This is a genomic window from Devosia marina, from assembly GCF_009758415.1.
GTDB classification, from domain to species: Bacteria; Pseudomonadota; Alphaproteobacteria; order Rhizobiales; family Devosiaceae; genus Devosia; species Devosia marina.
The window spans coordinates 1,192,169-1,301,637 of record NZ_WQRF01000001.1 but is presented as its reverse complement, the minus strand read 5'-3'; the positions used below and the strand labels follow the sequence as shown (position 1 = coordinate 1,301,637).

The 109,469-nt window shown below is 61.4% G+C and carries 121 protein-coding genes and 1 tRNA gene (2 of these 122 running past the window's edge); 57 read left to right on the top strand and 65 right to left on the bottom strand.

What is annotated here, in order from left to right:
* From GO014_RS06335 to GO014_RS06310, 6 genes are all read left to right on the top strand, one after another.
* Positions 1 to 253, top strand: the 3' portion of a protein-coding gene (locus GO014_RS06335) for a DUF2849 domain-containing protein (RefSeq protein WP_157289525.1). The gene continues 71 nt to the left of window position 1, outside the view; the window shows 253 of its 324 coding nt (coding positions 72-324); the start codon falls outside the window, past its left edge; it ends in the stop codon at positions 251 to 253.
* Positions 240 to 1,898 carry a nitrite/sulfite reductase gene (locus GO014_RS06330; protein ID WP_157289524.1) on the top strand — a complete coding sequence of 553 codons (1,659 nt, stop codon included), beginning with the start codon at positions 240 to 242 and terminating at the stop codon, positions 1,896 to 1,898. The genes GO014_RS06335 and GO014_RS06330 overlap by 14 nt, the downstream gene beginning before the upstream one ends.
* Complete coding sequence (locus GO014_RS06325) at positions 1,885 to 3,165, top strand: phosphoadenylyl-sulfate reductase (RefSeq protein WP_157289523.1); 1,281 nt, start codon at positions 1,885 to 1,887, stop codon at positions 3,163 to 3,165. Before GO014_RS06330 ends, GO014_RS06325 begins: the two co-directional genes overlap by 14 nt.
* A gap of 155 nt (positions 3,166 to 3,320) precedes the next feature.
* A complete protein-coding gene (locus GO014_RS06320) occupies positions 3,321 to 4,346 on the top strand; it encodes an NAD(P)/FAD-dependent oxidoreductase (protein WP_157289522.1) in 1,026 nt (341 codons plus the stop codon).
* Between the two features lie 141 nt (positions 4,347 to 4,487).
* Positions 4,488 to 4,808: a 2Fe-2S iron-sulfur cluster-binding protein gene (locus GO014_RS06315; RefSeq protein WP_157289521.1), complete on the top strand. Its 321-nt coding sequence runs from the start codon at positions 4,488 to 4,490 to the stop codon at positions 4,806 to 4,808.
* 84 nt (positions 4,809 to 4,892) lie between these two features.
* The gene (locus GO014_RS06310) at positions 4,893 to 5,660 is read left to right on the top strand and encodes an EAL domain-containing protein (RefSeq protein ID WP_157289520.1); all 768 of its coding nucleotides are present in this window, start codon (positions 4,893 to 4,895) and stop codon (positions 5,658 to 5,660) included.
* Here the strand turns inward: GO014_RS06310 and arsH are convergent.
* From arsH to GO014_RS06290, 4 genes are read right to left on the bottom strand one after another with little or no spacing between them, the layout of a single operon-like run.
* Positions 5,657 to 6,382, bottom strand: coding sequence for an arsenical resistance protein ArsH (gene arsH, locus GO014_RS06305; RefSeq protein WP_157289519.1), 726 nt, complete (start codon positions 6,380 to 6,382; stop codon positions 5,657 to 5,659). The two genes, GO014_RS06310 and arsH, sit on opposite strands and share 4 nt — an antisense overlap.
* Positions 6,379 to 6,738, bottom strand: coding sequence for an ArsR/SmtB family transcription factor (locus tag GO014_RS06300; RefSeq protein ID WP_157289518.1), 360 nt, complete (start codon positions 6,736 to 6,738; stop codon positions 6,379 to 6,381). The genes arsH and GO014_RS06300 overlap by 4 nt, the downstream gene beginning before the upstream one ends.
* A 32-nt stretch (positions 6,739 to 6,770) precedes the next feature.
* Positions 6,771 to 7,790: a YcjF family protein gene (locus GO014_RS06295; protein WP_157289517.1), complete on the bottom strand. Its 1,020-nt coding sequence runs from the start codon at positions 7,788 to 7,790 to the stop codon at positions 6,771 to 6,773.
* The gene (locus GO014_RS06290; protein ID WP_157289516.1) at positions 7,787 to 9,238 is read right to left on the bottom strand and encodes a YcjX family GTP-binding protein; all 1,452 of its coding nucleotides are present in this window, start codon (positions 9,236 to 9,238) and stop codon (positions 7,787 to 7,789) included. The genes GO014_RS06295 and GO014_RS06290 overlap by 4 nt, the downstream gene beginning before the upstream one ends.
* A 168-nt stretch (positions 9,239 to 9,406) precedes the next feature.
* Between GO014_RS06290 and GO014_RS06285 the strand changes: the two genes are divergently transcribed.
* Entirely contained in the window at positions 9,407 to 11,389 is a 1,983-nt protein-coding gene (locus GO014_RS06285; protein ID WP_157289515.1) for a PhoX family protein, read from the top strand.
* Between the two features lie 47 nt (positions 11,390 to 11,436).
* Here GO014_RS06285 and GO014_RS06280 read toward each other — a convergent pair whose 3' ends face one another.
* Both GO014_RS06280 and GO014_RS06275 read right to left on the bottom strand, forming a co-directional pair.
* Positions 11,437 to 12,348 carry a homoserine O-succinyltransferase gene (locus GO014_RS06280; protein WP_157289514.1) on the bottom strand — a complete coding sequence of 304 codons (912 nt, stop codon included), beginning with the start codon at positions 12,346 to 12,348 and terminating at the stop codon, positions 11,437 to 11,439.
* A gap of 72 nt (positions 12,349 to 12,420) precedes the next feature.
* Positions 12,421 to 13,287: an ATPase gene (locus GO014_RS06275; RefSeq protein ID WP_157289513.1), complete on the bottom strand. Its 867-nt coding sequence runs from the start codon at positions 13,285 to 13,287 to the stop codon at positions 12,421 to 12,423.
* A gap of 246 nt (positions 13,288 to 13,533) precedes the next feature.
* On the opposite strand from GO014_RS06275, the gene GO014_RS06270 reads away from it, so the two are divergent.
* From GO014_RS06270 to GO014_RS06260, 3 genes are all read left to right on the top strand, one after another.
* Entirely contained in the window at positions 13,534 to 15,309 is a 1,776-nt protein-coding gene (locus tag GO014_RS06270; protein WP_179952928.1) for a flagellar hook protein FlgE, read from the top strand.
* A 67-nt stretch (positions 15,310 to 15,376) separates the two neighbouring features.
* On the top strand, positions 15,377 to 17,224 hold the full coding sequence (flgK, locus tag GO014_RS06265; RefSeq protein ID WP_157289511.1) for a flagellar hook-associated protein FlgK: 1,848 nt from the start codon (positions 15,377 to 15,379) through the stop codon (positions 17,222 to 17,224).
* Between the two features lie 14 nt (positions 17,225 to 17,238).
* A complete protein-coding gene (locus GO014_RS06260; RefSeq protein ID WP_157289510.1) occupies positions 17,239 to 19,221 on the top strand; it encodes a hypothetical protein in 1,983 nt (660 codons plus the stop codon).
* 104 nt (positions 19,222 to 19,325) lie between these two features.
* On the opposite strand, the gene flaF is transcribed toward GO014_RS06260, so the two are convergent.
* The 8 genes from flaF to GO014_RS06220 all read right to left on the bottom strand — a co-directional run bounded on the left by flaF (position 19,326) and on the right by GO014_RS06220 (position 25,835).
* On the bottom strand, positions 19,326 to 19,700 hold the full coding sequence (flaF, locus tag GO014_RS06255) for a flagellar biosynthesis regulator FlaF (protein WP_116588363.1): 375 nt from the start codon (positions 19,698 to 19,700) through the stop codon (positions 19,326 to 19,328).
* Entirely contained in the window at positions 19,651 to 20,076 is a 426-nt protein-coding gene (gene flbT / locus GO014_RS06250) for a flagellar biosynthesis repressor FlbT (protein WP_116588364.1), read from the bottom strand. The genes flaF and flbT overlap by 50 nt, the downstream gene beginning before the upstream one ends.
* Before the next feature lie 114 nt (positions 20,077 to 20,190).
* Positions 20,191 to 21,621 (bottom strand): flagellin N-terminal helical domain-containing protein, encoded by a 1,431-nt coding sequence (locus GO014_RS06245; RefSeq protein WP_157289509.1) that lies wholly within the window; start codon positions 21,619 to 21,621, stop codon positions 20,191 to 20,193.
* 194 nt (positions 21,622 to 21,815) lie between these two features.
* Positions 21,816 to 23,246 carry a flagellin N-terminal helical domain-containing protein gene (locus tag GO014_RS06240; RefSeq protein ID WP_157289508.1) on the bottom strand — a complete coding sequence of 477 codons (1,431 nt, stop codon included), beginning with the start codon at positions 23,244 to 23,246 and terminating at the stop codon, positions 21,816 to 21,818.
* A gap of 212 nt (positions 23,247 to 23,458) precedes the next feature.
* Positions 23,459 to 23,809: a hypothetical protein gene (locus GO014_RS06235; RefSeq protein ID WP_157289507.1), complete on the bottom strand. Its 351-nt coding sequence runs from the start codon at positions 23,807 to 23,809 to the stop codon at positions 23,459 to 23,461.
* Between the two features lie 99 nt (positions 23,810 to 23,908).
* Positions 23,909 to 24,376 (bottom strand): flagellar protein FlgN, encoded by a 468-nt coding sequence (locus tag GO014_RS06230; RefSeq protein WP_157289506.1) that lies wholly within the window; start codon positions 24,374 to 24,376, stop codon positions 23,909 to 23,911.
* Positions 24,373 to 24,717, bottom strand: a complete 345-nt coding sequence (locus tag GO014_RS06225) for a rod-binding protein (RefSeq protein WP_157289505.1) — start codon at positions 24,715 to 24,717, stop codon at positions 24,373 to 24,375. Before GO014_RS06225 ends, GO014_RS06230 begins: the two co-directional genes overlap by 4 nt.
* Positions 24,717 to 25,835, bottom strand: a complete 1,119-nt coding sequence (locus tag GO014_RS06220; protein WP_157289504.1) for a flagellar basal body P-ring protein FlgI — start codon at positions 25,833 to 25,835, stop codon at positions 24,717 to 24,719. Before GO014_RS06220 ends, GO014_RS06225 begins: the two co-directional genes overlap by 1 nt.
* Before the next feature lie 239 nt (positions 25,836 to 26,074).
* On the opposite strand from GO014_RS06220, the gene GO014_RS06215 reads away from it, so the two are divergent.
* Positions 26,075 to 26,494, top strand: coding sequence for a flagellar assembly protein FliX (locus tag GO014_RS06215; RefSeq protein ID WP_157289503.1), 420 nt, complete (start codon positions 26,075 to 26,077; stop codon positions 26,492 to 26,494).
* A 166-nt stretch (positions 26,495 to 26,660) separates the two neighbouring features.
* Positions 26,661 to 27,077 carry an RNA polymerase-binding protein DksA gene (gene dksA / locus GO014_RS06210; protein WP_086469818.1) on the top strand — a complete coding sequence of 139 codons (417 nt, stop codon included), beginning with the start codon at positions 26,661 to 26,663 and terminating at the stop codon, positions 27,075 to 27,077.
* Between the two features lie 63 nt (positions 27,078 to 27,140).
* Here the strand turns inward: dksA and GO014_RS06205 are convergent, their stop codons facing one another.
* The 10 genes from GO014_RS06205 to flgF all read right to left on the bottom strand — a co-directional run bounded on the left by GO014_RS06205 (position 27,141) and on the right by flgF (position 34,591).
* Positions 27,141 to 27,563, bottom strand: a complete 423-nt coding sequence (locus GO014_RS06205) for a YciI family protein (RefSeq protein ID WP_157289502.1) — start codon at positions 27,561 to 27,563, stop codon at positions 27,141 to 27,143.
* Between the two features lie 162 nt (positions 27,564 to 27,725).
* On the bottom strand, positions 27,726 to 28,139 hold the full coding sequence (locus tag GO014_RS06200) for a curlin (RefSeq protein ID WP_157289501.1): 414 nt from the start codon (positions 28,137 to 28,139) through the stop codon (positions 27,726 to 27,728).
* A gap of 184 nt (positions 28,140 to 28,323) precedes the next feature.
* Positions 28,324 to 28,704 carry a curli-like amyloid fiber formation chaperone CsgH gene (csgH, locus tag GO014_RS06195; RefSeq protein WP_157289500.1) on the bottom strand — a complete coding sequence of 127 codons (381 nt, stop codon included), beginning with the start codon at positions 28,702 to 28,704 and terminating at the stop codon, positions 28,324 to 28,326.
* A gap of 58 nt (positions 28,705 to 28,762) precedes the next feature.
* Positions 28,763 to 29,197: a curlin gene (locus tag GO014_RS06190; protein ID WP_157289499.1), complete on the bottom strand. Its 435-nt coding sequence runs from the start codon at positions 29,195 to 29,197 to the stop codon at positions 28,763 to 28,765.
* 176 nt (positions 29,198 to 29,373) lie between these two features.
* Positions 29,374 to 30,870, bottom strand: coding sequence for a carboxypeptidase M32 (locus GO014_RS06185; RefSeq protein ID WP_157289498.1), 1,497 nt, complete (start codon positions 30,868 to 30,870; stop codon positions 29,374 to 29,376).
* A 52-nt stretch (positions 30,871 to 30,922) separates the two neighbouring features.
* Complete coding sequence (locus GO014_RS18935) at positions 30,923 to 31,090, bottom strand: glycine zipper domain-containing protein (protein WP_179952927.1); 168 nt, start codon at positions 31,088 to 31,090, stop codon at positions 30,923 to 30,925.
* Positions 31,091 to 31,323: 233 nt separating this feature from the next.
* Positions 31,324 to 32,070, bottom strand: a complete 747-nt coding sequence (gene flgH, locus GO014_RS06180; protein WP_157289497.1) for a flagellar basal body L-ring protein FlgH — start codon at positions 32,068 to 32,070, stop codon at positions 31,324 to 31,326.
* Positions 32,071 to 32,087: 17 nt separating this feature from the next.
* Entirely contained in the window at positions 32,088 to 33,035 is a 948-nt protein-coding gene (gene flgA / locus GO014_RS06175; RefSeq protein WP_157289496.1) for a flagellar basal body P-ring formation chaperone FlgA, read from the bottom strand.
* 11 nt (positions 33,036 to 33,046) lie between these two features.
* Positions 33,047 to 33,832 (bottom strand): flagellar basal-body rod protein FlgG, encoded by a 786-nt coding sequence (gene flgG / locus GO014_RS06170; RefSeq protein ID WP_116588378.1) that lies wholly within the window; start codon positions 33,830 to 33,832, stop codon positions 33,047 to 33,049.
* A gap of 18 nt (positions 33,833 to 33,850) precedes the next feature.
* Positions 33,851 to 34,591, bottom strand: a complete 741-nt coding sequence (gene flgF, locus GO014_RS06165) for a flagellar basal-body rod protein FlgF (protein WP_157289495.1) — start codon at positions 34,589 to 34,591, stop codon at positions 33,851 to 33,853.
* Between the two features lie 283 nt (positions 34,592 to 34,874).
* Between flgF and GO014_RS06160 the strand changes: the two genes are divergently transcribed.
* The 5 genes from GO014_RS06160 (at position 34,875) to GO014_RS06140 (ending at position 41,506) form a co-directional block, all read left to right on the top strand.
* Positions 34,875 to 35,372: a flagellar basal body-associated FliL family protein gene (locus GO014_RS06160; RefSeq protein ID WP_157289494.1), complete on the top strand. Its 498-nt coding sequence runs from the start codon at positions 34,875 to 34,877 to the stop codon at positions 35,370 to 35,372.
* Positions 35,372 to 36,562: a flagellar motor switch protein FliM gene (gene fliM, locus GO014_RS06155; RefSeq protein WP_157289493.1), complete on the top strand. Its 1,191-nt coding sequence runs from the start codon at positions 35,372 to 35,374 to the stop codon at positions 36,560 to 36,562. The genes GO014_RS06160 and fliM overlap by 1 nt, the downstream gene beginning before the upstream one ends.
* Positions 36,559 to 36,990, top strand: coding sequence for a DUF6468 domain-containing protein (locus GO014_RS06150; protein ID WP_104893955.1), 432 nt, complete (start codon positions 36,559 to 36,561; stop codon positions 36,988 to 36,990). Before fliM ends, GO014_RS06150 begins: the two co-directional genes overlap by 4 nt.
* Positions 36,987 to 37,976, top strand: coding sequence for a MotE family protein (locus GO014_RS06145; protein WP_157289492.1), 990 nt, complete (start codon positions 36,987 to 36,989; stop codon positions 37,974 to 37,976). Before GO014_RS06150 ends, GO014_RS06145 begins: the two co-directional genes overlap by 4 nt.
* Positions 37,977 to 38,164: 188 nt before the next feature.
* Positions 38,165 to 41,506 carry a tetratricopeptide repeat protein gene (locus tag GO014_RS06140; RefSeq protein ID WP_179952926.1) on the top strand — a complete coding sequence of 1,114 codons (3,342 nt, stop codon included), beginning with the start codon at positions 38,165 to 38,167 and terminating at the stop codon, positions 41,504 to 41,506.
* A 22-nt stretch (positions 41,507 to 41,528) separates the two neighbouring features.
* Here the strand turns inward: GO014_RS06140 and fliP are convergent, their stop codons facing one another.
* On the bottom strand, positions 41,529 to 42,314 hold the full coding sequence (gene fliP, locus GO014_RS06135; protein ID WP_157289490.1) for a flagellar type III secretion system pore protein FliP: 786 nt from the start codon (positions 42,312 to 42,314) through the stop codon (positions 41,529 to 41,531).
* Positions 42,283 to 42,912: a FliO/MopB family protein gene (locus GO014_RS06130; protein WP_246204384.1), complete on the bottom strand. Its 630-nt coding sequence runs from the start codon at positions 42,910 to 42,912 to the stop codon at positions 42,283 to 42,285. Before GO014_RS06130 ends, fliP begins: the two co-directional genes overlap by 32 nt.
* A gap of 223 nt (positions 42,913 to 43,135) precedes the next feature.
* On the opposite strand from GO014_RS06130, the gene flgB reads away from it, so the two are divergent.
* The 8 genes from flgB to GO014_RS06090 all read left to right on the top strand — a co-directional run bounded on the left by flgB (position 43,136) and on the right by GO014_RS06090 (position 49,769).
* The gene (flgB, locus tag GO014_RS06125; RefSeq protein WP_116588385.1) at positions 43,136 to 43,540 is read left to right on the top strand and encodes a flagellar basal body rod protein FlgB; all 405 of its coding nucleotides are present in this window, start codon (positions 43,136 to 43,138) and stop codon (positions 43,538 to 43,540) included.
* A gap of 9 nt (positions 43,541 to 43,549) precedes the next feature.
* Positions 43,550 to 43,960: a flagellar basal body rod protein FlgC gene (gene flgC, locus GO014_RS06120; protein WP_157289489.1), complete on the top strand. Its 411-nt coding sequence runs from the start codon at positions 43,550 to 43,552 to the stop codon at positions 43,958 to 43,960.
* 21 nt (positions 43,961 to 43,981) lie between these two features.
* Positions 43,982 to 44,317: a flagellar hook-basal body complex protein FliE gene (gene fliE, locus GO014_RS06115; RefSeq protein WP_116588386.1), complete on the top strand. Its 336-nt coding sequence runs from the start codon at positions 43,982 to 43,984 to the stop codon at positions 44,315 to 44,317.
* Between the two features lie 123 nt (positions 44,318 to 44,440).
* Entirely contained in the window at positions 44,441 to 44,707 is a 267-nt protein-coding gene (fliQ, locus tag GO014_RS06110; protein ID WP_104893964.1) for a flagellar biosynthesis protein FliQ, read from the top strand.
* A gap of 3 nt (positions 44,708 to 44,710) precedes the next feature.
* Positions 44,711 to 45,478, top strand: a complete 768-nt coding sequence (gene fliR / locus GO014_RS06105) for a flagellar biosynthetic protein FliR (RefSeq protein WP_343030796.1) — start codon at positions 44,711 to 44,713, stop codon at positions 45,476 to 45,478.
* A 3-nt stretch (positions 45,479 to 45,481) separates the two neighbouring features.
* Positions 45,482 to 46,570: a flagellar biosynthesis protein FlhB gene (gene flhB, locus GO014_RS06100; protein ID WP_157289488.1), complete on the top strand. Its 1,089-nt coding sequence runs from the start codon at positions 45,482 to 45,484 to the stop codon at positions 46,568 to 46,570.
* A 174-nt stretch (positions 46,571 to 46,744) separates the two neighbouring features.
* The gene (gene cckA / locus GO014_RS06095) at positions 46,745 to 49,315 is read left to right on the top strand and encodes a cell cycle histidine kinase CckA (RefSeq protein ID WP_157289487.1); all 2,571 of its coding nucleotides are present in this window, start codon (positions 46,745 to 46,747) and stop codon (positions 49,313 to 49,315) included.
* Positions 49,316 to 49,373: 58 nt separating this feature from the next.
* Positions 49,374 to 49,769: a DUF2237 family protein gene (locus tag GO014_RS06090; RefSeq protein WP_157289486.1), complete on the top strand. Its 396-nt coding sequence runs from the start codon at positions 49,374 to 49,376 to the stop codon at positions 49,767 to 49,769.
* Between the two features lie 16 nt (positions 49,770 to 49,785).
* Here the strand turns inward: GO014_RS06090 and GO014_RS06085 are convergent, their stop codons facing one another.
* The 4 genes from GO014_RS06085 to araD1 all read right to left on the bottom strand — a co-directional run bounded on the left by GO014_RS06085 (position 49,786) and on the right by araD1 (position 52,939).
* Positions 49,786 to 50,277, bottom strand: coding sequence for an SRPBCC domain-containing protein (locus tag GO014_RS06085; RefSeq protein ID WP_157289485.1), 492 nt, complete (start codon positions 50,275 to 50,277; stop codon positions 49,786 to 49,788).
* A gap of 10 nt (positions 50,278 to 50,287) precedes the next feature.
* Positions 50,288 to 50,641 (bottom strand): ArsR/SmtB family transcription factor, encoded by a 354-nt coding sequence (locus GO014_RS06080; RefSeq protein ID WP_157289484.1) that lies wholly within the window; start codon positions 50,639 to 50,641, stop codon positions 50,288 to 50,290.
* Between the two features lie 59 nt (positions 50,642 to 50,700).
* Entirely contained in the window at positions 50,701 to 51,720 is a 1,020-nt protein-coding gene (locus tag GO014_RS06075) for an aldo/keto reductase (protein ID WP_157289483.1), read from the bottom strand.
* A 223-nt stretch (positions 51,721 to 51,943) separates the two neighbouring features.
* Positions 51,944 to 52,939, bottom strand: coding sequence for an AraD1 family protein (araD1, locus tag GO014_RS06070; RefSeq protein ID WP_157289482.1), 996 nt, complete (start codon positions 52,937 to 52,939; stop codon positions 51,944 to 51,946).
* A gap of 273 nt (positions 52,940 to 53,212) precedes the next feature.
* On the opposite strand from araD1, the gene recA reads away from it, so the two are divergent.
* From recA to GO014_RS06055, 3 genes are all read left to right on the top strand, one after another.
* Positions 53,213 to 54,280: a recombinase RecA gene (recA, locus tag GO014_RS06065; RefSeq protein ID WP_104893970.1), complete on the top strand. Its 1,068-nt coding sequence runs from the start codon at positions 53,213 to 53,215 to the stop codon at positions 54,278 to 54,280.
* A gap of 163 nt (positions 54,281 to 54,443) precedes the next feature.
* The gene (gene alaS, locus GO014_RS06060) at positions 54,444 to 57,083 is read left to right on the top strand and encodes an alanine--tRNA ligase (protein ID WP_157289481.1); all 2,640 of its coding nucleotides are present in this window, start codon (positions 54,444 to 54,446) and stop codon (positions 57,081 to 57,083) included.
* 123 nt (positions 57,084 to 57,206) lie between these two features.
* The gene (locus tag GO014_RS06055; RefSeq protein WP_157289480.1) at positions 57,207 to 57,788 is read left to right on the top strand and encodes a hypothetical protein; all 582 of its coding nucleotides are present in this window, start codon (positions 57,207 to 57,209) and stop codon (positions 57,786 to 57,788) included.
* A gap of 13 nt (positions 57,789 to 57,801) precedes the next feature.
* On the opposite strand, the gene GO014_RS06050 is transcribed toward GO014_RS06055, so the two are convergent.
* Complete coding sequence (locus GO014_RS06050) at positions 57,802 to 58,686, bottom strand: DMT family transporter (RefSeq protein ID WP_179952925.1); 885 nt, start codon at positions 58,684 to 58,686, stop codon at positions 57,802 to 57,804.
* Positions 58,687 to 58,956: 270 nt separating this feature from the next.
* On the opposite strand from GO014_RS06050, the gene GO014_RS06045 reads away from it, so the two are divergent.
* Both GO014_RS06045 and GO014_RS06040 read left to right on the top strand, forming a co-directional pair.
* A complete protein-coding gene (locus GO014_RS06045) occupies positions 58,957 to 59,712 on the top strand; it encodes a vWA domain-containing protein (RefSeq protein ID WP_157289478.1) in 756 nt (251 codons plus the stop codon).
* A gap of 177 nt (positions 59,713 to 59,889) precedes the next feature.
* A complete protein-coding gene (locus GO014_RS06040) occupies positions 59,890 to 60,618 on the top strand; it encodes a hypothetical protein (protein ID WP_179952924.1) in 729 nt (242 codons plus the stop codon).
* Between the two features lie 123 nt (positions 60,619 to 60,741).
* Here the strand turns inward: GO014_RS06040 and GO014_RS06035 are convergent, their stop codons facing one another.
* The 3 genes from GO014_RS06035 to GO014_RS06025 form a co-directional block, all read right to left on the bottom strand.
* Complete coding sequence (locus GO014_RS06035) at positions 60,742 to 61,956, bottom strand: NADP-dependent isocitrate dehydrogenase (RefSeq protein ID WP_157289476.1); 1,215 nt, start codon at positions 61,954 to 61,956, stop codon at positions 60,742 to 60,744.
* Positions 61,957 to 62,077: 121 nt separating this feature from the next.
* Positions 62,078 to 62,413, bottom strand: a complete 336-nt coding sequence (locus GO014_RS06030) for a TfoX/Sxy family protein (RefSeq protein ID WP_116588397.1) — start codon at positions 62,411 to 62,413, stop codon at positions 62,078 to 62,080.
* Entirely contained in the window at positions 62,410 to 62,847 is a 438-nt protein-coding gene (locus GO014_RS06025; protein WP_484481999.1) for a GFA family protein, read from the bottom strand. The genes GO014_RS06030 and GO014_RS06025 overlap by 4 nt, the downstream gene beginning before the upstream one ends.
* Positions 62,848 to 62,938: 91 nt before the next feature.
* Here GO014_RS06025 and GO014_RS06020 point away from each other — a divergent pair, with 91 nt between their 5' ends.
* The 6 genes from GO014_RS06020 (at position 62,939) to rpsD (ending at position 68,135) form a co-directional block, all read left to right on the top strand.
* Positions 62,939 to 63,508, top strand: a complete 570-nt coding sequence (locus tag GO014_RS06020; protein WP_246204383.1) for a GNAT family N-acetyltransferase — start codon at positions 62,939 to 62,941, stop codon at positions 63,506 to 63,508.
* A 118-nt stretch (positions 63,509 to 63,626) separates the two neighbouring features.
* Positions 63,627 to 64,223, top strand: coding sequence for a GNAT family N-acetyltransferase (locus GO014_RS06015; RefSeq protein WP_157289474.1), 597 nt, complete (start codon positions 63,627 to 63,629; stop codon positions 64,221 to 64,223).
* Positions 64,224 to 64,281: 58 nt separating this feature from the next.
* A complete protein-coding gene (locus GO014_RS06010; protein WP_116588400.1) occupies positions 64,282 to 65,094 on the top strand; it encodes an RNA methyltransferase in 813 nt (270 codons plus the stop codon).
* A 93-nt stretch (positions 65,095 to 65,187) separates the two neighbouring features.
* Positions 65,188 to 66,426 carry an MFS transporter gene (locus tag GO014_RS06005; protein WP_157289473.1) on the top strand — a complete coding sequence of 413 codons (1,239 nt, stop codon included), beginning with the start codon at positions 65,188 to 65,190 and terminating at the stop codon, positions 66,424 to 66,426.
* A gap of 20 nt (positions 66,427 to 66,446) precedes the next feature.
* A complete protein-coding gene (locus GO014_RS06000) occupies positions 66,447 to 67,364 on the top strand; it encodes a DMT family transporter (protein WP_157289472.1) in 918 nt (305 codons plus the stop codon).
* 153 nt (positions 67,365 to 67,517) lie between these two features.
* Positions 67,518 to 68,135: a 30S ribosomal protein S4 gene (gene rpsD / locus GO014_RS05995; RefSeq protein ID WP_157289471.1), complete on the top strand. Its 618-nt coding sequence runs from the start codon at positions 67,518 to 67,520 to the stop codon at positions 68,133 to 68,135.
* 155 nt (positions 68,136 to 68,290) lie between these two features.
* Here the strand turns inward: rpsD and GO014_RS05990 are convergent, their stop codons facing one another.
* Positions 68,291 to 69,682, bottom strand: a complete 1,392-nt coding sequence (locus GO014_RS05990; protein ID WP_343030795.1) for a peptide transporter — start codon at positions 69,680 to 69,682, stop codon at positions 68,291 to 68,293.
* 166 nt (positions 69,683 to 69,848) lie between these two features.
* Here GO014_RS05990 and ttcA point away from each other — a divergent pair, with 166 nt between their 5' ends.
* Together ttcA and GO014_RS05980 are read left to right on the top strand one after the other, a co-directional pair.
* Positions 69,849 to 70,718: a tRNA 2-thiocytidine(32) synthetase TtcA gene (ttcA, locus tag GO014_RS05985; RefSeq protein WP_116588405.1), complete on the top strand. Its 870-nt coding sequence runs from the start codon at positions 69,849 to 69,851 to the stop codon at positions 70,716 to 70,718.
* Between the two features lie 4 nt (positions 70,719 to 70,722).
* Positions 70,723 to 71,535, top strand: coding sequence for an inositol monophosphatase family protein (locus tag GO014_RS05980; protein ID WP_157289470.1), 813 nt, complete (start codon positions 70,723 to 70,725; stop codon positions 71,533 to 71,535).
* Positions 71,536 to 71,592: 57 nt separating this feature from the next.
* Here GO014_RS05980 and GO014_RS05975 read toward each other — a convergent pair whose 3' ends face one another.
* The 11 genes from GO014_RS05975 to purQ form a co-directional block, all read right to left on the bottom strand.
* A complete protein-coding gene (locus GO014_RS05975) occupies positions 71,593 to 72,849 on the bottom strand; it encodes a multidrug effflux MFS transporter (RefSeq protein ID WP_157289469.1) in 1,257 nt (418 codons plus the stop codon).
* A 107-nt stretch (positions 72,850 to 72,956) separates the two neighbouring features.
* Positions 72,957 to 74,174, bottom strand: a complete 1,218-nt coding sequence (locus tag GO014_RS05970; protein WP_157289468.1) for an MFS transporter — start codon at positions 74,172 to 74,174, stop codon at positions 72,957 to 72,959.
* Between the two features lie 438 nt (positions 74,175 to 74,612).
* Complete coding sequence (gene grxD, locus GO014_RS05965; protein WP_116588409.1) at positions 74,613 to 74,948, bottom strand: Grx4 family monothiol glutaredoxin; 336 nt, start codon at positions 74,946 to 74,948, stop codon at positions 74,613 to 74,615.
* A 95-nt stretch (positions 74,949 to 75,043) separates the two neighbouring features.
* Complete coding sequence (locus tag GO014_RS05960) at positions 75,044 to 75,670, bottom strand: HAD-IA family hydrolase (protein WP_157289467.1); 627 nt, start codon at positions 75,668 to 75,670, stop codon at positions 75,044 to 75,046.
* Positions 75,667 to 76,056 (bottom strand): HIT family protein, encoded by a 390-nt coding sequence (locus GO014_RS05955; protein WP_157289466.1) that lies wholly within the window; start codon positions 76,054 to 76,056, stop codon positions 75,667 to 75,669. The genes GO014_RS05960 and GO014_RS05955 overlap by 4 nt, the downstream gene beginning before the upstream one ends.
* A complete protein-coding gene (locus GO014_RS05950; RefSeq protein ID WP_343030793.1) occupies positions 76,053 to 76,364 on the bottom strand; it encodes a DUF6665 family protein in 312 nt (103 codons plus the stop codon). Before GO014_RS05950 ends, GO014_RS05955 begins: the two co-directional genes overlap by 4 nt.
* A gap of 4 nt (positions 76,365 to 76,368) precedes the next feature.
* Complete coding sequence (locus tag GO014_RS05945; RefSeq protein WP_116588412.1) at positions 76,369 to 76,602, bottom strand: BolA/IbaG family iron-sulfur metabolism protein; 234 nt, start codon at positions 76,600 to 76,602, stop codon at positions 76,369 to 76,371.
* Between the two features lie 91 nt (positions 76,603 to 76,693).
* Positions 76,694 to 77,290, bottom strand: coding sequence for a hypothetical protein (locus tag GO014_RS05940; protein WP_157289465.1), 597 nt, complete (start codon positions 77,288 to 77,290; stop codon positions 76,694 to 76,696).
* Between the two features lie 78 nt (positions 77,291 to 77,368).
* Entirely contained in the window at positions 77,369 to 79,606 is a 2,238-nt protein-coding gene (gene purL, locus GO014_RS05935; protein ID WP_157289464.1) for a phosphoribosylformylglycinamidine synthase subunit PurL, read from the bottom strand.
* Positions 79,607 to 79,628: 22 nt separating this feature from the next.
* The gene (locus GO014_RS05930) at positions 79,629 to 80,273 is read right to left on the bottom strand and encodes a Pr6Pr family membrane protein (RefSeq protein WP_157289463.1); all 645 of its coding nucleotides are present in this window, start codon (positions 80,271 to 80,273) and stop codon (positions 79,629 to 79,631) included.
* Positions 80,270 to 80,938, bottom strand: a complete 669-nt coding sequence (gene purQ, locus GO014_RS05925) for a phosphoribosylformylglycinamidine synthase subunit PurQ (RefSeq protein ID WP_157289462.1) — start codon at positions 80,936 to 80,938, stop codon at positions 80,270 to 80,272. Before purQ ends, GO014_RS05930 begins: the two co-directional genes overlap by 4 nt.
* Positions 80,939 to 81,113: 175 nt before the next feature.
* On the opposite strand from purQ, the gene GO014_RS05920 reads away from it, so the two are divergent.
* Positions 81,114 to 81,272, top strand: coding sequence for a hypothetical protein (locus GO014_RS05920; RefSeq protein WP_157289461.1), 159 nt, complete (start codon positions 81,114 to 81,116; stop codon positions 81,270 to 81,272).
* A 46-nt stretch (positions 81,273 to 81,318) separates the two neighbouring features.
* Here GO014_RS05920 and GO014_RS05915 read toward each other — a convergent pair whose 3' ends face one another.
* From GO014_RS05915 to purC, 3 genes are all read right to left on the bottom strand, one after another.
* On the bottom strand, positions 81,319 to 82,386 hold the full coding sequence (locus GO014_RS05915) for an acyltransferase family protein (protein ID WP_157289460.1): 1,068 nt from the start codon (positions 82,384 to 82,386) through the stop codon (positions 81,319 to 81,321).
* A 263-nt stretch (positions 82,387 to 82,649) separates the two neighbouring features.
* Complete coding sequence (gene purS / locus GO014_RS05910) at positions 82,650 to 82,892, bottom strand: phosphoribosylformylglycinamidine synthase subunit PurS (RefSeq protein ID WP_116588418.1); 243 nt, start codon at positions 82,890 to 82,892, stop codon at positions 82,650 to 82,652.
* Positions 82,893 to 82,907: 15 nt separating this feature from the next.
* The gene (gene purC, locus GO014_RS05905) at positions 82,908 to 83,672 is read right to left on the bottom strand and encodes a phosphoribosylaminoimidazolesuccinocarboxamide synthase (protein WP_116588419.1); all 765 of its coding nucleotides are present in this window, start codon (positions 83,670 to 83,672) and stop codon (positions 82,908 to 82,910) included.
* Positions 83,673 to 83,879: 207 nt separating this feature from the next.
* Here purC and GO014_RS05900 point away from each other — a divergent pair, with 207 nt between their 5' ends.
* The 3 genes from GO014_RS05900 (at position 83,880) to GO014_RS05890 (ending at position 85,048) form a co-directional block, all read left to right on the top strand.
* Positions 83,880 to 84,203: a DUF1476 domain-containing protein gene (locus tag GO014_RS05900; protein ID WP_116588420.1), complete on the top strand. Its 324-nt coding sequence runs from the start codon at positions 83,880 to 83,882 to the stop codon at positions 84,201 to 84,203.
* Between the two features lie 150 nt (positions 84,204 to 84,353).
* Positions 84,354 to 84,671 (top strand): AbrB/MazE/SpoVT family DNA-binding domain-containing protein, encoded by a 318-nt coding sequence (locus tag GO014_RS05895; protein WP_157289459.1) that lies wholly within the window; start codon positions 84,354 to 84,356, stop codon positions 84,669 to 84,671.
* A complete protein-coding gene (locus GO014_RS05890; protein ID WP_157289458.1) occupies positions 84,665 to 85,048 on the top strand; it encodes a type II toxin-antitoxin system PemK/MazF family toxin in 384 nt (127 codons plus the stop codon). Before GO014_RS05895 ends, GO014_RS05890 begins: the two co-directional genes overlap by 7 nt.
* On the opposite strand, the gene GO014_RS05885 is transcribed toward GO014_RS05890, so the two are convergent.
* The 4 genes from GO014_RS05885 to rpe all read right to left on the bottom strand — a co-directional run bounded on the left by GO014_RS05885 (position 85,045) and on the right by rpe (position 88,095).
* Positions 85,045 to 85,461, bottom strand: a complete 417-nt coding sequence (locus GO014_RS05885; RefSeq protein WP_157289457.1) for a GNAT family N-acetyltransferase — start codon at positions 85,459 to 85,461, stop codon at positions 85,045 to 85,047. The two genes, GO014_RS05890 and GO014_RS05885, sit on opposite strands and share 4 nt — an antisense overlap.
* Entirely contained in the window at positions 85,461 to 86,012 is a 552-nt protein-coding gene (locus tag GO014_RS05880; RefSeq protein ID WP_116588423.1) for an RBBP9/YdeN family alpha/beta hydrolase, read from the bottom strand. Before GO014_RS05880 ends, GO014_RS05885 begins: the two co-directional genes overlap by 1 nt.
* Positions 86,009 to 87,340: an adenylosuccinate lyase gene (gene purB / locus GO014_RS05875; protein ID WP_157289456.1), complete on the bottom strand. Its 1,332-nt coding sequence runs from the start codon at positions 87,338 to 87,340 to the stop codon at positions 86,009 to 86,011. Before purB ends, GO014_RS05880 begins: the two co-directional genes overlap by 4 nt.
* Positions 87,341 to 87,411: 71 nt before the next feature.
* Positions 87,412 to 88,095 (bottom strand): ribulose-phosphate 3-epimerase, encoded by a 684-nt coding sequence (gene rpe / locus GO014_RS05870; RefSeq protein WP_157289455.1) that lies wholly within the window; start codon positions 88,093 to 88,095, stop codon positions 87,412 to 87,414.
* A 190-nt stretch (positions 88,096 to 88,285) separates the two neighbouring features.
* On the opposite strand from rpe, the gene rpsU reads away from it, so the two are divergent.
* Positions 88,286 to 88,552, top strand: coding sequence for a 30S ribosomal protein S21 (rpsU, locus tag GO014_RS05865; RefSeq protein WP_116588426.1), 267 nt, complete (start codon positions 88,286 to 88,288; stop codon positions 88,550 to 88,552).
* 6 nt (positions 88,553 to 88,558) lie between these two features.
* Here the strand turns inward: rpsU and GO014_RS05860 are convergent, their stop codons facing one another.
* Genes GO014_RS05860 through GO014_RS05845 form a run of 4 tightly spaced genes read right to left on the bottom strand, consistent with a single transcriptional unit; the run spans position 88,559 to position 89,610 of the window.
* Positions 88,559 to 88,810, bottom strand: a complete 252-nt coding sequence (locus tag GO014_RS05860; protein ID WP_116588427.1) for a hypothetical protein — start codon at positions 88,808 to 88,810, stop codon at positions 88,559 to 88,561.
* Positions 88,811 to 88,844: 34 nt separating this feature from the next.
* Positions 88,845 to 89,093: a hypothetical protein gene (locus tag GO014_RS05855; RefSeq protein WP_116588428.1), complete on the bottom strand. Its 249-nt coding sequence runs from the start codon at positions 89,091 to 89,093 to the stop codon at positions 88,845 to 88,847.
* Positions 89,090 to 89,344 carry a hypothetical protein gene (locus GO014_RS05850; RefSeq protein ID WP_116588429.1) on the bottom strand — a complete coding sequence of 85 codons (255 nt, stop codon included), beginning with the start codon at positions 89,342 to 89,344 and terminating at the stop codon, positions 89,090 to 89,092. Before GO014_RS05850 ends, GO014_RS05855 begins: the two co-directional genes overlap by 4 nt.
* 59 nt (positions 89,345 to 89,403) lie before the next feature.
* The gene (locus tag GO014_RS05845) at positions 89,404 to 89,610 is read right to left on the bottom strand and encodes a cold-shock protein (RefSeq protein WP_157289454.1); all 207 of its coding nucleotides are present in this window, start codon (positions 89,608 to 89,610) and stop codon (positions 89,404 to 89,406) included.
* 564 nt (positions 89,611 to 90,174) lie between these two features.
* On the opposite strand from GO014_RS05845, the gene GO014_RS05840 reads away from it, so the two are divergent.
* From GO014_RS05840 to GO014_RS05830, 3 genes are all read left to right on the top strand, one after another.
* Positions 90,175 to 93,090, top strand: a complete 2,916-nt coding sequence (locus tag GO014_RS05840; protein WP_157289453.1) for a PAS domain-containing protein — start codon at positions 90,175 to 90,177, stop codon at positions 93,088 to 93,090.
* 266 nt (positions 93,091 to 93,356) lie between these two features.
* Positions 93,357 to 94,097: a cytochrome c biogenesis CcdA family protein gene (locus GO014_RS05835; RefSeq protein ID WP_343030791.1), complete on the top strand. Its 741-nt coding sequence runs from the start codon at positions 93,357 to 93,359 to the stop codon at positions 94,095 to 94,097.
* Between the two features lie 157 nt (positions 94,098 to 94,254).
* Complete coding sequence (locus tag GO014_RS05830; protein ID WP_157289452.1) at positions 94,255 to 95,496, top strand: GNAT family N-acetyltransferase; 1,242 nt, start codon at positions 94,255 to 94,257, stop codon at positions 95,494 to 95,496.
* Here the strand turns inward: GO014_RS05830 and radC are convergent.
* Together radC and map are read right to left on the bottom strand one after the other, a co-directional pair.
* Complete coding sequence (gene radC, locus GO014_RS05825; RefSeq protein ID WP_157289451.1) at positions 95,482 to 96,210, bottom strand: RadC family protein; 729 nt, start codon at positions 96,208 to 96,210, stop codon at positions 95,482 to 95,484. The genes GO014_RS05830 and radC overlap by 15 nt on opposite strands.
* Complete coding sequence (map, locus tag GO014_RS05820) at positions 96,210 to 97,043, bottom strand: type I methionyl aminopeptidase (RefSeq protein WP_157289450.1); 834 nt, start codon at positions 97,041 to 97,043, stop codon at positions 96,210 to 96,212. The genes radC and map overlap by 1 nt, the downstream gene beginning before the upstream one ends.
* A 117-nt stretch (positions 97,044 to 97,160) precedes the next feature.
* On the opposite strand from map, the gene GO014_RS05815 reads away from it, so the two are divergent.
* From GO014_RS05815 to GO014_RS05805, 3 genes are all read left to right on the top strand, one after another.
* Entirely contained in the window at positions 97,161 to 97,934 is a 774-nt protein-coding gene (locus tag GO014_RS05815; protein WP_157289449.1) for a competence/damage-inducible protein A, read from the top strand.
* A 43-nt stretch (positions 97,935 to 97,977) separates the two neighbouring features.
* Positions 97,978 to 98,508 (top strand): xanthine phosphoribosyltransferase, encoded by a 531-nt coding sequence (gpt, locus tag GO014_RS05810; RefSeq protein WP_157289448.1) that lies wholly within the window; start codon positions 97,978 to 97,980, stop codon positions 98,506 to 98,508.
* A gap of 70 nt (positions 98,509 to 98,578) precedes the next feature.
* Complete coding sequence (locus GO014_RS05805) at positions 98,579 to 99,934, top strand: phage minor head protein (RefSeq protein WP_157289447.1); 1,356 nt, start codon at positions 98,579 to 98,581, stop codon at positions 99,932 to 99,934.
* Between the two features lie 742 nt (positions 99,935 to 100,676).
* Here the strand turns inward: GO014_RS05805 and GO014_RS05800 are convergent.
* Together GO014_RS05800 and GO014_RS05795 are read right to left on the bottom strand one after the other, a co-directional pair.
* On the bottom strand, positions 100,677 to 101,276 hold the full coding sequence (locus tag GO014_RS05800) for a chemotaxis protein CheW (RefSeq protein WP_157289446.1): 600 nt from the start codon (positions 101,274 to 101,276) through the stop codon (positions 100,677 to 100,679).
* An 83-nt stretch (positions 101,277 to 101,359) separates the two neighbouring features.
* A tRNA-Leu gene (locus GO014_RS05795) sits at positions 101,360 to 101,444 on the bottom strand.
* A 77-nt stretch (positions 101,445 to 101,521) separates the two neighbouring features.
* On the opposite strand from GO014_RS05795, the gene GO014_RS05790 reads away from it, so the two are divergent.
* Both GO014_RS05790 and GO014_RS05785 read left to right on the top strand, forming a co-directional pair.
* Positions 101,522 to 101,902: a RidA family protein gene (locus tag GO014_RS05790; protein WP_157289445.1), complete on the top strand. Its 381-nt coding sequence runs from the start codon at positions 101,522 to 101,524 to the stop codon at positions 101,900 to 101,902.
* Positions 101,902 to 102,186, top strand: a complete 285-nt coding sequence (locus GO014_RS05785; RefSeq protein ID WP_157289444.1) for an ASCH domain-containing protein — start codon at positions 101,902 to 101,904, stop codon at positions 102,184 to 102,186. Before GO014_RS05790 ends, GO014_RS05785 begins: the two co-directional genes overlap by 1 nt.
* A 3-nt stretch (positions 102,187 to 102,189) precedes the next feature.
* On the opposite strand, the gene GO014_RS05780 is transcribed toward GO014_RS05785, so the two are convergent.
* Positions 102,190 to 102,858 (bottom strand): RluA family pseudouridine synthase, encoded by a 669-nt coding sequence (locus GO014_RS05780; RefSeq protein ID WP_157289443.1) that lies wholly within the window; start codon positions 102,856 to 102,858, stop codon positions 102,190 to 102,192.
* A 77-nt stretch (positions 102,859 to 102,935) separates the two neighbouring features.
* Here GO014_RS05780 and GO014_RS05775 point away from each other — a divergent pair, with 77 nt between their 5' ends.
* The 5 genes from GO014_RS05775 (at position 102,936) to GO014_RS05755 (ending at position 106,274) form a co-directional block, all read left to right on the top strand.
* Positions 102,936 to 103,472 (top strand): methylated-DNA--[protein]-cysteine S-methyltransferase, encoded by a 537-nt coding sequence (locus tag GO014_RS05775; RefSeq protein ID WP_157289442.1) that lies wholly within the window; start codon positions 102,936 to 102,938, stop codon positions 103,470 to 103,472.
* A 16-nt stretch (positions 103,473 to 103,488) separates the two neighbouring features.
* Positions 103,489 to 104,376 carry a CHAD domain-containing protein gene (locus GO014_RS05770; protein ID WP_157289441.1) on the top strand — a complete coding sequence of 296 codons (888 nt, stop codon included), beginning with the start codon at positions 103,489 to 103,491 and terminating at the stop codon, positions 104,374 to 104,376.
* A 6-nt stretch (positions 104,377 to 104,382) separates the two neighbouring features.
* Positions 104,383 to 104,868 (top strand): CYTH domain-containing protein, encoded by a 486-nt coding sequence (locus tag GO014_RS05765; protein ID WP_157289440.1) that lies wholly within the window; start codon positions 104,383 to 104,385, stop codon positions 104,866 to 104,868.
* Between the two features lie 145 nt (positions 104,869 to 105,013).
* Positions 105,014 to 105,382: a DUF1622 domain-containing protein gene (locus GO014_RS05760; RefSeq protein ID WP_116588694.1), complete on the top strand. Its 369-nt coding sequence runs from the start codon at positions 105,014 to 105,016 to the stop codon at positions 105,380 to 105,382.
* Between the two features lie 139 nt (positions 105,383 to 105,521).
* Positions 105,522 to 106,274, top strand: a complete 753-nt coding sequence (locus tag GO014_RS05755) for an SDR family NAD(P)-dependent oxidoreductase (protein ID WP_116588447.1) — start codon at positions 105,522 to 105,524, stop codon at positions 106,272 to 106,274.
* 25 nt (positions 106,275 to 106,299) lie between these two features.
* Here GO014_RS05755 and GO014_RS05750 read toward each other — a convergent pair whose 3' ends face one another.
* The 3 genes from GO014_RS05750 to GO014_RS05740 form a co-directional block, all read right to left on the bottom strand.
* Entirely contained in the window at positions 106,300 to 107,325 is a 1,026-nt protein-coding gene (locus GO014_RS05750; RefSeq protein ID WP_157289439.1) for a saccharopine dehydrogenase NADP-binding domain-containing protein, read from the bottom strand.
* Between the two features lie 99 nt (positions 107,326 to 107,424).
* The gene (locus GO014_RS05745; RefSeq protein ID WP_157289438.1) at positions 107,425 to 107,988 is read right to left on the bottom strand and encodes a gluconokinase; all 564 of its coding nucleotides are present in this window, start codon (positions 107,986 to 107,988) and stop codon (positions 107,425 to 107,427) included.
* Complete coding sequence (locus GO014_RS05740) at positions 107,957 to 108,730, bottom strand: SDR family oxidoreductase (protein ID WP_157289437.1); 774 nt, start codon at positions 108,728 to 108,730, stop codon at positions 107,957 to 107,959. The genes GO014_RS05745 and GO014_RS05740 overlap by 32 nt, the downstream gene beginning before the upstream one ends.
* Before the next feature lie 340 nt (positions 108,731 to 109,070).
* Between GO014_RS05740 and gndA the strand changes: the two genes are divergently transcribed.
* Positions 109,071 to 109,469, top strand: partial view of an NADP-dependent phosphogluconate dehydrogenase gene (gndA, locus tag GO014_RS05735; RefSeq protein WP_157289436.1) — the 5' portion only. It continues 1,020 nt past the right edge of the window; the window shows 399 of its 1,419 coding nt (coding positions 1-399); its start codon is at positions 109,071 to 109,073; its stop codon lies beyond the right edge, outside the window.

Here is a 109,469-nt window from a genome sequence, read left to right as displayed (position 1 = left end):
CGAGGATCTGCAGGCAGCACGCCTGTTCTCCAAGGAGGACAAGGCCGAACTCGACAGCGCGATCGTGGCGACCAAGGCGACCGGTCGGGTGATCAGCGTGGAAGCTGAAGAGGTTGAGCAGGTGGAGGGCCGCATCGTGCCCAAGCGCCTGCGTGAACGCATTAGGGCGGCGGGCCCCACCGCTCCCCTGACTCTCAATGGGCAGGCGTATGATCGCCAGCACTTAGGTGAAGACGGGCATGTATCGATATGACGAATTCGACGCCGCTTTCGTAGCGGGTCGCACAGCACAGTTTGCAGACCAGGTGAAGCGCCGCCTTTCGGGCGAGCTTTCCGAGGACCAGTTCCGGCCGCTACGGCTGATGAACGGGCTCTATCTGCAGCTCCACGCCTATATGCTGCGCATTGCCGTGCCCTATGGCACGCTGTCGTCCAGGCAGATGCGCAAGCTGGCCCACATCGCGCGCACCTATGATCGTGGCTATGGTCATTTCACGACGCGCCAGAACATCCAGTTCAACTGGCCCAAGCTCAAGGACATTCCGGTGATCCTGGACGAGCTGGCGAGCGTGGAAATGCACGCCATCCAGACCTCAGGCAATTGCATTCGCAATGTGACTACCGACCAGTTCGCCGGTGCCGCCGTAGACGAGATTATCGATCCGCGTCCGGTGGCCGAGATCATCCGTCAGTGGTCGAGCCTGCATCCGGAATTCTCGTATCTGCCACGCAAGTTCAAGATAGCGATGACCGGTTCGCCGAACGACCGGGCGGCCATCCGTTTCCATGACATCGGTTTGCAGGCCGCAGTGAACGCCGCCGGCGAGATCGGCTGGGAAGTGTGGGTTGGCGGCGGGCTGGGGCGTACGCCCATGGTGGCCAAGCTGATCAACAGCTTCGTGCCCAATGAGCATCTGCTGGCTTATCTTGAATCCATCATGCGCGTTTACAATCGCTATGGACGCCGGGACAACAAGTACAAGGCCCGCATCAAGATTTTGGTGCACGAAGAGGGTCTGGAGAGCATCAAGGGGCAGGTTGAGGCCGAATTCGCCGAGGTGCGCGGCGGTGTACTGACCCTGCCACAGGAAGAGCTCGACCGCATCACTGCCTATTTCGCGCCGCCGGACTTTGCCGACCGTTCGGGTGACAAGGTGGACGTGGCCTATGAATCGATCATCGATCCGGCCTATGGCCGCTGGCTCGACAACAATCTGCATCCGCATCGGGTGCCAGGCTACGCGTCCGTAACTATTTCGCTCAAGCCGGTTGGTGGCGCGCCTGGCGATGCGACCGATACGCAGATCGATGTGGTCGCGGATCTGGCCGAGAAATACTCGTTCGATGAGCTGCGGGTGACCCACGAGCAGAACCTGGTTCTGCCCCATGTCGCCGTTGCCGATCTGCGAGCCGTGTTCGACGTGCTTGTCGCCAATGGTCTTGCTGAGGGCAACAACAACCTGATCACGGACATGATCTGCTGCCCGGGCCTCGACTTCTGCGCGCTGGCCAATGCCCGCTCGATCCCGATTGCGCAGGAGATATCGCACAAGTTTGCCGCGCCCGAGCGGCAAAAGGAGATCGGCGATCTCAAGATCAAGATCTCCGGCTGCATCAATGCCTGCGGGCATCACCATGTGGGCCATATCGGTATTCTGGGCGTCGAGAAGAAGGGCGGCGAGCTCTATCAGATCACGCTGGGTGGCGACGCCACGGAAGGCGCCTCAGTGGGCAAGATCATCGGGCCCGGCTTTGAGGCCGAGCAAGTACCCGGCGCCATCGAGAAGCTGGTGGATTTCTACATTGCCAACCGCACCAGCGCGGATGAGCCGTTTCTGGATGCCTATCGGCGCCTGGGTGAGGCTCCGTTCAAGGAGGCGCTTTATGGCACAGTCTAGTCTCGCACCGGCGGCTGCCCCGGCCGCGCATGAAAAGCTGAAGGCGCTGGGTATTCTGGCGCTCAATGGCATGTTCGATGAGATGGATGCCGTCAGCGTGCTGCGCTATGCCATCACCGAGGTGCTGCCGGGCGACATGGCGATTGTCTCGTCCTTTGGCGCGGATTCGGCAGTGCTACTGCATATGGTGGCGCAGGTTGATCCGTCGCTTCCGGTGTATTTCCTGGAAACCGGCAAGCACTTTCCCGAGACGCTGGACTATGTCGAGACGCTCAAGAAGCAGCTCGGCCTGCTCAATGTGCATGCCATCCACCCGAACCCGGATGATGTGAAGCGTTTCGACCCGAATGGCGATTTGTGGGAGACCGATCCGGACTCGTGCTGCCATATCCGCAAGACCGAGCCACTGGAGCCGATCACCGAGCAATATGGTGGCTGGGTGACTGGGCGGAAGCGCTATCAAACCTCGGAGCGCGGGGTGTTGCCGCATTTTGAATTGACCAGCGATGACCGGATCAAGGTCAATCCGCTGGCCTATTTCTCCGATGCCGATGTCATCGAATATCGGCAGGCGCACAGCTTGCCCGAGCACCCGCTCTATGCCAAAGGCTACAAGTCCATTGGCTGTGCGCCTTGTACTTCGGCGGTTGCCGATGGTGAGGACCCGCGCGCCGGACGGTGGCGCGGCCTCAACAAGAAGGAGTGCGGCATCCACTACGATTTCAACGGAGCCATTGCCTCCCCGATGAGTGCCGCTACACGCCACACGCTCTGGAAAGACGGGGCCTTTATTGCCGACCCGTTCAAGGAATGGGCCGAAGGTGCCAATCCGTCCGAGGCACGCTATGTTCATGTGCCAATGGCCGAGTTCCTGGCCAATCGGGAGGCCTATCTGGCCAATCCACATCCGCTCGGGCTCAAGGTCTCGCCTGGCGACGCAATTGAAGAGGCCGCCGATGATCTGGCGCGCTTCGCCTCGATCGCCATCAGCTTTCCCGCCTTTACCGATGGTCGCGGCTATTCCACGGCGCGCCTGCTGGTAGAGCGACTGAATTACGCCGGTGAAATCAGGGCTGTAGGCGATGTCTTGCAGGATCAGATTCCGCATATGTGGCGCTGCGGCTTCAATGCGCTGGTGGTGACCCATGAGCCGACCCGTGAGGCGCTTAAAGAAGACCGCCTGCCGGAAATGGCGCTGTTCTACCAGCCAGTGGGGCTTTCTGAAGTGCCCATGGGCACGCGCCCCTTCCTTCGTCGTGTCTCCTGAGATAAGTGGAGCGCATTAGTCGCCTTTGAGGCAGAAGCCGGGGCCGCTGGTGACAGCGGCGGTTCCCATGAGAGCAATGCGGGGCAGCGCGCCCCGATGGGACCGAAATTCCGGGGCTGCGACGCAGTACCGGTCTGAATGGACTTGAGACAAGCATGAGCACTGAAATCACCACCGATGTCGTTGTCATTGGCGCGGGCCCCTGCGGGCTGTTCGCGGCCTTCGAACTCGGGCTGCTCGACATCAAATGCCATTTCATCGACATTCTGGACCGGCCCGGCGGGCAGTGCGCAGAGCTCTATCCCGAAAAGCCGATCTATGACATTCCGGCCTTTCCGGTGGTGACCGGGCAGCAATTGACCGACAATCTGATGGCGCAGATTGCGCCGTTCTCGCCCGAGTTCCATTTCTCGCGCATGGTCAATTCCATCGAGAAACTGGAAGACGGCTCGTTCAAGCTCACGACCGATGCGGACGAGACCTTTTTCACCAAGGTGGTGGTGATCGCGGCCGGTGGCGGCTCGTTCCAGCCCAAGCGCCCACCCGTGCCGGGAATCGAGGAATTCGAGAACAAATCGGTGTTCTATGCTGTCCGCAAGATGGAAGATTTCCGCGACCAGGACGTGGTGATTGTGGGCGGTGGCGACTCGGCACTGGACTGGACGCTGAACCTGGCGCCCATCGTGCGCACGCTGACCCTGGTGCACCGCCGCGATGCCTTCAAGGCGGCGCCGGCTTCGGTCAACAAGATGCGTGAGCTGGTGGCGGACGGGAAGGTGAATTTCCAGCTTGGACAGATTGCCAAACTCGACGGTGAGAATGGCATGATCAACCATGTTCACCTGACCACCGCGGCGGGCGATCTGTCGATCCCGGCTACGCGGTTGCTGCCGTTCTTCGGCCTGACCATGAAACTTGGTCCGGTGGCCGATTGGGGCCTTGAACTCAACGACAACACCATCGTGGTCGATACCGAAAAGTTCGAGACCTCGGTGCCCGGCATCTTCGCCATCGGCGACATCAACTACTACCCTGGCAAGCTCAAGCTGATCCTTTCCGGTTTCCATGAGGCCGCGCTGATGGCGCAGGCAGCCAAGGCCGTCGTCTCGCCGGGCGAGCGCGTGGTGTTCCAGTACACCACCAGCTCCACCAAGCTGCAAAAGAAGCTAGGCGTGGCCTGAGGCTTTGTTCCGTCGCGTTTCCGAACTGCAAAACCGTTGCCACTTTTGCTGGAAACGCTCCAAGCCGAATTGCCTAGCGGCCTCGCTCTTGCGGCGGGGCATTTTGAGGGGTATGGACGCCCCGCTGTTGAGGAGCGCCCCATGAAGATCAATGTTACCGACCAGGCAGGCGAAGTTCACGAGCTCGAAGGGCTCGAGGGCTGGCGGGTGATGGAAGTCATTCGCGACTGGGGCCTCAACATCAAGGCTGAATGCGGCGGGGCCCTGAGCTGCGCCACCTGCCATTGCTATGTCGACAGTGACTGGCTCGACGCCGTTGGTGCGCCGAGCGAGGAAGAAGAAGACATGCTCGACAGCGTGGGCGATGTGAAATCGAACTCGCGCCTGTCCTGCCAGATCCTGTGTTCGGATGAACTGGACGGATTGAAGCTCACCTTGGCGCCGAGCGCGGCCAAGGATTAGCGCTTTCACAGGCAGGGATCCTTAAGAGCTGGGAAGGCAATATTGGCGTAACGTCACTGTTGAAATCTTCTGAGCACTTAAAAAATGTCTGAATCCGGTTGTTTTGGCTGTCGCAATGCCGACGCCAATGCGTTTGCACTTCCCTTTACCATGGCTTTTCAGCCTATCGTCGATGTTCAGGCCCAGCGCATCTGGGGTTACGAGGCACTCGTGCGCGGCGTGGGTGGCCAGAGCGCCCTGCAGGTGTTGAGCCACGTTACCGAGGCCAATCGCTATGCGTTTGACCAGGCCTGTCGGGTCAGGGCCATTGAACTGGCCGGTCGACACATTGCTCGGGGAGACGCCAAGCTAAGCATCAATTTCATGCCCAATGCGGTCTATGAACCAAAGGCCTGCATCCGCGCCACACTGGATGCAGCCAGCCGGATGCAATTCGATCCGCGTCGACTGATGTTCGAGTTTACCGAAAACGAGCACATGAGCGATGTGGCGCATGTCAGCAACATCGTGTCCGAATATCGCCGCATGGGTTTTACCACCGCGCTGGATGATTTCGGAGCCGGCTATGCCGGGCTCTCTCTGCTGGCACACTTTCAGACCGATCTGATCAAGCTGGACATGGAACTGTTGCGCGACATCGACTCCAGTCCGGTTAAGCAGGCCATTGTCCGTGGCCTTGTGGCGATCGCCTCCGAGCTGGGCATCACCCTTCTTGCGGAGGGGATAGAGACCGAGGCGGAGCTCGCGGTACTCAGGGCCCTCGGCATCCAACTGTTCCAGGGCTACCACTTTGCGCGGCCGCAGGTGGAAACGTTTCAGACCTTTGACCAGTTGGGCGCCAGGACCTACTAGGTCGCGGCGCTGAGGTTCACGCGCTTGCTGAGCGCCTCTGCACTTTCAACGCGCTCGGAATAGCGGTCGACCAGATAATCGGCGCGGTCGCGGGTGAGCAGGGTGAATTTCATCAACTCCTCCATCACATCGACGATGCGGTCATAGAAGGAAGAAGGCAGCATGCGCCCCTCGGCGTCGAACTGCTGGAAGGCCTTGGGCACCGAAGACTGGTTCGGAATTGTGATCATCCGCATCCATCGTCCGAGCTGACGCAATTGGTTGACGGCATTGAAGCTCTGCGAGCCGCCGCTGACCTGCATCACGGCCAGGGTACGCCCCTGGGTCGGGCGGACCGAGCCGGAGTTGAGCGGGAGCCAGTCGATCTGGGATTTCATCACGCCAGTCATGGCGCCATGGCGCTCGGGGGAACACCAGACCTGTCCTTCGGACCAGAGCGAGAGCGCGCGCAATTCCTGCACCTTGGCGTGATCGGCCGTCGAGTCGTCGGGCAAGGGCAGTCCGTTGGCATGGAAGATGCGCACTTCGGCACCAAGGGCTTCGAGAATGCGGGCAGCTTCCTGGGTCGCGAAGCGGCTATAGGATCGCTCGCGCAGAGAACCATACAGCATCAGGATGCGCGGCTTGTGCGTCGACAGTTTCGGCGTCAGCAAGCGATCGGCTTCGGGCAGCATGAATTGGTCTGCCGCAAGGGCAGGCATGGTTTCGGCGAAATCGGTCATTCAACACACTGATCTGGTCTGGGGGATGAGGTTTGCGCCAGGATTGCCGCCACCGGCGTACAGGCCTCGGTGCGGCCACCGCAGCAATCTTCGAGCAGATAGGCAACGAGCCCGCCTACAGCGGCGAAATTGGCCCTATAGATCACCTGCCGGCCATCTCGCTCGCCGCTGACGAGACCAGCGCGATCCAGCACCGACAGATTCACCGAGGTCGTATTTTGCTTCTGGCCCAGTTGCTCGCCGATGCGCCCCGCGGGCACCCCATCGGGCCCGGCGGCGACGAGCAATCTGAAAATGGCAATGCGCCCAGGGTGAGACAGGGCGGCGAAGGCCTCAATCGCTTCATTCGTATCCATATATCATGATATATTGATTTGAATGATGCGGGTCAACCCGATGGCTTGCTCGCATCGGTCGTGACCTTGACCAATTCCGGAATGAAGTCGCGCACGGTGGGCTGCGGCTGGGTTTCGAAGGGCAGGGGGCGGACGACACGCATGGCGGCGATGCCGACGCGAACGGTCATCAGCCCGTTGACCACGCCTTCGCCCAGCCGGGCCGAGAGCTTGGCGGCAAGGCCCTGGCCGACGAGTTGTTCGACCACGCCATCGGTGAGAACGAGGCCCCCGGTGACGGCGAGATGAGCCAATATGGAACCGGCCAGGCGCCAAAAGCCGAATAGGCCGGGGCGCGCGCCGTAAAGCGCGGCAATGGCGCCGGCGAGGCGGATGCTCTCATAAATGACAAAAGCGACATCGATCAGCGCGCGTGGCGAGACGGCAGTGACCAAGGCGACGCGGCGGGCGGAGGCGGCGACGAGGGCACGGGAGCGGGCATCGAGCGGGGCCATCAGGCTGCGTTCGGCCAGGGCGATGACTTCTGTGCCATCGAATAGGTCGCCGGCCTGATCGTTGAGATTTTGCCGGGCGCGCGCGAGGTCGGGCCGGGTGGCATAGACGCCGTTGAGATGATCGAGCACCGAGCCGGCCCGCTTGCGGTCGTTGTCGGCATGCGCGCGGGCGGCCTCAGCACGCAGCGCGTCGAGGACGGACAGACGTCGCAGGGCAGCCATTTCGCGAGTGATCAGGGCGACAACCGCCACAAGGAAGGCGCCGAGGATGCCAAGACCCGCCCAGCCAAGCCATTCGTGCCGCGCAAAGAGATCGCGGATCAGCTGATCGGCGGCGAGCGCCAATCCGGACGACGCCAGGATGACGCCCGTGGTCCAGGCCAGTCGGCCCAGCCACCCCATTCGGCGAGGGGGCGGTGCAACAAGCTCGGCTTCTGTTTCGGGCGCGAAAGCGACTTCGACGATCTCGGCGCGGTCGGGCGTGAAGGCGCGGGGCACGCGCGTGCGTTCGGCAGTGGTTTCGTCCTTGGTGACGGTATGGGCTACGGGTCGCTTCATGCCATCCAGTCTCCGATGAGATAGTCGAGCGCCCGGTCGAGCCGGATATGGGGCAGCACAATATCGCCAGAGGCGTTGCGTTCCAGTTTTTGAGGCGGCGTAAAGCGCAGGAAATTGAGGGCGACGGGACTGCCATTCTCAAAAAGTGAATCCGGTCGTGCCGGCAAGTCACCGGGAAACAGGGCGATTTCGGTCCTGCCGTCATAGGTGGTGCCGTCGAGGATTTCCCCATTGAGCGGGGTGCCGACAAGCGTGGGCAAGGTGTCGCCGCCTTCGCGGATGGTGCCTTCGCTGGTGGAGCGAATGCCGGCCATGGCGATGGACTTCGTCTCTGCCCCGGCAAAACTGGCGCGCTTGCGGGCATTGGCAACCAGGCGATTGAGAATGGCTTCCAGCCGGTCGTGGCTGGTGTGATGCACATGATCGGCCTTGGTCGCCGCAAACAGGATGCGGTCAATGCGGCGCGAGAAGGGGCGCAGGATCGGGTTGGCCTCGCCCTGGCGGAAACAGGCGAGCACGGAGGTCAGTGCCGTCTCCAGATCGTTGACGGCCGCCGGGCCGGTATTGAGCGCGCGCAGGGTATCGACCAGCACCACCTGCCGGTCGAGCCGCGCGAAGTGATCGCGAAAGAAGGGCCGCACCACCTGGGCCTTATAGGCCTCGTAGCGGTTCTCCAGCATGGCGTAAAGGCTGCCACGGGCCGTTGCGCCCGAGGTGCGCGGCAGGGGCGCAAAGGTCAGGGCTGGTGAACCTTCCAGATCCCCTGGAAGCAGGAAGCGTCCGGGTGGGAGGGTGGAGAGCGCGCCATGCTCGCGGCTGCGACGTAGATAGGTGGTGAAGGCGCTGGCCAGGCGCTCGGCGTCCGGGTCGTTTGCTTCTTCGGATATGTCGGTCTGGTCCAGTGCGGCGAGGAACTCGGCGGCTTCATCCGTGTGACCCGGTTGACGGGCCCGCTCGAGCGCTTCTGTGCTCCATTCGGCAAAACTGAGGCCGAGCAAGGGCAGGTCGAGGAGCCACTCACCGGGGTAATCCACAATATCGAGGTTGAGCATGGCCGGACCGGTCATGCCAGCCCACCATTTGGCGGACTGGAATTTCAGCACCAGGCGAAGCTGGGAAATGCGCCGGGTGCTTTCCGGCCAGACCGGAGGATTGGCCGAGAGCGCTGCAAGATGCTGCTCATAGGCAAAGCGTGGAATGGTCGCATCGGGATATTCAGCCAGCCGCGCCCCGATGAAGCGGCCATCGGCCAGCGGGGCGAAACCGGGCAAGCGGCCTTGGGTCAGCAGATTGTGCACCAAAGCGGTGATGAAGATGGTCTTTCCGGCACGGCTGAGACCGGTCACCCCCAGCCGCAAGGTGGGCGTCAAGACGCCTGTCGCGGTATCGGCCAGATTGGACAGGGCAATGCCCAGTTCGTCGGTAATGGTGGTCGGCGGCTGCGGCAAAGAACATGTCCCCGTGTACTGGCAAGGTAGGGCCTGACGCGGCGAATACAAGGACCTGCGGGTGTCATCCAACCGTCATGCAGATGTGTCCGATCCGTCAAGCGGCTGGCTTATCCATCGAGGCGTGCCCCGGCCCGAACAGGGCCCGTTTTGCTGTGAGGAGCAAAGATGAACGAGAAACCGACTTTTCCCACCCAGGGTCTTGAATCCGCCGAGTTCGATCCGACCAATCATTCCGCCAACCGCACAATGGGCGAGGTTATTGCCGCGCGGTTTTCGCGTCGCGGGTTTCTGCAGGGTTCCCTGGCCGTGTCGGCCATTGCCGCCACTGTCGGGCCGGCCGCTCTTTTGAGTGCCCCGCGCGCCGAAGCGCAGGAAGGTGGTTCGGTCTTTTCCTTCCCCGAGGTGACCGCCGGCGTCGACGCCGACCACCATGTTGCTGAAGGATATGATGCCCAGGTGCTGATCCGCTGGGGCGACCCGGTTGTCTCGGGCGCTCCGGAGTTCGATCCGAATAACCAGACAGCCGATGCGCAGGCCGGTCAGTTTGGCTACAACAACGACTATGTGGGCTATATTCCGCTCGACGGGTCCGACGAGCATGGCCTGCTGGTCGTCAATCACGAATATACCAATCCTCACCTCATGTTCCCAGGCCTGGTACAGGTCGTGGATGGGGCTGCCGTGCAGGGCGACCTCAGCGAAGAGCAGGTGAATATCGAGATCGCCGCGCATGGCGGATCCATCATCGAGATCGAAAAGGTCGACGGTGTCTGGCGCCGGGTGGCCGACAGCCAGTACAACCGGCGCATCACCGGCACGACGGAAACCCTCATCACTGGTCCCGCTGCCGGCCATGATCGCCTCAAGACCAGTGTCGACGAGACTGGCACCAAGGCCCTGGGCACATTGAACAATTGTGCTGGCGGCGTGACCCCCTGGGGCACCTATCTGATGGCTGAGGAAAACTTCCACGGCTATTTCTCCGGCGAACTCCCCGCCGATCATGCCGAAGCGGAAAACTATGCCCGCCTCGGTGCGCCGGGTGGCTGGTACCAGTGGCACAATTTCCACGACCGTTTCGACGTCTCCAAGGAACCCAACGAAATGAACCGCTTCGGCTATATCGTCGAAGTGGACCCGATGGATCCCAATTCCGTGCCCAAGAAGCGCACCGCAATGGGCCGCTTCAAGCATGAGGGTGCTGAATCCATCGTCGCACCGAATGGCCAGGTCGTGCTGTACTCCGGCGACGACGAGCGTTTCGACTATGTCTATAAGTTCGTGACCGCCGGCACCTATAATGCCGATGATCGCGCTGCGAATATGGACCTGCTCGATGAAGGTACGCTCTACGTGGCTCGCTTCGATGAAGACGGTTCCATGGAATGGATGCCGCTGGTGCATGGCGAAGGTCCGCTGACGGCAGAAAACGGCTTTGAGAGTCAGGCCGACATCGTGATCGAAACCCGCCGTGCCGCCGACCTGCTTGGCGCCACCAAGATGGACCGTCCGGAAGACATCCAGCCCAATGCCACCAATGGCAAGGTCTATGTGATGCTGACCAATAATTCCCGCCGTACGGAAGAAAACGTCAACGCAGCCAATCCGCGTGCAGCCAACGCTTTCGGGCATATCATCGAGATCGCCGAAGCCGATGGTGATTTCGCTGCCACCTCGGGCACCTGGGAGATCCTGCTCAAGTGTGGCGATCCTTCGATCGCCGAGGTCGGGGCGACGTTCTCCACCGACACCACCGAAAATGGCTGGTTCGGCATGCCGGACAATGCGGCCGTCGACTCCGACGGGCGTCTCTGGGTGTCGACGGACGGCAACAACCCCACCGATACCGGCCGGACCGATGGCTTGTGGGCCGTGGATACCGAGGGCGCTGCCCGTGGTACGTCGCGCCTGTTCTACCGCGTTCCGGTGGGTGCAGAAATGTGTGGCCCGGTGTTCACCGATGATGGCGAGTCGCTGTTCCTGGCCATTCAGCATCCCGGCGATGGTGGCGAGGACTGGGAAGGCCATGCCCGCCCGTCATTCTACGAGGATCCGTCAACCCGCTGGCCCGATTTCCGCGACGACATGCCGGTGCGTCCCGCAGTCGTGGTGGTCACCAAGCAGGGCGGCGGCAAGATCGCGGTCTGATCTGCCAGGAAGGACGAATATGGAGAAGGGCCCCGCGGGGCCCTTTTCTACTTGCCGATCTTGTCCAGCTCGAAGGGCGTGGTCTGATAGATCTCGTTGATCCAGTTCTGGAACAGGAGATGGGCGTGACTGCGCCAGCGGTTTTCCGGAACGGCGCTGGTGTCGCCATTGGGGAAGAGGTTCTCCGGCGGTGGAGTGTCAAGACCGGCGGCAATGTCCCGCTCATATTCATCGGCCAGCGAGCGGTTGTCATATTCGAGATGGTTCAGGAAATAGACGGCCCGCTGATTGCGGTCTCCCAACATGCAGAGGCCAATCTGATCGTTGTCGATCAGCACTTCGAGCTCGTCGCCCAAGCTGTTGCGGTCGATGTCGTTATAGCGCGAGACCGGGATCATCGGGCTGTCTGACATGCCGCGCAGGAAGGGTGAGCGGGGGCCGGTCACCTTGTGGCGGAACACCCCGAAGGCCTTCTTGTCCATGCGGTAGCGGCGGGCGCCATGGAAATGGTGCAGGGCCGCCTGGGCACCCCAGCAAATGAACATGGTGTGGTGCACATTGGTGCGCGTCCACTCCATGATCTCGAGCATTTCGGGCCAGTAGCGCACCTCCTCGAAGGGCATGTTGGCGATGGGCGCGCCGGTGACGATGAAGCCGTCGAACTTGCGCTCCTTCACCTCTTCCCAGGTCTGGTAGAAGGTGTTGAGGTAGTCTTCCGGGGTGTTCTTGGACTGGTGATCGGTCACCCGCACCAGGCTCAGATTGATCTGCAGCGGGGTGGCGCCGATCAGCCGGGTGAACTGGGTTTCGGTCCGCTCCTTGTTGGGCATCAGGTTGAGCAGGCCAAATTCGAGCGGGCGGATGTCCTGCCGCGCGGCGCGGCTGGAATCCATGACATTGACGCCCTCTTCTTCGAGTGTCTTGCGAGCCGGCAGGTCGTCGGGAATTCTGATAGGCATGTCAGCCTCTTGGCGAGTTGCAATGAGAAAACGATTCAGGCTGGCGCACGACTTCCCAGGGGGAGCCGCGCGCTAGCGCATTCGCTTCTCGATGGCGGCAGCAATCAGATCGACAAATTCATCACCATCGCGCGCGGTGGCAAGATCGGAGGCCTCGACGACATAGCCGAAATTGTCGGCCAGCGCTTCATAGCGGGGCAGGCGATCATGCAGCAGGGCTTCGAAGCCCCAGGCACCGAAACCGGCCGGATCGACATCGTCATCGCTCAGTATGCCGTTGATCAGCTTGTACTCTGCCCATTTCTCGACGAGAAATTCGGGGCGATAATACATCGGCTTGGGCGACTTCTTGAAGCGCTTGACCAGTTCGGTCGCGTCCTTGTCGGTGCCGCGGATGTGGATTAGCGCCGTGTGCTCGGCGAGGGTCTTGATGACGGGGTCTTCAGGGTTGGTCGGGTCAACGACCTCGATCAGCGAACCGCCGGTATCGGCGATGAAATCATCATAGCCGTAGAGCGCCTTGGCGCGATCGATGAAATAGGGCACGTCGCACAACGCAGCGATCTCGGCCACGCGATGCTGCTCCTGGCGGCGCTGGTATTCAGCCAGCGGCAGGCCACCCTGGTCGACATTGCCCGGCGTGCCCAGATAGGTCGAGAGCGGGTCGAGATTGTTGAAGGTGATATTGGACGAGATATAAATCGAGTCCGTGCGCAGAAGCTGGGCCAGGAACGGCACTTTCATGGCTTCACGCTTGAAATTGTCGACGATGAACTCGCCCATATAGCGCGTGCCGATGCGATAGTCGGCCGAGTAATGGAACCAGTGATTGGCGCGCAGCATATTGGACAGCCGCGTCTTGCCCACGCCGGCCATGCCGAACACGGTCACCGCGCGTCGCGGGGCCTTCACAAACTCATCGACGCTGGAAAACAGCATAGTCAGACGCTCCGATGGCCGGTAGCGGCCAAACTGCATGGGTTGCGTTTAACGCAAGCCAGCGGCGATCTCAAGCAACCGGCAAAAACTGCCGCCGGCTCGGACTCATTTGCCGCCTTGTCGCCAAGATCCGTCCCCTGAGCCTGAAAAAAGTCAGCAGATTCAACGGTTGCCCCGGTTGGCACCGGGTTTGCATTGATGCTTGCGAGCGCGCCGTGCGGCGCAATGGGGATTACGGAGTTACAGATGGGTATCTATGGGGCTCTTTCCAGTGCGGTGACCGGCCTGCGGGCACAGTCGCATGCACTGGAGAACATTTCGGGCAACATCGCCAATTCGCAGACCACTGGCTACAAGCGGATGGAGACAAGTTTTGTCGACCTCATCCCCGATGCCCCGCTGCGTTCGCAGGTGCCGGGTGCGGTGCTGGCGCAGTCGCGTGCCACCAACAATATCCAGGGCGATATCCAGACCAGCTCAAACGAAACCTATATCGCGCTGAACTCGGGCGGTTTCTTCGTCGTGGAGCCCAAGGTTGGTCAGTCGGACGGCAATTCGGTGTTTGCTGGCTCGAACTATTTCACCCGTCGCGGCGACTTCGAAATCGACAAGGATGGCCTCTTGGTCAATGGCGCGGGCTATTACCTCAAGGGACTGCCGATCGATCCGGCAACGGGAAATATCTCGGGCTCGGTGCCCGAGGTTATCAAGCTTTCGAATGCCTTCTTGCCGGCCAATGTGACCACAACGATCAACTACCAGTCCAACCTGCCGCAACTTCCCAAGACGGCGAGCTACAACGCGACGGTCTATAACAGCGAGTTGCTGGGTGCGCAGAATTTTGGTGCCACAGCCACGACTGCGGCTGCCAATGGCACAGCCGATCTGGGTGCCGGCGCCGGTGCGAACGTCGCCACAAGCGTTTTTGCCGACGGGCAGGAAATGACGGTCACCGTCAACGGCGCTCCGGTACGGTTCCGCTACTACACCGGCGCGACACCGCCGACAGGTGGGGGTGTTGCAATAAATCTGGATGCGCCGAAGACTGTACAGAACGTGCTGGACGAGATGCAGGCGGGGCTGCGCGACTTTGGTGGCGGCGCTGCGGCGTCTGCAACAGTGGGCCTGAATGGCAGCAATCAGTTCGCTGTTTCGCTGGGCAGCGACTATCACGCCTCTTTCTCGATCAGCGGAACGACGCCTGCCCTTGCGACCACGCTTGGCCTGACGGAGCCTCAGGCCTCTTCCGCTCCTGCATTGGGAACGGTCAACACCATCACGGCAGATGATGCCGATGATTTCGTGGCCAATTCGATCTCCGGCGGCGCGATTACCGTCTATGCCAGCAATGGCGCGCCAGTAAACGTACAGGTGCGCTGGGCCAAAGTGGACAGCGCCGCGGCGGGTGGAGCGGACAAGTGGAACATGTTCTACCTCTCCGACAGCAAGGCTGTCGGTGGGTCAACGGCCTGGACCAATATTGGCCAAGAGTATAAGTTCAACAGCAATGGTTCGCTGGCCAACAGCGTGCCGCAGGCCACTATCAGCAATCTGCGCGTCAATGGCGTGCTGATCGGCGATGTGGTGCTGCAGCACGAAACCAATGGTGTTTCCCAGTTCGCCGACGTTAACGGCACTGTGACCGTTTCCACGCTGAACCAGAACGGTTATGGGGCCGGTGAATTCCTCTCGGTGGCCATCACCGACTCTGGACGAGTGGTCGCCACCTACTCCAATGGTGAGCGCATCGAAATGGCGCAGGTGGTGACGGCCCAGTTCAATGGGGTCAACTCGCTCAAGCGTCTCGATGGCGGCGTCTACGCGGCAACCTCGGAATCGGGCGAACCGATTTTCGACCTGTCCGGTTCCGGCGTCATCGGTGGGGCGCTTGAGGCGTCCAATACCGATATTTCTGACGAATTCACCAAGCTGATCATCACCCAGCAGGCTTATTCGGCCGGCACCCGCATCGTCTCGACTGCCGACGAGATGTTGCAGGAAGCCCTGAACATGATCCGCTAGGGCGGAAATTGAGTAAGGGTCCGGGGCAGGGTGTCCCGGACCCCAGTCCAGCTTGAGGGCCGGTTGCATGGGTCTGGTTTCTTCGCTTTCAAATGCCGTTTCGGGTCTGCGGACCAGCCAGGATTCAATCTCGATCCTGAGCCGCAACATCGCCAATTCCGGCACGCCCGGATATCATCGGCAGTCGCTGAATATCGTCGACCATTCGTCGATCAACAGCACCTATGCCCGCACCGCCGGGGTCGAACGTGCATTCAACCAAAGCCTGCAGACCTATTACAATCGCCAGGTGTCGGACACATCGATGTCCAACGTCACCGGCAACTACCTGAGCAAACTGCAGGGCTATCTGGGCAAGCCGGGCGATGCCGGTTCGCTCGATACCATGTTCGGCTCGTTCCGGAACTCGCTGCAGGCCCTGGCCACCAGCCCGGACGACTATTCGACCCGCGCCAATGTGGTGGCTGAAGCACAGGCCATGGCGCGGCAGCTCAATTCGCTGTCCACTTCCATCCAGCAGCTCCGTCAAGAGACCGAGACACGCATCTCCAACGATGTGTCCGAGGTCAACGCCATGCTCATCTCCCTCAATGAGGTGAACAACCGCATGCTCGATCTGGGCATGACCGATACCGCGCGCGCCCAGCTCTATGACCAACGCGACCGGCTGGTCGCTTCTGTGGCGGAAGTCATCGACGTGCAGGCCGAGTATCGCGCCGATGGCACGGTTGCCTTGATGACGCGGTCCGGCGTCGGCCTGCTCGACAACGGCTTTTCGACTTTCAAATTTACCACGGCCGGGGCGCTGTCGGCGACTTCCCAGACCAATGTCGACAGCTCGCAGAGCAAGGTGGGCAAGCTGACGCTGACCACGCCGTCGGGGCTGACGATTGATCTGGTGCAGCAGGGCGTGTTGCAGGGTGGTGAACTGGCGGGGCTGGTCAATCTGCGCGACAAGATTCTCGTCGAGGCACAGAACCAGCTCGACGAAATTGCGGCTGGCATGGCTGCGATCTTTTCCACGATCACCACGCCAGGCACAGCCGCTGATGACGGCGCCGGCGCGACGGGGCTTTCGGCCGATATCTCACACCTCAAGCCCGGCAACGACATCCTGCTGAATTATAGCGTCAACGGGTCTGCGCAGCGCGTTCGCATCGTCAACAGCTCCAATGGCGAAGACTTTGTCGATGCCAGCGGCCAGCGCGTCATCTCGGTGGATTTCGGCGATCCGCCGAACGCGCCTGCAGTTGCAGCAGCGCTGCAAACCGAACTGCCGGGCCTGGCGATCACCAGCCCCAGCGCCGGCGTCTTGCGGGTTCTGGACGATGGCGCGGGTGGCAGGCGGGATGTGACGGCGCTGACCACGCGTGGCACGGCCACCGGCACACAGCAGGGTGAACTGGCCATGGCGCTGTTCGTGGACCAGGGCAATTCGGCATTTACCGACAATTTGGATACCGACCCGCCGCAAATCGTTGGCTTTGCCTCGCGCATTTCGGTCAATCCAGCCGTGATTTCAGACAATCGTCTGCTGGTGCAATTCGATATCGACCAGACACTGGGCGACGCCTCACGGCCCGAATACATCCTGAACCAGCTTGGCTCGATGAGCTTTGTCTCAGGCAGTACCCCGGCAGCCAATGCCGGGCGGCACCAGCTCAACGGCACGGTCGAGCAGTTGATCGAGCAGGTGCTGAACTATCAGGGCACCACCATCGGCTCGGCGCTCAGGGCGCAGAGCAACCGGCAACTCACGCTCGACACCATCACCACCCAGATGGAGAGCGAATATGGCGTCAATCTCGATGAGGAGATGGCGCGCCTGACTGAACTGCAAAGTGCCTATGCCGCCAATGCCCGCGTGGTTTCGGTGGTCAAGGAACTGCTCGACACCCTGTTTGCCTCGACCTGAGGGAGTAGCCTGACATGATCGTCAACAAGTCCATGTATCCGCTCACCACGGGCTTCTCCATCATCTCCAAGATGCAGGACAAGTTCGCGCAGTTGCAGATGCAGCTTGGCACCGGCGTCAAGGCGCAGACGCTTTCGGAAATGGGCCGCGATCTGCCGGTGTCGCTTTCGGTGCGCTCGCGCCTGACCACGATGGCGGGCTACAATGCCAGCATCGAGCAGGTCGATCTGCGCATGAGTTTTTACGACAATGCGCTGACGCGGCTGGACGCCATTGAGGGCGAAGCTCGCAACTCGGCAGTGCAAGGGCAATACGGCTCGAACAATATCAACATGGCCACCATTTCGGGTCTGTCCAAGGCGCGGCTGGACGAAATGGTCACGCTGCTCAATTCCGACATTGCCGGGCGCTATCTGTTCGGCGGATCGACGACTGACAAGGCGCCCCTGCCGACCACAACCGAGTTGCTCGAAGGCGCGGGTGGACGGGCCGGGTACAAGACCGTGGTGACCGAGAGGCAAATGGCCGATCTTGGTTCTGCGGGACTGGGACGGCTCGGAACTTCGATCAATCCCGCCGCACCGGCCCTGCAAACCGATCCGGTGAAGGTTTCGCTGGCCGAAGACGGAAATCATCCGTTCGGCTACAAGCTCTCGACGGTGTCGGCCATCGGCGCCAATATCGGCATTGCGTCGGACTTTGCAGCATCGCCTGCCAATGTCGACTTCACCTTTCCCGGCGATCCTGGCACCGTCGCGGCGGGGGATAGCGTGACCCTCGGGTTTACCTTGCCCGATGGCACCGAGACACAGATCACGCTCAAGGCGGTGAGTGCGGCTAATGCAACAGGCGCCACCGGCGAGTTTGTCATCGGGAACGACCCGGCCACTGCGACCATCACCACAGCCACTAATTTCGACAACGCCCTCAAGGCGGCGCTGAAGAAGACTGCGGAGGGCGAACTGAAGGCCGCCTCGACTTATGCGGCGGGGCAGAACTTCTTTAACGCGGCCGGTGAACCGGTGCTACGGGTCGAGGGTGCGGATCCCTACACCTCGACCAGCCTGCGGGTGGCCACCAAGACCGACACGGTGATGTGGTATAGCGGCGAGACTGCTGCGGTTTCGGCAATCGGTATGGGCCGCCTGACTGCGGCGCGCGCCACCGAAACCGTGACGCTGACCGAGAATATTCCGGTGTCCTCAGCGCATGGGTTCCAGATTTCGGCCGTGACATCCAATGTCAACAATGCGGGCGCTTTGACGGCGACCCACACGCCTGGCGATCCGGCCGCGATGTCTGTCGCCTTTGACGACACTTTTGCGCTGATAGCAGGCGACAGCGTCACCGTGACCCTGACCGAGCCAGGCGGCAAGATGCGTCAGGTGACGCTGACGGCGGTGACCGGGCGCGCCGGGCCGGGACAGTTCACCATTGGCGCGGATGAAGCGGCCTCTGCCGAGAACTTTGAAAAGGCCATGATCCGCTCAGTGTCCGAAGCGGCGACGGCGGCGGAAGGCAATCCGCGCCAGTCGGTGACGGCGGCAGTCGAGGATTCGGGGCGGGTTGCCTATGGCATGCAGGCCAATGAAAGCGGCTATCTGCGCATGATCCGCTCGATGGCGGCAATGACGGTCGAGACCTATCCGGAAATCACCAATGCGAGCGATCCCAATTCGGCTGATTTGAACCCGGCCAAGGCCCGGTTCGACGCGATGGCGCGCCGGCAGCAGCTTGAGTTGTCGGAAGGGCGCAACTCGGAACGCGGATCGATCGAGCTGATCACCATGGAGCTGGGAGTAGCCCGCGCCGCCTTGCAGGCGGCCGGTGAGCGGCACACCAATTACACCGCGCAGCTGGAGAACCTGCTCAGCGATGTTGAGACGGTCAGCAAGGAGGATGTAGCCATGGAGATCCTGGCGCTGCAGACCCGCCTCACCGCGAGCTATCAGATGACCTCGATGGTCAGCAAGCTGAGCCTGGTCAACTATCTCTAGCGCCACGGTGGCGCTCCGCCCCGGTCTGTGGCTGCTGCAATCGTCCGACAAACGAAAAGCCCCGCATCGCTGCGGGGCTTTTCTCTGATAAACGGTCCAGTGGCTTACATGCCGCGCAGGCCCGCCGCAATCTGTCGGTTGAGCTGAACCAAAACGGTCAACTGCTCGGCCTCGGGCACACCCTCATAGAGAATCTCGCGGGTCTGATTCATTACGAACATGCCCAGATTTGCGATGTTCTGGCGAATTTCCGGGGGCAGAGGGCTGTCATCCTGAGTGACGGCCGACATGAAGATGGTCCAAAGCTTGCGGTTGAAGGTCAGAGCTGAGCGGAGTTCCTCGGTGGTCGAGATGTCCCATTCATCCTTGACCTTCTGCAGGCCTGCTGCGGCCTTCATAAGCAGAGCTGATTCACGCTGGCGGGGATTTTCAACGACTTTCGCCGTCTGTTGGTACGCCTGGGCGCCGTGCTGATGCATGTTTGAGCAGGTCCTGTTCGTATTCAATTAGCCTTTGAGAGGCCTTGAGAGCTTTGTACAGAGACCCGGTTAATATCTCGTTATTGATTTGGTCGATTATGGGTAGAGAACTGGGCACTGCGGCCACAAAGTCTCTGGACATCTCGTTGTAGGTTTCGGTCGCCCGCTCGGAGTTTTCCTCAATATACATCAGCTGCACCGCCAGATAGATGCGCTTGGCTGGCGTATTGGCCGTCTCGGAAGTCAGGATGTCCTTCTCGCGCAGGATAGGCGCATTGCCGTCGATAAACAGGCGCGTGCGCTGGTCTGAATTGGTGATGATGCAATTGCCCACCAGCAATTTCTCGCCAGGCTTCAGTTCGACCTTCAGGGCCATGAGACCAATCTCCGCGGACTCGGGGAATACCTGAACTGTCTAGCCCCAGATTGCGGCAAAAACAACGAAGGCGGGCTTGGGGCCCGCCTTCTTAAAGTGCGCTTGGTAAGCGATTTACTGCAGGAGCTGCAGGATCGACTGGTCGGCCTGGCTGGCCAGCGACAGCGAATTCTGCGAGAGCTGCTGGCGGGTCTGAAGGGCCAGAAGGTTCGCCGCTTCGGTATTCATATCGGCCAGGGTCAGATTGCCGGCACCGGTTTCCAGCGTATTGATCATCGCCTCGGTGAACGACTTGCGGTTCTGCACGATCGAGAGGTTCGAGCCGAAGGTCGAGGCCTGCGAACGCACTTCGTCCAAGGCGGCCTTAACATCGGTCAGCAGTCCGTCGATCGTGACGTCGCTGTCGAGCTGCTTCTCCTGCAACTGGGTCGGTACGCCAAGGTTGGAGGCGTTGATCGTATCACCTTCCTTGGTCTGGATGTCGATCGAGGAGGTGCCGGTTTCGTTGAAGGTGATGGTGAGCTTGTCGCCACGCAGCAGGTTGATGCCATTGAACGAGGCGTCGTCGGAGAGCTTGTCGAGCTGGTCGCGCAGTTCATTGAACTGGTTGGTGAGGCCGGCACGAACCGAGTTGCCGGCGATCTCGGCCTTGTTGGTCGAACCGCCTGTCAGCTTGCCACCTGCGACGGCACCTTCGACTTCCAGCTTCTGGGTGCTCTGGTTTTCCAGGCGCAGCTTGCCATTGTCGTTGGAGGCGCGAACCTTGCCCTTGAGGTCGGCATGATTGTTGATCGAGGTGACCATCTCGTCGGCCGTCTTGGCGACCTGGGCGTCGGCGCCGAAGCCCATGACGGTCGCGCCGCCGGTTGTCGTTCCCTGAGCAACGGTGATTGCGTCGGCATCCAGGCTGGTTAGCACCAGCTTGCCGTCCTTGACGGCGGCGGTGATACCGTTCTTGGCTGTAGCGGTAGCGGTATTGATCTTCTCGGCGATCGTCTCGAGCGTGTCACCGGTTGCCAGGGTGATGTCGGCGGTCGCAGTGGTGCCGTCGCTGACGGTGAACTGCTTGCCGTTGTCGGCAAGAGCGACCTTGCCATCGACCAAACCGACCGGGGTCGCGGTCTTTTCAGTCTTGTCGGCATTGATGACGACGTCACCAACCACGGCGCCACCGGAGATGGTGATATCGGCGGAGGCGGCGATCGAGGTGTCGATTTCGTAGGAGGCGGTCTGGAAGGACTTGTCCTGACGGGCCTGACGCAGGGTCGACTGCATCGATTCCAGGGTCTTGGTCATGGCCGACAGGCCATTGTCCGCGGCTTCGAGCGTCTGGATGCCGTTGGCCATGGAGTCGATCAGGGCCCCCAGGTCGCTTGCGCGGTTGCTAAGGCCCTTGGCGGTGAACCAGTTGGAGGGATTATCCAGAGCCGAGTTGACCTTGTTGCCGGTGGCGAGACGATTCTGCGTCGTCGCCATCATGTCGGCGGTGCCTTTGAGGGAGAGAAGGTTGGCCCTAACAGCCTTTGAAAGTGAGATATCCGCCATTGAATACAATCCTTGCCTCAGGCCGTCCCGGCCCCTTGCACAAAGAATTAACCGCCTTTTCTTAATGGCGCGTTAACCATGCTGATTGACCTCTCGTAAACCATACGGTTCAGGCGTTTCAGGTGTTTTTGAACGCAAAAAGGGCGGGTCTTGCGACCCGCCCTTTCGATTCTTGTGATGCGAACTCGGTCCGATTAACGGATGAGCTGGAGAATCGACTGGTCTGCCTGGCTCGCCAGCGAGAGCGAGTTCTGCGACAGGGACTGACGGGTCTGCAGAGCCAGCAGGTTCGCAGCTTCCGTGTTCATGTCGGCCAGGGTCAGGTTGCCGGCGCCAGCCTCGAGGGTGTTGATCATCGAGTCGGTGAAGGTCTGACGGTTTTCCACGATCGAAAGATTCGAACCGAAAGTCGAAGCCTGCGAGCGCACCTCGTTCAGGGCGCTTTTCAGCTTGCCGAGTTCTGCGTCGATATTGGTATCGCTATCAAGGTCCTGGGCTTCCATAGTCGTGGAAACGCCAAGATTCGCGGAGTTAATAGTGTCGCCGTCTGCGGTCTGAATATCGATCGAGGAGGTGCCGGTTTCGTTGAAGGTGATCGACAGCTTGTCGCCACGCAGCAGGTTGATACCGTTGAACGAAGCGTCATCGGCGAGCTTGTCGAGTTGGTCGCGCAGTTCATTGAACTGATCGGCCAGACCGGCACGAACCGAGTTGCCGGCGATATCGGCCTTGTTGGTCGAACCGCCTGTCAGCTTGCCGCCGTCAACGGCGCCCTCGACTTCCAGCTTCTGGGTGCTCTGGTTTTCCAGGCGCAGCTTGCCATTGTCGTTGGAGGCGCGAACCTTGCCCTTGAGGTCGGCATGGTTGTTGATCGAGGTGACCATCTCGTCGGCCGTCTTGGCGACCTGGGCGTCGGCGCCGAAGCCCATGACGGTCGCGCCGCCGGTTGTCGTTCCCTGAGCAACGGTGATTGCGTCGGCATCCAGGCTGGTTAGCACCAGCTTGCCGTCCTTTACGGCGGCGGTGATACCGTTCTTGGCTGTAGCGGTAGCGGTATTGATCTTCTCGGCGATCGTCTCGAGCGTGTCACCGGTTGCCAGGGTGATGTCGGCGGTCGCAGTGGTGCCGTCGCTGACGGTGAACTGCTTGCCGTTGTCGGCAAGAGCGACCTTGCCATCGACCAAACCGACCGGGGTCGCGGTCTTTTCAGTCTTGTCGGCATTGATGACGACATCGCCAGACACGGCACCGCCGGAGATGGTGATATCGGCGGAGGCGGCGATCGAGGTGTCGATTTCGTAGGAGGCGGTCTGGAAGGACTTGTCCTGACGGGCCTGACGCAGGGTCGACTGCATCGATTCCAGGGTCTTGGTCATGGCCGACAGGCCATTGTCCGCGGCTTCAAGCGTCTTAACGCCATTGGCCATGGAGTCCATCAGAGCACCCAGATCGCTTGCGCGGTTGGTGAGGCCCTTGGCGGTGAACCAGCTGGAGGGATTGTCCAGAGCCGAGTTGACCTTGTTACCGGTCGCAAGGCGGTTCTGGGTTGCAGCCATCATATCGGCAGTGCCCTTGAGGGACAGCAGGTTCGAGCGGACGGCTTTGGAGAGAGAAATATCGGCCATTTTGGCGGGTCCTTTTCTAGGATTACGCAAACTAAGACGCCTCTCCTGAGGCAGGCCGAATGTGGTCCGTCAGGCTCTAAAGAAGGGTTAAGTGGATGCCGAAAGTTTGGGCAAATACTCGTTTTGAATTTATCGATCCGAACGCAGAAAAGCCCCGGGATCCGGGGCTTCTGTGTCTCGCCATGGTGGGCGGGAAATAGGAAAGCGTTAACTTAGGCGAGCAGATCCCGGAGCCGTGCCTGGGCCTCCAACGGGATTTCAGCAGTGCCAATGCGGCGGATCAGCTCTTCCATGGATTGCGGGGTCGGGGGCAGGGCCCCGGCAATGACGGCGGCGGCGAAATCGGCGGTGCGATTGCGCTCCGGTTCTGCCGGGTGCTCATGCTTCTGCTCGGGCCGCCCGAAGGGCAGCTTGCCTTCCCTGTCGCCCGGCTTGGCGCTGGTGGGTGATTTCTGGGTGCTGTCCTGCAGCAAGGTGCGCTCACCCATGGCCGGGCGATAGCGATATTCACTTAGATTGGCAGAGCCCGGAGAGACGGGCTCGACGGTAAGGTTCGCAACCATAACCTTGTCCCCCGAATACACCTATTCGCGGAAACACTAAGTTGCTGCTCTTATCCTCACGTAACCATCGCGTTGCGCATTTTAGTCAATTGCCACCGGCTAAAGGGCGCGATTGACCGCGATTCCCTTGGCCGATGCATTGGGGTCGGTGGCAACCGTGCCGGCAGTCCCGTAGGTCCTGGCGCGGTTCTGCTGGCCGACCATGCGCGCCACGTCCGTGAGTACATCTTCGGTCACCGTCCTGGCGGTTGCCAGCACACGCAGGTTTTCCGCCATCTGGGTGGCCAGGCTTTCATGGCCGGCACGGAGCCGCTCCATGGCTTTGGGGGCTTCGGCATTGAGGCGCGCGGCCTGGCGCTGAATGGAGCGGGCAAAGCCGACATAGTCCTGCGCCAGGCGAGTCTTGTCCGGCGTCAATTGCCCGGCCTGCCGGAGATGGCCGGCGCGCAGCAGGGTGGTTTCCTGGTTCATGACATCGACGAGGGCCGCGAGGGCTTGTTCGGCATGGTGGCACAGATCTTCGGCCGGCAGGGCGTCAAGGGCGGCAAGGCGGGCGGCTGCGGTCATTTTCCGTACACTCCGGCACTGGGGACATTGTTGTTGTAGCTATTGGCAGCGCGGCTGGCATTGGCCGCTTCCTGCGCGGCAATCATCTGGCTCATCAGATCATCGGCAATGCCGACGCCGCCGCTGCTGGCAATGGAATTGGCAAGCTGCTCGGCCTGCATGGAGCGCCAGGTTTCCTCGCCAAAGCCGCCGCCGCCGAAATTCTCGTCGCTTTTGACAGTGGCGAACATTTCCTTGGTCAGCATGTTGAGAAAGACGCCCTCGAGTTCCTCGGCCTGGGCGCGCATGCGCTGCATCTGGACCGGGGTGATGGTGGAGCCGGTTTCATTGATCGTGTTCATCACAGCACCTCGATTTCGGCCTGCAGGGCGCCGGTGGCCTTGATGGCCTGGAGAATGGCGATGAGATCGCGCGGCGAGATGCCCAGGGCGTTCAGGCCATCGACAAGTTGCTGCAGGGTCACCGATTCATTGACGACCTGCAGGGCGGTGTCGGACTGATTGACGTTGAGATTGGTGTTGGGTTCGACCGCGGTTTCTCCGAGCGTCAGCGGATTGGGCTGCACCACTTCGGGGTTTTCGGCAATGGTGACTGTGAGGTTGGACTGGGCTACGGCCACGCTGGACACGCGCACATCCTTACCCATGACGATGATGCCGGAATTCTCGTCGATGACGATCTTGGCGGTCTGGTCCGTCTGGACGATCAACTGCTCGATATCGGTGAGCAGGTCGACAATATTGCCGTTGAAATTGCGGGGCAGGGTGAGGCGCACTGTGGCCGGGTCTTCCGGCACAGCCGTGGGCGCACCGATGAAGTCGTTGACGGCCAGGGCGATGCGGCGGGCGGTGGTCAGGTCGGGATTGCGCAAGGCCAGCCGCAGCGTGTGCTGAGAGCCCAGGTGAAAGTCAATCTCGCGTTCGATCAGGGCGCCCGAGGAAATCCGGCCCGTGGTTGGAACGCCGGAGATGACACTGGCCGCGTCGCCCTGGGCACTGAAGCCGTTGATCAGCACCGGGCCCTGGGCGATGGCATAGACTTCACCATCGGCGCCCAGCAGCGGCGTTACCAGCAGTGTGCCGCCCTGCAGGCTGTCGGCATCGCCCAGGGCGGCGACCGAAACATCCATGCGCGAGCCCTGGGTGGAGAAGGGCGGTAGATTGGCGGTGACCATGACGGCGGCAACATTTGCCGTGCGGACGTTCTCGCCCTGGGTGTTGACGCCCAGCCGTTCGAGCATGGATTGCAGCGACTGCTTGGTGAAGGGGGAGTTGTTGAGGCTGTCGCCAGTGCCGTTCAGGCCCACCACAAGTCCGTAGCCGACCAGCTGGTTCTCGCGGACGCCTTCCATATCCACGATATCCTTGATGCGGGCCGGCGCTGCTTGCGCGGACGCCATTGGCGACAGGGTCAGCGCAAGGCTTAGCGTGGCTGCGGCAATGGTGCGGATCAGGCGCATGGTCTCGTATCCCCGATTGATGTCGCTCCATCCCAATGGGGCGACCGTCGGGTAGGTAAATGCCAGAACCGTGCCAGATTATTGGCAGTGCTCTAATGGATTGATTTTGAAGGATTTTGCCCGGGCTATGGCTGAGGTTCATGCTGTGACCGAGCAATTCTTGCCGAGCCCATTAAGGGTCTGTTAACCCGAGTGGGCAGATTTTGCCGATATTCGACACGCCAAGTGAGTCAGGCCTTTTGCGCATCGACGCAACTAATCGCAGTGGCAATGTTGCCGGCCGGTCATCGACGGGCAAGGCGGGCAATGGTCCTGCCTTTGTGCCGGCCGGCGAGCAGGGGCCGCAGCGGGTCAATGCGACTGCACCATCCACCTCGACCACCGGGATCGATGCGATTCTGGCCCTGCAGGCCAATGGCGACTTTTCCGAAAGCCGCCGCAAGGCCGTCAGGAAGGGCACAAGGCTGCTCGACCTGCTCGAGGACATGAAGGCGGACCTGCTGATCGGCAGAGTGGCGCCGGAGCGCCTCGACACCATGGTGACGCAATTGCGCACGCTGCGCGAACGGGTGGAGCCTGAGCTGGATCGGGTTCTCGACGATATCGAATTGCGGGTTCTGGTGGAACTGGCCAAGCTGGGGCGATATCCCCAGATTTGATCGGGTCACGATTTGACTATCCGTCATCAAGTTGTAGCCGATTTTGCGCTATGCGCCTGACGCGCCGCAGTTTCTTGCGTTAACGAGTGGTAACTTGTGTGCTTGCGGGGGAACGGCGACGCGCATATATAGGCCGCCAAGGGCGCATTGGAGGTTGAGTCTGCTGATGTCTTCGGTTGAACTTACGGATTATCGACCCAGCGAGGACGAGCCGTTCATGAACCCGCGTCAGCGGGAATATTTCAGGAACAAGCTGCACGCCTGGAAGGATGAGATCTTGCGCGAAAGCCGCCTGACTCTCGAAAACCTCCAGGAGGAAAGCCAGAACCATCCGGACATGGCAGATCGCGCCAGTTCGGAAAGTGATCGCTCGCTGGAATTGCGGACCCGCGATCGCCAGCGCAAGCTGATTTCCAAGATCGATGCCGCGCTCAAGCGCATTGACGATGGGACCTACGGCTATTGCGAGGAAACCGGCGATCCGATCGGCCTGGCGCGGCTCGATGCCCGCCCGACCGCGACGCTGAGCCTGGAAGCCCAGGAACTGCATGAGCGTCGCGAAAAGGTCTATCGCGACGAGTAGTCCGGGAGCTGAACTGAAAAAGCCCGCAGCGATGCGGGCTTTGTCTATCGTGGCTTTCGCCATTCAGCTCCCGGGTGTGCGTTCCGCATTGCGATCGTGAATGGCCTGTATCTCAGGTGTCATCTCGCTGGCGAAATCGGACATTTCGAAGACCGGGCGGATGTCGATGTCGCTTTCGGTGAACATGGGGTTGGGGCAGCGCTTGACCCATGCCACGGCCTCGTCCATGTCACGCACTTCCCAGATCCAGTAACCGGCGACAATTTCCTTGGTTTCGGCAAACGGCCCGTCGATCACCGAGCGGTCCGAGCCGGAAAAATGCACGCGCTTGGCATATTTGGTCGCCTTGAGACCGTCGCCGCCCAGCATGATGCCGGCATTGATCAGTTCCTCATTGTACTTGCCCATGGCCTCGAGCAATTCGGTGGTGGGCATGACGCTGTTTTCACTGTCCGCAGTGGCTTTGACGAAAACGACTACACGCATCTTTCTCTCCTGTTTTTGCCGCAGGCCCCAAGGCCTGTCTGAAAAGCCGACGAGTGGTGGCGGAAGGCTTCGACAAATTTTCTCGCAGATTGTTCGACAAGGACAGGGAAAAGCAAAAGCGGGGCCCGAAGACCCCGCCATGGGTGGTGGATTGCCGCTGGATCAAAAGCCGATGACGGTGGTGATCCCGCTCTGATTGTCGCCGTTCTGCAGGCATTGCGCGTTGGTGGCTTCGCCAAACTGGAACAGGCCGCAACTATTGTTGTTACCGTTCTGATTGATGGTGCCGTTGTGTCCATCGCCTTCCTGCCAGATCAGGCCATGATTGCCCGAACCGTTCTGGTTGAACCCCGCCGAATTGCCCGAGCCGTTCTGGTAGCCATTGGCGCCGCTGGCCGACAGGCCCTGCATCAGCGAGAACATCTGCAGCCCCATGCCCAGGGCCTGGGCCTGATCGGGGTCGGAGGGGGCAAAGCCGATGGCGATCTGGCCGCCGGCCATGACGGGTGCTGCCGTAAGGCCGAGCATGGCGGCGGTGAGGGTGGCAGCGATGGTGCGGGTGAAGCGGGTGGTCATCTGTGTTCTCCAAAAACTGTGTTTGCGTTCCCTTGCTGCTGGTCTTCCCAGCGCTTGAGTTGACCATAGTTCTGCGGTCCTGAACCGGTTCGGAGCGGGCCGTTCAGACACCGTTCAGCCAATGGGACCGGGCAAAAAAAACGCCCCGCCGAAGCGGGGCAGTGGGGAAGGATGGGGTATGCGTTCAGGTATGGGTGAGCAGTGGTGCGGAACAATCGAGCCGCTTGCCATCGGCGGAGATGGTGAAGTCGACATCGATGGATGCCCCGGCATTGACCATCACCTTGCCGAGCGAGACCGGGGTGCCGGGTGCTACGGAGAATCGTCCGCCCTGGCTGATATTGCTGGTGCCGCCAGCGCCCTGACTTTGGAGTGCGAAACGGTATTCGCCGCTGAGCGCCGTGGGGCTTTCGACAATGCCTTCAATAGCCAGCAGACCGCGTTCGGTCTGGGTGGAAATGCCACAATTGAGGTCGGCGTCATTGCTGGTGGCGTGGGCGGCAGCGCCAGCCAAGGCCAGAGCGCCGAAGGCCAGAAGGCCGATGCGAAGCGTGGAGTGAACCATGTTGTCCTCCTCTTAGAATGGGGAGGGACCGGCCTTGGCCGGTCCCGGCGCGTTCGGGTTACGGGCAGACCTGAACGAAGGCGCTGACATTGTTGGAGCCGTGCTGGACCATATTGGCATTGCAGCCATTGCCCACCTGCACGCCGGCGGCGGTGTTGCCATTGCCGTCCTGGGTCAGGATCGCGTTGTGGTTGTCGCCGAATTGTCCGACGCCGCCCTGATTGTTCCAGCCATCCTGCCAGACATCGCCGTAGTTGTTGTTGCCGTCCTGGCCGATGGCTGAGGTGTTGTTGCCGCCGTTCTGGTTAGAAATGCCGGTGTTCCACTTGCCGTTCTGATAGGCGCCGAAGGTGTTGTTCCAGCCAGCCTGGCCTCCGCCGACGGCATTGCCGAAACCGTACTGCTCGATGATCAGGCTGTTGGCCATGGCGGGGGCGGCGGCACCGGCGATGACAGTGGCGGCCAGGGTGGTGATGAGAAGCTTGCGGATCATTGGTCGTCTCCTTGGGTTGGGGCTGCGGTCCCTCCGACCGCGTCGTTGATGGAGACTGTTCTAGGGGAATGATTTGGAACACTCACTGAAGCAAGGGTTCAGATAGCGTTCATCAAGGAGGCGGCGGAAATTGATTCCGCCGCCTCGTGTAAGTGTCTGAATTTGATAGCGGAATACTACCCGCCGTAGCGCTGCTTGAGATGGGCCTTGAAGTAGTCCGCATTGAGCGGTTCACCGGTGGCGCGGGTAATCAGCTCAGGCGTCGAGTAGCGCGAGGCCTCGGTCCAGACCTTGTCGGCGCGCCATTGATTGATTTCACCGAACTGGCCCTTGCGGATCTGCTCGCGCATGTCAGGCAGGTCTTTTTCCATGGCAGCCGACAATTGCGCGGCGATCATGGCACCCAGCGTATAGCTGGGGAAATAGCCGAAGGCGCCGCCGGGCCAGTGCACATCCTGCATCGGGCCGTCCTTGGGATCGTTGATGGTCGAAATGCCGAGATATTCGATCATCTTGGTGTCCCAGGCCTCGGGAATCTGGCTGGCCTCGAGCTTGCCAGACACCAGATCCTGCTCCAGTTCGTAGCGCAGGATGACGTGGAGCGGGTAGGTCACCTCGTCGGCATCGACCCGGATATAGCCACGTTCGACGAAGTTGACCTCATTGAGAACATCGGCGATCTCCCAGCCGGGAATCGCGGTGTCGCCCAAGTGCTGATGCACCAGCGGCAGCATGAATTCCCAGAATTCGGGGCTGCGGGCGAGCTGCATTTCCACGAACAGGCTCTGGCTTTCATGCATGCCCATGCCGCGCGCCTTGCCCAGCGGCCAATGCGACCAATCCTTGGGCAGGCCCTGCTCGTAAAGGGCGTGGCCGGTTTCATGCAGCACGCCCATGAGCGAAGAGAGGAATTCGTCGGTGCGATAGCGCGTGGTCATGCGAACATCGGTCGGCACGCCGCCGCAGAAGGGGTGGTGCGAGACAGCAAGAGAGCCGTGGGTGAAGTCGAAACCGGCGGCGCGCATGGCCGCCAAGCCCAATTCGCGCTGCTTCTCGATCGGGTAGGGCGCATTGAGCGGTTTGCGCGGGCGCTGGCTGAGGCGTTGCTCCTGAACCGAGAGGGCGTGGGGCACGAAGTCCTTGAGAAAGGTCTTCAGATCGGCAAAGACCGTGTCGATCTGGGCGGTGCGATTGCCCGGATCGTATTGGTCCATAAGCGCATCATAGGGCGCCAGGCCTGTTGCGGCCGAGCGCAAGGCCGCCTCCTCGCGCACCAGCGCAATGACACCTTCGAGGGCCGGCAGGAAGCTGTCCCAATCGCCCTTGGCGCGCAGATCCCGCCAGAGTTGTTCGGACCGCATGGTTGCGGCGGTGCGCCGCTCGACAAATTCGGTCGGCAGGCATGTGGCGTTGACATAGGACCGTTCGAACTCGCCCAGTGCGGCCTTCTGCGTGTCGGAGAGGTCTTCGTTTTTGGCGGTGTCGATCCAGTCGGCGATCTGGGGCGCAGTGGCCTGGGCGTGGTACATTCCGGCAAGATTGGCCATGGCTTCGGCCCGCTTCTCGCCGCCACCGACCGCCATATGGGTGGCTTCATCGGCACCGAGAATGGACAAGGCGTGTTCGAGCGACTCGAGCTTGCGACCGAGTTCATCGAGTTTTTGGAAGGACATGGCGGGCTCCGGAGGTGGGATGGCAGATGTGTTCCACAGCTCTCCGGGCGGATCAAGGCTTGCTGTCGGGTGGGTCCTTGTCGGAGCGATTGGCGCCGGTGGTGCCCAGTGCGACGCCGATCGCGATCCCCATGCCGACGCCCAAGGCGATGTTGTCCGTGGCCACGCCGATCCCGGCACCAATGGCAATTCCGACTGCGATGCCCGTTGCCCAGTTCATCTGCTCTTTCCCCGTGTAACCTAGCGGCTCACATAGGGATGGATCGGAGCATGAAAAAGAGTGAGGCGCAGCCGGGGAAGCTGCGCCTCGTGGGGATTGGGCTCCGTGCTTGGGGGAAGCAGGAGCCCTCAGGAAAAGGCCCGGCGCCTTCTGCGCTTGGGGCCGTGCCACTCCATTCTGGACTGGCCGGGGGAAAACGGCGGCGCGATGGGGATTGCGCCACCGAAACTTTCTTAGAAGGGCAGGATCGCATCCATGGCCTGCTGGCCGTAGCGGGGCTGCTGCACGTCGGTGATCTGGCCGCGCCCGCCATAGGAGATGCGGGCTTCGGCGATCTTGGTCGAGGGAATGGTGTTGTTGGCCTGAATATCGGAGGGACGGACAATGCCGGCCACGATCAGGTCGCGCACCTCGAAATTCACACGCACTTCCTGGCGCCCTTCGATGACAAGATTGCCATTGGGCAGAACCTGGGTGACGACAGCGGCGACCGAAGTTTCCAGCGCCTCGCTGCGATTGACCGAACCGTTGCCTGCGTCCTTGATGCCCGAGGTGAAATCGATAGCGGCCTGCGGGTCGACATTGAGTTCGGCCGCGCCGGTGGCGTTGGAGAACGCTGCGCCGAACAGGCCGCCCATGCCGGCGCTGTTGGTGGAATTGCGCGAACGCTGGGTGTTGTTGTTGATCCGGGCGGTGTCGTCGATGGTAACGACCACGGTCAGGATGTCACCCACCCGGTGTGCGCGTTCGTCCTTGAAGAACCCCTTGGCCGAGGTGCGGTAGAGCGAGTTGGCCTGATAGGTATCGGCAATCGGCTCGGGCATGGGCATGCGCACCGGCTGGTAGCCTGCCGTTGTGGTCGGGTCGGCAATGGCGGTCAGCACGGGGGCCTGGCCGACGCTGGCGAGGCGGTCCATGGTGTTGCAGGCGCCCAGGGCTGCGGTCAGGGTCAGGATGGTGGCGATCTTGGCGATGTTCATTTTCATCTGTCCCGTAATTAGAGGCCGGCAAGAGTGACGGGGCTGGTGGAGACTTCCACGGCCCCCGGAGCGATGGCCGTGGCGCTGATGACCCGTTTGGAAACCAGGTTGAGAACCTGCAGCGGCGCACCCTTTGCAGCGCCGGTGATGGCCTGGCCCTTGACGGTCAGGGTCATCAGGCCCTTGCGATAATAGATGGTGACCAGATCGTTCTTGGAGATTGAGAGCGGGGTGCTGACATCGCTGACGCGCAACAGCATACCGTCGCGGCTCTGGCGGTTGAGCGCCATGCCCACGAGCTGGTCGAGCGAGGCAATGCCCTGGGCGTCGGCCTGCTGGATCGGCAATGGGCGCATGACGATATGGTCGGGGCGCAGCACGGTGCCGGCGGGCAGGCCGGCGGCAAGATGCGGGGCCTCGATGCTGATTTCGATGGAGCCGTTGAGGTCCAGCGGCTGGGGCTGGCCGGCCAGCGAGAACCGGGCCGAGAAGGTGCCGTTGCCGGGCAGGTAGCGCAGGTTTTCCAGCTTGGCTGGAGTTTCGCTGGCCGCCACGGTGATGGTTTCTGGCGGGTTGGCGAACAGCATATCGGCCGTCATGCCATCGCCCAGAATGCCGCGATGGCGCAAATCCTGGGTAATGAGGTCGGCCAGAAGGGTCTGGTCGACGATCGAAGCGGCGCGGGAGACCCGCACCTGCGAAAGGCCGTTGACGTCGAACCGGGTCAAGCCGATCCGGGCGGTGGCGGAGCGGACGGCGGCCAGGTCGACATTGCCGGTGGTGCCCGGAAGCGGCGAGCGGAACAGGGGCTGTTCGGCCAGCACGCCGGCATCGTCGAACATGTCGCCGACGGTGACCACGGGTGCGCTGACGGTGATTTCGGCCCGCAGAACCGGCGCGGCTGAAGCGATTCCGGACGACAGAAGCATGGCCAGGGTCAGGCTGATGGTGCGGAGCGATTTCATGGTCAATCTCCTTAGCTAAGCTGGCTGGTGGCCTGCATCATCTGGTCGGCGCCAGAGATGACACGGGCGTTCATTTCATAGGCGCGCTGGGCAGCGATCAGGTCGGCGATTTCGGTGACCGAATTGACATTGGCCATTTCCAGATAGTTCTGCAGCAGGTCGCCGGTGCCGTCGGTATTGGGCACATTGACCTGGGCCGGACCGCTGGCAGCGGTTTCGAGGAAAAGATTGTCGCCCATCGATTCCAGGCCCGACTTGTTGACGAAGCGGGCAAGCTGCAACTGGCCAAGCTGGGTCGGCGCGGTGTCGGTGCCGATATAGGCCTCGACCGTGCCGTCGGGCGAGATCGCCACGCCGCGGGCATTGCCCGGAATGGTGATGCCGGGGTCGAGCGGGTGGCCGCTGGACGTCACCAGCGTGCCTTCGGGATTGCGCTCGAAGGAGCCGTCGCGGGTATAGCCCGTGCGGCCATCGGGCAGTTGCACCATGAAGAAGCCTTCGCCGCGAATGGCGACGTCGAGTTCGCCTTCGGTGAGGTTGACCGACCCCTGGCTCATCACCCGCGGGGTTGAGATGGTGCGCACACCCGAACCGATTTCGAGGCCCGCCGGGACCATGGTGCCCTGGTCAGACGTCTGCGATCCGGCGCGGGTGATCTGCTGGTAGAGCAGGTCCTGGAATTCCGCACGCTGCCGCTTGTAGCCGGTGGTGCGCATGTTCGCGATATTGTTGGAAATGACTTCGACATTGCGTTCCTGGGCGCCCATGCCGGTCGATGCGATATAAAGTGCTTTCATGGCGTTTGCTCCTCAGGTTCAGGCGTTGGTGTCGCCCAGGCGCTGGATGGCGTTGCGGCGCATCTCGTCCTGTTTCTGGGCGAGGGATGCGACGGATTCATAGGCGCGTTGCACACGGATCATTTCGGCCATCTCGGCGATACCCGAGACGTTTGAGCGCTCGATATGACCCTGGATGACGCGGGTATTGGTATTGAGTTCGGGTGTGCCACCGGAGAACAGGTTGGAGCCTTCACGCACCAGCTCCTGGGCATTGGCGAATTCGACGATGCGCAATTGGCCCTTGGCGCCAGCGCTGGACGAAATTGTGCCGTCGGCAGCAATGGTGATGCCGGTTTCCTCGGGGCCGAACTGGATCGGGCCGCCATTGCCGAGCACCGGATTGCCGGACTGGTCGACCAACGTGCCCTGATTGTTCAGCCCGAAAGCGCCGGCGCGGGTCCAGCGTTCGCCGCCCGCAGTTTCGACGGCAAAGAAGCCTTCGCCACTGAGCGCGACGTCGAAATCATTACCGGTCTGGACGATGGCGCCGCCGGTCAGGTCATGGACGGTGGCCCAGTCCTGCACATAAGAGAGGGGCTGGTCGAGCGAAGGGAAGTCATTATGCCGGGCATTCGGCATGACATATTCCTCGAACAGGATCTGTTCTGCCTTGAAGCCTGTGGTGTTGAGGTTGGCGATGTTGTTCGCCACCACATCCATCTGGCGCCGAAGCGCGATCTGCCGACTGAGGCCGATGAGTTGCGCGTTCTCGATCATGGCATTCCCCGATTTGATCCCCGAGACGGCCCGCTTCCCCAAGCCGGTCGCCTCGGCATTTACGTTGCAGAAACCATGCCAGAGCGGAAATTGCACTGAAAGCAATGACTTAGCTTGTTGGAGTGGCTTGCTATCGCTAGGTTGAGCTGGAGGGTTGGGCAAAACTTGCCCGGCAAAAACTGCCGGTTTGAGTGTGTTTGTAACCTTTCGTTAACCAACTGGGCCTTAGCTGGTCAGCAAGCCGGAATCGTCCGGAAATGCAGGCGTTTGACAGGGCCACTTTATGACCGCGGAAGCCGAAGCCGGTACGGAAGCGCCCGCCAAGAAGGGCTTTCCCAAGCTCTTCATCATCATTGGGGCTGCTGTGGCGGTGCTGCTGGTGGCTGGCGGTGGCCTGTTCTTCTTCCTGTCCTCCTCGGGTAGTTCCGAACAAGGCGCGGGCGATCATGGTGCCGCTACATCGGCCGAGGTGCACGACACCTTCATCTTCAACCTGCCGCCGATGATGGTGAACCTGGCCTCGGAAGAGGGCAGTCAGGGTTTTATGAAGCTCGCCATCGCGCTCGAAGTGGCCGATGAGAAAATGATGACCGAAATTCAGCCGCGGCTGGCCAAGGTGATTGACGCCTTCCAGGTCTATATGCGCGAACTGCGCAAAAGCGACCTCGAGGGCTCTGCCGGAATTTACCGGCTCAAGGAAGAACTACTGCGCCGGGTCAACCTGGCAATCTACCCCGCCCATGTGGAGAGCGTGCTCTTCAAGGAAATCCTGGTGCAGTAATGGCCGGACCCAGCGAGCAGGACAAGCTGAGCGACGATTGGGGGATCGAGGATATCGGGGCCGCCGATACGCCCGCAGTACCTGTTGACGAAAGCGAAATGAGCGAGGAAGAGCGCGCCGCCGCGGCCGCTGCCGAGTGGGCTGCCATGCTCGAAGGCGGCGATGGCGACGGCGAGGGCGGGGCGGATCGCGTTCTCAATCAGGACGAGATCGACAGCCTGCTCGGCTTTGATTCCAACGCGGGCAGCAATGTCGAGCTGACCGGTGTTCAGGCTCTCATCAACTCGGCGCTGGTGTCCTATGAACGCCTGCCGATGCTGGAGATCGTCTTTGACCGCCTGGTGCGGCTGGCGACGACATCGCTGCGCAACTTCACCTCGGACAATGTCGAGGTGACCATGGATTCCATTTCGTCCGTGCGCTTTGGCGACTATCTCAATTCCATACCGCTACCGGCCATTCTTTCGGTCATCAAGGCCGAGGAATGGGAGAATTACGGCCTGCTTACGGTCGATTCCAACCTGATCTATTCGATGATCGACGTGCTGCTCGGCGGGCGCCGCATTGGCGGCAATATCCGCGTCGAAGGCAGGCCCTACACCACCATCGAGATGGCGCTGGCGCGCAAGATGATCGAGATCATTCTCGAAGACACACATCGTGCCTTCGAGCCGGTGACCCCGATCAATTTCAAGCTTGAGCGGATGGAGACCAATCCGCGTTTTGCGGCCATTTCGCGGCCGGGAAATGCGGCCATTCTGATCGAGCTGCGCATCGAGATGGATGAGCGCGGCGGCAAGATCGAGATCCTGCTACCCTATGCGACCATCGAGCCGATCCGTGAGCAGCTGTTGCAGATGTTCATGGGTGAAAAATTCGGCCGTGACCCGATCTGGGAAGGGCACCTGGCCACCGAGATCTATCAGGCCGATGTCGAGATCGAGGCGGTGCTGCACGAGCAGCAACTGCCGCTCTCGCGCCTGCTCAATCTCAAGCCCGGCCAGACGCTGATGTTTGAACGCGGTCCCAGCGACCCGGTACGGCTGCGCTGCGGCGATGTCGAGCTGACCGAGGCCATCATGGGTCATATCGGCAAGAATGTTTCCGTGCGGGTCACCAACCCGCTCAACCCGCCCAAGGTCACCATGGAGGCCTTTGAGGCAATCGACGATACGATGGAAGGACGATGATGTTGGGGCTGCCGCTTGGACTGTTTGTGGAAGGCGCCGTGGCAATTCTGCTGGCTCTGACCATTGGATATTGTGTTTTGCTCAATCAGCGCCTGAAGCGTCTGCATCAGGACAAGGACGCCATGGCCAAGATGGTGGCCGACCTGGTCAGCGCGACCAATCTGGCCAATCAGGCCATCAAGGAGCTCAAGGGCACCGCTGTCGAGGCGGACCTGACGCTGAGCGCACGCATGGAGGAGGCCGAGCGCTTTGGCGTGGAACTGGCCAATCACGTGACGGCCGGAACCGTGCTGATGGAGCGTATCGCCAAGATCACCAGTGTGGCGCGCCACAGCCAGGCCATTGAACCGGTTGAAGCGCCCAACAAGGTGCAGACGGCATTGCAGCAATTGTCTGAGCGCGTGCGCAGCCGTGGGGCCGCCGCGTGACCAATATCCGCCTGCTCCCCGTTGTTATCCTGGCCGTCTCGGCCCTGCTGGTCCTCAAGACCGTGGGGCTGGTGACCAATGGCGGCTATGTGCTGACCGGCGTGAGCACGGCTCAGGCTGCCGGCGGTGGCGGTGGTGACAATGGTGGTGCTGCGGCCAACTCTGGCGGAACCGTCACCCTGCCCAGCGCACCGACCATTGAGGATGGAAGTCCCACGCTGACCGATGCTGCGCCTACCCTGGGTAAAGCTGCGGGCGCGAGCCAAGGCAAGGCGGAGAGCGCCGGGCATGGCGAAACTGTGAGCGAGTACGAAAAAGAAGGTGCGGAGGCCGATGCGCATGGCGAACCCGTCACCAATGTGATTGCCGCGGAAAATGCCTGCGATCCGCGCCCCGCGGCCGCGCTTGGCGAGGCCGACACCAGCGAAGGCGAACTGATGGTCGTTCCGGGTGACTGCCCACCGCTGGCTGACGCGTTGCCGCAAGTGCTGACACCCAATGGTGTGATGCCTTTGGGTGGCGGCGAGACTTCGGTGACCGAGCAGGCCCTTCTGGAGCGTCTTTCGACGCGCCGCACAGAGCTGGAAAGCTACGAACAGGAGCTGGCCATGCGCGCGTCGCTGGTTGAGGCTGCCGAAAAGCGCATCGAAGAGCGCCAGCAGACCCTGCAGTCGATCGAGAACGAAATCGCCTCGCTGGTGGAGCAGCGCAAGGAAATGGAAGCGGGCCAGTTTGCCGGTATCGTGGCCATGTATGAGACCATGAAACCCAAGGATGCCGCCAATATCTTCAATGCCCTGGACATAGAAGTGCTGCTGCGTGTGGCCAAGATGATGAGCCCGCGCAAAATGGCGCCAATTCTGGCGGAGATGGACACCATGCGGGCCCAGGAGCTGACGGTACGAATGGCTTCGGCCAGCACGGATCCCTTGGACCAGATGGCGCCCGAAACCCTGGCGGAACTGCCCCAGATCGTCGGACAATAGGCAATTGCCAGCCTTGCCCTTAGGGGCACGTTAAGCACCGGTCGCTAGGGTTGACCCGAAGAAGTGGATTGCCGTCCAGAAGGCGGCGCCCTTTTGAGTGTTGTAACCCTCGCGTTTCCTGAGGATTTTGGGCTTTTCTGCCCGTCTCTGTATTCGCGACTTGTATGCGTCGGGCGGGCAGAAAGCCGGTGAAGACCGCAATCAGTTCAGGTTGGCGAGTTCTGTTTCGCGCTATCGCGGGGGCAGCTCTGGCCTGCACCATGATGGCGATTACGCCTGCGCTGGCGCAGGAACAGGGGCAGCTCTTTGCGACCGAGGAAGAGGGCTATGCACGGCTGATCCTCAGCTTTCCTTCCCGCGACACACTGCCGGAATACGAGTTCCGCATCGACAATGGCGTGCTATCGGTGGAATTTGCCGAGCCGGTCGATATCCTGCTGCCCGATGTCGCCACGACCATGCCGAATTATCTCTCGATCGCGCGGATCGATCCGGATCGGCGCGGGATGCGCATCGGGCTCAAGAGCAGCTTCAATTTCAATCGCATCGAAGCAGGCGAAAAGCTGTTTGTCGATCTGATGCCGCCCGACTGGCAGGGCATGCCGCCGGCGTTGCCGCAGGAAATCATCGACGAGCTGGCCGAGCGCGCGCGCCTCGCCGCAATCCAGGCGGAGCGGGACCGCAAGGCGCGCCTTGCTGCCGAGCTTGATCCGCAGGTGGATGTCCGGATTGGACGCAATGCCACCTTCATGCGTCTGCAGTTCGACTGGAATGTGCCAACCGAAGGAATTTTCAACAAGAAGGGCGAGCTAGGTGCCGCCACTTTCGAATGGCCGGTCGAAATGGACCTGACGGGCCTGATCTCCAGCCTGCCCGAAGAGATCGTCTCGATGCAGTCGGGCTATTCCGCCGATGGCGCCGCTGCCAGCTTCATCTTTGCCGAGGGCGTCGAGCCGCGGTTCTATGCCATCTCTCCGTCGCAATATGTGCTTGATATCGATATTGCCGGTCAGACGCTGCCGGCGCTGACCCCGGCCGATCTCGAAGCCGAGGCCGCGCAACTGGCCGCCGCGCAGGAGGCCGAAGCACATCAGGAGCCGACGATTTCGGCCCTGAGGGCGGACAGCCCGGAAACCATTACCCCGTTCATCAATGTGCTGGGCAATACGGTGCGCGTGGTCTTTCCATTCGAGCAGGATACGCCGGCCGCCGTGTTCCGCCGCGGCGACACGGTCTGGATGATCTTCGACACGGTCAGCGGCATCGAGCCCCCCGGTGGCTCGATGGACCTGGATGCCGTCGCAAGTGACTTCACTGTGGTTTCTTCAGGCGACACGCAGGTGGTGCGGCTGGACCTGACCCAGGATCGCCTGGCGACCCTGGGTTCGGAAGGCATGGCCTGGGTGCTCTCGCTTGGCGACATGATGCTGAGCCCTACCGAACCGATGAGTCTGTCGCGGCGGCGCGACATCGAAGGTTCGTTCGAGATGGTGGCCGACATGGCCCGGCCCGGCCGGCTGCATGAATTCCGCGATCCGCTGGTCGGTGATGTTCTCAAGGTGGTCACAGCTTTTCCGCCGGCCCGAGGTCTGACCCGGTCACTGGACTATGTGGATTTCACGGCACTACGCAGCGTGCACGGCCTGGTGGTCAAACCCAAATCGACCAATCTGGAGGTCGACGTCGAAAGCCCGGTCGCCGTAATTTCAACGACCAGCGGACTGACAGTTTCTGCGATCGATAGCCTGCGCAATTCCGGTTCGGAGGCGCAGGAGGCTGCTCGTGCCGGCTATCTGGACCTCGAGGCCCTGGAAGAGCGCGACCCAGTTGCCCTTGCCGACAGGCGCGACGAGATGGAGCGGGCCGCCGCTACAAACGAGGGGCGCGAACGCGATATTGCGCGGCTCGACTATGCGCAGTTCCTGGTCGCCAACCGGCTGGCCTTCGAGGCTCTGGGGGTGCTGCGGGTTCTCGAGAGCGATTTGCGGGCCGAAGACCTGACGCGCAAGATCCGGACGACGACGGCCATTGCCGATGTGCTGGCGGGGCGTCCGCGCGATGCCTTGCGGACACTCAATGCGCCTTCGCTCGACCAAGATGTGGATTCGCTATTCTGGCGCACTATTGCCCGGGCTGAAAGCCACGACTATCGCGGCGCCCGCTTCGATGCGCTTGAAGCGCGATCCATTGCCGATAGCTATCCTGACTGGGCGCGCAATCGCTTCCGTCTGGCGGCCGCGCGCGCGGCCGTGGAGGCCGATGACCCCGCGCTGGCGCAGCGCATGCTGGACGATATAGAATTTGCCAGCCTCAGTGTTGAGGACGCTTCCCTCCATCATCTGCTGTCCGGGCGCATCGATGAGGCCGAAGGCCGCAATCAGGAAGCGCTCGACACTTATGGGCAGGTGATTGCTGCGGAAATTCGTCCCACGCGCGCCGAGGCGGTCTATAGGACCTTGCAATTGCTCGATCAGGAAGGGCGGCTGGACCTGGCCAAGGGCACGCAGACGCTGGCGGCCGAAACGCTGCTCTGGCGCGGCGACGCGCTGGAAGCGGACATGCAGACGCTGCTGGCCCAGCTCTATTTCCGCAATGGCGAATACCGGCCCGGCTTCGAGACTGTGAAAGCGGCCGTGGCGAACTACCCCGAGAGCCCGGCGGTCAATGGGTTGCGCGACCAGGCGCAGGCGATGTTTGCCGATATGTTCCTAAACGGGGTCGCCGATTCCATTGGCCCGGTCGAGGCGCTGGCGATCTATTACGATTTCCGGCACCTGACCCCGCCCGGTGCACGTGGGGATGAGATGATCCGAAATCTGGCCCGCCGGCTCGTAAGGGTGGATCTGCTCACCCAGGCTGCGGACCTGCTGCAATATCAGCTCGACAATCGCCTGCGGGGCGTAGCGCGCACGCAGATCGCAGCTGATCTGGCGGTGATCTACCTCGCCGATCGCAAGCCGCAGGACGCGCTGCGCGTGCTCAATGAGACGCAATTGCCGGGCTTGCCGGAGTCGCTGCAGCGCCAGCGGCGCCTGCTTGAGGCGCGCGCAATGATCGATGGCGGCCGCGATCAACTCGCGCTCGACCTGATCAGCAACATGGATGGCAAGGATGTCGAACTGATGCGCATCGATGCGCATTGGAAGGCGCGCCGCTACAGCCAGGCCGGTGAGATGATTGAGGTCATTTATGGGGATGAGCCTGAGGGGCGACCGCTGGATCGCTCGGGGCGAATTGGACTGATCAAGGCGGCGGTCGGCTATGTGCTGGCCGGGGACAAGTTTGGCCTGTCCCGCCTGCGCGCCAAGTTCGGCGAACGCATGGTGGCTTCACCCGAATGGCCGATGTTCGATTTCGTGACCGGGCCGATCCAGGCCACCAGTCTCGAGTTCAAACAGGTCGCCGCCGAGGTCGCCGCCCTCGACAGTCTCTCTGCCTTTCTCTCGTCCTATCGCGAGGCGTATTCGGGTGAGGGTGCCCTGACGCCAATCAAGGCCAGCCAGCCCGATGCGGGCCTGGCCTCGCTCTAGCAGGGTTTGGGACGGTGCATCGCTAACTGGCAAAACTTCGGACCAGCGAGCCGGCAACCAGGTACCAGCCGTCGACCAGCACGAAGAAGATCAGCTTGAAGGGCAGGGAGATCACCACCGGGGGCAGCATCATCATGCCCATGCTCATCAGCACCGAGGCCACGGCCATGTCGATGACCACAAAGGGCAGGAACAGCAGGAAGCCAATCTCGAAGGCGCGGCGCAGCTCGGAGATCATGAAGGCCGGCACCAGAAGCTGCAGCGGAATGGCTTCCGGCTCATCGGGCAGCTCCGTCTCCGAAAGGTCGTAGAACAGCTCCAGATCGCGATCGCGGACATTGGCTCGCATGAACTCATGGATCGGCGCGGCGCCGGCGTCGAAAGCCTCGGCGAACTCGATCTCCCCGGCCATCAATGGGGCGATGCCCTGTTCATAGCTTTGTTGCAGGGTTGGCTGCATGATGAACAGCGTCAGGAACAGCGCCAGGGACACCATGACGGTGTTGGGCGGCGCGGTCTGCAGGCCGATGGCAGTGCGCAGCAGCGAGAGCACCACCACGATGCGGGTGAAGCTGGTCACCATCACCAGGATCGATGGCGCCAGCGAGAGCAGGGTGATCAGCCCGATGAGCTGAATTGCCCGCTCGGTCAGCGTGGTTTCGTCGCCGAAATCAATGGAGAGGTCTTGCGCAAAAGCGCCCTGGGACCACAGCAGCAAGAGGCCAGCGGCGGTGAGGAGCGGCAGCAGGAAACGCAAGCGCGCTTTGCGCGCCGGTTCAGTTCCGGTTGGCCTGCTCGCTATTGTCATGCTCAAGCGCTGTGCCTTCGCTCACCGTGTCGCCACCGACCTCTCTATCTGAGTCGGCCTGTGTCTCGCCCGGCGCATCCGGGTTTTCAACGGATAGCGTGGGGTCCTGCACGCTGACTGGCCGGAGCAGGCCGGTGTGGCGCAAAGAGCGGCCGGGGCGCTTGGCCGGTTCGGGGACCGGCGGGGCGACGGGTTCCGGCTCGGCAGGGGCCGACTGAGCGGGGCCGGGTGCCGGCCTGGTGCTTGCCGGCCGTCGGGCTGAAAGGGAGGGCAGGCCGCGCCGCGCCGGCTGGGCCGGGGCGGCTTCGGGTACGGGAATGCCGGTCTCCACCACGACGTCATGCGGGCCACCGGTCAGGATCAGATGTTCGACATCGTCGCGCCGCACGATCACCAATTGCCGCTTCTGGTCGAGGGCAAGGGTGTCGACCACGGCAAGGCGTCGGTTTCGGCCGCGCGCGGCATTGCCCGAAACGTTGGAGATCAGCTTGAGAAACCAGACGGCCAGCACGATCAGCACCAGTACGATGCCGAGAGCCAGGATCATGGTCAGGATAGTATTGCCGCTGCCGCCGAACAGTCCGGTAATGAATTGCAAGAGCCGCGCCTCCAGAGCATCTCAGGTCGGACCACGCACATAGCGCGATTCCGGGTGTGGCAATAGGTGTTGGTCGACACAAGCGGCACTTCCTGCCTAGTTCGCCCATCAATTTTGCAAAATGCACGTGGTTTCAGGCCGCTGAAGGGCTGGCTTAACACTTGGTTAACCATTCACCCGGCAAGAATTGCCTAATTGAATTTGTTTCCGGGGAGCTTGGCCCATGGGCCTAATGGATATGCCAGTCTTTTCGGCGTTGACCGACAAGATGCGCTGGCACCAGACCCGTCAAGGGCTGTTGGCCGAGAATGTCGCCAATGCCGAAACGCCCGGCTATCGTGGACGGGATCTCAAGCAATATGAATTCGCCGACCGGCAGGGGATGATGGCCTCCTCGGCCGTGGTTACCACTGTCACGCAGCCCATGCATTTTTCTGCCTCCTCGGGGGAGGGCGCGTTCAATGCGCAGCGCATGGCCAATTTCGAAGTGACGCCCGAAGGCAACGGCGTCACGCTCGAAGACGAGATGATGAAGGTCACTACCAATATGATGGACTATCAGGCGGCGACTTCGCTCTACCAGAAATCCGTCCGCATCCTGCGCGTCGCGCTGGGCAAGAACGTCTAGGGGTAACGCATGGACTTCAATTCTTCGCTTCGCATCGCAGCGACCGGCCTTCACGCCCAGACGGCGCGCATGCGGGTCATTGCGGAAAACATTGCCAATGCCGATTCAGCCGGCAAGGCGCCGGGCGACGAACCCTATCGCCGCCGCATCCCGACCTTTCAGGCCAATTACGATGCCGAAGTCGGCGGGCGCGTCGTGGAGATCGGGCGGCTGGCCTATGACATGAGCGATTTTTCCTCGCGCTATGAGCCCGGACACCCGGCCGCCGACGAGAGCGGCTTCGTGCAATATCCAAATGTGAACACGCTGGTGGAAACCGTGGACATGCGCCAAGCCCAGCGCAGTTATGAGGCCAATCTCAACGTGGTCACCGTCACCCGTCAGATGCTCGGGCGCACGCTCGACATCCTGCGCGGCTGATAAGCGAGAAAGACAGCACAGATGGCCGTCAGCAATACCCCATTCAATGCGGCAACCGCCGCCTATTCCAATGCCAGCCGCCTGATCAACCAGGCGGCCAAGCCGCAGGCCGACCTGACCGCGACGGCACCGGCCGCGGGCGGAAACTTTGCCGATCTCCTGGCGCAGAATGTCCAGGGTGTGGTCGACCAGGGCAAGGTGTCCGACCAGATGGCGCTCGACATGGTCAGCGGCAAGGCCAATGTAGTCGACATGGTGACCGCCCTGAGCGAGACCGAAATGGCCATTGAGAGCATGGTCACCCTGCGCGACAAGGTGATTTCGGCCTATGAGGAAATCATGCGGATGCCGATCTGACCTCGGCCTTCAGATAGGCCGCATGGTCAACAAGGCGGGATAAACCCCACGAAACGGCCCGCGGCCTTCGCCGGAGTGGTGGCCGGTGGTAGGCTGGATTCCGAATCGAGAAGGGTTGAAGCCATGAGCGGCGCAGAAGTGCTCGACATTGCCAGCCAGGGCATCTGGACCCTCATCATCGTCTCGATGCCGATGATGCTGGTCGGGCTGATCGTTGGCGTGGTGATCGCGCTGTTCCAGGCGCTGACGCAGATCCAGGAAATGACACTGGTCTTCGTGCCCAAGATCATTGCCATCTTCATTACCATGCTGATTACGCTGCCATTCCTGGGTGCCACCATGGCCGGCTATATGGACCGGGTGGTCGACATGATCATCGTGGGCGGGTAAGCGGTGACCATCAGCCTCGACTGGCTCCCGGCGACGGCCTTTACCTATATCATTCTGTTTGCGCGCATTGCCGCCATGCTTATGCTGATGCCGGCCTTGGGCGAGCAGACGATACCAGTGCGCATGCGGCTGAGCTTTGCGCTGGCTTTCACCCTGGTGCTGTTCCCCCTATTGGGCGAGGTAATCCCGGCCATACCGCTCGATTTGGCGGGCATGGTGGGGTTGCTGTTCCATGAGCTGGCCGTGGGTCTCATCATCGGGGCGATTGTGCGCATCACGGTCATGGCCACCCAGGTGGCGGGCACGATCGTGGCGTTCCAGACCGGCCTCTCCGGAGCGCTCGCCGCCGATCCGACCCAGATGGGCCAGCAGGGCGCGGTGTTTTCGAGCTTCCTGTCCTTTCTCGGCATCACGCTGATCTTTGCCACCGACCTGCACCACATGGCGCTGGCGGCGATCTATGACAGCTACATGGTGTTCTCCCCCACCGATCCGCTGATGTTCGAGGACGCCATGCAATTGGCGGTGCGCACGGTCAGCGGCGCCTTCATGGTGGGCGTGCAGATGTCCGCGCCGTTTATCGTCTTCGGCCTGGTCTTCAACCTGGGTGCCGGTATTCTGGCGCGCCTGATGCCGCAATTGCAGGTCTACTTCATCCTGATGCCGGCCAATATCATTCTGGGCCTGCTGCTGTTTGCGATCCTGCTGGTGATGATGATGGGCTGGTACATCACCGCCTTCGAAAGTCATCTCGCGATGTGGAGGGGCTAGACAATGTCGAGCGAAGCCCCTGATCAAGACTCCAAAACAGAAGATCCCTCCCAGAAAAAGCTCGAGGACGCCCACAAAAAGGGCGATGTGGCCAAGAGCCAGGAGGTCACGACCTGGTTCATGCTGATGGGATCGGGCATCGTCTTTGCCCTGCTGTCCCCCTGGATCAGTACGCAGCTCAGCCAGCCGCTAAGCCTGATCTTCATGAATGCCGATCAGTTCGACCTGGATGGCGCCGGCTTTGCCGATTTCTTCAACGGATTGGCACTGGCGATGATCGGTGTGGTGCTGATTCCGCTGGCCGTGCTGATGGTATGCGGCATCCTGGCCAATCTGGTGCAGCACAGGCTGGTCTGGTCGCTCGATCCGATCAAGCCCAAGCTTTCCAAGATTTCCCCGATCAGCGGTGCCAAGCGGCTGTTCTCGCCCGATGCCTTGGTCAATTTCGGCAAGGGACTGGTCAAGATCGTGCTGGTGGGTGTGATCGTAATCGTGGTCTGCTGGCCCGAACGCGACCGGCTCGATACCATGATGACCGCCGACCCGATCATGATCCTGGTCGACTTCCAGGAGATCGGGATCAAGATTTTTGCCGCGGTCCTGGCGGTGATCACTGCGATTGCGGTGGCTGACTTCTTCTATATGCGCCAGAAATGGTGGAAGCGGCAAATGATGACCGTCCAGGAGACGCGCGAGGAATACAAGCAGATGGAGGGCGACCCGCATGTAAAGGGGCGCATTCGTCAATTGCGTCAGGATCGGGCCCGCAAACGCATGATGTCGTCCGTGCCCGATGCCACCGTGGTCATCACAAACCCGACCCACTTTGCCGTGGCGCTCAAATACGACAAGGACATGTCCGCGCCCAAATGCGTGGCCAAGGGTGCGGATGCCGTGGCCTTGCGCATCCGCGAGCTGGCCAAGGACAATGACGTGCCCATTGTCGAAAATCCGCCATTGGCGCGTGCTCTATTCGCCTCGGTGGATATCGACGAGACCATTCCGGCCGAGCATTTCAAGGCTGTGGCCGAGGTGATCGGCTTCGTGATGCGCCTCAAGAAGCCTGGCGGCGGCTGGCGGCCGAGTGCGTAATCCGCCGCAGCGGTCAGGCCCGCAGCCAAATCAGTGCGCGTCGATGCAGGCCGGCATCAATGCGCCGCCATCCACGGCAAATCGGGGCTTCGCCCTCCCATGCGGGCGGTCCTTTTGCTAGACCTTTTCTGATGTCCCGATTCGGGACGATGTGCAGCGCTGGAGCAGAACCCCATGGCATCGACGCCGCTTGGCGAGGACAGCTATCCCGAACCGGTCCTGGATTCGGGTCGCGGTGGCGCGGGGCTTTGGCGGGTGGCGGTGCTGGGCATCGTGCTGGTCGTCGTAGCGATTGCGTTCACGCTGTTCGGGGATCGTATTCCGCCCGAGCTGGTGATGAGCTTTGTGGGCCTGCTGGCCGTGGCCGGGGTCTTCTTCCTGTTCGGGCTGGCGGCCGGATTGTTTCGCTTCGCGGCGAGCGAGGATCGGCGGACCCTGAGCCATGCCGTGGTCGACAGTCTGCCCTTTGGTGCCGTGATTGCCGATCGTGAAGGCAAGATAAGCTATGTGAACCAGCACTATGGCAGCTTCCCGGGCGCGGTGAACAATGGCGTGCCGGTTGGTGTGCCAAGGTTGTTTTCCGGCTATGCCGATGCCGGCGAAGCGATTTACCGGGTCTCGCGGGCCGCGCGAGATGGACGCACGGCTATTGAGGATATCCGCGTGCCTGGTGGTCTGGGCGGCTCCCAGTCCGAGGCCGGCCGCGTGTTCTGGTATCGGGTCTCGGTGCGGCCGTTGCCCGATTTTGCCGACAGCCATAAGCCGCTGGTCGCCTGGTCGGTCGAGGACATCACCCGCGACCGGGAAAACAACGAGACCGCGTTCCGCGATCTGCAGCGCGCCATCGATTATCTGGACCACTCGCCTTCTGGCTTCTTCTCGGCCGACGCGCATGGGCGGATCCAGTATCTCAACTCTACCCTGGCCGACTGGCTGGGCTACGATCTGGCCGAATTCAATGCCGGTCAGCTTGCCTTGAGCGACATCGTGCGCGGCGATGGCGCGTCGCTGCTGATGCGGGGTCGGGGTGACGGGGAAATCCGCACCGAAATCATCGATATCGATCTGGTGCGCCGCAATGGCACTTCGCTGCCGGTGCGCCTGCTGCACCGTGCCGCCCGCCTGGCCGATGGCGAATTGGGCGAAACCCGCACGCTGGTGCTCGACATGTCGAGCGCGCCGGACACCGAAGAAGAATTGCGGGCCGCTGAAGTACGTTTCTCGCGCTTTTTCAACGACACGCCCTTTGCCATCGCCACGCTGGACGCCGAAGGGCGGATCGTGCGGACCAATGCGCCGTTCGGGCGCATTTTCCGTTGGTCGGGCGAGGACAAGAGTCTCGAGTTGCAGCCGCTCAGCGAGCTCATCGGAGAGGGTAGCCGCGAGAAACTGGCCAAGGCCTTGAGCGATGCGACGGCCCAGCGCTCGGAAGTCGAGCCGGTCGACGCCGCGCTTAGTGTCGAGGGCGATCATGCCGTCCGGCTCTATATTTCGGCCTCCGAGGTCAGCGCCGGTTCACCTGAGCAGATCAATGTCTATGCGCTCGACATGACCGACCAGCGCAAGCTCGAGGCGCAGTTCGCCCAGAGCCAGAAAATGCAGGCCGTTGGCCAGTTGGCCGGTGGCGTTGCGCATGATTTCAACAATCTGCTCACCGCCATTATCGGCTTTTCCGATCTGCTGCTCCTGAAGCACAAGCCGGGCGACCCCTCATTCAACGAGCTGATGCAGATCAAGCAGAACGCCAATCGTGCAGCGGGATTGACCCGCCAGCTCCTGGCCTTCTCGCGCCGCCAGACGCTGCGTCCGCAAGTGCTGGAGCTGCCGCTGATCGTCGATGATCTCACCGTGCTGCTCAAACGCATGATCGGCGAGAAGAACAATCTTACCGTCGAACATGGCCGCAATATCTGGCCGGTGCGCGCCGATGTGGTGCAGCTCGAACAGGTGATCATCAACCTGGTGGTCAATGCGCGCGACGCCATGCCCAATGGCGGCTCGATCACCCTGCGGACGTCCAATGTCACCCAGGCCGAGGCCGCGAACATGAAGTTCGAAGGCATGGTGCCTGCCGATTATGTGCTGATCGATGTGCAGGACACCGGTACGGGCATGAGCCCGGAGGTTCTGGCCAAGATCTTCGAACCCTTCTTTACCACCAAGGAGCTGGGCAAGGGCACGGGGCTGGGCCTGTCGACGGTCTATGGCATCGTCAAGCAGACCGAGGGGTTCATCTATCCGGTTTCCACCGTTGGGGTAGGCACCACCTTCAAGATCTTCCTGCCGCGCTATGTGCCGACGCCGGAAGAAGCTGCCGCCAAGGCCGCCATTGCCTCGGCGCCGGTCAAGGATCTCACCGGCCACGAACGTATCCTGCTGGTTGAGGACGAGGAAAGCGTACGCGCTTTCTCGGCCCGGGCCCTGCGCGCTACCGGCTATGAGGTGTTTGAGGCCGATGGCGGCGAGGAAGCCATCGAGGTGCTCGAAGAGCTCGACTATGAGGTCGATCTCATCATCTCCGACGTGGTGATGCCCGAGATGGACGGGCCCACCATGCTCAAGGTCATTCGCGACAAGATGCCCAGGCTCAAGATCATATTCGTGTCCGGCTATGCCGAGGAAAGCGTGCGCCGCGATATCGAGGACGATCAGAGCGTGGATTTCCTGCCCAAGCCTTATTCGCTCGACCAGATCAATTCCAAGGTCAAGGAAGTGCTGCGGCGGATGGACAAGGGCGACAGTTAGGCCCACAACCGAGCGTCAATGATGGGGCCCCAGCCATGGGGCTCCGCTTGACGGGAGCATGAATTTGAACGTCCGCATCGAAGATCCGGTCGAGCTTAATGTGCTGGGTGAACCGCTGCAGCCATGCTCGCACGATCCGTTGACCGGCTATTTCCGCAATGGTCACTGCTCGGCAGGTCCCGCTGGCGGTGCGGTGCATCTGATCTGCATTGCCGCAACCGCCGAATTCCTGGCTTTTTCGGCAAGCGTGGGGAATGACCTCTCGACCCCGCGCCCAGAGTTCAACTTTCCGGGGCTGGTTGCGGGCAATCGGTGGTGCCTGGTCGCCGCACGCTGGGCCCAGGCCCACAATGCCGGCAAGGCGCCACGGGTCTATCTGCGTTCGACCAACAAGCGGGTGCTGGACATGATTCCCTTCGAGTTTCTAAAGGCTTGCGCGCTAGACCTGAATTGATGATTCCGCCAGGGGCTCACCGCTGCTCTTCGGCCAACAATCGATCCAGACTCTGAAAACTCATTTCCATGCCTTCCGCCATCCCGGTCGCCGCGACCATGTCGCGATGGGCGAGGGAGGTATAGGTCAATGTGTTGGCCAGCTTGGTGCCCTGTCCCTCCTGCGCGAAGGCAAGTTCGGCCCGGCAGGCAGGTCCCATGACGCCGGCATCGAAGATTTCCCGGCTGTCGATATAGCGAATGGCTTCGATCTGCTTGATATCGCCCGAGACGGCCAGAAAACCTTCGCCGCCGGGTCCATGCCATTCGAACCTGTAGGACCCGCCGATCCGCGCGTCATAAGTGCAGACCGGCATGGTCCAGCCATCGGGGCCGGTGAGCCAGCGGCGAATGAGGCTGGGCTGGGTATAGCAGGCATAGACCAGATGCGGTGGCGCCGCGAAACCGCGAGTGATGACAATCTGCTTGTCGCTTGGCGTCTTCACCGAAAGCGGGTCACCAATCTGCATTGCTTGCCTCCTATGTTTTGCCGGACGCCGCCTCCAGGCGCTGCAATTCGCCCAGCAAGTCGTCGAGCCGCCCGAACTGGGCCGCCCAATATTGGCGATATTCGATCAGCCAGCCGGTGGCCTCGGCCAAAGGCTGCGCCTCAAGATGCACCGGGCGGCGCTGCGCATCCCTGCCCCGGGAGACCAAGCCTGCCTCCTCGAGCACCTTGAGATGCTTGGATATGGCCGGCTGGCTCATTTCGAAGGGTTCGGCCAGGTCCATGACCGTAATATCACCCTCGGCCGCCAGCCGCGCCAGAATGGCCCGGCGGGTGGGGTCGGACAGGGCATGAAAAGTGGCGTCTAGACGCGCGGCATCGATCATTCAAAACGATCCAGTTACAGAACCAAACAGTTATTTGTATGGCTCGTTCGCGGATCTCGTCAAGCGGTGCCGCCGGGAATGGGTGTGCCGGGCGCCAAGAGGCCCTCATCGGCCAGGGTGGACCAGAGTGCGTCGGGGATTTTAGTGTCCCACCAATCAAGAATCCCGTCCAGTTCCTGTGGCGAGCGCGGGCCGGGCAGCACATTGCACACCGCCGGATGGGTCAACGGAAACTGCAGCGCGGCGGCGGGCAGGGGCACGTTGAAGGATTTGCAGACGGCCTCGATGGCCCGCACGCGCTGGACAACATCGTCTGGGGCCTTGGCATAGTTGAACTTGTCGCCGCCCACCAGAATGCCGGAATTGAATGGGCCCCCGACTACCACCGAGGCCTTGCGCTCGATGCAGGTGGTCATGAAGGGCGCCAAAGCGGTCTGTTCGAGCAGGGTATAGCGCCCGGCGAGCAGGAACACGTCCCAATCGCCCAGGGCGAAGGCATCCATGCACACTTCCCACTCATTGACGCCCAGACCAATGGCTTTCACTGCGCCGCTGTCGCGCAATTCGCGCAGGGCCTTGTAGCCACCCGAGGCAAGCTGCTCCCAGAGCGGCTTATTGGCCTCGGCGCCGTGCGTCGCTACGCCGATATCATGGACATAAAGTATATCGACCCGTTCGAGGCCAAGCCGCTGCAGGCTGTCGGCATGCGAGCGCATGATGCCGTCATAGGAATAGTCATAAACCTGGTCGAAGGGCAGGGGATCAACCCAATTGCCCTTGTCCTGCACCCCCGGGTCGACAGGCTTGAGCAGGCGACCGACCTTGGTGGAAATGACCGGGCGGGGACTGGCTGCGCGCACCACATCACCCACCAGGTGTTCGGACCGTCCCAGCCCATATTGCGGGGCCGTATCGACATAGTCGAGGCCCTGGTCAAGAGCATGAGCGACCGTTGCCCGGGCTTGTTCGGCCGGAACCGCTGAAAAGATGCCGGCCAGGCTTGCCCCGCCCAGACCCAACGTCGTGACCTCGAGATCGGTCCGGGCAATGCGGCGTTTTTCGAAGTTGCGAGCGGTCATGTCCATCCTCCCTCAGGGTGGTGGCATAACTGACATGTTAGTTGATTGGAGTAAAGAACCCCCACCCTTGTTCCCTCCCCATAAGGGGAGGCAGATGATGAACGCTGACCCTAAGGTCCTGCGCCTCCCTCCCCTCGAAGGGGAGGGATTGCGGGTTGGGTGCTCACGCGCCCGAATCCGACGTTCTGGCGCGAAGGGCGATGTCCAGCCGAGGCTCTGAATCTCAATAGAGCCCGCCGATCACCACTGGCTTTTCCTCCTCCATCTGCACCGGGTTGCGCAGGGCCAGGCCAAACTGGTCTTCCTCGATTTCAAAGACATCGTCGGGCTTGGTGGAAATGCCATCGGCAAAACTCAGCGTCGCCGTGCCGAACATATGCACATGCACGTCGCCCGGCTGGCAGAACAGATCGTACTTGAAGTGGTGATATTCCAGGTTGGCGATGGTGTGGCTCATATTGTCTTCGCCGCTGAGGAACGGCTTTTCCCACAGCACTTCGCCGTCTCGCAGAATGCGGGACATGCCCTCGATATGGCGCGGCAGGTCGCCCACGCGCAATTCAGGCCCAAAGGAACAGGCCCGCAGCTTTGAGTGGGCCAAATAGAGATAGTTGATCCGCTCGGTCACATGGTCGGAGAATTCATTGCCCAATGCGAAGCCGAGCCGGCGTGGCTGGCCTTCGGCGTCGATGACATAAATGCCGGCGATTTCGGGCTCTTCGCCAGCGTCCAGTGCAAAGGACGGGGAGGGGATGGGCTGGCCCGGATTGACCACGATATGGCCATTGCCCTTGTAGAACCACTCGGGCTGCACGCCCTTTTCGCCCTCTGCCGGCTTGCCGTTCTCGAGCCCCATGCGGAACATCTTCATGCTGTCGGTCAATTCACCGGCCGGCTTTTCGCCATTGGCCTTGTGCATGGCGTCGCGCGTTGCGGCGGAGCCGAGATGGGTCAGGCCCGTGCCGGTGACGTGCAGATGGGCCGGATCGGGATGATCGATCGGCGCCAGCAGACGGCCTTCGCGCGCCAGCACGGCCTTGTCGATGGGGTCGCCAAGCCCGTGGGCCTCGACGGCGCCGGGCAGGCCGCCAACGCCGGCCAGGGCTTCCTGCACGAGTGCATAGACGCTGCTGACACCCTTGAGCTGCCGGGTCTGGCCGTCGCGCGTGACGCCCACGGCGCGGTTGCCCTTGTCATCGATATACTGGATCAGGTGCATCAGAAGTCCCCGGTTTGCCATTGGCGGCATAAAACTGATCCCGGGCCAAACTGTCCAGTCAAAAATCATACTTTTTTGCCGAGGCAGACGGCGAGGGAGAATCGTCCTATCCACCGAACCAGGCGGCTCCTCCGGTCCCGATGCGATGTTCTCATTTTGTCTCTTGACGCCTTCGAAACAAAATGAGAACAAATATAGCACGAATAGAACACATCTGGCATTGGCAGCTCTCGTTGCATGGGTTCCGAGAGCGTGAAATAAGGAGAGAGCATTATGGCAGCTTCGCCGCTTCGCGTTGTTGAAGGTGGATCGATGGATAAGGATAAGGCTCTCTCGGCCGCGCTGAGCCAGATTGAACGGAATTTCGGCAAGGGCTCGATCATGCGCCTGGGCGAGAATTCGTCCATCGAGGTCGAATCGATCTCCACCGGCTCGCTTGGTCTCGACATCGCGCTGGGCATTGGCGGACTGCCAAAGGGCCGCATTGTCGAGATTTTCGGGCCGGAAAGCTCGGGCAAGACCACGCTGGCGCTGCATGTCATTGCCGAGGCGCAGCGCAAAGGCGGCATTTGTGCCTTTGTCGATGCCGAGCATGCGCTCGATCCGGTCTATGCCCGCAAGCTGGGCGTCAATGTCGATGATCTGCTGATCTCCCAGCCCGATGCCGGCGAGCAGGCGCTTGAAATCACCGATACGCTGGTGCGCTCCGGCGCCATCGACGTGCTGGTGGTCGACTCCGTTGCCGCGCTTACGCCGCGCGCTGAACTTGAAGGCGAGATGGGCGACAGCCTGCCCGGCCAGCAGGCCCGCCTGATGAGCCAGGCGATGCGCAAGCTCACCGGCTCGATTTCCAAGTCCAAGTGCCTGGTGATCTTCATCAATCAGATCCGCATGAAGATCGGGGTGATGTATGGCTCGCCCGAAACCACCACGGGCGGCAATGCGCTCAAGTTCTACGCTTCGGTGCGCCTGGACATCCGCCGCATTGGCGCAATCAAGGACCGCGAGGAAGTTGTGGGCAACCAGACCCGCGTCAAGGTGGTCAAGAACAAGCTGGCCCCGCCGTTCCGTCAGGTTGAATTCGACATCATGTATGGCGAAGGCATTTCCAAGACCGGCGAATTGCTCGATCTGGGCGTCAAGTCCGGCATTGTCGAAAAGGCCGGCGCCTGGTTCTCCTGGGATAGTCAGCGTCTGGGGCAGGGGCGTGAAAATTCCCGCCAGTTTCTCAAGGACAATCCTGAGATCGCCGCCACTATCGAGCAGGGTGTGCGCGAAAGCTCCGGCCTGCTGGGCGAGGTCCTGCTGGTTGCCGGTGGCGAAGACAGCAGCGAAGACTGATAGACCGCCAATATCCCATGCATTCACCCCCGCTTCGGCGGGGGTTTTTGTCTGTTCAGAAGAACTCCGAGCCCGGCGCTGGACACAGCTTGCGCTGGCAAGATAAAAAGCCCCGATTTTCCTATTGGGCGCGTCCGCGTCCGCTCGCCATGAAAGCCTCTGCATGACCAGCGTAAACGACCTTCGTTCCAGTTTTGTGGGTTACTTCGCCAGCAACGGACACGAGCCCGTCGCCTCGAGCCCCCTGGTGCCGCGCAATGACCCGACGCTGATGTTCACCAATGCGGGCATGGTGCAGTTCAAGAACGTGTTTACCGGGGTTGAAAAGCGGCCTTATTCGACGGCCGCGACCGCGCAGAAATGCGTGCGGGCGGGTGGCAAGCATAATGACCTGGACAATGTGGGGTTCACCGCGCGCCACCACACCTTCTTTGAAATGCTGGGGAATTTTTCCTTTGGTGACTATTTCAAGGACCAGGCCATCGAGCTGGCCTGGAACCTGCTCACCAAGGACTGGGCGCTGCCCAGGGACAAGCTCATGGTCACCGTCTATGAAGACGATGACGAGGCCATGGAACTGTGGAAAAAGATCGCCGGCCTGTCCGAGGACCGCATCGTGCGGCTCGGCGCCAAGTCCAATTTCTGGCAGATGGGCGACACCGGCCCCTGCGGTCCATGCTCGGAAATCTTCTATGATCACGGCGACAAGGTCTGGGGTGGCCCGCCGGGTTCGCCCGAGGAAGATGGCGATCGCTGGATCGAGATCTGGAACCTGGTGTTCATGCAGTATGAGCAGCATCCCGATGGTTCGCGCACCGGCCTGCCGCGCCCCTCAATCGACACCGGCATGGGGCTCGAGCGCATTGCCGCCGTTATGCAGGGCGTGCACGACAACTACGATATCGACCTGTTCAAGGCGCTGATTGGCGCTGCCGCCAATGCGACCCATGCAGACGTCAACGGCCCGGGCAATCGCAGCCTGCGCGTGATCGCGGACCATTTGCGCTCGATGAGTTTCCTAATTGCCGAGGGCGTCCTGCCCTCCAATGAGGGCCGCGGCTATGTGCTGCGCCGTATCATGCGCCGCGCCATGCGCCATGCCACCCTGCTCGGCGCCAATGAGCCGGTGATCCACAAGCTGGTTCCCACCCTGGTGCGCGAGATGGGCCAGGCCTATCCCGAATTGTCGCGCGGCGAAGCGATGATCGCCGAGACCGTACGCCTTGAGGAAGGCCGCTTCCTCAAGACGCTTGGCCGTGGCCTGCAGATCCTCGAATCTGAAACGGCCGCGCTGGGCGAAGGCGCCGTGCTGGATGGCGCCACCGCCTTCAAGCTCTATGACACCTATGGTTTTCCGCTCGATCTGACCCAGGACGCGCTGCGCTCGCGCAATATCAGCGTCGATCAGGCTGGGTTCGATGCCGCCATGGCCCAGCAGAAGGCGGAGGCCCGCAAGAACTGGGCCGGCTCGGGCGAAGCGGCCACCGACACAGTCTGGTACGGGCTGGCCGACAAGCTCGGCCCCACCGAGTTTCTGGGCTATGAGACCGAAACGGCGGAAGGCGAAATCAAGGCCTTGCTCGTGGATGGGGCCGAGGTCGATGCCATCGACGCAGGCCAGGACGGCATCGTCGTTGTCAACCAGACCCCGTTCTATGGCGAGAGCGGCGGCCAGGTCGGCGATAGCGGCGTCATCAAGGGCGAGGGCATTGCCGCCGACGTGCTGGACACCGGCAAGCACCACGGCGTCTTTGCCCACAAGGTCAAGGTCACTGAAGGGACGCTCAAGCGCGGCCAAGCGGTAGAACTGCTGGTCGATCACGGTCGCCGCTCGTCGATCCGAGCCAACCACTCGGCCACGCACTTGCTGCATGAGGCCCTGCGCCTGGTGCTCGGCGATCATGTCGCACAGAAGGGGTCGCTGGTCTCGGCGGACCGCCTGCGCTTCGACTTTGTCCACACCAAACCGATGACCCCGCAGGAAATGGCCGAGGTCGAGGACATCGCCAATACCATCATCCTGCAGAACACCCCGGTCGAAACCCGGCTGATGGGTGTTGAGGAAGCCAAGGAGTCGGGCGCGCGCGCCTTGTTCGGCGAAAAATACGGTGATGAGGTACGCGTGGTTTCCATGGGCGAGCCGACCGGCAACGGGCTTGGCTGGTCGGTGGAGCTGTGCGGTGGCACCCATGTCCGCCGCACCGGCGATATCGGCCTGGTTTCCGTGGTGGCCGAAGGCGCGGTTGCCGCCGGCGTACGCCGTATCGAGGCGCTGACGGGCCACGCCGCGCGGCATCGGGGCAATGCCAATACCAATATCGTGGCCTCTGCCGCCGGCCTCTTGCGTTCCGGCCCGCATGACGTGCTCGACCGCATCGAGGCTCTGCAAGGCCAGCTCAAAAGTGCGGAAAAGGCACTGGCCGATGCCCGCCAGAAGCTGGCTCTTGGCGGCGGGGGCGAACGTGCCGGCGCCAGCGAAACGGTCAATGGCGTGACCTTTGTGGGCCGTGTCGTGGAAGGTGTTGCGGCCAAGGACATCAAGTCGGTGGTCGATGCTGAAAAAAAGCGCGTCGGCTCGGGCATCGTCGTCATGGTGCTCAAGGGCGAAGATGGCAAGGGCACGGTGGCCATTGGCGTCACCGAAGACCTCACCAGCCGCTATGCCGCCGGCACGCTGATCAAATCGGCCACGGCGGCCCTGGGCGGCCAGGGAGGCGGTGGCCGTCCCGACATGGCGCAGGGTGGCGGTCCGGATGGCTCGAAGGCCGACGACGCGATCGCCGCGATCCGGGCCCTGCTCTAAAGGGGCCCCGGCGACAATTTTAGGAACGCTGTTCAGTGTGGTTGCACGCTGGACAGCGTTTTTTCATGTGAGGCCGAACGGTGTTGCTCTAGTATCGTCCAATCGTGAAGAGGACGAGCGTGGATGACGGGACGAGCCAATGTCCTTTCGGATTGCGCGGCGGTGGCCTGCTGTTCCCTGGGAGCGCCGTACAAAAGTCTTGAGCGCTTCGCAAAAGCCACCGGCTTTGGTCTTTTCGTCCACTTTCTCGATGTCGCCGTGCTTCGGGTCCGGCCTGCGCCGATCATCTATTTCCTGCTTCATTTCGCAACGCCTGATGCCGAAAATGCGGAGACGCTGGCGCGCGTGAGGCGATATCCCTCGCTAAAGGTGCGGCTGGCCCCGGTGATCCTGGTCGCTCAGGATTGCGACGCAACCACCTTCCTCAGCTATGTGCAGATGGGGTTTGACGACATTCTCTGCCTGCCGGAACAGCCGCAATTGCTTGTGGACCGGCTGACGCGGCAGCTCAACCAGAACATCGTCTATATCGAGACGGCCGATTATTTGGGACCGGACCGCCGGCGCATGGAATTGCCTGGCGCGCAACACGCGGCCCGCCGGTCGACGGCGCATATGCATTCGCGGCTGACCATTCGACGCAGCCTTGCGGATGGTCCGGTCATTCTCGAACGGCAGGACCATTGGGACAACATCGTCCACTGATCGCGCGACAGGCCTATTGCCCGATGCGGAAGAAGAAGATGCGCGGCTTCCAGCGGATGCGCGGGCGTTCGGTCAACACGTTGAGCAGCCCGGCGCTGACGACCACCAACATGCCGGCAATGGCGATCCAGTCCGGATATTCATTGAAGAACAGGGCGCCAAACAGGATGGCCCAAATCAGCTGGCTGTATTGCACAGGGGCAATCAGATTGGCCGGGGTCTGCCGGCTGGCCTGGATCAGCAGCAGGCCGCCCATGCCGCCGAGCAGGCCAATGCCGAGCAACACGCCCAGCTGCGCCGGTGTCGGCACCACAAAGTCGGGCAGCATCAGCACTGCATTGACGATGGCCGAATAGAGCACCTGCAGGCCGACCAGGCTGACCCGCCGTTCCTTGGGCGCCACATGGCGCAGGATCGTGGTGGTGATCGCGCCCAGCACAGCACCGGCCATCATCACGAAATGCCCGGTTTCCAGCGCCCGCATGCCCGGCCGGATCACCAGCACCACGCCCAAAAAGCTGATGAACAACAGCACCCAGCGATGCAGCGCCACATGTTCGCGCAGCAGCAGCACGGACAGCAGTGTCACAAACAAGGGTGTTGTGAAGCCGATGGCATAGACTTCGGCAAACTGGATATGGGTAAAGGCATACATCACGCAGGCCGTGCCCGAGATGGCCGTCAGGCAACGTAGATGCACCAGCCAGGGATGTTCGAGCTTGTACATGTCGCGCCAGCGCTCGCCGCGCTTGGTCAAGATGGCCGGAATGATGGAAAAGCTGGTGGTGAAAAAAGCGATCTCGAAGACCGACAGGGCAGGGCCGGTCGTCTTGATCAGGGCATCTGCCACCGAGAAGCTGGCATAGGCCAGAAAAGCCAGCACTACGCCGACGGGCATCTTGAGGGTCCGGAAAAATGGAAGAATCGGAAGGGACGACCCACCATACGCCCACGATGCTGTGGGGTCATCAGCATTGCAAACATAGAGTTTGAAGTTGCAGATCGACGCGCCGGGTGCCTGAGTTGCCTTGGCGACAAAAGCGTCGAACCCAGGGATAGAGAAAATTCTGAACTGCCTGTTCATCCCGGCTTCATCCGCCACGTGGCTTTTTCAGGGCAGGTGCCGCCGGGTCGTGGCGGCAACACTTCTGATCGGAGGGCGATACCCATGAGACTATTGAAGAAGATCATGATCGGCGCGGTGGTTGCGCTTGGTCTGGCCGCGCCGTCGCTTGCCGCCGAGCGGGCAATCATCGTTCTGGATGGCTCCGGGTCGATGTGGGCGCAGATCGATGGCGAGGCGCGCATTTCGATTGCGCGCGAGACGCTGTCGTCGGTGCTGGCAGACCTGCCCGGCGACCTTGAACTGGGGCTGATGAGTTATGGTCACCGCGAGAAGGGAAACTGCGGCGATATCGAAATGCTGGTGCAGCCGGCGGCGGGAACAGGAGCGGCAATTGCCGCGGCGGCCGACCGGATCAATCCAAAAGGCATGACGCCGTTGAGCGACGCTGTGCGGCTGGCCGCGGAGGATCTGCGCTTCACAGAGCAGAAGGCGACGGTGATCCTGATCACCGACGGGCTGGAAACCTGTGAGGTCGATCCGTGCGCCCTGGGTAGGGAACTCGAGAGCCAGGGGATCGATTTCACCACGCATGTGCTCGGCTTCGGCCTTTCAGATGAAGAGGGGCGCGCTGTGGCGTGCCTGGCAGAAAATACAGGCGGACAGTATCTCTCAGCGCAGGACGGCGATGATCTGGTGGATGCCCTGACAGCCACGGTCGCAGAAGTTGCCCAGGCAAAACCGGCGCCAGTGCCTGAACCGGAACCCGCCATTCTGGATGAGAACTTCACCATTGAGGCTGCGCTGGCTGAGGGCGGTGAATTGCTCAACCGTGAAACGGGCAAGGGACTTGCCTGGTAGCTGCGGCAGGCCGGGGATCGGGTCGAGTTCGGCTATGGCGTCCCCCACAAGCAGATTGCGCCCGGCGATTATGAGCTTTTCGTCCGCTATGGGCCCATTGAGCAGAGCCAGCCAGTCACAATCACCGCCGACACGCTTGCCGCTCCCTATTTTGTACTGAACGCAGGCAAGGTGATCGTGCGAGCCTATGCGGCCGAAGGTGAACCGGTCGCCAAGGGGGCGTCGATCGACGTCGTCTATGCGGGCGGGGACGATCGGGCCTATACGGAAGCAGAATTCATCGTTCCGGCCGGCGAGATCACCGTGACCGCCAAGGTCGGGCAGGGCGAGGTATCGGAAAGCTTCACGCTGGCCGCCGGAGAGACGGTGGAAAAGGAGCTGGTGGCCGGGGTCGGGCTCGCCGTCATCAATGCCAGCTATGTCGAGGGCATGCCGGTTCAGGACAGCGGCATGGCTGTTAGCCTGTTCAAGGCAGCCAAGGCAATCGACGGCTCGAGAGAGAGGGTTGGCTATGGTTATGGCCCGGGCGATGAATACCAACTGGTACCCGGGAACTATGTGGCCATGGTCAAAATGGGCGAGGCAATCGCCGAAGCGCCATTTGTGATCGAGAGCGGAGAGCGTACCGAAGTGGACGTGGTGCTCGATGCCGGGGTTGCCGCAATCACCATGCCGGGTGCCTACTCGTTCGAGATGTTCTCCGCCAAGACCGATCTGCAGGGCAATCGGCAGAGGGTCGGGTTCGGCTATGACGCCGTACATCAGACGACTCTGCCGGGCGGCGACTATGTGGTGGTCGTCACCTATGACGATGATAGCGAGACGGAGGCCAGCTTCTCGGTTACGCCGGGTGAGCGGACCGAGCTCATGGTCGAAAAGGGCGTCAGCAAGAGCAAGACGAAATAGGCTCTGATTGCCGGAAGCATAAAAAGGGGCACCTGACGGTGCCCCTTTTCCTGCGTCAGGGCTGGCCGAACAAAAAAAGCCGGGGCGGGACCCCGGCTCTTCGCATTCAGTCGCGTTTCAGCCTCAGGCGGCCATGGCTTTCTGCAGGTTCGCATCGATCGCGTCGAGGAAGCCCATGGTGGTCAGCCAGGGCTGATCCGGGCCGACCAGCAGCGCCAGGTCCTTGGTCATCTTGCCTTCCTGGATGGTATCCACGGTGACCTTTTCCAGCGTGTCGGCAAACTTGGCCAGTTCGGCATTGTTGTCGAGCTTGGCGCGATGCGCCAGGCCACGGGTCCAGGCGAAAATCGAGGCGGTGGAGTTGGTCGAGGTTTCCTTGCCCTGCTGGTGCTGGCGATAGTGACGGGTCACCGTGCCGTGGGCAGCTTCGGCCTCGACGACCGAGCCATCGGGGGTCATCAGCACCGAGGTCATCAGGCCCAGCGAGCCGAAGCCCTGGGCAACGGTGTCGGACTGCACATCGCCATCATAGTTCTTACAGGCCCAGACATAGCCGCCGGACCACTTGAGAGCGGCGGCCACCATGTCGTCGATCAGGCGGTGCTCGTACCAGATCTTCTTGGCTTCGAACTTCTCCTTGAACTCGGCCTCGTAGATCTCCTGGAAGATGTCCTTGAAGCGACCGTCATAGACCTTGAGAATGGTGTTCTTGGTCGAGAGATAGCAGGGCACGCCACGGTTGAGAGCGTAGTTCATCGAAGCGCGGGCGAAATCGGTGATCGAGGCATCGAGGTTATACATGCCCATGGCAATGCCGGCGCCCGGAGCGTCGAACACTTCATGCTCGATCTCGGTGCCGTCTTCGCCGACGAACTTCATGGTCAGCTTGCCCTTGCCGGGGAACTTGAAGTCGGTGGCGCGGTACTGGTCGCCAAAGGCGTGACGGCCGACGATGATCGGCTGGGTCCAGCCCGGCACCAGGCGCGGCACGTTCTGGCAGATAATGGGCTCGCGGAAGATCACGCCGCCCAGGATGTTGCGGATCGTGCCGTTGGGCGAGCGCCACATCTTCTTGAGGCCGAATTCCTCGACGCGGGCCTCGTCGGGGGTGATGGTGGCGCATTTGATGCCGACACCATGCTTCTTGATGGCGTTGGCCGCGTCAACGGTCACCTGGTCATCGGTTGCGTCGCGGTTTTCCACCGACAGATCGTAATATTCGATCGGCAGGTCGAGATAGGGATGGATGAGCTTGTCCTTGATCGCCTGCCAGATGATCCGGGTCATCTCATCGCCGTCGAGGTCCACGACCGGGTTGGCGACTTTGATCTTGCTCATCGAATAACTCCCTTGAAAAATGCTGATTGTGGCCCTTGGCCCTGTTCGGCGGTCCGTATAGCACCGCCAGAGCAAAGCGCAAAGACAGGCTCGGCAAGGGGGCTTGCCGGATGGGGGAGAGCTATTTTGGCGGCAGCGTCCTCACAAAGGCGCGGGCCCGGTCGAGCCATTCCCCGAGCGCGAAATCGTCCTCCAACGCATCGCCGCTGACAACCACGAAACCGCCCATGGTGCGGCCCCCCATTGCCATCACGCTTGCGCCATCCTTGGTGAGGGCCTCATCCATACCTTCCTTGCCCACTCGCACCAGAAGCGAACCATCCTTCATCGGGGCGACCAGCATATTGCCGTTGGACATGAAGGCATTGGCCCCGAACATTTTCTGCTCACGGATGTTCTCACCCGGGGCCAGCAGGTCCCGGATTCGATCGGCCAGTTCTTCCGATGCCATGCTCATGCCGGTGTCTCCGGGCGGTAGGATTCATATCGGGGCAAGGTGCCCTCGATCAGGTCCCAGTCCGGGTGGTTGCGCGCAAAGATCAACTGGTTGGGCGCGAACCAGTCATTGGCGCCGGCAAACAGCCCCGCCAACAGGATGCGGAAGGCCGGGGCGCGCGACGATTCGGCATAGAGCGTGGTGCCGCATTCGGGGCAGAAGTGGCGCGTGAAGTTCGCCCCGGACTCGGCTGGCCGGGTGAAGCTCTTGGTCGCGCCGGTCACCCGCACGGCATCGACCGACATAAGCAGCACGTTGGAGTGGCCGCCGCCCGACACCTTCTGGCAGTTCTGGCACCCGCACTGAAACATCGAGATCACGCGCCCTCGTGCATGCAGCCGCACGGCGCCGCAATCGCAACTGGCTTGCTGGTCAATTTGCGTGGAGCTCGTCATGGATGCAAGCTGACACGCAGCATTTGTGGCGGCAAGTGTTCTTGCCAAGGCGCACGGCAGGGGCAATGGTGCCGCCCTCCGGGAGAAACCATTGGCGCTGCATCCTGACTTTCCACTTCAGACCGAACGATTGCGCCTGCGCCCGTTCACGCGAGGCGATGTTGATGGGGTCTTTGCCTATCGCGGCCGGGACGATGTCGCGCGCTATCTGTTCGATCCGCCGCTCAGCCGTCACGAGTGTGCGCTGGCAATCCAGCAGCGTGCGTCACAGACCGGCTTCCTAGAAGAGGGCGACCGCATTGTCCTAGCCGTCGAAACAGCCGCGAACGGCCATCTGGTGGGCGAAGTCTCGCTGATCTGGCGGTCGGTCGAGGCGCGGCAGGGCGAACTGGGCTGGATCTTCCATCCCGACCACCATGGCCGGGGCTATGCCACTGAAGCGACCAATGCCTTGCTCGATCTCGGGTTCGGCCCGGCCGACTTGCACCGCATTTTTGCCCGGTGCGGCGCCCAGAACGAGCCCTCCTGGCGCCTGATGGAGCGCCTCGGCATGCGCCGGGAGGCGCATTTCCGCGAACATGCCTTGTTCAAGGGCAGGTGGGACGAGGAATTTTACTACGCGATTCTGCGAGATGAATGGCTATCTCTCCGGCACGTCTGATGTTCCGGCTTGGCAAGCCACCGGGCTAAAAAGATTTGCTCAATCGAGACGGGAACCGGGACGCGTGCCGGGCATTGCCGAAGCAGGGCTGCTCTATCCTTGCGGAGGAAGTTGGATCATGTCGTCTTTGCGCCTGCCGATCGAGACCGGTCACCTGGTCTTGCGCCCGTTTGAACGCAGTGATCTGGACGCTGTCAGACGATACCATACCCTCCCATCGGTGCAGCGCTATGTCGAGCGTCCGACCCGCTACGAAGAAGATGTTGCCGCCGCCCTTGCCATCATGCGCTCGCAGGTGGAGCTGCACCGGCCCGGCGAAACGCTGACCCTGGCCATGGTGCGCAAGGGCGATGCGGTGCTGGTGGGGCATGTGAGCCTGAAATGGTCAGACGCGACGGCCGGGCAGGGCGAGTTGCGCTTTGCCATTGATCCGGCACACAGCGGCAAGGGCTATTTGACCCAGGCGCTGACGGCCCTGGTCGACCTGGCTTTCGACCATTTCCGCATCCACCGTCTCATGGTGCGTTGCGACGGACGCAGCCATCATTCCATCAAGCTGATGCAGAAGCTGGGCATGCGGCTTGAGGCCCATTATCGCGAGCATGCCCTGTTCCAGGGGGAGTGGGACGAGGAGCTGCATTTCGCCATGCTCGACCGCGAATGGCGGCCCACCGCAAAGGTACAGGAGCTGCCTATGCGAGCTCGTGTCGCCTGATTTGCTGAAATCGGTCATTTGGGCTATGTCGCCGCAACTTTCCTGCGGATAAAGACAGATGGCCGGCACAGACAGCTCACAACCCCTCAACCTGACAGCCTGTCCGGCTATCATCCTGTGTGAGCCGCAGCTTGGCGAGAACATCGGTTCTGCGGCCCGGGCCATGGCCAATTTCGGGCTTTGGGACATGCGGCTGGTGCGGCCGCGCGATGGCTGGCCCAATGAAAAGGCCGTTGCTGCCGCATCGCGCGCCGATCATGTGCTGGAGCGCGTCCGCGTGTTCGAGACCCTTGAGGAGGCCATGGCGGACCTCACCCTGGTCTATGCCACGACCGCCCGTTCGCGCGATATGCAAAAGGAAGTGTTTGGCCCCGAGGAAGCATCATCGGCCATGGCCGGGCATATTGCCGGCGGGCACAAGGCCGGCCTCTTGTTCGGCCGGGAGCGCTGGGGCCTGCTGAACGAGGAAGTGGCGATGGCTGACGCCATTGTCACCCTGCCGGTCGAGGCCGCCTTTGCCTCGCTCAATATCGCCCAGGCCGTGCTCCTCATGGCCTATGAATGGCGCCGCACCAGCGAGGCGGGCCGGGCGTTGCCCTTTGGCGACAACCTGGCCGAAGCCGCGCCGCGCAGCGAGTTGGTGGGCCTGTTCGAACATCTCGAGGGCGTGCTGGACCAATCGGGCTTCTTCACCACGCCCGACAAGCGCCCGAGCATGGTCAACAATCTGCGCACCGCGCTCACCCGCGGCCGCTTCACCTCCCAGGAAATCCGCACTTTGCGCGGGGTGATCTCCTCCATCGATCGCCGCCACGAGCGGCCCAATCCGAACCGGATGAAGAAGGCGGACAAGACCGAGGAGCAGGGCTGACTGCACCTCTCCCATTGGGGGAAAGATCGGCTTGACGGGGCCTGTGTCTATTCCTTTGACCGTTCATCGCCGAAATGCGATGAGCAGTGCACCATGAGCGCACACGCCCCCTCCGAGCCGTCCAAGCTCGCTTTCACCTATATCGGTTTCCGCTTCTTCTGGCTGACCACGCTGCTGGTCAGCTTTGCGGTGCAAATCATGTCGGTGTCCATTGCCTGGCAGATCTATGATGTCACCGGCAATGCCTTCCTGCTGGGGCTGGTGGGCCTCTGCCTGTTCCTGCCCGCGCTGCTGCTGATTCTGGCCACCGGGCTGACCGCCGACCGGTTCAACCGGCGCGGTATCATGGCCGTGTGTCTCACCGTTGAACTTGGTTGTGCGCTGGCGTTCCTGACCCTGGTCAATGTCGAGGCGCATGAGGTCTGGCCGATCTTCATCATTCTCGTCGTGCTGGGCACGGCCCGCGCCTTCTGGGGGCCGGCGGCGCAATCATTGGCGCCCAATCTGGTGCCGTCCGAAGCGCTCAGCAATGCCATCACCGTCAATGCCTCGGCCTGGCAGTTCGCGTCGATCACCGGGCCGGCCGTCGGTGGCCTGCTTTATGGCATTGCCCCCGGTTTTGCGTTCGGCACGGCGGCAGTGCTGCTGGTCTGCGCCGTCGTCACCGTGATGTTGATCCCCAAGCCGGCCAAACGCCAGTCGCACCAGGCGACGAGCCTTGAAACCATGTTTGGCGGCTTTCGCTACATCTTTTCCAACAAGGTGGTGCTGGGTGCCATATCGCTCGACATGTTCGCCGTGTTGATGGGTGGGGCAGTGGCGCTGCTGCCGATCTATGCCAAGGACATTCTCAATGCCGGGCCGACCGAGCTGGGCCTGCTGCGTGCCGCGCCGGGGCTGGGGGCCATCGTCATGGCGCTTTATCTGACGCGCTTTCCGGTGCGCGACCATGCCGGCAAGGTGCTGTTCCTGTTTGTTGGCCTGTTCGGTGCATTCACCGTCATTTTCGGCTTCTCGACCACCGTCTGGGTGTCCATTCCCGCGCTGGCGCTGGTGGGCGCGGCCGACATGGTCAGCGTCACCATTCGCGAAACCATCATGCAGCTCTGGACGCCCGAAGAGGTGCGCGGCCGGGTCAACGCAGTCAATTCCGTGTTCATCGGTGCCTCAAACGAGCTGGGCGAGTTTCGCGCCGGCACGGTGGCGCATCTGATCGGGCCGGTGCCCGCAGTGGTCATCGGGGGCTTCGGCGCCATGGCTGTAGCCGTGATCTGGAGCCGCATCTTCCCCCAATTGCGCAACCAGCGGCACATCGACAAGCGCATGGCGTGAGTTTGCGCTAAACAGGGGCCATGACGGATTCGGCCCTTCAATCTGCCAGCAGCCAGGCCGTGTCGCGCAGCGGCATGGCAATCATGGTTTTGGCGGTCACCATCGTGCCCATTGGTGATGCGTTGTCCAAATCGCTGACCGGGCAGCTCAATCCCTTCGAAATCGCCTTCTGGCGCTTTGGCTTTCAACTGATCGTACTCGGGCTGGTGCTGGTCGTGCTGCGACGCCGGCTGGAGACCGGGCATTGGGGCTTGATCCTGTTGGGCGGCGCCACTTCGGCGATTACGCTGAGCGCCCTGATCGGTGCCTTTGTCACCATGCCGATCGCCACGGCCATTGCGATCTTTTTTGTTGAGCCGCTGATGCTCACCGTGCTCTCGGCGCTCATCCTCAAGGAAAAGACCGGCTGGCGGCGCTATCTGGCTGTTGCCGTGGGCCTCGGCGGCGTGCTGGTGGTCATCCGGCCGAGCTGGGACATCTTCGGCTGGGCCTCGCTCCTGCCGCTTCTGGCCGCCCTGGCCTTTGCCATCAACGCCATCGCAATGCGCAAGCTCTCGACGCGCATGGCATCGCTCTCCATCCAGTTCTGGTTCACCCTCGTTGCAGTCATCCTGCTTGGCGCCGGGCTGCTGGCCTTTGGCCGGATGGAACTGGTGTCCGCATCGGGCCTCGATATGAAGGGTCCCTGGGCGCAATTCGTGTTGATGGGGGCGCTTTCGGCCTTTACCTTCTTCTTGTTCACTGAGGCCTTCCGGCGAACACCGGCCTCCACGCTGGCGCCGTTCCAGTATATCGAGATCGTCGGGGCCACGATTGTCGGTTATATCGCCTTTGGCGACTTCCCCGATTTCTGGACCTGGGTGGGCACCGCAATCATTCTGGGATCCGGGCTCTATGTATTTCACCGCGAAAGGCAGGCATCAGGCCGCAGCGCTTGACTCGCCCGGTCTGCCCCTCTAAGACGCGCCCACCTATTCCGGCCAACCGGCCCATAGGCGCACCCGGGATTCTCTGTTGGGAGTCTGTCGGTCCTCGTGAAAGCGAGGGCAGAGGAGGGCGCGATCCATTCAACGTTTGAAGAAGGATACGCGATGTCGAAGCGTCATTCAGCTAAATACAAGATTGACCGCCGTCTTGGCGAAAATATCTGGGGCCGTCCAAAGTCCCCGCTCAACGCCCGTGCCTATGGCCCCGGCCAGCACGGTCAGCGCCGCAAGGGCAAGCTGAGCGACTTCGGTCTGCAGCTCCGCGCCAAGCAGAAGCTCAAGGGCTACTACGGCTCGATCACGGAAAAGGCCTTCCTGCGTCTTTATGCCGAAGCCAACCGTCGCAAGGGCGACACCGGCGAGAACCTGATCGGCCTGCTCGAGTCGCGCCTGGACGCCATCGTCTACCGCGCCAAGTTCGTCCCGACCGTGTTTGCGGCCCGCCAGTTCGTCAACCATGGTCATGTCATGGTCAATGGCCAGCGCGTCAACATTCCGTCCTACCAGGTCAAGGTCGGCGACAAGATCGAAGTTCGCGAGCGCTCCAAGCAGCTCACCGTGGTTCTGGAAGCTAACCAGCTCGCCGAGCGCGATGTGCCCGACTATATCGACGTCGATCACAACAAGCAGACCGCGACCTATGTCCGCGTGCCGGCCCTCTCGGATGTGCCGTACCCGGTGCAGATGGAACCGAACCTGGTCGTCGAATTCTACTCGCGTTAAACGCGACGACAGATCACGAAATTGGAAAGGGCCGCTCCTGGGGAGCGGCCCTTTCTTTGTTTTGTCGGGAAGTGTTGGCGCGACGTCGCCGCCAACGCATTCCATTGTGGCAGGAGACCAGCGGGCAGGGCGACCGCCCCACCCGCAAGGGTGTCTCACTCTGCTGGCGTTCCGCTGCCAACACTGACCTTGATCGGCTCCTGGTCGCGCGGAATGTAGCTCTCGAAGGTGCGCAGGCGCATGATGACCGACTGCAGTTCCACGATCACAGTCCAGGCCCGTGCGAAGAACTGGAATGAGCTGAAGACCTGATTGAAGGCAATCTGGATCTGCTGGTATAGGCCCATGGTCAGTGTGCCGGCCAGGATGGACGGGGCCATCACCAGGAGGGGCACATAGCCTACCATGTTCGTGTAACCGTAGCGCGCCAAGTTAAAGTAGGTGTAGTGGAAATACAGGCGGAAGTAGTTCCGCTGCACATTGGCGAACAGATCACGGACAGTCGGAGGCTGGGCCCGGTCCGGGTGGTCCTCGCCGAACACCAGTTCCTTTCGGTAGGCCGCTTCGACCAACTGGTTGTTGAAGTTCAAACCGGGCAGCTTGATGCCCACCAAGGCCAGCAGTGCTGTACCCGCCGCTGCGCCGACAAGCGCGACCCAGACAAGGCCACCTGGCGTTTCGCCAAATATTGGCAGTTCGCTGATATTGGCCGAAAGGTTCCAGAGCAGGGGCAGGAATACGACCAGCGTGATCAGAGAGTCGAAGAATGCCGTGCCGAGGTCTTCCATGATCGCGGCGAACCGCATGGTATCTTCCTGAACGCGTTGGGCTGCGCCCTCTGTGGTGCGGATCTTGGGCCAATGCTCCATGTAGTAGAAGTTCATCGCCTTGCGCCAGCGGAACACATAGTGCGAGGTGTAGAAGGCTAGACCCACCGCCACGAGGACACTGGGGATGGTTACCAGAATGATGGTCCAGGTCAGGCCATACAATTGCTCCGGCGTCACCGAGCCGGGCTGTGTCAGCGCCAGCTGGATGACGTTGAAGAACGAGCCGGACCACTCATTGACGAATTCCGATACCTGCACCTGAAAATAAATAATGAGCAGGATGATGGTCGAGGAAACCACTGACCACCAATACCACTCATTGCGCTTGTAGAAGTACCAGAACACGCAGAACAGCAACGCTGTCATCAGCACATACTGGTAGAGCCACACGCGCTCGGCGGTCAGGAAATTCAGCTCGGCACCTGCCATGGCTCGCGCGGTCGGACTAGGTGCGGTGGGCGACTCGCTCTCAGTTTCTGCGGGCGCATTTGGGTTTGTTTGCGCGGCACCAGCCGCAGGGTCCGGCGTGCCGGGCACATCTTCGGTCGTGGGCTGGTCAGCAATAGGCGCCGAAACCACCGGATGGGTGAAGCGGTCTATGCTGAGCACCGAGCGGGCCGGCTCGCCTATGGCGAACCAGAGCAATACGGCTGCCAGCATCCAGATGACAGCCGAGGAGAAGAAGAGCTTGGGATCGGGAAAGAAAGAACGGAACACCGCGTGACTCCAGGGTGTCGGAAAGTTGTGTCATCTAACTGTGGCAATCGGCATTAAACAAGGACAGGAAGTTAAGCTTTGGTAAGGTTTCACCCTTTCAGCCGACCTTTCCATCCGGCGCCTGACGCGTTATCAGCTACGCGTGCCTTCAAAAGAGAGTTTCGCCATGTCCGCGGTGATGGATGCCCCCGCCACGCCCGCTGATGACGCCGACAGCGGCGCGCATCCGATATTCGCCAATGCACCGCGTTCGGTGGAGTTCAACAAGCTGCGCAAGCGGCTGATCCGCAACACCCGCGAGGCTCTCGAGAAGTTTGCCATGGTGCGACCCGGCGAGAAGTGGCTGATTGCGCTGTCCGGCGGCAAGGACAGCTATGGCCTGCTTGCCCTGCTGCTCGACCTGAAATGGCGTGGTCTGCTGCCTGTGGAACTGCTCGCCTGCAATCTCGATCAGGGCCAGCCCAATTTTCCCAAGCATATCCTGCCCGAATTCCTGACCGGGCTGGGGCTGGAGCACCGCATCGAATATCAGGACACCTATTCCATTGTCACCGACAAGCTGCCCCAGGGCGCGACCTATTGTTCGCTCTGCTCGCGCTTGAGGCGTGGCAATCTCTATCGCATCGCGCGGGAAGAGGGGTGTACCGCGTTGGTGTTGGGGCACCACCGTGACGACAGCCTCGAAACCTTCTTCATGAACCTGTTTCACGGCGGCAAGCTGGCGGCCATGCCGCCCAAGCTCGTTAATGACGAAGGCGATCTCGAAGTGCTGCGGCCGCTGATCTATTGCGCCGAGGAGGACCTGCAGAGGTTTTCCGATGCCATGCAGTTCCCCATTATCCCTTGCGATCTCTGCGGCTCGCAGGACGGCTTGCAGCGCAATGTCACCAAGGCCATGCTCAACGACATGGAGAAGGCAATGCCTGGCCGCAAGGATGTAATGATCCGTGCCCTCGGGAATATCAATCCGAGCCATATGCTAGACCCGCGCCTGTTCGATTTCGCAGGCCTTTCCATCCAGCCCAAGGACGTCTAACACCATGAATGTTGATCGCCTCGCCGCCATCCTGAAACAGGCAGCACAGGAGGAGATCATGCCGCGCTTCCGGCGGCTCGATGAAGGAACGGTACAAACCAAGTCAGGCGCCTTCGACCTCGTCACCGAGGCCGATGTCGGCGCCGAGCGGGTCATCACTGCTGCCATCAATGCGCATCGCCCCGATGTGCTGGTGATTGGCGAGGAGGCCGTGGCGGCTAATCCCAAATTGCTCGACACCAACCTCGAGGATCGAATCGTTATTTACGTCGATCCCGTTGATGGCACTGCCAATTTCGCCGGCGGCCTGCCACTGTTCGCGGTCATGGCAGCGGTGGTGCAGAATGGAGAGCCAGTGGCCGGCGTCATCTACGACCCCGTGGGCGATGACGTGCTGATGGCCGAAAAGGGCTGCGGCGCGTTCCAGATCTTCCCAGATGGCCGCGCCATCCGCCAGAAATTTGCCGATCCGGTGCCGCTCAGCGAGATGGGCGGGCTGGCGTCCACCATGTTTCTGCCGATGGAGCAGCGCACAACGGTCATGGCCAATCTGGCCAAGGTCAAGATGCTGGCCAATTACCGCTGCGCCGGCCACGAATATCGCTATGCCGCCGGCGGCAATGTGCATTTCATGATGTATGCCAAGCTCATGCCCTGGGACCATGTCGGCGGCGCGCTGATCATGCGCGAGGCTGGAGCCCACGTCGCCAAGTTCGACGGCACGCCCTATCACCCCTCCGATTTGTCGGGTGGTCTACTCGTCGCATCGGACGAGGAAAGCTGGACCACTTTGCGGCACGAGGTGTTTACGGTCTGATATGGCCTGCAGGAGGCAAGAAAAAGGCCGCACAATGTGCGGCCTTTTTTGGGTCGATCAGTGCGCTTCCATCACCGGCTCGGTCTTGGCGTCCGCATATTGCTCGCCAACGCCGAAGAGCCTGCCTTTTTCGGCGATCAGGATGAACACGAGCGACATGACGCCCATGGTGAAATAGCCCGCGGCGGCCGGAACGGTGGTGCCGTCGAACAATTGCCCGATATAGCCGCCGATCAGTGCGCCACCCACGGTCTGGATGAAGCCAAAGACCGATGCGGCGGTGCCGGCAACGGCGCCCAGCGGCTCCATGGACAGCGAGTTCATGTTCGAGGCCGACCAGCCGAAAGAGAACATGATGACGCACAACAGGCTGAAGAACAGCCAGAGCGGCAGGAAGCCGGACATGGCGAAGGCCAGCCAGATACCCGAAACCACGGTAAAGGTCAGCATGGCGCCATGCGAAAGACGGCGCATGCCCACGCGCCGCACGACCTTGGAGTTGGTGAAGGAAGATACTGCCATCAGCCCCGCTACCAGAGCGAAGGCGACCGGGAAATAGACCCCGAGCCCATAGATATCGACATAGATCTGCTGGGACGAACTGATGAATCCGAACAGCGCCCCGAACAGGAACATGCCGGCAAGGCCATAGGAAATGGCGACGCGATTGGTGAAGACGATGTGGAAGCCTTCCGTCACACCCTTCATGCTGAGCGGGCGGCGCTTGTCGAGGGGCAGCGTCTCGGGCAGCCGCATGAAGGTCCAGAGCCAGAACACCAGCGCCAGCCCACCCATGAACAGGAAGATGGTTTGCCATGGTCCGGTCAGGAGCAGCACCTGGCCAATGCTCGGCGCAATCACCGGAATGGCCATGAACACCATGAAGACCAGCGACATGACCTCGGCCATTTCACGGCCAGAATACCGGTCACGCACCACGGCGGTGGTGATCACGCGCACGCTGGCGGCGCCCAGGCCCTGGATGAAGCGCAGTACCAGCAGCATCGTGAAGCTGGGCGCAAAGGCTGCAATGATCACGGCGACAATATAGACGCCAATGCCGACCAGAAGCGGCGCGCGGCGGCCGAACCGGTCGGTCAGCGGCCCGAAAGCGAGCTGGGCGACGCCCATCCCGATCATGTAGGCGGTGATGACAAACTGGCGCTCGTTCTCGTGGCTGACGCCCAGCGCCTCGCCCATATAGGGCAGGGCAGGCAGCATGACGTCGATGGCCAGGGCATTGAGCGCCATAAGCGCAGCCATAAGGGCAATGAATTCAGGGCGGGAAAGGACCCGCGTGTAATGATCGGACATGATTGAAACTCGTCAAAGCCGGAGGGAAACGGCCGAAGGAATTGAGCGGACCATGAACCCGTTGATCCAGTTTGGCAAGCCTTCAATCGGCAAGAGCCGATGGATGGCTAGGCCGATTTCAGGACAAAATTTGTCGCGCTGCGCTCGTTGATCGGGATGTGGATGGCGGCCGAACCGAGGCCGAGCAGAATACCCAGATACCACACCAGGTCATAGGCGCCGGTCTGATCATAGACCACCCCGCCCAGCCAGACGCCGACGAAAGACCCGATCTGATGGCTCAGAAAAGCGATGCCATAGAGCATGCCCATATAGCGCGGGCCGAAGAACAGGGACACCAGCCCTGCGGTCAACGGCACCGTCGAGAGCCAGAGCAGTCCCATGCCGGCGGCAAAACCATAGGCGGTGATCTCGCTGACCGGAATGAGCAGGAATGCGGCGATCAGCAGCGCGCGCAGGAAATAGATGCTGGCCAGCAGCATCTGCTTGGGCAGGCGGCTGCCCAGCCAGCCTGAGAGCAGCGAGCCGACAACATTGAACAGGCCGATCACGGCAATGGTCCAGCTCCCGACTTCGGGCGACAGGCCGCACTGCACCAGATAGGCCGGCATATGCACATTGATGAAGGCCAGGTGGAAGCCGCAGACGAAAAAGCCGATTACCAGGAGCCGGTAGGAGCCATGGCCCCAGGCGCGCGACAGCGCCTGCATGAAAGGCAGGTCGGCTTCGCCAGGCAGGGATTCGGTGCGGCCGCGCAGGGCTGCCGACAGCGGAATGACCATTAGCAGGATCAGCGCGATCCAGACCAACGCCATTTGCCAGCCAAAAGCCGAGATAAAGCCCTGGCCGAGCGGCGCGAAGATGAATTGTCCGGCCGAGGAGGCGGCGGTTGCAATACCGAAGACAAAGCTGCGCTTTTCCGCCGGCACCACTCGTCCGAAGGCAGCCATGACAACGCCGAAAGAAGCGATGGCAATGCCGACACCAGTCACCACGCCCGCTGTCAGGGTCATGGTCAGCGTGTCGGGGGAAAAGGCCATGCCGAGCACGCCCAAGGCATAGACGAGCCCGCCCACCGCGAGCACGCGCCCTGAACCATATTTGTCCGCCATGCCGCCGGCAAAGGGCTGGGCAATGCCCCAGACCAGGTTCTGCACGGCCATGGCCATGCCCCATTGCTCGCGGCTGAGGCCCAGGTCTTCAGTTACCGGCAGGGTGAACAGGCCGAACGAGCCGCGCGTACCGAACCCGATGGCGGCAATGATGCAGCCGGCAATGATAACGAGGGGAAGGGGAACGGCGGGGCGCGCGGCGGTAACGGTCATGGTGGAAGTCTCGAAACGATCGTCACGCCAATCTACGCCCAGCCAGCTATCACGCAAAGCGATAATAACTGATGGGTATGATCAGAATTGGTGATGACTGCTCCTGCTGCCAGCCGCGTCAGCGATCTCTCTAGTCAGTCCGTATTCGGAAGTGGCGCGCCCACCCTTGATCCTTCTCGTCTCCTATCTCTCCGCTGGAGAGCTAGGCCCTTCGGGATGGGTCGAAGCCCACAAAGGGGAGGGAGGCGATGAACAGTGGGGCCGCGGTCCTGCGCCTCCCTCCCCTTGATGGGGAGGGAGGCGGGTGCGGTGGTCGGCAAACACAGGAGCCTACAGTTCAACTCTTGCGCGACCTGTCAGCGGCAATGCGCCTAAAAACGTAAAAGGCCCAGTCTGTTAAGACTGGGCCTTCTGAAACTGATTCCGCGAAGAACGCGATCAGGCGCTCTGCTTGACCTCGAGGCCGGCCTGCTGGAAGTGGGTCTGCAACTCACCTGACTGGAACATTTCGCGCACAATGTCTGCGCCGCCGACAAATTCGCCCTTCACGTAGAGCTGGGGGATGGTCGGCCAGTTGGTGTAGGCCTTGATGCCTTCGCGCAACTCGTCGCTTTCAAGCACATTGGCGCTGGAATAGTCGACGCCGAGATAGTTCAGGATCTGCACGACCTGACCGGAAAAGCCGCACTGCGGAAAATCCGGCGAGCCTTTCATAAACAGGAACACGTCGTTGTTCTTCACCTTGTCGTCGATAAAGGCGTTGATGTCGGTCATGGGAGGAGCCTTTCGAAAAGTCCGGGTTCAAGGGCCGGTTAAAGCTGGCTTCTAAATAGGGCAGGCGGGCTTGGCTGTCGAGTGGCGCCGCCCGGCTAGAGCCGCGCTTTCACCCATGGGTGATCAATCATGTCGTCTATGGTGTCGAACTGGACCGCCTCCCAGCCCGCCTTGCGTGCGCCGAGCACCACCGCCTCGGTGTCATCGAAAAACAGGGGCGCGTCGGTGACCGGCCCGATCCTGTCAGCGATAAACTGGTAGTAGCGCGGATCCGGTTTACGGGTGCCAATGCGGGCCGAATAGAAAATGTCGTCGAACAGATCGCCGAGCTTGAGCACGGACCAGAGCCAGTTTGCCCGCATGTGCTCCTGATTGGTGGCGATATAGAGCCGGCAATCCCCCGCAGCGCGCAGCTTGCCGACGACGTCGAGCACAGGCTGGTTGAGATTGGAGTCCTTCTCTAGCCAATAGCGCGCAAAGGCCATCGGGCTTCCGGTATAGCCCAATGCGGGCAGGCGCTTTTCCAGCGCGTCCATCAAGGCCATTTCGCCAACGATCACCTTCTTGATGAAGATGTCGAAGATGAACTCCTTTCGCAACCGGTCCGGATCGACCCCGGTGTCGGCCAGCAAATCCTTGTCCCAGGGCACGACCCGCTCCGGATTGGAATGATAACCGTTGATCAGCACGCCATCGACGTCGAACAGAATAGTGCGAGTCAATCTTCCGGTTTCCATGCGGGTGTTCTCATGACACGGCGGATTCCAACCCCTTCATTCGGTTCGCCCCTGAAGCGCGGGATGATGTGGAGATGCGAATGAAATACGTGCTGGCTTGCCACGGCGCCGACATTCCAACCTAGAGTGAAGCCGTCTGGCTTGTGCGGAGAGAAGTGCTCCTTGGCTGCAGCCAGGGCATTTCCAAAGTCGGCCCATTCGACCGCAGTTAGCCCAAATGGGTCGTCGCTATGGCGTTTTGGGATGACTATGCCAGCGATTGGCACCATGGGGTCGATGCTGCCCAGCATGTAGAAATGTTCGGTTTCGAGTATGGGCGCATCGACCAGCAACTGGTTCTCGAGACAGAACCGGCAATCCGCAACGGTCATTTCGCCCTCGCCCCCAGCCCGTTCAGCACCTCGCCCGGTATGCCGAGATCCGCAATCACCTCGGTGTGGCGGCGAAAGCCAATCAGTTCGCGCTGCACGAAATAGCCCCAGACCGCCTCGCGCGCTTCGGCCAGCCAATGCTCGTGGTCGTCGCCCGTCTTAAATCCGGCGATGGCCTTGATGACACGCCGTTCTGCCGCGCTCAGCGAGTTGGCGCGCTCTGCCTGGATTTCGTGGTCGATAGCTGCAGTGCCAGCCTCTGGCCGCACCATGCGGATCAGGTCGAGCGAGTCGCGCAGCCCCGACACGCGGTCAGTCCGGCACGCTGGTCTGCAAGGCCAGGGCGTGCAAGGCGCCACCCATATCGCCTTGCAGGCTGTCATAGACCATCTTGTGCTGCTGCACGCGGGTCTTGCCGCGGAACTGCTCGGATTTGACCGCAGCTGCCCAATGGTCGCCATCGCCGGCAAGATCGCGGATTTCAATTTCCGCATCGGGCAGAGCAGCCTTGATGCGGCGCTCGATTTCGCTTGCGTCCATGGCCATGTTCACTCTCCCGCTGGTCTGACTGAGGCGCCGATGGGGCCGACGCCAATGTCATTGATATGGCATGCACAATGACCGGCTTCAACTGGTCCTATTGTGTGGGAACAGTCTCTTGATCGGGTGCCACTTCGGCTCCTATGCAGCATTCGGCATCCGAACGCGTGGCGAAGTTGGCTATGATGAAGTCAACGATGGGGCGGGCCTGTGCCGCTTCGGCCGTGGCATAAAGGCAATCGAGCACATAGCCCCGGCCGTTGGAGACCGTTTCGGTGTGCACCACGGTCAATGGCACGCCCATGCTCGATTGCGGGCTTGAGCCGTCATAGATTAGCGCTGTGTTGTCCTGATAGGGCGTGGTGCCTTTGTTGCCCAAGGCAAAGCCGGGCATGATTTCGGACCACGACGCGGCCACTTCGGCATCATCGAGAGCGTTCAGCGCTGCCTCTGCGGTCCAGCCAGTGTCCTCAACCGGCACTACGGTGAGGTCACATTGCAGCGGCGCCTCGGGGTGATTGATGGTCAGCGGGTCGCCACCGCCGCCGCTTGCGATCATGCCTTCGGGGTAGATCACCGTATAGGGCAGGGTGGGCAGAATGGAGCGCGTGACATTGACGCTCTGCGCCGCGACCAGGCTTGGAGCCAGGACGAGGCCCAGGGTTGCAAGTGTCGCCACCGATATGTGCTGCATCGTCTGCTCCTGTTGAACCGCGCCTCTACCGGGATGAGCAAAACAACCCAAACCAAGGCGATGATATGGCGGGTCTGCCTAAAGGCTGGGTTCGCCCTCCATGAAGCTGGGGAACCAGCTTTCATGAGCCGCCTTGAGGGTTGCCACCGAAACCGGCTTGGCGCCGCCCAGGGTAAGCGTCGTGCCGCCGGTGCTGCCGATCCAGGGGGCAAAGATGCCCAATGCCTCGGCTTCTTTCCAGAGGGCCGCGATCTCGGCTCCCTGCGGGTCGAGATTGAGCGTCACGAGGTAACGGCCCTGATCCTCGCCAAAGAAGGTCAGGATCGGATCGTTGCCCTCGACATCGGTGACTGTCGCACCAATCTCACCGGCCATCGCCATTTCGGCCAGGGCCACGCCCAGACCGCCATCGGAAAGGTCATGGCAGGCCGTGACCGCGCCCGAGCGGATCAGCTTGCGCACGAAATCGCCGGTCTTCTTTTCCGCCGCTAGGTCGACATGCGGCGCATCCCCATCGCGGCGGTCAAACAGATCGCGCAGATAGATCGACTGTCCCAGATGTGTGCCGCGCTCCGCAGGTCCACCGATCAACAGGATCGGCTGGTTCTCGGCGGCAAAGCCAATGCCGACGCTCTGCTTCCATTCAGGCAGCAGGCCGACGCCGCCAATGGTCGGGGTCGGCAGGATGCCGCGGCCATTGGTTTCGTTGTAAAGGCTGACATTGCCCGAGACGATCGGGAATTCCAGCACCCGGCACGCCTCGCCAATGCCTTCAATGGCCTTGACGAGCTGGCCCATGATTTCGGGGCGCTCGGGGTTGCCGAAATTGAGGTTGTCGGTCGCGGCCAGCGGCTCGGCACCCGTCGCCGTCAGGTTACGCCAGCACTCGGCCACGGCCTGCTTGCCACCTTCAAACGGGTTGGCTTCGCAATAGCGCGGATTGACGTCCGAGGAGAAGGCGAGGCCCTTGGTCTCGTGGCCCTCGACCCGGATCACCCCGGCATCGCCCCCGGGGCGCTGCATGGAATTGCCCTGGATCAGCGTGTCATACTGCTCATAGACCCAGCGGCGCGACGAGCACTGATGCCCACCCACCAGCGCCAGCAGCGCCTCGGCCACGTCCATCTGCGGCACGTCATCCTTGGCGAGCGGCGCCGGGATTTTGGGTTCGGTCCAGGGCCGGTCATATTCGGGCGCTTCGTCGCCCAGTTCCTTGATTGGCAGATTGGCGACTTCATCGCCCTGCCAGAGCACGCGGAACCGCAGATCGTCGGTGGTCTTGCCGACGGTGGCAAAGTCCAGCTCCCACTTTTCGAACACCTTGCGCGCTGCCGCTTCCTTTTCGGGATGCAGCACCATGAGCATGCGCTCCTGGCTTTCGCTCAGCATCATTTCATAGGCGGTCATGCGCTCCTCGCGCACCGGCACCTTGTCGAGATCGAGCTCGATGCCGAGGTCACCCTTGGCGCCCATTTCCACCGCCGAACAGGTGAGACCGGCCGCGCCCATGTCCTGAATGGCGATTACCGCGCCGGTCTGCATCAGTTCGAGGCATGCTTCGAGCAGGCGCTTTTCGGTGAATGGGTCGCCAACCTGCACGGTGGGACGCTTTTCCTCGATGTCATCGCCGAATTCGGCCGAGGCCATGGTGGCGCCACCCACGCCATCGCGGCCGGTCTTTGCACCGAGATACACCACCGGCAGGCCGACGCCCTTGGCCTCGGAATAGAAAATCTTGTCGGTGTCTGCCAAACCCGCCGCGAAGGCATTGACCAGGTTATTGCCATTATAGCGCGCGTCGAACTCGACCTCGCCGCCTACCGTCGGCACGCCGAAGCTATTGCCATAGCCGCCGACGCCGGCCACCACGCCACTCACCAGATGCCGGGTCTTTTCATGGTCCGGCGCGCCAAAGCGCAGCGCATTCATCGCCGCCACGGGTCGCGCACCCATGGTGAAGACGTCGCGCAGTATACCGCCCACGCCGGTCGCCGCACCCTGATAGGGCTCGATGTAACTCGGGTGATTGTGGGATTCCATCTTGAACACCACGGCCTGCCCGTCGCCGATATCGACCACGCCGGCATTCTCGCCCGGCCCCTGGATCACGCGCGGTCCCTTGGTCGGCAGGGTGCGCAGCCATTTTTTCGAGCTCTTGTAGGAGCAGTGCTCGTTCCACATCGCCGAGAAGATGCCGAGCTCGGTATAGGTCGGCTCGCGGCCGATCAGGTCGAGGATCTTCTGATACTCATCCGGCTTCAGCCCATGGCTGGCGACCAGGTCGGGGGTGATGGCGATGTCGTTGCGAAGAGTCATCGAGGAGGTCCTGCAGGAGGGATCAGGCAGTGGCCAGGCGCCGCGCCAACGCGCGGTCAATGCCGATGGTGATCACATAGAGAATGATAAGGCCGATGGCCACCATCACGACGTTGATGGCGACCTGCCCATAGCCCAGTTCGAAGGCATTGAGCGTGGGGTATGGATAGGCATTGGTGAGGGCGCCGCGTGCCATGACATAGGCGAGATAGACCAAAGGCGGCACCAGCATGACCGGCGCATCGGCATAGTCGACTGTCCCATGCTTCTGCGTCAGGCCCCACCACAGTGCGAACAGGATCGGCGCGGCGTAGTGCAGCAGATAATCACAGACCAGAAACAGCCCCTCGGGCTGCCAGATCGGGCGCAGCAGCACGTGATAGAAGATCATCACAAGCATCATCACCCCGACCATCATCGCCCGCGTTTTCGGCGCGCGGAACCAGTCGAGCCAGGACCAACTGGCAAGCGCCGAGAGATAGATCACGGTGATAGTGATGTTGGTGAGGATGGTGAAGAAACTGAAGAACTGCACCAGCGCCGCGGGCAGCCCTATGCCATTGGCCATATAGGCCGGCACGGAGATGGAGAACTGCAGGCCGAGCGCGCCGAGCCCGAGAACAAGGCCCGTCCATGTCAGCGCGCGGTTCAGCATCGGCTGGTTCATGCCACCTGTTTAAGCGCGGCCGCAAACAGCGCGCGCCCATCATCGCCGCCATGGGCGCTTTCGATGAGGTTTTCCGGGTGCGGCATCAGGCCGAGCACGTTCTTTTGTTCGTTCAGGATGCCGGCGATGTCGTTGATCGAGCCATTTGGGTTGGTACCCTCTGCGTAGCGGAAGGCCACCCGCCCATCGCCTTCGAGCCGCTGCAGCGTCTCGGCATCGGCAAAGTAATTGCCGTCGTGATGGGCCACCGGGCAACGGATGATCTGGCCCTTGGTGTAGCCGCGGGTAAAGTCGGTCTCCGCATTGGTGACCTCGAGCTTGACCTCGCGGCAGACAAACTTGAGCGAATTATTGCGCATCAGCGCGCCCGGCAGCAGCCCGGCCTCGATCAGGATCTGAAAGCCATTGCAAACGCCGAGCACTTTGGTGCCACTGGCGGCGCGCTCGCGCAGACTGTCCATGATAGGCGAACGCGCGGCAATGGCGCCGCAGCGCAGATAGTCGCCATAAGAGAAGCCGCCGGGGATGACAATCAGGTCGGCATCGGGGATATCACTATCCTGGTGCCAGACCACGGCCGGCTTTTCGCCCCCGATCTTGGTCAGCGCCGCGATCATGTCGCGGTCACGATTGAGGCCCGGAAACACGATGACGGCGGCCTTCATCGGTCAATCCTTATATCTGTCAGGGATGCGCGGGGCCCTTGTGGTGTCTCTTGCTCAAAAAGGCAAGAGCTTGCACGCAGGCTGGTGGCGAAATGCCTCCACAATGTGGCGATTGATTGGAACTTTGCCACATTTTGGGTGTTAGAACAGCATGGCAACATTGGGAGGAGTGAACATGCAGACACAGACCCCACCGTCCGCAAGCAAGCCGATGACGATCCGTGGCGAGGATGGCAAGCCGCACCTGACAAGCGACATGAAGCCGCAACAGCGGCCGGTCAAGCTGCCGCGGGTACGGCCCATCGTACCGTCGATCTTCAAGGCGCCGGATTGATCGGCAGCAAACCAGAAAAAAGGCCGGTTCTGAACCGGCCTTTTTCTTATTCCGCGGGGGCTGTGTTTGTGGTCGGCCGCACGCGGCTGCCTGGCAGATGTGCCCAGCCCGGCCGCTCGAACAGGAATTTGCCAAAGCCGATCTTCTGCACAAGCCACCATAGAACCAGTGGCGAGACAATTGCGACTGCCATGGTGAGCAGGCTGAGCACATTGGGCTCTTCGATGCCCAGCCGCAGCAGGATGATGCGGGCAATGCCCATGGGCAGCACGAAGGCGACATAGATCACGAGCGATTTGCCACCCATCCAGCGAAGCCAGTCCATGAAGGGCAGGCGCGTCAGCAACGCGGCCAGCATGCAGATCGCCGCCGCGCCGGCCAATGCCAGGATCAGATGGATGCCGGGCAGGGCGCCCCAGCCCATTTCGATATGCACCGGGTCCATTCGGAAGCCGGGCGAAAACACCATGAGCGCATTGACCACCGCCCAGACCAGCAACACGCCGATCGCAGCGGCGACATGAGACGCGGTCCAGTCGGCCAAGGCAAAAAGGCGCGGCGCAAAGACGGCTCCAGCGTAGAAATAGACGAAATATTCGGCAAACTGATCCACCAGATAGCTGCCGGTTTTGATGCTCGCCATCTGCAATATGGCCGCCACGGCCAGCACACCCCATTGCGGCGCCTTGACCTCTTGCAGAAACTTGGCGACGAGCCCGAACACGGCGAGCATGTAGATGAACCATAACACGCCATAGGGCTCCACCACTGCCAGCGCGAGCGACGCGGCCGCGCCAGTCGGATCGTGCCCGATCAGCGCCTCCTTGAACAGAATGTGGATGATCGCCCACACCGCGTAGAAATAGGCGTAATGCAACACGCGGCGGTCGGCGAAGGCCCGCCAGGGGCGTTCAATCACCTGGCTGAGAAACAGGCCCGACAGCAGGAAGAATTCCGGCATGCGGAAGGGCATGGCAAAGGCGATGGTCCAGTGCAGGAAGCCGGTCTGGCCAGTGTCTTCGCCCACGCTGGCGGCGCAGTACATGGTCACCACCAGGAAAATGGACAGACCCTTGGCCATGTCCACCCAATCGAGTCTGGTTTTTTCGCCCATCTTGCCGCGCCTCCGCATTACTGATGCGGCACCATAGCGGCAAGAGCCTTTTAACCCCATCAATGCGTGATGGCAGGCTTAAGAAAAATGCTTAATGGGTAAGGATTTGGCTAAAAAGCAATCAAACCGGTACGGACGCATAGGCCGCAAACAGCAGGCCGAGCGAGGAGAAGAACATGACGGTGAGGGCAATCTGGGTTTTGCGCATAGTCATACGGTCCTGCGCCATTCATTGGCGCGAATTGGGTTATAGCCGTTAGGCATTAATGTGAAATTTCGATCGCGTAGTTTTCGATCACAGTGTTGGCGAGAAGCTTTTCACACATCTCTTTGATTTGAGAACGCGCTGCATCCTCATCGGTTCCCGGCACTTCGAGATCGAAAACCTTGCCTTGGCGCACCCCACTCACCCCCGAAAAGCCGAGGCTGGACAAAGACCCCTCAATGGCCTGCCCCTGGGGGTCGAGAACGCCGTTCTTGAGCGTGACGATGACGCGCGCTTTCATGGTTCGCTCCAAAAACTACTGGACCAGGCGCGGACCGGTGGTCAGCGCATTGTCGTTCTCAACCAGGATACCGAGGCGTTGGGCCACTTCACGATAATTCTCGACCAGGCCGCCAAGCCCTTCGCGGAAGCGGTCTTTGTCCATCTTGGTGCGGGTCTTGATGTCCCACAGACGGCAATTATCGGGGCTGATCTCGTCCGCCAGGACGATGCGCATCATGTCGCCTTCGTAAAGGCGGCCGCATTCGATCTTGAAGTCGATGAGCTGGATGCCGACGCCCATGAACAGGCCGGTCAGGAAATCATTGATCCGGACGGCCAGACTCATGATGTCGTCCAGCTCGGCTGGAGTGGCCCAGCCAAAGGCGGTAATGTGCTCTTCGGAGACCATGGGGTCGCCCAGAGCATCGTCCTTATAGCAAAACTCGATGATCGAGCGGGGCAGGCGCGTGCCGGGCTCGAGGCCCAGGCGCTTGGCCAGCGAACCGGCGGCCACATTGCGCACGATCACTTCGAGCGGAATGATCTCGACTTCCTTGATCAACTGCTCGCGCATGTTGATGCGGCGCAGGAAATGGGTCGGAATGCCCAGATCGTTGAGCTTGGAGAAGACGAATTCGGAAATGCGGTTGTTCAGCACACCCTTGCCGTCGATCACTTCGTGCTTGGCGCCGTTGCCGGCGGTGGCGTCGTCCTTGAAGTACTGCACCAGGGTGCCCGGCTCCGGACCCTCGAACAGGATCTTGGCCTTGCCTTCATAGATTTTGCGTCGACGGTTCATGAACGAATCCGCTGCTGGAAAAACGAGGGTGGAATTGCGCGCTTCATGCGCCAGAATGACACAAAAAAGCAAGCGCTTTCCATTATTCCGGGCGATCATGGGCATGGGGCCGCAGACACACTCGTCGACGTTGATTTGCGCTGCTGAACCGCCTATGTCCAACAATAACGGCCGCCAGCGCGGCCCTCAGACCGAACGGGAGAGACCATGAGCGGGTTCGAAGAACGCAAGAAGGGCCAGGAAGCCAAGTTCGCCTTCGACGCGGAAAAGAAGTTCAGGGCCGAAGCGCGCCGCAACAAGCTGCTGGGTCTGTGGGCCGCAGAGCTGATGAGCCTGGAAGCCGACGCCGCCAAGGCCTATGCGGCCGAAGTCGTGGCCGCCGATTTCGAGGAAGCCGGTGATGAAGACGTGTTCCGCAAGGTCTCGGGCGACCTCAAGGCGAAGGGCGTGGACATCTCCGAAGCCGTGATTCGGGAAAAGATGCTGACCCTCATCACTGTCGCCAGCGAGCAGATCGCCGCCGAGGGTTAAGGGCAGGCGCTTCTCCGCCAAAACAATAGGACCCCGTCGGATGACCGGCGGGGTTTTTTGGCATTTGGAAGTCTTGCTGGCCGGGCATCGCCAGCATTGAACTCTTGCCTCCAGAGTGTTAGATATTTGTATAACATTCGAGGTCCAAAAATGGTCGCAAGTGAAAATGTGAGATCTGGAACTGACTTCGGGTCGACCCGGCTGAAGAAAGCAGGTGGGTCACTACTGGTGACGGTGCCGGCTGCTGCACGTCATATGCTGAATCTTAAAGAAGGACAGGAACTCACTGTAACGGTCGAAGGCACAAGGATCACGTTGGAACCAGTGGCTGAACGGACACGGCAGCGCGTGCGCAAGCCGCGCTACTCGCTCGATGAGCTTTTGACCCAAGGCGACGCGCAAAGTCCGGTATCCGAAGACGAAAATGATTGGCAAAACAGCCCGGCCGTGGGGCGTGAAGTTTGGTAAGGCCAAATGCGATCCCATCGCCAGGAGAAATCTGGCTTTTGAACTTGTCGCCGTCGGCAGGGAAAGAGCAAAGGGGCCCTCATCCGGCGCTGTGCCTGTCTGATTTCCGGTTCAATCGCGCCACTGGTCTGGCATTTTTCGCTTCTATCACCACAGTCGGCAATGCCTCGCGACACAACGGCTTTGCCGTGACCCTGCAGAATGCAGGCACCGAGACTACGGGTGTCATCCAGGTCGACCAGACAAGGTCGCTCGACTGGCGGGAGCGGGGCGGCAAACGCAAGGAAGTTGTGCCGCAGGAATTGCTAATCGAGGTGCTTGAGCGATTTGCGCCCATTCTTGGGCTCGGCGTTCTGGAATCCGACGACGGTTCCTAGTCCCGCCCGATCAGCATCGCCATGCCAATCGATGCGGGCATGACCGGCTCAAAACCAAACTGCGCATAAAGATGCCTGGCGTCGCCATCGGCGATCAGACTGACATAGGCGCCCTCGGGCGCTTCGGCCTTGAGGCGCGCCATCAGCGCGGCCATGATCTGCTTGCCCAGGCCCTTGCCTTGATGGGACGGGGCCAGGGCGATGTCGACGATCTGGAAGGCCGTGCCGCCGTCGCCAATGATCCGGCCCATGCCGATTGCCGCGCCATCATGAACGACGGTCACGCCGCACCAGCTATTGGGCAGGCCGATTTCGGCCTGCTCGCGGGTCTTGGCGCTCAGACCTGCGGCAATGCGCAGGCGCAGATAATCCTCCACACCAGGCGGTTGCAGGACGAGTTCATAGCCGTCCATCACAGCCGCTGCATCAGTCGCGTGAACATGAGAAGCCCCTCCGGCCAGGGGCCGTGTCCGGAATGCACATTGATGTGCCCCGCATTGCCGGCCTGGTGGAAGTCCGAGCCCCAGGCGCCGGCATAGTCGGCGGCGGCTTCCAGCGAGCAATAGGGATCGCTGTCCGAAATCACCAGCAAAGAGGGAAAGGGCAGGGGATCGCGCGGCACGAGGCCGAAGGCGCGCGCTTCCTCGGGCAGGTCCTTATTGCCCTCGATGTCGGGCGGCGAGACCAGAAACGCGCCTTTGACCTTACCTTCGGGGAAGCGCCCCGCGGCCTGCACCAGGGCAATGCAGGCCAGGGAATGGGCGACAAGCACGACCGGCCGTTCGGCCAGTTCCACGGCCTGAACCATGGTGTCGGTCCAGTCCTCGGGGTCGGGTTCATCCCAATCGGCCTGCTCGACAATCCCGGCGGTGGACATCTTCTCGGCCCATCGAAGCTGCCAATGGCCTTCGCCGGAACCACCCAGTCCGGGCAGGATCAGAATGTCCGCGTCGGCAATCCTCATGCGCCGAAAACCCGCGCGAAGATCGTATCGACATGCTTGAGATGATAGCCGTCATCGAACATGTCGTCGATTTGCGCATCACTCAGAGTCACTTCCGGGTCGTCCTTGAGGTTCTGTGCGAACAGCCCTGCGCGATCGCCGCGATGTTCCCAGACCTTCATGGCGTTGCGCTGCACGGCAGCATAGCTGTCCTCGCGGCTATAGCCCGCCTGGGTCAGCGCCAGCAGCACGCGCTGGGAATTGTGCAGGCCACCCAGCAGGTCGAGATTCTTGCGCATGTTTTCGGGATAGACCACCAGCTTGTCGATCACGCCGGTCAGGCGCGCGAGGGCAAAGTCCAGTGTCACCGTGGCGTCGGGGCCGATCATGCGTTCGACCGAGGAGTGCGAGATATCACGCTCGTGCCAGAGGGCGACGTTTTCCAGCGCCGGCGTCACCATGCCACGCACCAGGCGCGCCAGCCCGGTGAGGTTTTCCGTCAAGACCGGGTTGCGCTTGTGCGGCATGGCCGAGCTCCCCTTCTGGCCGGGCGAGAAGAATTCCTCGGCTTCGAGCACTTCGGTGCGCTGCAGATGGCGGATTTCCACCGCGACTCGTTCGATGGAAGAGGCGATCACGCCAAGCGTGGCAAAGAACATGGCGTGGCGGTCGCGCGGGATCACCTGGGTCGAGACAGGCTCGATCGACAGGCCGAGCTGTTCGGCGACATATTCCTCGACCGAGGGATCGATATTGGCGAAAGTGCCGATGGCGCCGGAAATTGCCGCCGTCGCAATCTCGTCGCGTGCCGCCACCAGCCGCGCCCGGTTGCGGCTGAACTCGGCATAGGCTTCGGCCAGCTTGACCCCGAAGGTGGTCGGCTCGGCGTGAATGCCGTGGCTGCGACCGATGGTGATGGTGTGCTTGTGCTCCAGCGCCCGCTTCTTGAGCGCGGCCAGCAGGGCGTCGATATCGGTGAGCAGGATGTCGGCGGCGTTCTTCAATTGCACCGACAAGGTCGTGTCCAGAATGTCCGACGAAGTCATGCCCTGATGCACGAAGCGCGCATCTGGCCCGACGATTTCGCTCAAATGCGTGAGAAAGGCGATGACGTCGTGCTTGGTGGTGCGCTCGATCTCGTCGATCCGCGCCACGTCGAACCCATAGTCGCCGCGCTCAGCCTTGCGCGCATTCATCACCTCCCAGATCTTGTCGGCGCTCTCCTTGGGCACAACACCAAGCGCGGCCAGCTTGGAGGTGGCATGCGCCTCGATTTCGAACCAGATGGCGAAGCGGTTCTCGGCCGACCAATTGGCCACCATTTCGGGACGGGAATAGCGCGGGATCATGGGTTTAGCCTTGATAGGTCAGAGTTTGATTCAGGTCTTGAGGGGGTGGAGGCCGCGCGCGACACTGCGTCCTAGACCACCATCCCCGTTGCCGCGTCGCGGATCGCCTTGATCCGTCCCGCATAGGTTTTCGGGTCATTGCCCGCATAGATGGCCGAGCCGGCCACCAGCACATTGGCGCCAGCGCGCACGATCTCGCGGGCATTGTCTGCGGTGACACCGCCATCGACCTCGAGATCGATATCCCGCCCGCCGATCAGGGCTTTGGCCTGCGCGATCTTGTTCAGGCTCTCGGCGATAAAGCTTTGCCCGCCAAAGCCGGGATTGACGCTCATTATCAGCACCAGGTCGCAATCCTCGATCACGTGCTGGATCGCCGACACCGGCGTTGCCGGGTTGAGTGCCACGCCGGCTTTCTTGCCCAGCGCCCGGATCGCCTGCAGCGAGCGGTGCAGATGCGGGCCGGCCTCGGCATGCACGGTAATGATATCGGCGCCGCCTTTGGCGAAATCATTCAGATAGGGGTCCGCCGGCGCGATCATCAGGTGCACATCGAAGACCTTGTCGGTCACCCCGCGCACCGCCGTCATCACCGGCGCGCCGAACGAGATATTGGGCACGAAATGGCCGTCCATCACATCGACATGGATATAGTCCGCGCCGGCCTCGGCAATCGCCTGCACCTCCGCGCCCAGCCGCGCGAAGTCGGCGGAAAGAATGGAGGGCGCTATGCGCAGCGGACGGGTCACGGTCATGGGCACCTCGGCCGGAGGGGGGAATAGCGGCTGCTCTAGCGCGCAGATGGGTTTTGGGCAAGGGCAGGGGCGCTGTCCACATGCCGATTTGGTCATCCGGGCAAATGGTGATAACCCAAGCCCCGGATCGCCGAGCGGCCATCCATTCCCACCCATATCTGGTGAGGCCAACCTAAAGTTAGGAAAGTTTTTGCAGGTTCAAGTCCGCGACAACAATGTCGATCAGGCCCTTCGCGTGCTCAAGAAGCGTCTTCAGCGCGAAGGTGTGTTCCGTGAGATGAAGCTCCGGAAATATTTCGAGAAGCCCTCCGAAGCCCGTGTGCGCAAGAAGGCCGAAGCGATCCGCCGCAGCCGCAAGCTGGCGCGCAAGCAGGCTATTCGTGAAGGTTTGATTGCCGGCCCCAAGCGTCCGGCGCGTCCCACCGGCCGCCCTGGCGCAGCGCCGGCGCGGAACTGATACGCCCTACCGGCCGGGCCCCCGGGCCTGGCCGATATCGGCCAATTGCCGATGCAGATTGCGAATCTGGCGCGAGCCATAGCGGCGGTTTCCCACACACAATTGCGCGCCATGCAGGCTGACAGGCGCGGCCTGTTCCATGGCAAAGCGGATGGCTTTGGCGGCCGAGTTGAAGCGCCTGGCGCCTGCGGCGCGTGCTGATTCAGCACTGGTGCCGAGGAAAAGCTGCCCCGGCATATTCAGCATATCGATGTTCATTAATCTGTCTTTCTACCGGCCCTTGGCCGGGGTCTCAGCGCTTTGCGCGCTCGAGGGGATAATCCTGCGCGTCATAAAGCGCGCGGATCTGTTGCCCCTCATATCGGTTGTCGCCGCTTTCCACGGCCATGCCGCGCAATGCTGCGGCAGGCATGTCCTCGATGGCGAAGCGGATCGCTTCTGCGGCAGAGGAAAATCTGAAATATTGCGCGTTGCGCGCATGAAATGCGCCAAGCACCGCGTAGAGTTCTGCAGGTTCGGCCCAGTCGAGGCCCGCATTCACCGCTTGTTGACGGCGATGGTGAAGACACTTTCACTGTCTTCGAACACGGTCTTGACGACCGAGCTGGGCGAGAGGTCGATTTCCTCGACCACGCGTTCATTGCTTTCGCCCCAGGATTTGACCCGGTACAGCACCGGACCCTTGTCATGCGGCAGGCAGCTCATCACCTCGCAGGGGCCGGCAGGGCGGTTGCTGTGCCGGGGCGCCGAACGCAATTCCAGCATTTGACCGACTTTATAGCGGTGCGGCATGTGCGCTCCTTGTAAGCGTGAAAATGGGGGCGCCCGAGGGAGCCCCCACGGATCCGGCTTTAGGCCAGAGCGATATTGATCGCGGATTCGCGGCCGTCACGACCGTTTTCGAGGTCGTAGGAGACCTTCTGGCCATCGGCCAGGGTCGACAGGCCAGCGCGCTCGATAGCCGAGACGTGCACGAAGGCATCCTTGCCACCGGTGTCGGGGGTGATGAAGCCGAAGCCCTTGGTCGCGTTATAGAATTTTACGGTGCCGTTGATCATGTTGGCGCCTTTCAGTTTGGCTCGAAGCGAAGCAAACGAGCAGGTTTCTCCCGTGCACGACGCAACAGGAGCCTAAGAACGTTTGCATTTCGGAAGGAAAGCCAAGCAACCGGCTAGGCCGGCAGGCCAAGTTCGCCAACAGTGGGCAGAAACGTGTGCACGCACCATCTACCTCAATTGGGGTGAAGTCAAGGCAGGACGCTCTCTTGAAATATTTTAAGGCCGATGGAACTGGCAGTCGCTCAGCTTCGTTCTGGGCCTGATCAAGGTCTGCGGCAATTGGCTTGGAAGCGGCAAATTTCACGATTGATCGGCAAAAAGGGTGTCCTGACGAACATGCATTTACGCGTATTTGGCTTCCGCATCCGCCGCGTTACCGCATGCGCCGACACGCTTCTGGCGGTCTCCTCTGCGATCAGACCCATACTTGCCATCCTATGATAGTCAGCCCCTGCGAGCAGAGGGCAGGAACGCCAACGCTTTGCGTGGCGTGACGATGGCCAACAAGTTTCTGACATATACAAGCGTAACGCGTGGCCAAGCCACGGAAGCAAAAGAAGAATAATGAACGAGAGTTCCGTAAACCGCGAGACTACCCTGTCGTTTCTGAGCGGTGGTGGCGCCACGGGTGCGCTAATCCGTGACCATGACTGGGCCAGTAGCCCGATCGGTGCGCCGGAAGGATGGCCAGAATCGCTCAAGACATTGGTTTCGGTGATGTTGAGCTCAAGTCAGCCCATGTTCGTGGCCTGGGGTCCGTCGCGAACCCTTATATACAATGAGCAGTATGCGCAGATCCTGGCCGACAAGCACCCCGATGCACTTGGCGGTGATTTCTTGGAGGTGTGGCACGAGATTCGAGCGGATCTCAGCCCGATCGTAGAGCGAACATACTCGGGGGAGCCCGTTCAGATGGACGACATCATGCTCGTCATGCAACGACGCGGGTATCCTGAGGAAACTCATTTCTCGTTCTTCTACTCCCCTATCAGGGATGACCGCGGCACCACTGCGGGATTGTTTTGCGCGTGTACCGAAATCACCGGACAAATCGAGGCGGAGCGCCAAGCCGAGCGCGAACGGGCACGCCAGCGGCTTATGCTCAAGCAAATGCCGGGTTTCGTGGCGCTGCTGGTTGGTCCTGACCATCGCTTTGAATACGTCAATGACGCATATCGAGAGATCGCGGGCGACCGGAACTATGAAGGTTTCTCCGTCCGAGAAGTTTTTCCGGAGGTCGAGGGTCAAGGATATTTCGAGTTTCTCGACAACGTCTATGCGACGGGAGAGGCATTCTCAGCTCACGCCGCACCGATCCTTCTGGCTGGAGAGACCGAGCAGCGATATGTAGATTTTCTCTATGAGCCGATCCGCGACGATGCTGGTGCGGTCACTGGCATCTTCGTGGGTGGATACGAGGTCACAGAGCAGGTCCGTACCAGAGCCCGGCTCGAGGAGAGCGAAGAACGTGTTCGCTCGGAGGCCGAACGCGTCCGGCTCGCGCTTGATGCCGGGGCAATCGTGGGCACCTGGGTGTGGGCGGTTCAGGAAGATCGCTTCATCGCCGATGAACGGTTTGCTCGTTCGTTCGCGCTCGATCCCGAGCTTTGCAGGAAGGGGCTTCCGCTGGACATGGTGACTGCGTCGATCCATCCGGAGGACGTGGGCAGAGTTTCGGATGCAATCGAGAAAGCATTGCAGGGCGGGGGAGCCTATAGCTGCGAATATCGAGTTCGCCAGACCGACGGTGAGTATCGCTGGGTTGAAGCGAACGGATTGGTGGAACTGGATGCCAACGGCACTGCACAGCGCTTTCCCGGCGTTCTCATTGACATCGAGGAGGAGCGAAAAGCGAGGATCGAGCGGGATCGCTCAGCGGCGATGCTCGCTGCCTTCATCGAGGCGGTGCCCGGTGTTGTGTACGCCAAAGATCGACAGGGGCGCATGCTGGTCGCCAATCGCGGCGCGACCGAATTGATCGGGAAACCGCCCCAGGAGTATCTGGGCAAGACAGATGCGGAATTTCTCGAAAACACGGCGCAGGGGGAAGCCGTGATGGCGAACGACCGCGCTGTCATGGAATCCGGGGTTTTACGGCAGATCGAAGAGACGGTGCATCGGCCAGACGGCAGCCCGGCGATATGGCTATCAACCAAATCGCCCTGGCGGGACACAGATGGTACGGTGATCGGCCTCGTCGGGTCATCGCTGGATATTACGGCGCGCAAGGAGGCAGAAGCTGCACTAGAGTCCAGCCGGGAAGAATTGAGGCGGTTGAACGCCTCGCTGGAAGAGCGCGTCAAGCAGGCCATCGACGAGCGTGAGAACGCGCTGGCTCTCTTGCACGAGGCACGGAAGGTCGAAACTCTGGGCCAACTGACGGGCGGGGTCGCGCACGATTTCAACAATCTGCTTACGCCGATAATGTCTGGTCTTGATATTCTTAGCCGACGGCACGGTGATGACGAGAAGTCCCATCGGATCATCTCGGGCGCCTTGCAGGCAGCGGATCGTGCCAAGACACTTGTCCAGCGCCTCCTGGCCTTCGCCCGCCGCCAGACCCTGTTGCCGAAGGACACCGATATCTGCGAGCTGGCCAGGGAGATGCGCGAGCTGCTGGAGCGCACTCTGGGCCCGCAGATTGAGTTCCGCCTGGAGACCAAGGACGCTGGATGTGCAGCCTTGGTGGATCCAAATCAACTGGAGCTGGCAATCCTCAATCTGGCCGTCAACGCTCGTGACGCAATGCCGGATGGTGGCACGCTGACCATTTCGGTGGATACGGTGACCGTCGCCCCGAAGACGCCTCATGACACCCTGGAGAACGGTAATTACGTGCGTGTCAGTGTCATTGATACCGGTACCGGAATGGATGCCGAGACGCTCTCTCACGCTATCGAGCCGTTTTTTACTACCAAGGAAGTGGGGCAGGGCACTGGTCTCGGTCTGTCGATGGTGCATGGCCTGGCCGCACAGTCCGGTGGTGCTCTGAGCGTGCGCTCAGTGCAGGGCCAGGGGACTACAGCCGAGATATGGCTGCCGTTCGCGCCTTTCCAGACAAAGCCGGATCCGGTTCAGAATGCGGAAGTTCCGCTCCCAGAGAAGGCGAAAAAAGTGCTCCTTGTTGACGACGAGGCTCTTATTCGGATGAGCGTGGCGGACAATCTTATCGAGCTTGGCTACGAGGTTGTCGAAGCGGGCTCAGCAGCTGCGGCCCTGGAGCATGTTCGCTCGGGCGTTGTCCCCGATCTGCTCGTTACCGACCACATGATGCCTCGCATGACCGGGGCTCAACTCGCGAACGAACTGCGCGACATTATTCCCGATCTGCCCATCTTGATGATCACTGGCTATGCGGACCTGAAACCTGAGCAGGCAAGCGGGCTTGTGGTGCTCGCAAAACCCTTCCGCATGGCAGAACTGGGTAGGCGCGTTGCTGAACTACTGGATGGCAGGCAGTCCATCGGGACGCCTGCCTAGCCGGAGTATCCGTCGCCAGGGCACTGGAGACGCTGGTGCTCATCACTTTGCGAATACGCTCTTAGCCAGCTTTGGCCGGCCGAGGACCAAGCTGCCGGTCGGTGCCAAGGGGGCGTTTGCAGAGCAAAAAATGTCTGCGATAGCGCTTGTTCTCAGAAACGCTCGTTCTGCCGGTTGCGTCCTCACATCCGCGCGATGCGGCACAGGGGCTCATTGCCTTTGGCTTGCACCGCGCTAAACAGGGGCGCGACTAAGGAGCGTCAGACGTGGAATTTTCCCTGCCTTTGGTGATCGGCGCCGGTGTGCTGAGCTTTCTCAGCCCCTGCGTGCTGCCCCTGGTGCCGCCCTATCTCACCTATATGAGCGGGGCGAGCTATGACCAGTTGCGCGCCGAGGCGGTGTCCGGCTCGCCGGGGCGGTTGACCGGCCGGGTCGCTCTGACCTCGATCTTCTTCATACTCGGCTTTTCCGTCGTCTTCATTGCCCTTGGCGCCACCGCCACCGCCTTTGGCCAGGTGTTCCGCCAGCTCCTGCCGATCCTCACGCCCATCGCGGGCGTCGTCATCATCGCCATGGGCCTGCATTTCCTGGGCGTGTTCCGCATTGGCATTCTCGATCGGCAATTGCGCCATAATGGTCCCGGCGCGGCCTCCGGTCCCCTGGGCGGGTTCCTGCTCGGTCTCGCCTTTGCCATTGGCTGGACCCCCTGCATCGGCCCGGTGCTGGCCGCCATCCTTTCGGTGGCGGCCAGCCGCGATACCGCCTGGGAGGGCGCCTCGCTGCTCGGGCTCTATTCGCTGGGCCTGGGCATTCCCTTCTTCCTCGCCGGCATTGCCGTAGGGCCGTTCCTCACCTTCTTTGATGGCTTCAAGAAGCATCTGGGCACGGTAGAAAAAGTCATGGGTGGCCTGCTGGTATTCACGGGCCTGTTGTTCATCACCGGCAATTTCACCCGCATTTCCTATTGGTTCCTGGAGACCTTTCCGGTCCTGGCCAATTTCGGCTGATCTTCCTTGAGATCTTTCCCAGGGTCCGAGGGAATCGTAGTCCGGAGTTAACCCTGTTCACGGAATCGAGAGCCGAACCTGTTTCCCTCTGGCCATGTTGAGGCGCAGTTTACCCGCAGGGGACAGACTGGCGTCGAAATTGGCCAAGGGCAGCAGATTGACCGCGAACACCCAAGCCATCGCCCGGGCGATGGACGACATTGCGAGCCAGGGCAGCGCGGCCGATGCCGCGGCCATGGGCGCGCGCGTCGGCATTTCGGTGCGCGTGACCAACCGGATCGAGGATGTCGAGGCGATCTGGCGCAGCCTTTCCGCCGCGGGCCTTGAATCGCCGGGCCAGAGCTACGACTTCATCCGGCTCTGGGTGACCGACCGCCAGATCCCGGTTTCGGCCCAGCATTATGTCGTGGGCGAGGTCGATGGTGTTCCGGTGGCCCTGCTGCCGCTGCACTTAAAGCGCGTCCATGGCGTGCGCCTCTACACCTGGTTTCCCGGTCCCCATGCCGGCTGCTACGCCCCGCTGACCGACGTCCGGCGCCTCCAAGAGCTGGGCACATCGGGCCGGTCCGCCCTGTGGCGCTCCATGATCGGAGCGCTCAAAGGCGCCGATCTGGTCTATCTGCGCTCCATGCCCGACCGGATCGGGGAGGCTGAGGGGCTGTTCGACGAACTGGGCAAGGCCCTTGAAGTCGAGACGCTCTATCGTGCCCGGTTCTCCTCCTGGGAGCACTGCGACCGCGAACAGCGCAGCCGTTCCCGCCGCAAGCATGACCGGCAGCAGGGCGACCGCCTTGCAGCATTGGGCGAAGTCGGCTTCGATGTGGTCTGCGATCTGGCCGAGGCCCATGCGGTGCTCGACACCATGTTCGCCCAGCGTTCCGCCCGGTTCCGCGCCCAGGGCATTCGCGACATCTTCGTGTGCGACAACATCACCAGCTTCTACCACGCGGCACTGGACCCCAATTCAGGCGTCGATGTGCGGCTCCATGTCCTGCGGCTCGAAGGCCAGATCGTTGCGGCACGTTATAACATCGTGGTTGGCGACCGTATGTTCTGCCTGATCTCGTCGATGAGTGATTGCAGCCTTATCCAGTCCGGCTCACCGGGCAAGCAGTGCCTGTTGCGGGTAGTGCAGAGCGTGTTCGACGAGGGCATGTCGGTCTTCGACATGGGCGCCGGCTTTACCGATGAAAAGCGCCATTGGTGCAATGAGCAGGTACCCCTGCGGCAGCACTATGTGCCGCTGACCCCGCTGGGCCATCTGGTGATGCTGGGTCACAGCCATTTCCAGCGCCTGCGCGCCTGGGCCAAGGCCAATGCCAGCGTCAAATCGGCGCTCCGTGCGGCCCATCAGCTCTACGAACGCATCCGGGGCAAGAGCCGGTCAGATCAGCTTTAGGCTGCGCAGCGAGGCGTGGCCCGATTTGCCGATGATGATGTGGTCGTGCAACACAATGCCCAGTGGCTTGGCGATATCCCCGATCTCCCGGGTCATGCGAATATCGGCGGACGAGGGGGCCGGATCGCCCGAGGGGTGATTATGCACCAGGATCAGCGCCGTGGCCGAGAGTTCGAGGGAGCGCTTGATGACTTCGCGGGGATAGACCGGCGTATGGTCAACCGTCCCGGTCTGTTGCACCTCATCGGCAATCAGCCGGTTCTTCTTGTCGAGAAACAGAATGCGGAACTGCTCGATCGACTGAAATGCCATCTGGCTGCGGCAATAGTCAATCAGCTGGTTCCAGGACGAGAGGATCGGCATATCGTGGTCGATGCGGTCGCGCCCAAAGCGTGCGGCCACCGCCTGGATCACCTTGAGATGGGCGATGGAAGTGGGGCCCAGCCCCTTGATTTTGGCAAGCCGGGTTTCGCTGGCGTTGAACACGGCCGAAAACGAGCCGAACTCGCGCAGCAGCGTCTTGGCGAGCGCCTTGGTGTCCTTGCGCGGAATGACCAGCTGCAGTGCCAGCTCAAGCAGTTCGTAATCCTCGAGGGCGTCGCCGCCCAGTTTGAGAAAGCGTTCTCTGACGCGCTGGCGATGGCCGGCATGGTCATTGGCTGCGGCTGGCGCGGGAAGGGTGGCCTCGGCGAATTCGTCGGGCCGGTCAGTCATCAGGCGCTCCGGCTGGCCAGGGGATTGAACAGACCGGCCGGCGAAAGCGTGAAGACTTCGCAGCCGTTTTCGGTGATGCCGATGGAATGCTCGCACTGGGCCGAGAGCGTCCGGTCGCGGGTCACCGCGGTCCACCCATCGGAGAGAATCTTGACGTGCGGACGCCCCAGATTGATCATCGGTTCGATGGTGAAGATCATGCCCGGCTTGAGTTCGGCGCCGGAGCCGGGCGTGCCGAAATGCAGGATGTTGGGCTCGTCATGAAACAGGCGGCCCAGCCCGTGCCCGACAAAGTCGCGCACCACGCTCATGCGTTCGGCTTCCGCCACCGCCTGAATGGCCGCGCCGATATCGCCGGTGGTGTTGCCTGGCCTGGCGGCGGCAATGCCCGCTTCGAGCCCGGCATAGGTGATTTCGATCAGCCGCTCCGCTTTGCGGGAGATTTCGCCCACCGGATACATGCGACTCGAATCCCCATGCCAGCCATCGAGCACCAGGGTAAGGTCGACATTGACAATGTCGCCCTCGCGCAATGGCCGCTCATCGGGGATGCCGTGGCAGACCACATGGTTGATCGAGGTGCAGACGGAGTGCCGATAGCCCTTGTAGAAGATAGTCGCCGGAACAGCGCCATGGTCGCGGGCAAACTCATAGGCAACGCGGTCGATTGTCGAGGTAGGCACGCCGGCTTCGACAAAGGGCGTCAGCTCGTCCAGCGCCCGCGCCGTCAGCGCGCCGGCGCGACGCATGCCCTCAAAGCCTTCCGAGCCATGCAGCGGAATGACGCCGGCAGTGCGGCGGGCTTTGGTGGTGGCGTCGACATAAGTGATCATGCGTGGCTCTCCTGAAAAGGCAAAATAAGGTCTTAATCCGGCGAAGGGAAGGGTGGTGAACCGTTGACTTGCCGCAGGCGTAGGGGCATCCACAACTGCCTTGAGGAAAAAGCAGCGATGACCCAGTCAGATTCCCGTATTACCGCCGGCATGATCGTGATCGGCGATGAGATCCTTTCTGGGCGCACCAAGGACGTCAATATCGGCGCGGTGGCCGATTTCTGCACCGACCTGGGTATCGATCTCGCCGAAGTGCGGGTGGTGTCGGATGAAATGGACTCCATTGTCGAGGCGGTCAACGCCCTGCGCGCCCGCTATACCTATGTCTTTACTTCCGGCGGTATCGGCCCGACCCATGACGACATCACGGCAGACGCCATAGCCCAAGCCTTCGGTGTTGCCCTGCCGATCAATGCCCAGGCGCGCGCCATGCTCGAAGCGCGCTGGAAAGAAACCGGCACGGAGGTCAATGAGGCCCGCTTGCGCATGGCGCGCATTCCCGAAGGCGCCGACCTGATCGTCAACTCGGTGTCCGCCGCGCCGGGCTTCCGCATTGGCAATGTGCATGTCATGGCCGGGGTGCCGGTGATCATGCGGTCCATGCTCGAAGCATTGGCGCCCACGCTCGAGGGCGGAAAGAAGGTTTCGTCCGTCGCCATCCGGGCGGCCGTGGGCGAAGGCACGCTGGGCGGTCCGCTCGGCGTGCTGCAGACTGAATATCCGGACGTGAAGATGGGCTCTTACCCGCAAATGGGCAAAGACCGAGTAATGACCGAGCTGGTGCTGCGCTCCTCCGATGAAGCGCGACTGGCCGAAGCGGCCGACAAGGTTCGCGCCATGGTTGCCGCGGCCCACGAAAAAGCAGGCATCGCCCCGCCCGACGCGGAATGATTGGCCTTTTGGCCTGGCTTTGCTAAGCAGCAGTTCAAGAAAAATGAGGGGCGCTGCCCCACCAGGAGACAGACCCGTGAGCAACCCCAACCAGAAGTCTTTTCCCGTTACCTGGGATCAGTTCCACCGCGACAGCCGGGCCCTGGCGTGGCGCCTGGCGGGCATAGGTCCGTTCGAAGCGGTCGTCGCCATCGCCCGTGGCGGCTTGGTGCCGGCAGCCATCGTGGCACGCGAACTCAATATCCGAACTGTCGAGACCGTTGCTGTAAAGAGCTACGATCACCAGAACCAGGGCGGTATCAGGGTCCTCAAGGAAATCAGCCAGCCGGTTTTGGATATCGCCAAGAACGGCGGCAAGGTCCTTATCGTTGACGATCTGGTCGATACCGGCGCCACCGCCCGCGTCGTCCGCGACATGCTCCCCGGCGCCCATTTCGCCACGGTCTATGCCAAGCCCAAGGGACGCGAACTGGTCGACACTTTCATCACCGAAGTCAGCCAGGATACCTGGATCTTCTTCCCCTGGGATCTCGACGTCGCCTATGTCGCCCCGATTTCGGGCGGCACGGACTGATCGCCAGCCCGCTTATCCCCGCCTTTTGAACCCATGAGACCATGCCTTCGCATTCAGGCGAGGGCAGGGCATGGGGAAACTTTCCGCAACACTTCAATCAGGCCGCAAGGCGCTGGCACGCATTGCCGAGCGAAGGGCCTTTGAAAGCTACATTCGTCGCGGACGTGTTCCCGCAGCACTCGCTGCATTCTCTGAGGCAGCATCCGACGAACGAAAATTCCTCGCGCTGTGCGCTGGCCTCTCGACCAAAGCACTGAGCAACGGCAAGGCGACCACGCACTACACTTGGCGCACGGTCGGAGATGACAAGGTGCGCGACGCGCATGCGGCGCTTGCCGGGCAGGTCTTTTCCTGGTCGTCGCCGCCTGCAACTGGTCACCCCGGCACGGAACACAATTGCCGCTGCTGGGCCGAGCCATACTTTGGCGACCCGGCGGTGCCGGATTCGCTTCTCGCCCTCACGCGCAACCGCCGCGTGGTCACTGACCCGGCGCAAAGTATAGCCAGCATCGAGACGCTGGCCCGACCGGATGGCAGCATTGCCGCATCGACGATTGGGACGGTCGATGGCACCGGCATCAGTGCCGTCTTCCAGGGGTCAAGTGTTTCGCACCTGGTCTCTTTTCCCGACGGGGCGTCCTACCAGTCTCTAAGACTTGGCGAAGCCCGCGAGGTCACGGTCCGCCAGGATGGGGAGACCCGTTTGCAGGTGGCGTGGCTAAGGCGGGCTCTCGCGCCCAACCTCCGCCCACCTTTGCCTGCGCCCTTGCTTTTGCCGGCTAGAGATCCCGGTGACCCGGCCGGGCCAACATTGGTGGAGGTCACCGCCGCGCCTTGGGCAACCATGCTGCGCGGTGCTCTTGAGCGCTATAATGCGGCGGTGGCGGCACCAGATGCCATGGGCGTGGGCGAAGGCGACCGATCGGTCGTCGCGTTCAAGATTTGGACTGGCGGCAACAATGAGGAGGTCGTGAGCCTCCACCAGGAAACGTTAACGCAAGAGCAGGTAGCCGAGGTCTGCGAATTCCTGCCAGATGTTCAGGCCCAGACCAATGAAGCTGCGACTGAAAACCAGCCTCAAAGGGCGACGATGACTCCTACAGAGTGGGGCAATTTAGTGCACTGGGCGATCTACAAACGCATTAACGGTCTGAAGACGTCTTTTCCTACGGCCTTCGCCAACGTGTTTCCCGAAATATCGATTGATGGCCGCCGGCTCGAAATTGATGATCCAAGGGGACCTAAATACGGTCAGGCGGGAACGAGCCGTCTGGATGTACTCGAAAAAGTAAGTGCCACTACGTATTGCGTCTATGATGTGAAAACTGGAAGGTCTGGTCTAACCCTCAACCGCATCAAGGAAATTCTTGAAAAGCTGCCGGTTGGTGTGCTGGTTTACATCATGGAAGTGCGACCCTTCGAATGACGACAGCTGCTCAAGCGAGGTCACTCTGTCAGCCATTTCTTGATCGGCACCCTGATTTTGTCTTCAAGCAGCGCTCCCTCTTTCGGGTGCCAGTACGTCATGTTGAGCAGGGTTTCTCGACCGATCGGATGTCCCCGCCTCAGCTCATCCGGACAACTTGGTACGCGTCCATATTACCCAGTCCGCCTCCTTGGTCAGCCGGGGGTATCGGAAAGTTCCTGGATAGAGCGACAGGGTCGATTGAAAGTCCTGATTTCTCTTCCGAATTTGTGCGGGAGTTGGAGCGCGCCAACCGTGAGATTCTCCCGCACGTCACGACGTTTGAAGGCATACTCGAATACCCCTACGAACCGATCATTGGGACCGGAATAAATCCGGTCATTAGGTCCGTATTGCTGGCGGCGCTAGGTAGGTTTGGGGCAGCTGGTCTTCTATTGACGGACTGGATACGAGAAGAGCGTGGTTGGCTCCGAATGTACGGAGATGGTACTAAAAGGCGCCATCGCAAGGGCAGCAAGGCGTGGCAGCAGCGGCAAAAATTGCAAGCCGAGGTCGCTGAACACCTTGCCCATGTCGAAAAGCTCCATGACCTGTTGGCAGTGGGCGACCCCGGACCAATCGCGGCCTTGTTGCATGAATGGGAAGCCATCAGTGCCAGGATGCGTCGCATAGAGCGCTATTGGGAGCCATCGCCGTTTCCGTTCGAGCTCGCATGAACGCGGCACATTTGGGCGTGATGGGACTAAGCCTGAACTTCGTCAACAAAGACAAATTCGGTGTCTTCCAGCTCGGGGTTGATGGACCTCTCCACCGGTTCCATTTGCTCCAGAACCTCGCTACCAGAGATTTCCACCGCCTCGCGCAGCACTGTTTCCTCGTCCAGGATCGCCACCAGCGTGTCGCCCTGGCGGGCAATGCCGCCCAGGAACCGCGCCGCCGAGCCTTCGATCTGTGGCACGGGCAGAATGTCGTCGGCCTTGATGTCGATGATGTCGGAGACGCTGTCGACGAGCAGGCCCATGTCGTGGCCAGCAACCTTGAGCACCAGGATCACCTGGCCCTCGTGCTGGGTGCTTCGCTCGGAAGAGCAGCCGATGCGCAGGGCCAGATCGTGGATCGGCACCACCCGCCCGCGTATTTCGATCACCCCGAGCACATCCGGTTTCCGCCCGGGCAAGGGCGTGACCGGGCTCCAATTGCGGATTTCGCGCATGGACATGATATCGACGACGAAATTCTGCCCCGCACAGGCGAAGGTGATGAATTGCCGCGTTTCGGCGTTGACCTCTGCGCCGGGCGGGGTCTCAAATTCGTCTTCCAAATTCTTTGGCAGGGCCGACATCGCTACGCCTTACTCGATCACTTGGGACAGCCAACCGGCCCCAGGGTCATCATTGTCGAGAAAGGTTTCGGCAAACTTAGCGCTGGTGCGGGCGGCGGGAATCGAACCCGCAAGGCTATCGCCGAGGGATTTTAAGTCCCTTGTGTCTACCAATTCCACCACGCCCGCTTGGCTCGGTGCCCCGTGTTTGTCACAAGCTTTTCGTCAAGACAATTGCACTGAGACGATTCTTCCCCGGAGGTCAGATGATCGAACGCATTGAAACCGGCATTGCCCCATCCAGCGCGCCCATCAATGATGCGGTGCGCGCCGATAAGCACCTCTGGCTGGTCGCCATCGCCGAGGACCCGGTCAGCGGCGAGATCGTCGAGGGTGGCATCGAAGCCCAGACGCGCCGCTGCATCGACAACCTCGCTATCGCGCTCAAGGCTGCCGGCGGGAGCCTGCGCAATCTCGTCATGGTGCAGATTTTCCTCACCGACAGCGCCGATGCTGCCGGCATGAACGCGGTCTATCGCGAATATTTCACCGAGCAGCCTTATCCCGTCCGCGCCACCGTGGTGGTCAAAGAATTGCTGGCGGCCGGGCTCAAAATCGAAATGACCGCCACGGGGGTGCTCGACTGATGCTGCTCAAGCGCGATCTGCTCGAAGACATCAAGGCTGGCAAGGTCGATCTCATCTTCCGCCGCTGGAACCGCCCGACGGTGAAACCTGGCGGGACGCTCAAGACCAAGGTGGGTCTTTTGTCCATCAAGTCGATCACCGACATGTCGTCCGATGACGTCACCGACGCGGAAGCCCAGCGCGCCGGGTTCAGCGATGTCGCCGATTTCCGCCGCTGGCTCGACACCATGAAGCAGGGCGAACTGTTCCAGCGTATCGAGGTGGGGTATCTGGGCGAGGCGTAGCGCCTAGAACGGCGTCGGCGCCACAAAGGTGGTGAACACTTCCGTGGTGGGGTGGGTGAAGCCCAATTCGGCGGCATGCAATTGCAGCCGGTCGGCAGCCGCCAGGTCGGCACCTTCGGAATAAAACGCATCGCCCAGAATCACATGGCCGATGGCCTTCATGTGAACTCTGAGCTGGTGGGTGCGCCCGGTGAGCGGGATCAGCCGCACGCGCGTGGCGTTGTCTTCGCGCTCGATCACGTGCCATTCGGTCTGCGAAGCGCGGCCATGCTCGTGGTCGACCCTTTGGCGCGGCTTGTTGAGCCAGTCGGTGGCGAGCGGCAGGTCAATCAGGCCGCTATCCTCTGCAATGATGCCCGACACCCGCGCGATATAGCTCTTGGTGGTCTGGCGGTGCTCGAACTGGCTGCCAATACGTCCGTGGGCACGCTTGTTGAGCGCCAGCACCAGAACGCCAGACGTGTCCTTGTCGAGCCGGTGGCACATGCCTGCGGTGGGATGGGTCTGGCGGGCGCGATGTTCGATGCAGTCCCACAGGCTCGGGTCCTTGCCCGGCACGCTGAGCAGGCCAGACTGCTTGTCCACGACCAATATGTCGTCATCGACATGGATGACGTTCAGGTACGGATCGGTGGGCGGGAAATAGTCTTTGAGCGTGGGCATGGCGGGCATCAGCTGGCTCTAGCAGACAAAGCGGGACTTGACCAAGGTTCTTGGCAGATATGCGGGCGGCGGCGTAGTGTCCATGCATGGAAACGGTGACCTTTGAGACAGCACTGGGATTGTTCGGCCTTGGTTGGACCGAGCGGGGCCTGGCCAGAGTGTTGCTGCCCGATACCTCACAAAAGGCGATGTTGGAGCGTCTGGGGCGCGACGGGGCGCAGCCGGGCGAGCCGACGCGGCTGATTGCCGGGATGATGAACCAGATCGAGGATTATGCAGAAGGGCTCGAAGTGCATTTCGGCGATGTCCCGCTCGATCTGGCCGGGGTCTCCGGCTTCCACCGCAGGGTCTACGAGCGTCTGGTGCAGGTGCCCTGGGGGCACACCATCACTTATGGCGCGCTGGCGCGTGAGCTGGGCGATCCCGGCCTGTCGCGTGCCGTGGGGCAAGCCATGGGTGCCAATCCCATTCCGCTGGTCATTCCCTGCCATCGGGTGCTGGCCAGCAATGGCAAGCCGGGCGGGTTTTCCGCGCCGGGCGGCACTGTCACCAAGGTCAAGATGCTGGCGATGGAAGGTGTCAATGTCGGCACACCGGCCGGTCAGATGAGTTTCGGATTCTAGTTTTCGGGTTCCAGTCATGGCCTATGCCTTCAAGCAGTCCAGTGGTGTTGCCGGCCAGGTGCGCGACATCGCCACCGAGCAGATCGACAAGGCATTGGAGGCAATTGCGGCCAATGAGGATTTCGACCAGACCGTCCATACGCTGCGCAAATCGTGCAAGAAGTTGCGTGCCCTGCTCAAGCTCGTGCGGCCGGTCTTTGACGCCTATGAAGCTGAGAACGAAGCCTTTCGGGCCATTGCGGACCGGTTCTCGGTAGCCCGCGACGCTGCCGTGATGGTTCAGACTATGTTGACCCTGGTTAACCAGTCCGGCGTGCGGCTCAGAGTCGATGGGGTGGGATCGGTGACACTGCTCGACCGGCTACGGGAGCGCGCTCGGCATCTGCGCCAGCAAATGGGCGAAGAGGAACTGCTGGCTCTGGCGGCGGCCGATTTCAATGCGGCGCGCACGCGGGTGCCGGGCTGGCAATTCGGCGCCTCGGGCATTGGCATCGTACAGCCGGGTCTCAAGGCCGGTTATCGCCGCTTTCGCAAGCGGCTGGCCAAGGCGAGAAAGACGCCCGAAGGCGAGGTGGTGCATGACTGGCGCAAGGCCGCTAAGGTCTGGTGGTATCACATGCGTCTTTACGAGCCTGCCGCGCCTGCGATCATGGAAAATCTCTGTGTGCGGCTCGATGAACTGGGCGAAACTCTCGGTGACCACCATAACCTGATGGTGCTGTCCGACTGGATCGTCTCCACGCGTGCGCCGGGTGACAGCTCCGCCGACACATTGCTTGCGATCATTGCCGAGCAACAGGCGGCGCTCAGCGAGAAGGCCTTCGTTCTTGGCCGCCAGTTTGCGGCGGAGCCTCCCAGCGGTGCGGCCAGGCGGTTCGATGCCTATTGGCAGCTTCTGGGATAGGGCGAAATGGCCTTGGAAATCGAACGCAAATTTCTGGTTGCCGGGGACGGATGGCAGCAGTCCATCACGGGCAGCAAGCGTCTCGTGCAGGGCTATCTCTCAAGCAATGCCAAGGCCACGGTGCGCATCCGCATCGCGGACGATCGGAAAGCAGTCCTGACCCTCAAGGGCCCAGCCGAAGGGATCAGCCGCGCCGAGTTCGAATATGACGTGCCACTGGACGATGCCCGGCAAATGCTCGCCCTGGCGCAGCCAAACGTTGTCGAGAAGACGCGATATCTGGTGCCGCATGGCGGGTTGACCTGGGAAGTCGATGTCTTTGCCGGCGCTCATGCCGGCCTGATCGTGGCGGAAGTGGAACTCGAGGCGGTCGATCAGGCGATCAACATGCCGGACTGGGCGGGCCCCGAGGTCAGCCATGATGACCGCTACGCCAATGCGAGCCTGGCGCGGGTGCCCGGCATTCCCCCTGTTACCCCTGACGCGGTGTAAGGGACTACTGCCTCGTCTCGCGGAGGATGCGGCACCATGAGCGAAAAGGCTGGGGATTTTCCCTAGACCCCATGCCATGGCTGGCGCAGCGGATCGCTTCGGCGGGCCGCCGCGTTAGCCTCCAAGGCAATGAAAGGGGGAAACCATGACCGACCAATTGCTGCATGTGATCGTGCGTAGCGTCGAATGGTGCGGTATCGCCATTATTGTGCTCGGCCTCATTGTCGGCACAGCGCGCTTTGCCATGCAATTGCGCACTCCGGACGCGCATGACCGGTTCCGCGCTTATCGCGCTGATATCGGCCGGGGTATCCTGCTTGGCCTCGAAGTGTTGGTGGCCGCCGACATCATTGCAACGGTCGCTATCGAGCCGAGCTTGAACAGCCTGGCGGTCCTGGCCGGCATTGTGGCAATCCGGACATTCCTCAGCCTGTCGCTGGAAGTGGAAGTCAGCGGCCGCTGGCCCTGGCAGCAAACGCGGGCGGAGGTCAGGCAACGGCAAGAGTCGCGGTGATTGTTCCATCGGCGGTCATTCTGCCGACGGTCACCTTGCCGCCCGACATGAACAGAGTGTTCGATCCCGATTTGGACCCAGCGCATGGCGGCGGCCTTCGAGCATCCCCATATGCAAGTAAACCAACAAGGAGATTGAAATGACCAAGGATTTTGCAGGCAAGGTTGCGCTGGTAACAGGCGCAGCGTCCGGCATTGGCGAAGCTGTGGCACGCCAGCTGGCAACGCGCGGAGCCAAGGTCGTGGTGGCAGATCTCAAGCTTGATGCGGCCGAGAAGGTCGTCGCTGCGATCAAAAGCGATGGCGGAGAGGCGGCGGCGGTGGCCGTTGATGTGGCACAGGCCGATCAGGTCGAGAAGGCGGTTCAGTTCGCCGTCGATACCTTCGGCAAGCTTGATCTGGGCGTGAACAATGCAGGCATTGGCGGCGCGGCGGCGCCGTTGGGCGATTACACGCTCGAGGACTGGCACAAGGTCATCGACGTCAACCTGAACTCCGTTTTCTATTCAATGAAGTTCGAGATTGCTGCCATGCTGCAGTCCGGCGGTGGCGCCATCGTCAACATGGCCTCCATTCTCGGATCGGTCGCCTTCCCCAATGCCCCAGCCTATATTGCCGCCAAGCATGGCGTGGTGGGCATGACCAAATCGGCGGCGATGGACTATGCCAAACAGGGCATCCGGGTCACGGCCGTCGGCCCCGGCTTCATCGATACCCCGCTTCTGGCCGCTCTGCCCAAGGACGATTACGACGCGCTGGCCTCCGCCCACCCGATTGGCCGCCTGGGCAAGTCCGACGAGGTTGCTGCCCTGACCCTGTTCCTGCTTTCCGACGCAGCGTCCAACATCACCGGCTCCTACCATCTGGTCGATGGCGGCTATGTTGCGCAGTAGGCGCGGCGTTCGCGCAGCCCTGTGGTCAAGGCACAATCGCTGACTCAATGGGGCCGATGGTGAATGTGCCATGGCCCCATTGCTCTATCCTGGCAAGAATGGTGTCGGCGTCGACGATTTGGTGCGCGTGATGCACACCGGGTTGCATCGGTCCGCTGAGAAGCGTGTCCGCCACCGCAACCGCCATGGCCGCCGTCACAGCGGCCTCCCTGCGTCCTTGAAACATGGCGCTGCGCAGCACGGGCCTATCGGCAGTCTGGCCGTGGGCGCGGATGGAAAGGACGCATTTGTCCGAGCCCGGCAGCGGCAAATGGCTGATCCGGTTGAAAAGCGCCTGGATAGTCCTGTTGCCCGCAAAGCGCCTGCCAACCCAAAACAAGAGCGTCGTCAGCAGCGCCCGGTCATAGGCAACGCGTGTGATGGCATTCGTGCCCGGCAGGGTGCGGCGCAGCACATGCTGGTCGGCGAAGTTCATGAAATAGGCGCGACGCCGACCGAAATCCGGACCGAAATCCATTACGGCGTCATCCCTTGGCGCATCGGGGTCGAACATCTGCGCCATCGACCAGGCAATGGCCGCGGTTCCGTGCTCGTCGCCTGTGCCCATCAGAATACCGATCTCGATCCTGTCCAGGTGATCCAGACCCCGCGCCGCGGCAATTGCCAAGAGATTTGACAGACCCGGCGCCAGTCCGACTGAAAACACCGCTGTGGTAGGCAAATCCAACGCTTCGGCCTTGCGAAAGAACGCGTCATCGGCTGTGACGTCAACGCAGGCAATACCGTGCTCACCAAGCGTTTGGAGAAAGGCCGTATCGGTCTGGTCGATACAGGTCACAACTAGGTCGACACCCTCGAGCGCTGCTGCCCAGCTCGCGCTCTGTCTTAAATCTATCATCCGCGCTTCGGCGCCGATTGCCTTGGCCTCCGCGCGGGCCTTTTCCAGACTGCGCCCGGCAATTATGACGGCGGTATCTTTACGATCGGCGAGCTGCTGCGCGATCTTGCTGCCGACAGCGCCATAGCCGCCGGCGATCAGGATGGTGGTCATGTCGAAAGCCTCCCTGAATTGGTGCCGCCAGTTGCTACACCCGCAGGGTTCGGCCGGACGATGCTACAGAACGCCGCTCCAACGTGGGAAGGTTGCGTTTTATTGCCAGCGCTTGAACTTTTTGAGGTGGTCGAGAGCCCCGGTGATTGTGCGCACGATCTTGTCGACGCTGTCGGTAATGGACACGTGCAACGTGTTTTCTTCGGCAGGGTCGGGCACTTCGAGCGTGGCGAACTGACTGTCGAGGAGGCTGGTCGGCATATATTCATGGCTGCGCTTGGCCATGCGCTCGCCGATGACCTCCCTGGTGCCGTCGAGGTAGACAAACAACACTGGTTCGCCGGCCTTTTCGGTAATGAAGTCGCGATAGATGCGCCTGAGGGCCGAACTGGCGCCGATAGCTACGTCCTTTTTCGCCGCTGCCTGGGTGAGGGCCGCCGTGTGAGCTTCCAACCAGGGCCAGCGATCTTCGTCGGTCAGCGGCGTACCGGCACGCATTTTTTCGACATTGGCCTCGGGATGAAACTGGTCGCCATCGAGGAATGGCGCATGCAGGGTGCGCGCGAGTGCTGCTCCCACAGTAGATTTTCCCGATGAGCTGACGCCCATCACGATGATGATGCGGGCCGGTTCAGACCGTGGCTGTGAAGGCGCCGTCGACATAGAGAATGTGTCCATTTACGAAACTGGAAGCGTCGGATGCGAGAAAGATTGCGGCGGGGCCCAGTTCCTCGACCTCGCCCCAACGGCCCATGGGGGTGCGCTGCTTCACCCAGCCATCAAAGGCCGGGTCGGCCATGAGCGCGGTGTTGAGATCGGTCTTGAAATAGCCCGGCGCAATGGCGTTGATGTTCAGCCCGCGCGGTGCCCAGTCAGCTGCCATGCCACGCGTGAGGTTGGCAATTGCCGCTTTTGCGGCGCCGTAAGGCGCGGCCGTGGGGCGGGCGTGATTGGTCAGGATCGAGCAGATATTGATGATCTTGCCCGTGCCGCGCTCCAGCATGTGCTGGGCAACAGCCTTGCTGACCGAGAAGGTGGAAACCACATGGGCGCTCAGCATGGCCTCGAAGTTCTCGTGGCCATACGTTTCCAGCGGCCCGCGGATCTGCATGCCGGCATTGTTGACCAGAATGTCGATGGGGCCAATCTGTTCCTCACAATGGCCGATGGCCTCGGCGACACTGTCGGGACTGGTTACATCGAAGGCCAGTGCCGAGACCTTGGCCCCGCTTGCGGCCAGATCGGCTGCGGCCTTGCCCAATGCCACTTCGTCTCGACCGTTGAGCACCAGTTCTGCTCCGGCGTCAGCCAGGGCAGTTGCCATGGCGAAGCCCAACCCGCGGCTGGACCCGGTCACCAGGGCCCGCCGGCCGGTGAGGTCAAATTGCGCTATGCCCCGCTTCATTGTTGGCCTTATCCTCCCAGTATGGCACCGTCCCCTTCGGGTGTTAGAGGACGCACCGATGCGATGCAAGGTTGGGGGGCGCGGCGCCGGACACATCGATTGTCATCGACCTGCCGCGCAGCAGGGTGGTTGAGCTGATCGAGACCTCATATTGCGAGGTCTTGGCGAGGTGGAGCTTGGGAGGCGATTGACTTGATCTTCCATACAAGGTGTGCGATCTGGCCGGAAATTGTGCAATCCGCCCTTCCTTCAAGGCGCGGATTGTGGTCATTTCCCGCCCGCGTGTCGTGCCCTCAAGCGCATGAAGTGAACACGGAAGAAATTTAGAAGGACTGTTTGTATGTCGACAGCAGATATCGGCCTTATCGGCCTGGCGGTCATGGGTTCCAATCTGGCCCTGAACATTGCCGAGAAGGGCTACACTGTTGCCGTTCACAACCGGTCAGCGGGCCGTATTGACGAGCATATGGCCGACGCCAAGGCCCAGGGCCTGGATGGCAATAGCATCCCCAAATATGACCTGGCCGAGTTCGTCCAGACCGTGAAGGCGCCGCGCTCGATCATCATCATGGTCAAGGCCGGCAAGCCGGTCGACGACATGATCGAGCAGCTTCTGCCGCATCTGGAAGCGGGCGACGCTATCATCGAATGCGGCAATTCGCTGTTCACCGACACCCAGCGCCGCTTCGATTATCTGAAGCCAAAGAATATCGGCTATCTCGGCGTCGGCGTCTCCGGC

Excerpts from the sequence above, each read along its gene's own strand:
- GO014_RS06330 (WP_157289524.1), top strand. The coding sequence starts at position 240 with ATGTATCGATATGACGAATTCGACGCCGCTTTCGTAGCGGGTCGCACA.
- GO014_RS06325 (WP_157289523.1), top strand. The coding sequence starts at position 1,885 with ATGGCACAGTCTAGTCTCGCACCGGCGGCTGCCCCGGCCGCGCATGAA.
- GO014_RS06320 (WP_157289522.1), top strand. The coding sequence starts at position 3,321 with ATGAGCACTGAAATCACCACCGATGTCGTTGTCATTGGCGCGGGCCCC.
- GO014_RS06315 (WP_157289521.1), top strand. The coding sequence starts at position 4,488 with ATGAAGATCAATGTTACCGACCAGGCAGGCGAAGTTCACGAGCTCGAA.
- GO014_RS06310 (WP_157289520.1), top strand. The coding sequence starts at position 4,893 with ATGTCTGAATCCGGTTGTTTTGGCTGTCGCAATGCCGACGCCAATGCG.
- arsH (WP_157289519.1), bottom strand. The coding sequence starts at position 6,382 with ATGACCGATTTCGCCGAAACCATGCCTGCCCTTGCGGCAGACCAATTC.
- GO014_RS06300 (WP_157289518.1), bottom strand. The coding sequence starts at position 6,738 with ATGGATACGAATGAAGCGATTGAGGCCTTCGCCGCCCTGTCTCACCCT.
- GO014_RS06295 (WP_157289517.1), bottom strand. The coding sequence starts at position 7,790 with ATGAAGCGACCCGTAGCCCATACCGTCACCAAGGACGAAACCACTGCC.
- GO014_RS06285 (WP_157289515.1), top strand. The coding sequence starts at position 9,407 with ATGAACGAGAAACCGACTTTTCCCACCCAGGGTCTTGAATCCGCCGAG.
- GO014_RS06280 (WP_157289514.1), bottom strand. The coding sequence starts at position 12,348 with ATGCCTATCAGAATTCCCGACGACCTGCCGGCTCGCAAGACACTCGAA.
- GO014_RS06275 (WP_157289513.1), bottom strand. The coding sequence starts at position 13,287 with ATGCTGTTTTCCAGCGTCGATGAGTTTGTGAAGGCCCCGCGACGCGCG.
- GO014_RS06270 (WP_179952928.1), top strand. The coding sequence starts at position 13,534 with ATGGGTATCTATGGGGCTCTTTCCAGTGCGGTGACCGGCCTGCGGGCA.
- flgK (WP_157289511.1), top strand. The coding sequence starts at position 15,377 with ATGGGTCTGGTTTCTTCGCTTTCAAATGCCGTTTCGGGTCTGCGGACC.
- GO014_RS06260 (WP_157289510.1), top strand. The coding sequence starts at position 17,239 with ATGATCGTCAACAAGTCCATGTATCCGCTCACCACGGGCTTCTCCATC.
- flaF (WP_116588363.1), bottom strand. The coding sequence starts at position 19,700 with ATGCATCAGCACGGCGCCCAGGCGTACCAACAGACGGCGAAAGTCGTT.
- flbT (WP_116588364.1), bottom strand. The coding sequence starts at position 20,076 with ATGGCCCTGAAGGTCGAACTGAAGCCTGGCGAGAAATTGCTGGTGGGC.
- GO014_RS06245 (WP_157289509.1), bottom strand. The coding sequence starts at position 21,621 with ATGGCGGATATCTCACTTTCAAAGGCTGTTAGGGCCAACCTTCTCTCC.
- GO014_RS06240 (WP_157289508.1), bottom strand. The coding sequence starts at position 23,246 with ATGGCCGATATTTCTCTCTCCAAAGCCGTCCGCTCGAACCTGCTGTCC.
- GO014_RS06235 (WP_157289507.1), bottom strand. The coding sequence starts at position 23,809 with ATGGTTGCGAACCTTACCGTCGAGCCCGTCTCTCCGGGCTCTGCCAAT.
- GO014_RS06230 (WP_157289506.1), bottom strand. The coding sequence starts at position 24,376 with ATGACCGCAGCCGCCCGCCTTGCCGCCCTTGACGCCCTGCCGGCCGAA.
- GO014_RS06225 (WP_157289505.1), bottom strand. The coding sequence starts at position 24,717 with ATGAACACGATCAATGAAACCGGCTCCACCATCACCCCGGTCCAGATG.
- GO014_RS06220 (WP_157289504.1), bottom strand. The coding sequence starts at position 25,835 with ATGCGCCTGATCCGCACCATTGCCGCAGCCACGCTAAGCCTTGCGCTG.
- dksA (WP_086469818.1), top strand. The coding sequence starts at position 26,661 with ATGTCTTCGGTTGAACTTACGGATTATCGACCCAGCGAGGACGAGCCG.
- GO014_RS06205 (WP_157289502.1), bottom strand. The coding sequence starts at position 27,563 with ATGCGTGTAGTCGTTTTCGTCAAAGCCACTGCGGACAGTGAAAACAGC.
- GO014_RS06200 (WP_157289501.1), bottom strand. The coding sequence starts at position 28,139 with ATGACCACCCGCTTCACCCGCACCATCGCTGCCACCCTCACCGCCGCC.
- csgH (WP_157289500.1), bottom strand. The coding sequence starts at position 28,704 with ATGGTTCACTCCACGCTTCGCATCGGCCTTCTGGCCTTCGGCGCTCTG.
- GO014_RS06190 (WP_157289499.1), bottom strand. The coding sequence starts at position 29,197 with ATGATCCGCAAGCTTCTCATCACCACCCTGGCCGCCACTGTCATCGCC.
- GO014_RS06185 (WP_157289498.1), bottom strand. The coding sequence starts at position 30,870 with ATGTCCTTCCAAAAACTCGATGAACTCGGTCGCAAGCTCGAGTCGCTC.
- GO014_RS18935 (WP_179952927.1), bottom strand. The coding sequence starts at position 31,090 with ATGAACTGGGCAACGGGCATCGCAGTCGGAATTGCCATTGGTGCCGGG.
- flgH (WP_157289497.1), bottom strand. The coding sequence starts at position 32,070 with ATGAACATCGCCAAGATCGCCACCATCCTGACCCTGACCGCAGCCCTG.
- flgA (WP_157289496.1), bottom strand. The coding sequence starts at position 33,035 with ATGAAATCGCTCCGCACCATCAGCCTGACCCTGGCCATGCTTCTGTCG.
- flgG (WP_116588378.1), bottom strand. The coding sequence starts at position 33,832 with ATGAAAGCACTTTATATCGCATCGACCGGCATGGGCGCCCAGGAACGC.
- flgF (WP_157289495.1), bottom strand. The coding sequence starts at position 34,591 with ATGATCGAGAACGCGCAACTCATCGGCCTCAGTCGGCAGATCGCGCTT.
- GO014_RS06160 (WP_157289494.1), top strand. The coding sequence starts at position 34,875 with ATGACCGCGGAAGCCGAAGCCGGTACGGAAGCGCCCGCCAAGAAGGGC.
- fliM (WP_157289493.1), top strand. The coding sequence starts at position 35,372 with ATGGCCGGACCCAGCGAGCAGGACAAGCTGAGCGACGATTGGGGGATC.
- GO014_RS06150 (WP_104893955.1), top strand. The coding sequence starts at position 36,559 with ATGATGTTGGGGCTGCCGCTTGGACTGTTTGTGGAAGGCGCCGTGGCA.
- fliP (WP_157289490.1), bottom strand. The coding sequence starts at position 42,314 with ATGACAATAGCGAGCAGGCCAACCGGAACTGAACCGGCGCGCAAAGCG.
- flgB (WP_116588385.1), top strand. The coding sequence starts at position 43,136 with ATGGGCCTAATGGATATGCCAGTCTTTTCGGCGTTGACCGACAAGATG.
- flgC (WP_157289489.1), top strand. The coding sequence starts at position 43,550 with ATGGACTTCAATTCTTCGCTTCGCATCGCAGCGACCGGCCTTCACGCC.
- fliE (WP_116588386.1), top strand. The coding sequence starts at position 43,982 with ATGGCCGTCAGCAATACCCCATTCAATGCGGCAACCGCCGCCTATTCC.
- fliQ (WP_104893964.1), top strand. The coding sequence starts at position 44,441 with ATGAGCGGCGCAGAAGTGCTCGACATTGCCAGCCAGGGCATCTGGACC.
- flhB (WP_157289488.1), top strand. The coding sequence starts at position 45,482 with ATGTCGAGCGAAGCCCCTGATCAAGACTCCAAAACAGAAGATCCCTCC.
- cckA (WP_157289487.1), top strand. The coding sequence starts at position 46,745 with ATGGCATCGACGCCGCTTGGCGAGGACAGCTATCCCGAACCGGTCCTG.
- GO014_RS06090 (WP_157289486.1), top strand. The coding sequence starts at position 49,374 with ATGAATTTGAACGTCCGCATCGAAGATCCGGTCGAGCTTAATGTGCTG.
- GO014_RS06085 (WP_157289485.1), bottom strand. The coding sequence starts at position 50,277 with ATGCAGATTGGTGACCCGCTTTCGGTGAAGACGCCAAGCGACAAGCAG.
- GO014_RS06080 (WP_157289484.1), bottom strand. The coding sequence starts at position 50,641 with ATGATCGATGCCGCGCGTCTAGACGCCACTTTTCATGCCCTGTCCGAC.
- GO014_RS06075 (WP_157289483.1), bottom strand. The coding sequence starts at position 51,720 with ATGACCGCTCGCAACTTCGAAAAACGCCGCATTGCCCGGACCGATCTC.
- araD1 (WP_157289482.1), bottom strand. The coding sequence starts at position 52,939 with ATGCACCTGATCCAGTATATCGATGACAAGGGCAACCGCGCCGTGGGC.
- recA (WP_104893970.1), top strand. The coding sequence starts at position 53,213 with ATGGCAGCTTCGCCGCTTCGCGTTGTTGAAGGTGGATCGATGGATAAG.
- alaS (WP_157289481.1), top strand. The coding sequence starts at position 54,444 with ATGACCAGCGTAAACGACCTTCGTTCCAGTTTTGTGGGTTACTTCGCC.
- GO014_RS06055 (WP_157289480.1), top strand. The coding sequence starts at position 57,207 with ATGACGGGACGAGCCAATGTCCTTTCGGATTGCGCGGCGGTGGCCTGC.
- GO014_RS06050 (WP_179952925.1), bottom strand. The coding sequence starts at position 58,686 with ATGCCCGTCGGCGTAGTGCTGGCTTTTCTGGCCTATGCCAGCTTCTCG.
- GO014_RS06045 (WP_157289478.1), top strand. The coding sequence starts at position 58,957 with ATGAGACTATTGAAGAAGATCATGATCGGCGCGGTGGTTGCGCTTGGT.
- GO014_RS06035 (WP_157289476.1), bottom strand. The coding sequence starts at position 61,956 with ATGAGCAAGATCAAAGTCGCCAACCCGGTCGTGGACCTCGACGGCGAT.
- GO014_RS06030 (WP_116588397.1), bottom strand. The coding sequence starts at position 62,413 with ATGAGCATGGCATCGGAAGAACTGGCCGATCGAATCCGGGACCTGCTG.
- GO014_RS06025 (WP_484481999.1), bottom strand. The coding sequence starts at position 62,847 with ATGACGAGCTCCACGCAAATTGACCAGCAAGCCAGTTGCGATTGCGGC.
- GO014_RS06015 (WP_157289474.1), top strand. The coding sequence starts at position 63,627 with ATGTCGTCTTTGCGCCTGCCGATCGAGACCGGTCACCTGGTCTTGCGC.
- GO014_RS06010 (WP_116588400.1), top strand. The coding sequence starts at position 64,282 with ATGGCCGGCACAGACAGCTCACAACCCCTCAACCTGACAGCCTGTCCG.
- GO014_RS06005 (WP_157289473.1), top strand. The coding sequence starts at position 65,188 with ATGAGCGCACACGCCCCCTCCGAGCCGTCCAAGCTCGCTTTCACCTAT.
- GO014_RS06000 (WP_157289472.1), top strand. The coding sequence starts at position 66,447 with ATGACGGATTCGGCCCTTCAATCTGCCAGCAGCCAGGCCGTGTCGCGC.
- rpsD (WP_157289471.1), top strand. The coding sequence starts at position 67,518 with ATGTCGAAGCGTCATTCAGCTAAATACAAGATTGACCGCCGTCTTGGC.
- ttcA (WP_116588405.1), top strand. The coding sequence starts at position 69,849 with ATGTCCGCGGTGATGGATGCCCCCGCCACGCCCGCTGATGACGCCGAC.
- GO014_RS05980 (WP_157289470.1), top strand. The coding sequence starts at position 70,723 with ATGAATGTTGATCGCCTCGCCGCCATCCTGAAACAGGCAGCACAGGAG.
- GO014_RS05975 (WP_157289469.1), bottom strand. The coding sequence starts at position 72,849 with ATGTCCGATCATTACACGCGGGTCCTTTCCCGCCCTGAATTCATTGCC.
- GO014_RS05970 (WP_157289468.1), bottom strand. The coding sequence starts at position 74,174 with ATGACCGTTACCGCCGCGCGCCCCGCCGTTCCCCTTCCCCTCGTTATC.
- grxD (WP_116588409.1), bottom strand. The coding sequence starts at position 74,948 with ATGACCGACATCAACGCCTTTATCGACGACAAGGTGAAGAACAACGAC.
- GO014_RS05955 (WP_157289466.1), bottom strand. The coding sequence starts at position 76,056 with ATGACCGTTGCGGATTGCCGGTTCTGTCTCGAGAACCAGTTGCTGGTC.
- GO014_RS05945 (WP_116588412.1), bottom strand. The coding sequence starts at position 76,602 with ATGGCCATGGACGCAAGCGAAATCGAGCGCCGCATCAAGGCTGCTCTG.
- GO014_RS05940 (WP_157289465.1), bottom strand. The coding sequence starts at position 77,290 with ATGCAGCACATATCGGTGGCGACACTTGCAACCCTGGGCCTCGTCCTG.
- purL (WP_157289464.1), bottom strand. The coding sequence starts at position 79,606 with ATGACTCTTCGCAACGACATCGCCATCACCCCCGACCTGGTCGCCAGC.
- GO014_RS05930 (WP_157289463.1), bottom strand. The coding sequence starts at position 80,273 with ATGAACCAGCCGATGCTGAACCGCGCGCTGACATGGACGGGCCTTGTT.
- purQ (WP_157289462.1), bottom strand. The coding sequence starts at position 80,938 with ATGAAGGCCGCCGTCATCGTGTTTCCGGGCCTCAATCGTGACCGCGAC.
- GO014_RS05920 (WP_157289461.1), top strand. The coding sequence starts at position 81,114 with ATGCAGACACAGACCCCACCGTCCGCAAGCAAGCCGATGACGATCCGT.
- GO014_RS05915 (WP_157289460.1), bottom strand. The coding sequence starts at position 82,386 with ATGGGCGAAAAAACCAGACTCGATTGGGTGGACATGGCCAAGGGTCTG.
- purS (WP_116588418.1), bottom strand. The coding sequence starts at position 82,892 with ATGAAAGCGCGCGTCATCGTCACGCTCAAGAACGGCGTTCTCGACCCC.
- purC (WP_116588419.1), bottom strand. The coding sequence starts at position 83,672 with ATGAACCGTCGACGCAAAATCTATGAAGGCAAGGCCAAGATCCTGTTC.
- GO014_RS05900 (WP_116588420.1), top strand. The coding sequence starts at position 83,880 with ATGAGCGGGTTCGAAGAACGCAAGAAGGGCCAGGAAGCCAAGTTCGCC.
- GO014_RS05895 (WP_157289459.1), top strand. The coding sequence starts at position 84,354 with ATGGTCGCAAGTGAAAATGTGAGATCTGGAACTGACTTCGGGTCGACC.
- GO014_RS05885 (WP_157289457.1), bottom strand. The coding sequence starts at position 85,461 with ATGGACGGCTATGAACTCGTCCTGCAACCGCCTGGTGTGGAGGATTAT.
- GO014_RS05880 (WP_116588423.1), bottom strand. The coding sequence starts at position 86,012 with ATGAGGATTGCCGACGCGGACATTCTGATCCTGCCCGGACTGGGTGGT.
- purB (WP_157289456.1), bottom strand. The coding sequence starts at position 87,340 with ATGATCCCGCGCTATTCCCGTCCCGAAATGGTGGCCAATTGGTCGGCC.
- rpe (WP_157289455.1), bottom strand. The coding sequence starts at position 88,095 with ATGACCGTGACCCGTCCGCTGCGCATAGCGCCCTCCATTCTTTCCGCC.
- GO014_RS05860 (WP_116588427.1), bottom strand. The coding sequence starts at position 88,810 with ATGAACATCGATATGCTGAATATGCCGGGGCAGCTTTTCCTCGGCACC.
- GO014_RS05850 (WP_116588429.1), bottom strand. The coding sequence starts at position 89,344 with ATGCCGCACCGCTATAAAGTCGGTCAAATGCTGGAATTGCGTTCGGCG.
- GO014_RS05845 (WP_157289454.1), bottom strand. The coding sequence starts at position 89,610 with ATGATCAACGGCACCGTAAAATTCTATAACGCGACCAAGGGCTTCGGC.
- GO014_RS05840 (WP_157289453.1), top strand. The coding sequence starts at position 90,175 with ATGAACGAGAGTTCCGTAAACCGCGAGACTACCCTGTCGTTTCTGAGC.
- radC (WP_157289451.1), bottom strand. The coding sequence starts at position 96,210 with ATGACTGACCGGCCCGACGAATTCGCCGAGGCCACCCTTCCCGCGCCA.
- map (WP_157289450.1), bottom strand. The coding sequence starts at position 97,043 with ATGATCACTTATGTCGACGCCACCACCAAAGCCCGCCGCACTGCCGGC.
- GO014_RS05815 (WP_157289449.1), top strand. The coding sequence starts at position 97,161 with ATGACCCAGTCAGATTCCCGTATTACCGCCGGCATGATCGTGATCGGC.
- gpt (WP_157289448.1), top strand. The coding sequence starts at position 97,978 with ATGAGGGGCGCTGCCCCACCAGGAGACAGACCCGTGAGCAACCCCAAC.
- GO014_RS05805 (WP_157289447.1), top strand. The coding sequence starts at position 98,579 with ATGGGGAAACTTTCCGCAACACTTCAATCAGGCCGCAAGGCGCTGGCA.
- GO014_RS05800 (WP_157289446.1), bottom strand. The coding sequence starts at position 101,276 with ATGTCGGCCCTGCCAAAGAATTTGGAAGACGAATTTGAGACCCCGCCC.
- GO014_RS05790 (WP_157289445.1), top strand. The coding sequence starts at position 101,522 with ATGATCGAACGCATTGAAACCGGCATTGCCCCATCCAGCGCGCCCATC.
- GO014_RS05785 (WP_157289444.1), top strand. The coding sequence starts at position 101,902 with ATGCTGCTCAAGCGCGATCTGCTCGAAGACATCAAGGCTGGCAAGGTC.
- GO014_RS05780 (WP_157289443.1), bottom strand. The coding sequence starts at position 102,858 with ATGCCCGCCATGCCCACGCTCAAAGACTATTTCCCGCCCACCGATCCG.
- GO014_RS05775 (WP_157289442.1), top strand. The coding sequence starts at position 102,936 with ATGGAAACGGTGACCTTTGAGACAGCACTGGGATTGTTCGGCCTTGGT.
- GO014_RS05770 (WP_157289441.1), top strand. The coding sequence starts at position 103,489 with ATGGCCTATGCCTTCAAGCAGTCCAGTGGTGTTGCCGGCCAGGTGCGC.
- GO014_RS05765 (WP_157289440.1), top strand. The coding sequence starts at position 104,383 with ATGGCCTTGGAAATCGAACGCAAATTTCTGGTTGCCGGGGACGGATGG.
- GO014_RS05760 (WP_116588694.1), top strand. The coding sequence starts at position 105,014 with ATGACCGACCAATTGCTGCATGTGATCGTGCGTAGCGTCGAATGGTGC.
- GO014_RS05755 (WP_116588447.1), top strand. The coding sequence starts at position 105,522 with ATGACCAAGGATTTTGCAGGCAAGGTTGCGCTGGTAACAGGCGCAGCG.
- GO014_RS05750 (WP_157289439.1), bottom strand. The coding sequence starts at position 107,325 with ATGACCACCATCCTGATCGCCGGCGGCTATGGCGCTGTCGGCAGCAAG.
- GO014_RS05745 (WP_157289438.1), bottom strand. The coding sequence starts at position 107,988 with ATGTCGACGGCGCCTTCACAGCCACGGTCTGAACCGGCCCGCATCATC.
- GO014_RS05740 (WP_157289437.1), bottom strand. The coding sequence starts at position 108,730 with ATGAAGCGGGGCATAGCGCAATTTGACCTCACCGGCCGGCGGGCCCTG.